The sequence below is a fragment of the Bacillus sp. ILBB4 genome, from assembly GCF_035064545.1.
Lineage (GTDB): Bacteria > Bacillota > Bacilli > Bacillales > Bacillaceae_H > Priestia.
In genome coordinates, this window is record NZ_JAIQVD010000001.1 from 749,338 (window position 1) to 864,680 (window position 115,343).

Sequence of the window (115,343 nt, forward strand, 5' to 3'; positions counted from 1 at the left end):
CAATTTCTTCTAAAAGTTTTGTTACGCTGCCGTGCTCGATAAAGCGATCTGGAATCCCCATACGTTCAACGCGCGTATCATAATAGCCGTGCTCTGATGCAAACTCTAACACCGCGCTTCCAAAACCGCCTTGAAGTACCGCTTCTTCTACCGTAATCACAGGCTTACTAGTTTGGAAAATCTCATGAAGCATTTTTTCATCCAGCGGTTTAATAAAACGAGCATTTACCACTTTGACGCTGATTCCTTGCTTCTCAAGTTCTGCTGCTGCATCCATCGCCATTGAAATCGTTGTACCAAACGTTAAAATGGTTGTATCTGAACCTTCTTTTAATACGTCCCATGTACCGATCGGAATGTTTTTCAGTTCTGAATCTAGTTCAACACCTAATCCGTTTCCTCTAGCATAGCGCATAGCAATCGGACCTTCTTCATAAGTCAAAGCAGTGTGAACCATGTGCTGGCCTTCATTCTCGTCTTTTGGCATCATAATAACAAGGTTAGGCAAATGACGTAAGAATGCAATATCAAACACGCCTTGATGCGTTTCACCATCAGCACCTACTAGCCCAGCGCGATCAATCCCAATAAATACATTTAGCTTCTGACGGCAAATATCATGGACCACTTGATCGTATGCACGCTGTAAAAACGTAGAATAAATAGCTAAAAAGGGCTTCATATTTTGAGTTGCAAGACCCGCTGCCATTGTTGTTGCATGCTGCTCTGCAATCCCAACATCAAACATGCGATGCGGAAACTCTTTTTGAAATGCTTCGAGTTTTGAACCCACAGGCATTGCTGGCGTTACAGCTACAATACGATCATCTTCCCTAGCCATCTTCAATACCGTATCACTTACTAGTTTACTCCAAGCAATCGGAACATTTTTGTCTTTAATAAAGTCACCGGACTCAATTTTGTAAGGGCCTGTACCATGCCATGCTCCGCTTTTATCGCTTTCCGCCGGCAAGTACCCTTTCCCTTTTTTCGTAATAACGTGAATCAGTACCGGACCTTTTGTTTTCTTTGCATATTGTAACGTTTCCAATAAATCATCATAGCTATGGCCATCAACCGGGCCTAAATACGTAAAGCCAAGGTCTTCAAAGAACATGCCTGACACGACCATATACTTTAGGCCATCTTTTACACGTTCTGCCGTTGCCGCAAGCTTACCGCCTACTGCAGGCACTTTTTTCAGCAAGACTTCAAGCTCATCTTTTACCCAGTTGTATTTGCCTGCCGTGCGCAAACGTCCTAGAATACTGTGTACAGCCCCCACGTTAGGAGCGATAGACATTTCATTGTCATTTAAAATAACGGTCATATCCGTTTGCTCGTGCCCGATGTGGTTAAGCGCTTCAAGAGCCATACCACCTGTTAAAGCTCCGTCACCAATGATAGGAACAATATGAGCTTTTGTTTTTTGCAAATCTCTTGCAGCAGCCATTCCCATTGCGGCTGAAAGAGATGTAGAACTATGTCCCGTTTCCCATACGTCATGCTCACTTTCGTCACGCTTTGGAAAACCGCATAATCCTTTATATTGACGGATTGTATCAAACTCTCCCGCTCGTCCTGTTAAAATTTTATGGACATACGACTGATGCCCGACGTCCCATAAAAATTTATCTTTTGGGCTGTCGAACACTTTATGGAGTGCAAGCGTTAACTCAACAACCCCCAAATTCGGCCCTATATGACCACCAGTTGCAGAAAGCTTTGTAATTAAAAAACGACGAATCTCTTCACTTAGTTCTTCTAATTGTGTTACTGACATTTTCTTTAAAAACTCAGGATTTTTTATCGTTGTAAGATCCAAGGTGGATCACTCACTTTCGTACTTGTTATAAAGTTACCTTAATACATTGTCTATTGTTTTATACGTATAGTCAATTTTTAGTATTTCCTTATTACTTACAATACCTTTGATATTCTATCAGTAAACCAGTGATATTCAAAGGAAAACAGTGAAAAAATAGCCGCTAACACAAATGTGATAACGGCCACCAAGATATTGTATATGTCTTTCAAACCTATGCACTACGCTTTTATACAGTAGTAAAATTATTATAGCATAGCCCCTATTGGGACTCAATCTTATTTTACTGTATCACTCAAAAAAACCTGACAGAAATCGTCATTAACTATCACGTTTTGCTATATATAAACAAATTTCTTCTAGTAATCCGTGCTTAATTTGAGCTTGACGTAACGAGAGAAGTGCTTGTTCAACATGATACTGTAACTTTTCTTTGGCCGCTTCCATACCTAACAAAGAAGGATATGTCGTTTTTTCATTTTCCGTATCACTGCCAATTGGCTTTCCTAATTTTTCTTCAGACCCTTCCACATCCAAGATATCATCTTGAATTTGAAACGCTAACCCTACATGCTTACTGAATTCTTCTAATAATTCTTGCTGTAGAGGCGTAGCTTTTGCAAGAATAGCTCCTGCTTTTACACAAAACCCTAGCAGCTTCCCCGTTTTGTGAAGGTGAATATATTCAAGCTCGTCTAGCGTGAGCTGCTTTTTTTCCCCTTCCATATCCGCAACCTGTCCGCTGATCATACCTTCTGTTCCGCTTGCTTTTACCAGTTCTGTAATGAGCTGAAGCTTCATATGTGATGTAATCTCAGGATGTGCCGCTTCAGAAATGAGCTGAAAGCTATTTGTTAAAAGAGCATCTCCAGCTAATATAGCCGTTGCTTCGCCGTACACCTTGTGATTCGTTGGTTTACCTCTCCTTAAGTCGTCATCATCCATGCTAGGTAAATCATCGTGAATGAGAGAATATGTATGAATCATTTCCACTGCACATGCTGTTTCTAATCCCATGCTCTCGTCTTTTCCAAACGCATGTAGCGTTGCAAACAACAGCACTGGGCGAAGTCGCTTTCCTCCTGCAGTAAGCGAGTAAAGCATGGATTCCTTTAAGTTAACCGGAGCATGTAATGCTTTTACCACTTCAGGCAAGCGTGTTTCTACTCGATCTTTTGTAAAAGAAATATACTCTTTTAAATTCATTTCATTCACCATCACTCTTCCTCCTGTACCGAGAATGGCTCAAGCGTTCCGTCTTCACGTAAAATAGTTTCCATTTGCTTTTCAATATGCTGAAGACGATCGTGACAGAATTTTGAAAGAGTCATTCCTTCTTGGAATTGTTGAATTGCTTCTTCTAAAGGCACGTCGCCTTCTTCTAGCTTGTTTACGATGGTTTCTAACTGCTCCATCGCCTCTTCAAACGTATACTCTTTATTTGTCGCCATTTTTCATCGCTCCTCTATTTTCGAAACTTCACACTGCAACTGTCCATCGGTCAAACGAACGTTTACCACATCGCCTTTGGATACTTGTTTGGTTGATTTAATTAACCCTTTTTCTTTATCGTATACTAAGCTGTAGCCTCTTTCCATTGTTTTTAATGGACTAAGCGTATGTAATTTTGACGTTGCCGTTGCAAATAAAAGCTGTTTTTGCTTTAGCAGCTGCTGCATCTCTTTGGTCAGCATTTTCGTCAGCTGCTGTTGACGCTCCGCCGCTTTCGTTAACTGATGCTCGGGGTGATTGCGCAACAAAGCGGCTGTTAGTTGCTCGTAGTTCGTCCGTTTATGTTCAATGTACCTTCTGCCTTCACGATAAAAACGCTCCATTAACTGATCTAACTGCTGCTCTTTTTGCTCGACCAACTTTTGAGGATAACGAAAAGCATATGATTTCTGGGATCGTTCAAGCCTGCGGCTACTAGACTGAAGCATTTCTTTCATCGAACGAAGAAGACGGATATTTCGCTGAGTCAATCTTTCTGTAATTTCACTGATATGAGGTACAGCCAATTCCGCAGCACCCGTTGGAGTAGGAGCGCGAAGATCTGCTACAAAATCTGCAATTGTAAAATCGGTTTCATGTCCAACCGCTGAAATAACAGGAATATTAGAAGTGAAAATTGCACGAGCAACGCTTTCTTCGTTAAAAGCCCAAAGCTCTTCAATTGACCCACCACCGCGGCCAACAATTAATACGTCTGCTTCTTTACGACGGTTTGCTTCTTCAATTGCCTTAATGATAGACGGTGCCGCATTCACTCCTTGAACAAGAGCGGGCATAACAATAATGTTCGCGTTATATCTGCGCTTTAATGTCGTAATAATATCACGTACGGCTGCTCCAGTTGGAGATGTAATAACACCTATTGTTGTTGGATACTTCGGCAGTTTTCGTTTCCTAGCAGGATCAAATAAACCTTCTTTTTCCAGCTTTTTTTTCAGCTGTTCGTAGGCCAAGTATAAGTTTCCAACGCCGTCAGGCTGCATTTCTTTTACGTACATTTGATAATTTCCGCTTGGTTCATAAACCGAAATTTCAGCTCGAATGAGTACATTCATTCCTTCTTCAGGCTGAAAATTAAGCTGCCGATTATGCCCAGCAAACATAACGGCTGCGATACGAGCATTTTGATCTTTCAAGGTGAAATACATATGTCCCCGACTATGACGTTTAAAGTTAGAAATTTCTCCTTTAATCCATACATCTTGCATGTGAGGGTCTACATCAAACTTGCGCTTAATGTAGCGTGTAAGAGCCGTAACGGTTAGATAACGCACTTCACTCATCATTTTGCCTCCTTTGCAGTCACCCTCTCCCCTTTATATAAAGGAGAGAAGCATTTTGGTCACTTGATTTGGCAAGATGAACCTTTATTTAGATAAAGTTGTTAACACTTTAGACAATACGCCATTGATAAACTTGCTTGATTGATCATCGCCAAACGTTTTCGCTAATTCAATCGCTTCATTTAACGTAACGCTCGTAGGAATTTCTTCTTCATACTTCATTTCGTATACGGCAATACGTAGGATAACGCGGTCTACAGTGGCTACACGATCTAACGTCCATTTTTCTAAATGATTGCGTAAAAGTTCATCAATTTCTTGCTGATGTTCAACCACACCTAGCACGAGACTTTCTAAAAATTGATCAGACTTTTCATTTTGTACAACATTTCCGATTGCCTCCATTGGCTCGGTCTGCCCTAAATCATGCTGAAATAGTGCTTGTAATGCTTTTTGGCGTGCTGTATGTCTTTTCATTATTTTTGCTCCTTTATTTATCTTCTTCAACTAGTATACCTAGATAATAGCATAGTTTATGAAACGATACTTCATTGTTCTTATACGAAGTTTGTAGAACACGAAAAAGACCGTCTTTATGACGAGACAGTCTTTTTCACTTTACCATAGCTTGTGTTGAAAAGGAACAAGTAATCATACGTTATTCCATTTTAGCAACAGCCGTTAGGTAAACGTTTGTTTTATTCAACTTCTTCAATATCAGTTTTTTGCGTATCAAACTGAATCCCTACGATATGAATGTTTACTTCATCGAGATCAATAGCTGTCATATTTTTAAGGGCTTGACGAATGTTATCTTGTACTTGTTGCGCTACGTTTGGAATAGACACCCCAAACTTCATCATACAAAATACGTCTACTTTTATCCCGTTTTCTGTTAAATCCACTTTTACACCTTTACCGTGGTTTTTCTTTCCTAGTTTCTCCACAACGCCAGCTGCAAAATTTCCTCTCATTGCAGAAACGCCTTCTACTTCAGAAGCAGCAATACCCGCAATGACTTCAATAACCTCAGGAGCAATTTCTACTTTGCCAAGAGAATTTGGGTGTTCTTCCATTTCTAATACATGATTTTCATTCATGTACAGCACCTCCTATAGTTTATATTATACTAAGAATTCATTACGTCATATAGCTCAAGAAACTTCGTGTTGAATTCACCACTAACAAATTTTTCATGATTTAATAGTTTTTGGTGAAAAGGAATAGTGGTCGCAACGCCGTCGATAACAAATTCATCTAACGCGCGCTTCATTCGTTCAATAGCTTCCTCACGAGTTGGCGCATGAACAATCAATTTAGCCACCATTGAATCATAGTAAGGCGGGATTGCATAGCCCGGGTATGCAGCAGAGTCTACACGCACTCCGTAGCCACCTGGCGGCAAGTACATTTGAATCGTACCTGGTGATGGCATAAAGTTTTTCTCTGGGTTTTCTGCGTTGATTCGGCACTCAATTGCCCATCCGTTAAATGTCACTTCTTCTTGCGTAAACGGTAAAGTTTCACCATTTGCCACTTTGATTTGTTCTTTAATTAAGTCAACTCCCGTCACCATCTCTGTAACAGGGTGTTCTACTTGGATACGCGTATTCATTTCCATGAAGTAAAATTTGTTTTCACGGTAATCATAAATGAATTCCACTGTTCCGGCTCCTGTGTAATTAACGGCTTGAGCGGCTTTAACAGCAGCATCGCCCATTAATTCACGCGTTTTTTCGTCTAATGCTGGAGAAGGCGTTTCTTCAATTAATTTTTGAAGACGGCGTTGAATCGAGCAATCACGCTCTCCTAAATGTACAGTATTCCCATGAGAATCAGCCAACACTTGGATCTCAACGTGACGGAAATCCTCAATGAACTTTTCAATGTACACACCAGGGTTACCGAAAGCTGTAGCAGCTTCTTGCTGTGTAATTGCAATACCTTTAATAAGCTCTTGTTCATTTTTCGCAACGCGGATTCCTTTTCCTCCGCCTCCTGCCGTTGCTTTAATAATAACAGGATAGCCAATATCATTAGCGATCGACATACCGTCTTCCACTGACTCTACAATTCCAGTTGAACCAGGAACAATTGGGACACCGGCTTCACGCATCGTTTCTCTCGCTACGTCTTTTGTCCCCATTTTGTTAATGGCTTCAGGACTTGGTCCTACAAATGTAACGTTACACTCTCTGCATAGCTCTGCAAAATCAGCGTTTTCAGCTAAAAAGCCGTATCCAGGGTGAATGGCGTCACAGCCCGTTAGCATCGCAACGCTCATAATGTTTGTAAAGTTTAAATAGCTGTCTTTAGATGACGTTGGTCCAATACAATACGCTTCGTCTGCTAATTGTACATGCAAAGAATCGCGATCAGCTTGAGAATGAACAGCTACTGATTCTACACCTAACTCTTTACACGCTCGAATAATTCGAACCGCAATTTCTCCTCGATTCGCAATTAATAGCTTTTTAATCATATTTACCGCTCCTTATTCAGGCTTTACTAAGAAAAGAGGTTGACCGTATTCTACAAGTTGTCCATTTTCAACTAATACGTCAACGATTTCACCTTTAACTTCTGCTTCGATTTCATTAAATAATTTCATTGCTTCTACGATACATACAACCGAATCTTTTTGTACTTTATCTCCAGGAGTTACGTATATATCTGATTCTGGCGATGATGACGCATAGAATGTCCCTACCATCGGAGATGTAATTTTATGTAAGCTTTCATCAACCGCTGGGGCCGCTTGTTCTTCTTTTGGTTGAGCAGACTGTGCTGCTGGGACTGGCGCTGGAGCCGCTGCTGCCTGCGGTGCAGGTGCTGCCGCTTGTTCAGGTGCCGAAACCACTACTTGCTGCGCTTGTTTGGAAACAATTGCGTCTTTTTTCTTCATCTTGATTTTGGAGCCTTCGTGCTCATAGGTGAACTCCTCGATTGATGATTGATCAACTAGTTTAATGATCTCACGGATCTCTTGAATTTTTAACATATTGAACACTCCTACCTCATGAAAATAGAATTCTCTACAATGTTAATAATACGACAGATGGCTACAGCCATTCAATTCGTTTGGCAAACATTAAAAAGAAGTTCCACTTACTCTATAATAACTTTTTAGCGTTATCGTTTTATAAATGGAAACATAGCTTTACAGATGACAACACTTATGAAAACATTTGTCACCTAGTACTAATATAAGATTATGAAACCTATTATAACCGAAGTAAAAAAAGAAAGCCATGTTAAAATTTTTACCGTATCGCTTAGATTTTAGTCATTTCATAAAAAAAGAAGTGTAAACAACCCCAATTTACGGCTGTTTCACACTTCTTTTATTCCCTTTATTTAGTTGGCTGAAACTCTACCGCTACTTCTTTTGGACCCATTTCTTTTTTGACTAGCTGAATGATTTGATTTGCTTTTGTTTTTGAGTGTTTTTCTGTCTTAACCGTAATTTGTACTTGCTTTCCGTCTGCTCTTACTAGCGCGTCACTGTATCCTTTTGCTTTAATTAATGTTTCCAGCGTGGCTTCTTTTTCCCCGAGCTTTGATAATTCATCAATTTTATCCATCGCCTTGCTTACTTCCGCAGGCGTCACATTTTTTGATGCAGCTACTTCTTGATACTCTTCTTTTAATTGACTTCTTTCATCATTTAATTCCAAACGAAGCGCCGTAAATAGCTCATCGCTATCTGTGCTTGATACAACTGCTGATTCTTTTGCATTTTTAGCCGTTTCCTTCTTTACATCTTCTGCTGAGCCTTCAGTTTTTGAATCTTCTTTTGTTCCTGATTTCTCATCTGCTTGTTGTTTTGTATCTTCTGCAGGAGCCTTGTCATCAGCTTGCTTTTCGCTTTGTTTTTCATTGTCTACTAGCGCAACATTACTCTGAGGATTTTCTGGCGTTGTCATATAATATACCGATAACACAACAACTAAACTTAACATTGTTAATAACCAAACCGTTTGCTTTTTTAATAACATATTCATTTCCCCCTCATCCTTTTTTCGCTAATACTGCTACTCTATGACTTGGTATATCGAGCGCTCTTGTCACGGCTTCAATAATAGATTTCTTTACCTCGATATTATCAGCTCCTTTAGCGACAACTAACACGCCTCTTACTTTTGGCTTTTCGGTTTTAACTACAACAGGCTTTTCTTGTTCTCCACTTCTCACAATGACCAGCTGTTCGTCTGTTGAGGAATCTTCAACTTTACGAGTCCCTCCTTCACGGTCCGTTTCGTTGGTCGTTTGCGATTTTGTGACGCTGTTTTTTTCATATATTTTGGATTCTGTTGCATCTAGGTTCACAATTACTTTTACCTTACTTACGCCTCTAACTTGATCCAAAATATCTTTCAATTCTTCCTCATACCGCTCTTCATAACCTGTCATCGTTGTTGTCTTTTTGGAGCTAAAAGCGGGAACATCCTGTGATACCGGTGGTGCGCTGGTTTCTTTGCTTGCACTCTTTAATAATCCGCTTGAATTCATAGATGTTGTGAGTGAGTTGCTAAATACCATAAAGATAACGCCTGCAGCTAGTAAAATGCCTATATACATTAACTTTGAAGGTTTCTTCGTAGTTGATGACTGTTTAAGTGAAAAGAACCGCTGAAAAAATGATGGGTCACCTTTTTCTGGCTTTTGACTCATTTCGTGTCTCCCTCCTCCATATTCACAACAACTTGGCCTTGTTTTACATCCCATTTTGCTGCTAAATAGTTGGATAATTTCTTGGATTCTGTTGGTTTGTTTGTTTCGATCGGTGTGGAGGTATCAATAGAAATAACTTTCACAGCTGAAACAACCTCGGAATCATCCGATGCTTTTTTACTTACGGCAACTGAAATGGATTTAATATTGTCAGCGGTAGGTTCGTCGTTCGGCTTTTTTGTTTCAATGTGAATTCGATCAATTGCTACACCATACTGATCCATCAACTCCTCTTTTACATCTGCCTCCATTTGGACAGCCATTTGTTCTAAAATATATGCACGTTGTGAAGCTTGTATTTCTTTTTTCTGATTTTCTATTGAATTTTCTACCTGCTGATCAGATCGAATAGATGATAAGCTAAGTGATTTCAGCATTTGATTAACATCCACTTTAAAAATTTGAAAAACGGGTGTAATAATGATCAGCATTAAAAGAAGTCCAACCACCAGCTTTGTATATTTTTGAAAACTAGAATTGGGCAACAGTAAATTAATAATGGTAGCTAATAAGATAAAAAGAACGATATTAGTAATCCACGTCGTTAAGGCCTGCAATTTCTTCACCTCACCATCATTGTGACGTTGCTCGCTGTAATGATGACCGTTAAACATAAGAAAAACATAAGCGAGACAACCGCAAGCGCCGCGAAAATATAGATGACGCTTTTGCTGATAATGCTCAAGCAGGAAATAACTGGTCCTCCTCCAATAGGTTGAAGAAGAGCTGCTGCTAGCTTATAGATAAAAGCGAGCGTTAACACTTTAATAGCCGGAAACGCGACGATTAACAGTAAGACTGCTACTCCAGCAATCCCTACTGAATTCTTTAATAGAAGCGAGGCACTGATGACTGTATCAGCCGCATCTGTGAATACACGTCCTACAACAGGTATAAAGTTCCCTGTAACAAACTTTGCCGTTCGAATTGTAATACCGTCGGCAACAGCTGAGGTGGCCCCTTGAACGGACAGCACTCCTAAAAAAACAGTTAGGAATATTCCGAGCACACCAATGCTTATATTTCTCAACAACTGAGCAAGCTGTGTAACCTTATGCTCATCTGAAATCGTACTCACAATGCTAAGCAGTGCTGAAAGAAAAAGCAGCGGCATCACTACGTATTGAATAAGCAAACCGCTTGTGTTCATTAAAAACAAAATCATCGGATGAAAAAAGGCTGCCGATACAACTCCTCCTGATGATGCCATTAAGGCAAGCAGCAGCGGCACCAGAGCTAAAATGAATTTGGTCATGGTCTCAATCGCTCCCGTTGCATAAGAGATAGCAATTTGAAAACTATTAAGAGCAATGATAATCAAAACCATATATACAAGCGCATACGCTACTTTACTTACGGTTTGCTGATTAAACGCACTTTGGAGCGTTTGCAAAAACACGCTAAAAACCGTTAGCATAATGAGCGTACCGAGGAGCTTTCCATTTGCTAATACTTCGTGAAATAAAAACTTTACAAGACCTCCTAGCCATTCTTTAAGAGAGAACTCTTTTTCTCCTTTTAAAAAATCGACTAAACTTCCCTTCTGACTCTCGGGTAAAAAGCCGCCGTATTGGGTAATAATATCGTCCCAAAACTGTTTGACTTCATCGATACCGAGCTTATCAATTTGTTCATTGACAAGTTCTTGCTGCTTCGGGGGTTCGGAAGCTTGTACATTTTCTGGAAAGAAAAAAAAGAGGAACAAAAGAAGAGCGAGTATATTCACTTTAAACGTCCACCGCTTCATTTCGTCACCTCATATTAAGTAAAATTAATTGGGCAGCATTGAAATAATTGTTTCAATAATGACCGTTAAAATAGGAATTGCCATGGAGAGAATCAGAACTTTTCCACCTAGTTCAATTTTAGAAGCAATGGCACCTTGCCCTGCATCTTTCGTAATTTGAGCACCAAATTCGGCGATATAGGCGATACCAATAATTTTCAAAATGGTTTCCACATAAATCATGTTAACGTGAGCATTAATCGACAGCCGCTCGACCATCTTAATAATCTCGTAGATTTGATCAATTAAAAAAAGAAAGATCACGGATCCCACGAATACAACAAGTAAAAAAGCAATAGGTGATTTATGTTCTTTTAAAATAAGAGCCAAAAACGTAGCTACTAATCCTAAGCCCACAATTTGAAGCATTTCAATGGCAACTCACCCCTCTACCCTTGAAATAAAAAAACCGATTTAATTTTTTGAAATAAGTCCTCTACAATCGAAGCAACCATAAATAAAATATAAATAAAACCGATGAGGGTAACCCAGTTCGCGTAATCTTTTTTTCCCATCTGTTCGAGTACGGTAACTAAAAAAGCTACGACGATACCAATCCCAGCAATCTGAAAAATGGTGTTCATATCAATTCCCACATTCAATCCTCCTCCATCGCTACATCAATAGAATGACCAGTAGCAACCCAGATAGAAAGCCTAAACTTTTAACCATTTTTTCATAGCGATTCTGCTTATCAACTGCATCTTGTTCTTCGCGTTCAAGATGATTCAGCGTCAGTAAGATATGCTTTTGCTGCGAATAACGATCATGCTGACCAAGCGTTTCACCAAATTGTTTTAAGATTTCTAGTTCTCCCGTTTTAAGTGCAGTTTGTTTCCAAAATTGGTCCAACGTCTTTTCCCAAGCTTCCTTGACACTTTCAGTACCTTCTTTTAATTTCATTGAAAACTCATTAAATAAAGAGGCCAAAGGATTAGGAAGCTGTAGAGATAACAAATGGGCAACTTCTTGAAGAGGCCGATTGCTGTACATAATTTCCGCTTCTAACGACCGCAGAGCCGTTTTTAATTGCCTGAGCTGCCTAGGTCTTGCACTAAGCTGCTTTGCAAACTCAAATCCTGTGTAAGTGGAAGCAAATAAGATAAAGATGGCACCAAACAGTTTCATACACCATCACCCTTTACTATTTTCAATAAGCGACTTTTCAGCGGACGTTTTCATGGAATTATAGTGCTCATCGTAGATAGCCTGAAGTGTTCCAGGACCTCGGCTGTTCGATAGCACAACATACCTTTTGAATACGTGAAGTTTCATTAAAGCTTGCAAAGTGGGACGCTTCATTAAATCGTCAATGTCATAGCCATGAACAGTCATAATGACACGAACGCCAGCATTACCCGCTTCAAGTACGGCCTTACAATCTTCTTCACTTCCCACTTCATCCACGATCAGCACATCGGGGCTCATGGAGCGAATCATCATCATCATACCTTCAGCTTTCGGACAGCTGTCTAATAAATCCATTCTAGATCCGAATGTATGCTGAGGAACCCCTTTAACAGCCCCAGCAATTTCTGATCGTTCATCTACAATTCCCACTTTAAACGGAGGAATCTTAGAGTGCTCTATGCCAGTACTTATTACTCTGGCTAAATCGCGAATCATGGTTGTTTTTCCTGTTTGAGGAGGTCCTATAATGACCGTACTTTGCCAATAGCGATTGTATAAAAAAGGAATAAGCTGATTCGAAATACCAATCTTTTGTTTAGCAATCCGGATATTAAAGGATGATACATCTCGAATCACACGAACCTGTCCATTTTCCGTTACAACTTTTCCCGCTAGTCCAACCCGGTGCCCGCCTTCAATGGTGACATATCCTTTTTTCAATTCTTCTTCAATCATATAAATCGAAAACTGGCTTAATTTATTTAAGATAAATAAAGCATCTTCTGCACTTGGAAGATACGATTCGAAATATGGCTGATTGTTGATTGTAAATTCGACAGGTCTTCCTACGCGCACTCGAATTTCTTCTAGTACATGAGAATGGTTTGTGACATAAAATTCAACAGTCTTTTTTAAATTAGGCGGAAAGATTGCAAGTATTTCGTTTAACATATTCATCCCCTCATATTTGAACTCACTTCAATGTATTATAAGCTTGACCATTTTATGCCTACCTTTTATTTAAAAACACCGATTAAAATGAAGAGCACTCCTACTACAATCATGATTAATTTCCCAAAAGATAATTGATCGGCTACGGACACTAAACCTATGGTAAAAGAACTCACCATTACAATCGGACCAACAAGCGCTAACATTCCATTAATCATTAACGCTTTTTTCACATCATTGTTTGTGACAATTAAAATAGCGGCAATAAACTCAATAAATGAAGAAATAAATCGAAGGCACGCCATCGTCAATACCGTACCGTTTAAATGATCCAACCACTGCTTCATAAGCCCCTCCTATATCTCTGCGTTGTTTAGTACAACCTATGCAAAATAAAGAAGAGTTAGCACAAAAAAACACACAAAAAAGGCAGAGAATGATTCTCTGCCTTTTTTGTGTGTTTGCTTGCTTACACGACCGAATTACGCGCGTGATACGTAGCTGCTATCTGTTGTGTTGATAATTAATACGTCGCCTTCATTTACGAAGAACGGAACGTTTACTGTTAAGCCAGTTTCAACAGTTGCCGGTTTTGTACCGCCAGAAGCTGTGTCACCTTTAATACCAGGTTCAGTTTCTGTTACTTTAAGCTCAACTGTGTTTGGAAGTTCAACACCTAATGTCTCACCTTGGTACATCATAATTGCTACTTCCATATTCTCTTTTAAGAATTTTAGCTCATATTCAATTGCACTTGCCGGAAGCTCTAATTGCTCATAAGACTGGTTGTCCATGAATACGTGCTGATCGCCGCTTGCATATAGATATTGCATTTTACGGTTATCAATTTGGGCTTTTCCTACTTTTTCACCTGCACGGAACGTTTTTTCTTGCACAGCTCCTGTACGAAGGTTACGTAGTTTTGAGCGAACGAATGCAGCGCCTTTACCAGGCTTTACGTGTTGGAAATCCATTACACGCCAAATACCTCCGTCTACTTCTACTGTCAAACCTGTACGAAAATCATTTACTGAAATCATGAAGAAATCCTCCTACATTTTATAAAATAATGAACTCTTTTGATGAGTGCGATAATGCCTCATTACCTTCTGCTGTGACGATCGTATCATCTTCAATACGAACGCCCCCTAAGTCTGGTATGTAAATACCTGGTTCAACGGTTACAATCATACCTGGCTGCAGTACATCTGTAGATTTCACAGAAAGTGATGGGCCTTCATGTACTTCTAACCCTACGCCGTGACCGGTCGAATGTCCAAAATACTGGCCGTATCCGTGTTCTGTAATATAATCACGCGTTAGCGCATCTGCTTCTTTACCCGTCATACCTGCTTTGATGCCGCTCATTCCGTTAAGCTGCGCTTGCAGTACGACATTATAAATTTCTTTTAGCTTATCACTTACTTCACCGACGGCAAATGTTCGTGTGATATCTGAACAGTAACCATTATAGTATGCGCCAAAATCAAGCGTTACAAGTTCGCCTTTTTCAATTACTTTGTCAGAAGCAACACCATGCGGTAAAGCTCCGCGATGCCCTGAAGCAACAATTGTATCAAAAGATGAAGATGTTGCGCCTTGTTTTCTCATAAAGAACTCCAGTTCATTAGATACTTGAAGCTCTGTTAAACCAGGACGAACAAAGGTTAAAATATGTTCATATGCTGCATCTGCTATTTTTGCAGCTTCCTTTAATATCTTAATCTCTGAGTCACTCTTTATCAAGCGTAAGTTTTCGATTGCGTGCGAGATTGGAACAAGTTCCGCGCCGATATGCTTATCAAATAATTGATGCTGTCCATATGTAACATAATTCTGTTCAAAACCAAGCTTTTTAATTCCCAATTGTTTCACTACATTCGCTACTTCTTCTACAATAGGACCCTTGTGCTGAACGATATCAAAACCTTCTGTTTGACTAGTTGCTTGTTCAACATAACGGAAATCTGTTACAAATGCCGCTTTGTCTTCAGAAATGATAACGACACCAGCAGATCCAGTGAAATTGGTCATATAGCGTCTGTTATATTCACTTGTAATTACAACACCGTCCACATTCAACTTTGAAAACTGTTCGCGTAGTTTTTCGATTTTCATTTTATTTCCCCCTTAATTGTAAAAGTGCCTGCAGGGCAAGCTCGTATCCGTATAAACCTAGCCCGACAATTTGACCATGTGTAACAGGTGCCGTCACCGAATGGTGGCGAAACTCTTCACGCTTATGTACGTTCGAAATATGCACTTCAATAACAGGAACAGATATACTAGCAATCGCATCTCGAATGGCATAACTGTAGTGAGTAAAAGCACCAGGATTGATCATAATCCCATCAAATTTCTCATCCGCTTCATGAATCCAGTCGATAATTACACCTTCGTGATTAGACTGTACGCACTCAACTTCTACCCCATGGTCTCTGCCTGCTCGCTGAAGCTTCTCTTCAAGATTTTGAAGATTATCTGTCCCATATACCGCTGGTTCGCGTACGCCTAAACGATTTAAATTAGGACCGTTTATTACTAAAATCTTATTCATCTTAATTCAACACTCTCCCCTACTACGAACCCTTTATGCAGCTCACTTATGTGAATTTGCACTTTATTTTTCTTTTTAAATCATTATATAGAATATATTAGCATACGTTGGAACATTCACACTACTTATTCGCCGTTTGAAAATCTGTAGATTCATCTTTTGTTTGAAGCTCTGCAGCTTCAAAAGAAATGGAATATCCGATGAATACACCATATAAAATATAAATACAGAGGGATGAAATAATCGTGTTAGCTGGAAGCTCTCCAATTGTTTTTAAGTTGGGAAAGAGCGGATTCAAAACAACGAATACAATTGCCCACCATAATAAGCCGTAAGCAAAACCTATCCAAATTGTTTTAAACTTCTTTAATAGGACGTAGTATAACAACCCGACAACAATAGATAATACCCCTATAAGAAAAACACTGACGATAACACCTATTCCTTTATCCTTCCAATCACCTAATGCCCATGGATCTAAAAGCATATTTGGATTGATAACACTAAAGCTGAACAGATAATTTAAATAGCCAATAAAGCTCCAGAAAATCCCTCCAAAAAAGGAAATAAAGATGGCTTTAAATAAAAAAGACATTTCCTGTTTATGCGTAGGGTGGTTATCCTGTTTTTTTTCATGCTGTTCTTTAGGTTCTGACATATTAATCACCTCTTGATGTAGTATGAACTTTTTTCTCATTTCCTACTGACTCATTTCTAAGTTTTTACGTTTATTACTCTTCCTATACGCAAGAAGGGAGCCTGATATCAAAGAGACATTTTAAAACTACTTCGCACAGAGTTTCATAAACAAATTTTATAAGTGAAAGGAAAAAAATTCATAACAAGGGTGTGGAGATGAAAAATATTGGCTAAACTAGATAACATGCATCCGCCTAGAGGTTTATTTGATTTTGCTGTAGAATATAAAACACTAAGAAGTCTAGTCTAGTTAAGTTAGGTTGGTGCCTGAAATGTCTAAATTACAAAAACCTGCGTATGGTGGTCAAGCCGTTATAGAAGGTGTCATGTTCGGTGGCAAACGTATGATGGTGACGGCTATTCGCCGCAAAGATCAATCTATTGATTATTTTCATTCAAAAAGAAAATCAAATTCCGTACTCACTGCTTTAAAAAAAATTCCTTTTTTACGAGGAATTGCTGCTATTGTTGAAGCCAGTGCAAACGGTACGCAGCACTTGAACTTTTCCTCTGAACGCTATGACGTGAATCCAGAAGATGATGCTCAAGTAGCAGAAGAACAACAAAAAGAGAAAAAAGAATCAAAACTATCTTTAATATTTGGCGTTGCAACTATTGGTGTAATATCCTTTCTTTTCGGGAAAGTACTATTTACATTGATTCCTGTGTTTTTAGCACAGTTGACACGTCCTGTTTTCACTTCAAGTGTAGCTCAGGTTTTTATTGAAGGAGTATTTAAACTATTATTGCTCCTTGGCTATATTTATGTGATTTCACAAACGCCACTTATTAAACGGGTGTTTCAATATCATGGAGCAGAACACAAGGTCATTAATGCATATGAAAACAATGCTGAACTTACGGTAGAAGCCGTGCAAGCACAATCTCGACTTCATTATCGCTGCGGAAGTAGCTTTATCCTCTTTACCGTAGTTGTAGGAATGTTTGTCTACCTACTCGTTCCAACGGATCCTCTTTGGTTACGAATTGTGGATCGCCTTGCATTAATTCCAGTTGTCCTTGGTTTATCATTTGAAGTGTTACAGTTAACCAATAAAGTTCGTCATGTCCCTCTTCTTCGCTTTTTAGGTTATCCCGGTTTATGGCTTCAGCTTTTAACAACCAAAGAACCAAAAGATGATCAAGTTGAAGTTGCGATTGCTTCATTTAAAGAACTTTTACGCGTTGAAAATGAACTTTCTTCTACCACTGACGAACAAGTTGTCTAATCCACACCGTTTTGCTTTCTTTTTTTACTATTTTAGGAGGTGAACAAAATGAGACGTCCATTCGTGAAACCACTTGTATATGGTCTAATCGGGTTAGGAGTCATTGGCTTTGCATTTACGTTGATTACAGATCCAGCTGTTTTATTACGTCAAGCAGGTTATATTTTTCTGTTTATCATTTTGTTTTACTTAGTTTATCGGTTTATTCTCCGCCCTTCTCAGACAAAAGGTCAAGATAGAGGCTATGTGCGCGCAGTAAAACAATCAAAACTGCGTCAAAAAGAAAAAGAGCGAGGAAGCAACAAAGTTGATATGCATACGTACCGAAGCTCAAATAAGCGCCCGGTATCCAAATCAACGAAACCGCTAAAGAAAAAGAAAAACAACTCACACTTGACCGTCATCGAAGGCAAAAAAGGAAAAAAGAAAAATAGAGCATTCTTTTAAAAAAACAAGGAGAAAAGCCTCCTTGTTTTTTTAATAGCACCATTTTTTCAAAAATGCCCTTGTACGCTTTTTTCCAAACGCAATCAGCTCTTCCTTCCGTTCTTCTGTGAGGGTAAATTCTGTCGCAAAAACTTGATTAACAGGTAAAAAGATAATATTTTTTTCGTGACGTTTTGAAATATGTCTTGCATCGTGCGCATCTTTCATCGTCTCAAAAAGCGCGCTGAATAAACCAACGGCATTTTTAATTTTATTCCGTTCCCTTTCTTCGTCCTTCGGGCTCAGCTTCACACCAATTACCGGTCGCTTCTTGAGACTTTTATCATCATCAAACAGAAAAATTGGAAAGTTGCTTAACACGCCCCCGTCGACTATTAAACTGCTTGGGGTAGATTTTAATTTAACCGGCTCAAAAAAATATGGAATGCTGCAGCTCATTCGAACGGCTCTTGCTACAGAAAAGCGATTTGGGTCGATTTGATATTTAGGCAAATCATCTGGAAGAACAAGCATCGTACTGTTGGTCAAATCTGACGCAATAATACGCAGCGACTGATCAGGCAAATCAGCAAATGTACGAATTCCTCTGCTCCGCAATTTCTCAGCAATCCACTTTTCAAGCCTTTCTCCTTTATACAATCCCATTTTCCAATATAAAAACAGCCACTTTGTCAAGCTTGATGGTAAAAAAGACATTCTTTGATCTAAAAAAGACGATAACTCAATTTCATTCATCATTTCAACAATTTCTTCACTTGTATAACCGGCTGCTACAAATGCACAAATAATGGAACCCGCACTCGTTCCGGCTAACCGCCGAAAGATCAAGCCTTTTTCTTCTAGAGCTTGTAACGCGCCAATCAGTGCAAGCCCTTTAATACCGCCACCTGAAAACACTCCGTCGACGTACACAGCCTCTCCTCCAAACTACCCACTCTACATTTGTAGTCGACTCAGCAACAAGTTATGATAAAAAGAAAAAAGCAGTGACGCTATTGGCCGCTGCTTTTTTCTTATAATTTTTGCTCTTCTTCATTTCGTTTTTGTACATTGCGAAGCTCTTGAATACGGTTATGATTTTCTTCAAAGTATTGAACTAAATCTCCAATTCGATCAATGGAATTCCAGCTTAAATGATGTTCAATTCCTTCTACGTCATCATAAATATTTGTCTCATCTACGCCAATGATGCGCAGCAGCTGCTCTAAAAGCTCATGGCGATAAACAAGACGTTTTCCAATCTTCTGCCCCTTAGCTGTTAAAACAAGGCCTCGATATTTTTCATAAATTAAGTACTCATCTTTGTCTAGCTTTTGAACCATCTTCGTTACAGATGAGGGGTGAACCGCCAATGCATCAGCAATATCAGACACTCGAGCGTATCCTTTATCTTCAATTAGCATATATATCTGTTCAATATAATCTTCCATACTCGGTGTAGGCATGAAATCTCCCCCAATTAATATTATGTATTGCTAATAATAAGTCATAAATGTCTGTTTCTTATAGTGATATCGTGTTCATGTTTGATAATCTATGTGAAAAAAACGTGTAAATAAAGCGATGTCATAAGATAAAACTGGATAAAAGACATTCAATTAAAATCATACTACAATGCTTATTCAAATACAAGAACCGTTCGATCCCGCTTCTTATTTATGCCCCATTTTTATACATAATAAAAGCTGACTCGTTTGAGTCAGCTTTTACTAGTCAATCATGTTCAAAATTAAAGGCCGCATTTCAGCTGTGCACCACAGTTTGTACATGTGTTGCATCCGCCCATTTCTTCTACCGTTCCTTGACGGCAAACCGGACAAGTATTACCTACTTCAGAACCGATTGTTACATCAGTTGAACGAATTTCATTAATTGTATCAACTAGCACAACGTGCGGTTTCGTTTCTTCTTTTGGCGCTTCAATTTCTTCATCAAACGTATTTTCTTCTGCTTTTAGCGTTAAGACTTGTGCATCACGGCTGCCGTCTACGTACACCGTACCGCCTTTTGCCCCGCCTTTATACAGACGCTCGTACACTTTTTGAACTTGCTCTACTGTGTAACCGCGAGGAGCGTTTACTGTTTTACTAATTGAACTGTCAATCCAGCGCTGAATCACACATTGCACGTCCGCGTGAGCTTGTGGTGCAAGTTCCATAGCTGAAATGAACCATTCAGGAAGGTTGTTTGGATCTGCTTCTGGATGCTGATCTAAATACTCTTGAACGATATCAGCTTTTACTTCAATAAATTTACCTAAACGGCCGCTTCGGAAGTATGAGAATGAGAAATAAGGTTCAAGACCCGTTGACACCCCAACCATTGTTCCAGTACTGCCTGTTGGCGCTACTGTTAATAAATGAGAGTTTCGGATACCGTTCTCTTTAATGTTTTCACGAATATCTTCAGGCATTTTTTTCATGAAGCCTGTATTTGTAAATGCTTCACGTAAAGAAGCCGTTTCAGCATCTGTTTCGCCCACTAAGAACGGGAAGCTTCCTTTTTCTTTTCCAAGCTCTACAGACGCGCGGTAAGCCGTCGTTGCAATTGTTTCAAACACTTTATCTACTAACTCATTGCCTTTGTCTGAGCCGTACTCTGTTTCACAATAAATAAGAAGATCGTGAAGACCCATTACACCAAGGCCAACGCGGCGTTCGCCAAGAGCTTGCTTTTGGTTTTCTTCTAAGAAATAAGGAGTTGCATCAATAACGTTATCTTGCATTCTAACGCCCGTTTCAACCGTTTGACGTAACTTTTCAAAGTTAACAGTTTTCGTTTCTTTATCTGCCATTTGCGCTAAGTTAACAGCAGCTAAGTTGCAGACAGAGAATGGTGCAAGTGGTTGTTCCAAATTTGTTATCGTAAAGGCTTTTTATCCTCTACCTCTTACGCTTCATATTTACGTAAGTTCAGCATACGTTTTCGTTACAATTATTCAGCCATTTCTTTCAAATACTCTTTCGGAGCTTTAAAATTGTAACGTTGCGGCCTCGTGGAAGCATTATAGTCTGTTATACAGGATCAGCTTCTATGCGTTGCCCCTGACTAAACCTTTACGTTTAGCCTTCGGTTCAGATTCCCATCTCAGGGTTCCTGCTTTATTCCGCAATGTTTTACATGAGGCAAACTATTCACCACATGGATTTGTTGCAACAACGTGCTGACCATATGCTTGAGCATTTGTCATATCATTAGCATTGTCAAAGAAGAAAATGCCTGGTTCAGCTGAGTACGTTGCACAAATATTAATTAAGTTCCATAGCTCTTTCGCACGGATAGTACGGTACGTACGAACTTTGTTTCCTTGTTTTGCCCATTCGCGCACATCGCCTACTTCGTGCCAGTTTTCATTGTAGTTAGCCATTTCTTCTTTTGAATAGCTTTCTACGTCTGGGAAGCGAAGTTCATATTCACCGTCGTTTTCAACAGCATCCATAAAATCTTTTGTTAAGCATACAGAAATGTTTGCTCCTGTTAAAAACTCTGAGTTATGAACGCTGTACGTTCCGCCTGTTTGCAGCTTTTCTTCTGCATCTTTAATGATTTTTTCACTGAACCCACCAAGACCAGGAATTTGTTTATAGTTAATGATTCCTTGGTACATCGCTTCTTCAGACTCTGTTAGCGGCGTGAACTTCAATTTATCTTGTGCATGCTTTTTAATCATTTCGTCATTTGTGTTTTCAATTAAGAAACGTAAAATGCGAGGATTTTGCATTTTAGAAATGATAAACTCTACAATATCAGGATGCCAGTCGGCAAGCATGATCATTTGAGCCCCACGACGTGACCCACCTTGCTCAACAAGATGCGTCAGTTTAGCAATATCATCTAACCATGAAACCGAACCAGATGATTTGCCGTTTACACCGCGAGCCAGCGTGTTGCGCGGGCGAAGAGTTGAACCATTCGTTCCAACACCGCCTCCGCGGCTCATGATTTCCATTACTTGTTTGCGGTGTTCTGAAATACCTTCACGTGAATCTTTTACATAAGGCATTACATAACAGTTGAAGTACGTTACGTCTGTGTCAGCACCTGCACCGTAAAGAACGCGGCCAGCTGGTACAAAGTTTAGCTGAACAAGCTCTTGATAGAACTTTTCAAACCACTCTTTACGCTTTTCTTCTGTTTTTTCCACAGAAGCTAAGCCTGTTGCATTACGTTTTGCAATTTGCTCGTAGAAGACCTCTAGAGGCTTTTCAATGACATCCAGCGAACGAGTGATTAACCCGTTTTCTGCTTCTTCGGGCGATAAAGCACCTCTAAACTCATCTTCTACCTTGACAACAGCGGTCTTTTGCTCAAAATTAATGCTTTCCACATAGCCAAGTCCTCGTGCTGGAAATTTTGGATCTTCTTTTACAGTTAGAACAACAAAATCTCCTCCTGATAACGTTAATTTTTCCGTATCTTTAAAAGCATAGCGGTCTAACATTACCAATCTTGAAACACCTTTATGAGTCAACTTCATATCCGGTGTAATCGGATGTACTTGCGGAAAGCGTTCAATATCTGAATTGAGCTTTTCAACATTCATATTCACTTTTTGATTTAACAAAACAGTCATTCTCACAACTCCTTACCTATCGAACATCTATAAATTTATTAACTCTTTTTCCTTTTAAAGGAAAAAGAGTTTTTCAATCAACTATCAATAACTTACCACAGGGCTTGGACGAATTCAATATATAGTATTTGACACTTATCCAAACATCTACATATAGAAAGGTGTCAAGTGAAATATTTTTTTTTTCGTAAAAAAAGTGTTTGACTTTTCTTCCCTATGTATTCTATCAGCCAAGAATTATTTCTAAAAATTCCAATAAAAAGTGCAACTTATAAGAAGTTGCACTTTTATCTATTTCCCATCGGCATCCGTTTAGCGCTTAAAGTTCCATTCATCCGATCCGTACTTTGTGCGCGCTAGTTCTTCTACGTATGCTTCCTCTTCTTCAGACAGTGTATACGGTTCTAAATCGATATCAAGAGCCGAAGCAAATCCTTTATAAAACGCTTCTTTTGCTTCTTCAATAGAGATTTTGCGGCCAGCAATTGCATTGATGGCTACCGCTTTAGAACGGAATGCGCGCTGCATTCTTTCTTTCACGCGATCATTTGGATAATTAAACACGCTGAATAATTTATCTTCATCAATCTCTAACAGAATAGAGCCGTGCTGTAGAATAACTCCTTTTTGTCTGGTTTGGGCACTTCCAGCAATTTTGCGGCCCTCTACAACTAGTTCATACCAAGAAGGAGCATCAAAACATACGGACGAACGAGGGTTTTTTAAGCTATTTTTTTCTTCTTCTGAACGAGGAATAGCAAAATAAGCCTCGAGCCCTAACGAACGAAATCCTTCCAGTAAACCTTCAGAGATTACGCGATATGCTTCTGTAACTGTCTTAGGCATGTTAGGATACTCTTCAGATACAATTACGCTGTAAGTAAGCTCTTCATCGTGAAGCACGCCCCTGCCGCCCGTTGGACGTCTTACAAAGCCTAGTCCTAATTCTTTTACTTTATCAAAGTTAATTTCTTTTTCAGCTTTTTGAAAATAACCGATTGACAGCGTTGGAGGGTTCCATCCGTAAAAACGAATCGTAGGTGGAATTTCTCCTTTACTATGCCATTCTAATAACGCTTCATCTAACGCCATATTGTAATAAGGCGAACGGTTGTTGGAATCAATAAATCTCCACTTTGCTTTCATCTACCTCATCCTCAGCTATATGTAATATAAAAAATAAATCCGTTTTTTAGTCTACCAAAAGATTGAGCTAAGGAAAAGCAAAGAGCAACATAAAACTGTGAATTCAAATGTGGTAGTTTTTTCATTTTCGGGAAGAAATCCGCTAGATTCAAGGCAAAATCGCTTTACTTCTAATTTCATTCACTTATATAATAAGAGTATGGATTTTGTCGAAGAAAGGAAGAATCAGCATGTCAGCAATTACAGCAGTACTCATTTTACTTGGAGTAATTATCATATACTCTGTCGTTATGTTCTTTTACCAACGTCGCATTATGAAAACGTTAACTGAAGAAGAATTCCGCACCGGCTACCGCAAGGCACAGCTAGTTGATATTCGTGAACCGAATGAATTTGAAAACGGACATATTTTAGGCGCACGAAATATTCCTCTTTCACAGTTCCGTATGCGCATTAAAGAATTTCGTCCAGATCAGCCTGTCTACATCTATTGTCAAAGCGGAATGCGCACAGGACGTGCAGCACAAATGCTTCGTCGCCACGGTGTTCAAGAAATCTATGATTTAAAAGGCGGCTTCAAAATGTGGAACGGTAAAGTAAAAAAGAAAAAATAATGGTATGTATATAGAAAAACCTCGCCTTTGGGCGAGGTTTTTTGTTAGACGTTTTGAACAGCCTGTTCTTTCTGATAGCGAAGAACTGGCTTTCTCGCTGCCAGCGTTTCATCAAGGCGCTTCACAACTGTTGTATGCGGAGCTTCCTGTACGACTTCAGGCGTTTCTTCTGCTTCTTTTACAATTTGAATCATCGCATCGATAAACGCATCTAGCGTTTCTTTCGACTCCGTTTCCGTTGGTTCGATCATCATGCACTCTTCTACGATAAGCGGGAAGTAGATAGTTGGCGGATGATAGCCAAAATCAAGCAGTCGTTTCGCAATATCCAATGTGCGCACGCCCAGCTTTTTCTGACGTTTTCCTGATAAAACAAATTCGTGCTTACAGTGACGGTCAAACGGAAGCTCATAGTGTTCTGCTAAACGACGCATCATATAGTTGGCATTTAGCACAGCGTTTTCCGTCACGGCTTTTAAGCCGTCTGGACCCATTGAACGAATATACGTATAAGCGCGAACGTTGATACCGAAGTTGCCGTAAAACGGCTTTACGCGTCCAATTGACTGAGGACGGTTATAGTCAAAGTGATAGCCTTGTTCTGTTTTCACAAGCACTGGTTTAGGCAAATACGGAATTAAATCTGCTTTTACCCCTACCGGACCAGAGCCAGGACCGCCTCCTCCATGAGGGCCTGTAAACGTTTTATGAAGGTTTAAATGCACAACGTCAAACCCCATATCTCCAGGACGGGCTTTACTTAATACTGCGTTTAAATTTGCACCATCATAATAAAGCTTTCCACCTGCTGCGTGAACAATTTCAGCCATTTCTAAAATATCTTCTTCAAATAACCCTAGCGTATTTGGGTTTGTTAACATTAAAGCGGCTGTATCTTCTCCTACTACGCGGCGTAAATCCTCTAAGTCCACTAAACCATGTTCGTTTGATTTTACCGTTACCGTTTCAAATCCCGCAACTGTTGCCGAAGCCGGGTTCGTTCCGTGAGCTGAGTCTGGAACAATGACTTTTGTTCGCTGCGTCTCACCATTTGCTTCATGATAAGCACGAATCATCATAAGCCCGGTCCACTCGCCGTGAGCACCTGCTGCTGGCTGAAGTGTTACTTCATCCATTCCTGTAATTTCTGTTAAATGCTCTTGTAAATCATATAAAAGTTCGAGAGCACCTTGAACCGTTTGCTCATCTTGAAGCGGATGAATATGCGCAAACCCAGCAATGCGTGCTGCTTGTTCATTCACTTTTGGATTATATTTCATCGTACATGAACCAAGCGGATAAAACCCTGAGTCTACTCCGTGATTTCGTTTTGAAAGCGCGGTGTAATGACGCATAATATCGAGTTCTGATACTTCAGGAAGCTCAGGAGCTTTGGTACGCACATACGCTTTTCCAAGCAGTTCTTCAGCATTTACTTGCGGCACATCTAACTCTGGCAATGAATAGCCGATTCGCCCTTCTTTACTGCTTTCAAAAATAAGTGATTGATTTTGATTAAGCATGAAGATCCCCCAATTCATTTACAAGTTGGTCAATTTCCTCTTTTGTACGGAGCTCTGTAAAAGCAAGCAGCATGTGATTTTCAAGCGCTTGGTTATCACGGCTAAGATCATAACCGCCAATTATTTTTGATGCTAATAAATGATTGTTTGCTTCTGTTACCGAAACAGGAAGCTTCACGACTAATTCGTTAAAAAACGGTCCTTCAAATGCTACATTTATCCCTTTTACCTTTAACGCTTCATATGCATAATGCGTTTTTGATAAGTTTTGCAGCGCCATTTCTTTTACACCTTGCTTGCCTAAAGCTGTCATTGCAACTGATGCCGCTAAAGCATTTAACGCTTGATTTGAACAAATGTTAGACGTCGCTTTATCGCGGCGTATATGCTGTTCACGCGCTTGAAGGGTTAAAACAAACCCTCGCTTACCGTTTTCATCTACCGTTTGCCCTACTAATCGTCCTGGAATTTTCCGCATAAGCTTAGACGTAGTTGCAAAGTATCCGCAGTGCGGTCCTCCAAATTGACTTGGAATACCAAATGGCTGTGCATCTCCAATGACAATATCAGCTCCGAATTCTCCAGGGGGCGTAAGTAAACCTAATGATAAAGGATTGCTTGAAACCACAAACATGCATTTTTCTTGATGAGTAATTTCTTCAATTTCTTTTAACGGCTCGATTTGTCCGTAGAAATTTGGGTATTGGACAATAACAGCTGCCACGTCACTCCCCATCTCTTTTTCCAATGCAATCATATCTGTTACTCCGTCTGCTGCAGGGATTTCTACCACTTCAATGTATTGACCCTTCGCATACGTTTTTAACACATCTTTTGACTCAGGGTGAACAGCCGAAGAGACAAGTACTTTTTTCTTTTTTGTTTGACCCGCACTGAGCATAGCGGCTTCTGCTAAAGCAGTTCCTCCGTCATACATAGAAGAATTAGCCACGTCCATCCCCGTTAACTCACAAATCATTGTTTGAAATTCAAAGATGGCCTGAAGTTCTCCTTGAGAAATTTCTGGTTGATACGGAGTATAGGCCGTATAAAATTCCGAACGAGAAATAACATGATCAACAATAACCGGCATGTAATGATCGTAAACTCCTGCTCCTAAAAAAGAAGCATAGTCTTTTAAATGAGCATTTTTAGCAGCCATACTATTTAATTCTTTTAACAGCTGAGGCTCTGAAGCCGCTTTTTTAATATTGTATTCTCCTTGAAAACGAACGCGCTGCGGAATATCTGAAAATAAATCATCAACAGATGAAACACCAATTGCTGCTAACATTTGCTGCTGATCTTGCTCTGTCATTGGTAAATAGCGATGTAACATGTTAAATTCCTCCCCAAAGCTTACTTTGAACGTTTATAAAAAGGTGTTGAAACCACTTTTGCTTTTAAGCGTTTTTTTCGAACCTGCACTTCTACTTCCCGACCAAGCTCTGAATACTCTGCTGACAATAGCGCTAAACCGATGTTTTTCTTTAATGTCGGTGACTGTGTACCTGTTGTCACAAATCCAATTTGTTCTTCATCTGCAAATACTTCGTAACCGTGTCTTGGTATACCTTTATCAATCATTTCAATTCCTACCAGTTTACGAGGTGCCCCGCTTTCACGCTGTTCTTTTAACACTTCTTTTCCAATAAAGCTGTCTTTGTTCGTTTTTACTGCAAATCCAATTCGAGCTTCAATGGGCGTAATATCTTTTGAAAGCTCTTGGCCATATAAAGCCAAAGTAGCTTCAAAACGAAGCGTATCGCGAGCTCCTAATCCGCAAGGCAGCACACCTTCATCACTGCCTGCTTCTAAAATAGCCGTCCACAAGTGAGAGGCGTCAGCTGAAGAACAATAAATTTCAAAGCCGTCTTCCCCGGTGTACCCAGTACGTGAAACGAGAGCTTTTACATCCGCTACTTCTACATCATCAGCAAATGTAAATGGCTTTAATAAAGATAAATTTTCGTTCGTTAACGTTTGTAAAACTTTTTCTGCTACAGGACCTTGTAAAGCTAGCTGCGCAGTTTCATCAGACTGATTAACGAGCGTTACATCTCCTTGTTTGTGAGACACTAGCCACTCATAGTCTTTTTGAATATTAGCAGCGTTTACGACTAGCAAATACTCTTGATCTGCTTTTTTATAAATCAGCAAATCATCTACCGTGCCTCCGTCTTCATAACACATAGCCGTATACTGTGCTTTTCCATCTACGAGGGTAGAAACGTCATTTGTCATCGTGTGCTGAAGAAAAGCTAAGCTATCAGCTCCTGTTACAAGAATTTCTCCCATATGAGAGACATCAAAAAGGCCTGCCTTTGTACGTACAGCTTCATGCTCTTCTTTAATAGAAGAAAATTGAACGGGAAGAGCCCATCCTCCAAAATCAATTGTTTTGGCACCATATTTTTGATAGGTATCATAAAGCGGCGTTTTGTGTAATTCTGTTGTCATATTTATGTCCTCCTCTTTTTCACGTGAAACTTTTCATAACGGGGAGTTTTCAAATAGTGTGGGGATCACTACGTATCCAAACAAAAAAGGACAGAAAACCCCCTACTGTATTTAGTAGGAAGTCTCTGTCCTTTTCACCTGAAAGTTTACCTATAAACGAATAGGTTTGCCTCGTGGGTGGTCTATAAACGCATAGACACTCTCCAGAGCTGCGTCAAACAAGAGTCTTTTTGCCTGAGAGATTCACAATTTTATTGCTTGCTCCTTCGGCGCTACATTCAAGTAGTCTCTCCCCGTGTCGTCATTCGCTTCTATAAAGTTGGTAAAGTTGGGCATACTACTGAAAGATGTATCTATCTTTATTCACACAATCATTTGTAAAGTGCTAATCTATTTTCTTTTTCAAATTTTCTAAATATATTTTTATCCTACCTGATTCTTATCATTTGTTCAATAAAAATTTTTTACAAAGGAGCATTTTTATCATGAAAGTGAAATTAAACATCGATGAAACATGGGAAGCAGCCTTCTCAACTAAATTGGAGCAAGACGGCCCTTGGTCTGCATGGGATTTGTATAAACTTGCCTATGAAATAGAAGACCAAACGCTTATCTCAGAATTTGAAGGACTACAAAGCCCAAAACATCTAGCTGATTTAACGCCGCTTCCTCATCAGCTCGAAGTAGCCAAACAAGTAGTTGAAACAATGAATGGGAAAGCCATTTTAGCAGATGAAGTAGGACTGGGGAAAACGATTGAAGCAGGGTTAATTTTGAAGGAATATATGATTCGCGGACTTGTGAAAAAAGTTCTCATTTTAGTTCCAGCTTCGCTTGTTTCACAGTGGGCTATGGAATTGAATCAAAAATTTTATATTCCCGCAGTCCCTCAAAGAAAATCATATGTGTGGGATCAGTGTGACATCGTTGTGTCTTCAATTGATACAGCAAAACGTTCTCCTCATCGAGAAATTGTGCTTGAACAAGACTACGACCTCATCATCATTGATGAAGCTCATAAACTTAAAAACAACAAAACAAAAAACTATGAATTTGTGCAAAGTTTAAAAAAGAAATTTTGTCTGTTGCTAACCGCAACACCGATTCAAAATCGAATTGAAGAAATTTTTAACTTAGTCTCTCTTTTAAAGCCTGGCCATCTCGGCAATAAAGACTATTTCGAAGAATTATTTTCCGCTAAAAAACGCTCTTTGCAAAACGATGAACACTTAAAAGAGCTTGTTAACAAAGTTATGATTCGAAATCGCCGCCACGATACGGGTATCGAATGGACGAAGCGAATTGTTCAAACCATTCCTGTTGAATTCTCGCCAAAAGAACGCGAGCTGTACGATGCGATTACGTCTTTTAAAGGAAACGGACTGCACCCTTCAAGCGCTTTTTCAATTTTAACCCTGCAGCGAGAGGCCTGCAGCAGCCGTGAAGCGGTGTATATGACATTAAAAAACATGCTCGAACGTCAGGAAGATCAAAACAGCGCATTAACGGAACATATGATCACTCCGTTAATGGAACTACTTCAGCAAGTGCCGCAAAATGCAAAAGCAGAAAAAGTGCTAGAGCTCGTTCAGAAAATTGATGATAAAGTCATTATTTTTACTGAGTACAGAGCAACTCAACTTTATTTACAGTGGTATTTAAAACAGCATGGAATTACCTCTGTACCTTTTAGAGGCGGATTTAAGCGAGGTAAAAAAGACTGGATGAAGCAGCTTTTTGAAAGCCACGCGCAAGTATTTATTGCCACTGAAGCAGGCGGAGAAGGAATCAACCTTCAGTTTTGTCATCATATCATTAACTATGATCTTCCGTGGAATCCAATGCGTCTAGAACAGCGAATTGGAAGGGTCCATCGTTTAGGTCAAAAACATGATGTTCACATTTACAATTTAGCCATTCAACATACGGTCGAAGAACATATTTTAAAATTGTTATACGAAAAAATAAACCTTTTTGAACGAGTTGTTGGAGAGCTAGATGATATTTTAACAAAGCTTGATTTAAAAAATATCGAAGAGCATATTCAGGATATTTTATTTCATTCGCGGAGTGAAGGAGAAATAAAAATCAAAATGGAGAACTTGACGTCTATTATTCAATACGAAGACAGCGAGGAGGATCAGCATGCAGCAAACTGATATTCATCAATTTTTAAAGCGTTATTTTCTAGCTAATAATTGTTCTATTGTCACAGAAACATCTTCTTACCTGACGGTTCAATTAACGATTGAACTCGATAAAGAATTGATGAATCGTCCATTTTATTGGCACTATATTGAAAAGACGGGAGGAGAAGCAACTCCTGCTTCGCTCACTTTCATTACAGATCCAGCATTTGAAGACGATTCCGTTCAAGGAGAACGAATTCATTTCGGTTCACCTAGGCTGCACCAAATTTTCGCTTCTACTCAAAAACTAGGCGGGTTTATTCACTTGTATGAACAAGTTGCATCAGCTCAGCCAACAAATCAGCCTTTACACCCTTGGCTTGCATTAAATATTAAAGTCTCGTACAAATGCGATCGTAAAAAAGATGAGCTCTTGTCGCTTGGCATTAATTTAATCAATGGACAGATTATTGAATCATTTCATGAATTAATCATTAATCAAAATTTGTCATCTAAAATCTCAGACTATTGCTTTACTCTCTCACCTTTTATTAAACCTAAAAGTGCCATCGCACGACTCACATCATATGTGACTGACTATGTTAAAGCTCAGCCAACTGAATGGGCTGAAAAAGCGCAGGAGAGATGGTATGAAGACTTAGCGCTTCTTGATCATTTTTACGAAACAGCAGAAGAGCTGCCAGAAATATATATGACCGAAAAAACAGCGCTTCAAGAACTGTACGAGCCGACTATCTTGTTTAAGTTTATAAACGGTGGCTTATTTTACATATCGCCTGAAACGATGTCTCGTCAATTTAACAAAACACAAGCCGGTTAAAAAAAAGATGAGCATATGATATGCTCATCTTTCTTTTTTCTTTCGATACCACAGCATAAACGACAGCGGAATCATTCCAAACCATCTGTTTGCAAAAGGTGCTCGCTCTTCTTTTCTTTGAATTTTTTTCGTTTTCCTCTCTTCTTTTGGCTGATCCATATATTGTACAAATTGCTGAGTCATATATTTTACATAATCATTCGTTTTCATATAATCATCTCCTCAGCACTATTATATCCGGAGAGAAAGAGACTTAATCCGTCCACTTCACAATGTGCTGATCCTTTTTTTGAATATATGCCGTTTCCGTCAATGCTCTTCCTTGCAATGTTTGACACTTTATTTTTAGGATGATCATCTGTTCATCTTCACTTACTACTTCGTATGAAACCGTACCAGTTTCTAATACTAAAGATGCAGATGGAGATTTATTATGTTCTTTTATTTCTTTTTTTACATGTACAACCGCGTTTTCTAAAAGATGCTGCAGACGATTTTTCTGCTCTACTTCTTGATAAAATGAACTTTTCGTCACAAAATAAGTGGTTTGCTGAGCTACTAACAGAAGAAAAAGCGCACAAAATGCCAAAACAACTGGGAGAATAAATCCTTGCTCATTATGTTTCATGAGCAAGCATCAAAAATGTCGTAATGGTTTCTTCTCTAACTTTGTTAACACCGTCTGTTGAACGAATCAAAAGCCTTTCTTTTTGCTGTTCATACATAATATTCTTAATGTGCTGCAGCACAACTTCATGACCGCTTTCATCCACTCGTCTTCTTATTTTATCTTCGTAGCGTTCATAAGTGATGATCTGATTATTTTCCATTTTCAACGTAAGCGTAGTCGCATGAATTCCAACTTCTTTTGCTTCTCGATATTCCATAGCAAGTTGATTCACAAAAATTTCCCACTCCATTTCATTCATACTAAAATCCGGATTATATGTTTGCTTAGCTAGCGGAATGATAATGGGGAAAAATGAAACAATGATCAAAAAAAGAGTAAAACTGACTAACATCTCTACAAGCGTAAAGCCTTTTTCCCTTTTCACTTCAACATCACATCACACTTCTTTTTCATTTTCTCAGCGGAATCTGTCCATTCTACACAAAGCTTTTGAGCACTTTCTCCGTTCCACTTCAGATAAAACGCAACGTTTTCTTTTACGATTTTTTCTCGCCGTTTATATCCTGCTTCATATTTATATTTCAATAGCTCTTCGTGCAAGATAGCATCAGCTTGATACGAAACATATTGCTTCTTTTCTGCTTCCTTCATCTGAACATACAAAGGAATAATTGTACCGGTTAGGAGTAAAAGCATGCTAAATGAAACAAGCATTTCTAACAAGGTGTAGCCCTGCTGACCCTTACATCTTGTCCACATAAAAACGCCCTCTGCCTATTTGAAAAGTAACTTTATATTTAAATTTTTGATTGCTGATAAAAATGGTCTTCGCTTGAGAAATATTGCCGTTTTTGTTGTATTGTATCGTGGAATTGCCGCTTCCAAACGTGATATGAATGGTGGAGTCATAGGCGCGCTTATAAAGAACGGCACGAGAATCAGAAACAATATATTCTGTTCCCTTCGGTGCGAAGTTAATTTTAATTGGAGATTCTCGGTTCATTGCTGTTTGCTGCACATAAAACGTGTCGCTTTGCAGCTGTCGCAAAAATAATGTGATTTTGTAATATTCCACAAGCGGACGAATGGCTACAATAATGGAAAACATCATCACTTGCACAATAAATAAAACCATCAGCATCTCAATGAGGGTAAATCCTTTTTGCTTAAGAAGAACCACTAGCTGTAACCTTTCCGGTACCGTCAATTTGAATGGCTTGACCATTTGGACACACGGTGCCTTCTTTTAAGTATCCTCCTGCTTCAAGCTCTTCTAGACTTGGTTTTTCGCCATTTTCAAGTTCGTATACTTGTACCTCAGCCTCTACGGTTTTGACAAGAGCTGAGCAGCCTTTGTTGTTAATAACCGTATTATGCTTTAATACATTTGGAATCATAATGAGCAAAAGCACGGTAATAACGAGCATAACAATGAGCATTTCAATAAGGGTAAATCCTTTATCACCTTTTAGAATCATATTCTTTCACCTTTCTACAAGCTCGACATCACTTCTAACATCGGAAGCATAACGGACATATACATAAGCAGAATGACAATTCCGATGAATAAGAATGTAAGCGGCTGTACATATTTTAAAATACGAAAAATAAACTGTTCCATTCTTTCCATCATAAATAGACTGTAATCATACAGTTCTTGAGAAAGCTCACCGTTCTGCTGACCATGCACAATAACTTGAGCCAAGTCTTTTTCATAATGAGATTTACCTGAAACGATATGATCTAATCGCATTCCTGAGGAAAGTTGATCTGTAAAAGCAAAAGCTTCCACTTGAAAAAACGGATGATGCTCTTGCTTTTGAAAAAGAGCAAAGCATTCATAAATAGATAAACCACCATTTAGTAAATTGCTCATATGAACAGAAAAAAAGTACGAGTTAAATAGCCGTGTGAACGTTCGGATAACGGGAACTCTCATAAAAAGCTGCATTTGAACTACTGGAGGCAATTTTTTAATATAAATCACATAAAACAAATAAAGAATGATTGGCATACTGATGACTGCAGGTAACACAAAAGGAAAGAACGACATCGCCTGCATAAATAAGAGAATAAACGAAGACTGCTTGTTTCCAAAGGATAAGTACAGAGCTTCAAACTGTGGAAGTAAAACCGTACTTAAAACAAATAAAATGGAAAGAATAAACAGCAGTAGCAATACGGGGTATTGAACAAGCTTTTGAAATTTTTTACGATGCCTTACTTTTTCTTCAATCATTGAGCTGCTTTCTTTTAAAGCAAATTGAAGGTTTCCATGCTGTTCCGCAAAATATAAATAGCTTAAAATATCGCGGTGAAACTGAAGTTTAACAAAAGCATCGTGCAAAGATTCTCCTCGTTTTAACTGCTCAAGACATTTTTCAATATCCGTTTTTTCTTTGTTAGATACTTGAAACGTCAAAAACGAAAGAGCTTGAGAAAGAGTGTAGCCTTTTTCCAAAAGCTTAGAGACCTGCTTAAGAATTTTTGCTTGCTGAGCAAGAGACCACCTTTTTTGTCTATTTGTCTTTACCCCCATCCGTCTAGCGAATGCGGATATAAATAGCCTAGCGCGATTCCTTTTAGAATCACATCTCGGAGCGTCTTATAATCATAATCCGCATTTTCTCCTTTCACTTCTCTCATCACTGCACTAAGCTCCTTGCCATAAAGCAATTCGTATATGCTGGACTGACGATGCTTTCTCATTTTTTTACAAGCGGGGTGGCATTTTCCGGAACACAGCGGACAGCGAATTTCTACAAGGCGCTGTGCAGCTACTGCTACAAGAGTCTGTTCCATTTCTTGAAAGCTAACCCCAAATTCAAGCAGCCTGTACAAAGATCCTTTTGTATCTTTAGTATGCATCGTTGTCAAAACCAAGTGTCCGGTAAGTGCTGCTCTCACAGCAATTTTGGCAGTCTCACTATCTCTTATTTCTCCCACCATGATAATGTCTGGGTCATGGCGCAATATAGCTTTTAAACCAGTCGTGTACGTAATCCCCGCCCGTTCATTTACCTGTACTTGAAGCACGGTTTCACTCGGTTTTTCAATAGGGTCTTCTAGTGTAATAACATTTCGATTAAAAAGGTGCTTTACTTCGTGTAAAAGAGTATATAGAGTAGTGGTTTTACCTGATCCTGTAGGACCGGTAAAAATAATTAATCCATGAGAGAATTTCAAGAGAGAAATAAGCTTTTTAGTATGTTCAGGAAAAAGAGATAAATGTTTGAGAGATGTAGATTGTTGGTGAGGCAAAAGCCGAATAACAAGACTTTCATCATGAGAAGTAGGAAGGGTTGATAAACGCAAATTTACTTGATAGTGATCAATGGAAGTGGTCAATGCACCATTTTGAGGTTTTCTGCGCTCGCCAATATCCATTCCCCCTAAAAATTTAAAATGCGAAATGAGCCGTTCAGACATTTCCTTTGAAATAACCCTCTTTAAAATAAGCTCCTGGTCAATTCTCAGCTGAATCACAGCATCTTTCTTTCGGGGCACAATATGCACATCAGAACTTCGGCACTCACATGCATCTCGTATAATGTAAGTTGCAAACTGTTCAATTTCGGTCAAGCGATCATCACTCCTTTATTTGTAATAAAGATGATTAGTAAAACATCTAGAAACAGTAATTTCGACCTTTTTCGAGATTTTCCTCCTTCTTTTTTCATTTTTTATAATTTTTTCAGTATACGCTTCTTTTCTTCGCTTCAGCCCTTGTACACGATGTACAACTTCTGTACACCTCTAAACGACTACATAAAAAAAGACAACGTGATGTAAAACTCTACGCTGTCGTTTTATTCGTTATTTACTGAATTGAACTTCTTCATCATGTACGCTTACACAACTAGAGAAGCAAGACTTGTTTTTTTCTTGACTAAATTTTTAAGAGCAGATTCGTTATAGCCTACTACAAGCTTTTTGCCATCTGTTAAAATTGGTCGGCGAAGCAAACGAGGATGTTCAATTAATAGATTGACTACTTCAGATAGTGTCATGCTATCCACATCAACATTTAACTTTTTATATTCTTGACTTCTTTTAGCAAGAAGTTCATCCATCCCTTCTGTTGTCATAGAAAGAAGTTCAAGCATTTCTTTATGAGTAGGTGTTTCTCTAAATAAATGACGCTCTTTAAAATTCACATCTTCCTTCACTAGCCATTTTTTCGTTTTACGACAAGATGTACAGCTCGGGTACGTATAAAATTTAATTTCTTCCATATGAAACCCTCCCGTTTTTTAGTTATAGATTGTTTATATACATTGTACATGTTTTGTATAACTTTTGTATAGTATTTTGCACATGTTTTGTATAACTTTTTTTCTTCTGTCGTATTTCAAGGAAAAGATAGCGTTTTCAGGAAAGAAAGGATGTATTATAATGGAAAAGTATCGATATAGTTTCATAAGTGCTTTCTAGTGCTTACACAGCGATGACATTCATCATGACACTAACTAAGTTTGATAAAGGAGGAAATGGACGTGGAACGAATGTACCGTGTAATGGGGTTCTGGACAGCAATTTTCACTGTAATGTTTTACCTCGGTCACATGCATAAGACTTCTTTACTCTTTTTAGCTCAAACAGGCTTTTTTGTAATTCTTAGTTATTTAAAGCTGTCTGAAAGAATGTACATTTACGTTTTCGGAGCATATTTGACCGTCTTTTTTGTGGGGTTCACGTACTGGTCAACTTTTATGATGACACCAGGACAGTAAAGAGAAAAGCGATGGGCTTCCATCGCTTTTTGTATTCTTAAAAACCATTTAGGAAAGGATTTTGATCCATTTCGTGTCCCACAGTTGTTTCAGGTCCGTGACCGCTTAGTACAAGCGTATCTTCTGGAAGGGACAGCAATTTCGATTCGATGCTTTCTAACAGCTGAGCTTGATTGCCTCCAGGTAAATCTGTACGTCCAATGCCGCCTGCAAAAAGCGCGTCACCAGATACTACAAAGTTACCCGATTTGAAATAATATGAAACGCTGCCAGGAGAATGGCCAGGCGTTTCGTACACCTCAAATTGGAATGAGCCAATTGTTAAATTGCCTTCGACTGAAATAATATCGGTTGCATCTGGAGCCGTAATTTCTCCTAAATCAAAAAATTTCGAACCGTTTAAATCACTATTATGAAGCCATTCTTTTTCATTTTTATGTACATAAAGCGGGATAGAGTAGTGATTCATCACTTCATCTACTCCTCCAATGTGATCAAAATGAGCGTGTGTCAGCAAAATAGCCAACGGTTTATACGTTTGTTTTTCTAGAAATTCAACGAGCTGTTTTCCCTGAGCTCCCGGGTCAAAAACTAAACACTCTTTTTTTTCGTTAGCAACGACATAACAATTCGTTTGAATAGGTCCTAGCGGTATACGATGATAGTTCATAATGTATCCTCCTTGTAAAATTTATTTCCGTTATATGCATTATCATACACACATCATCTTATAAATGAAAGTAAGGACCTTTCTAAGCTAATAAGGCGAAAGAAAGATTGGTTTTCATCTCGACAAACGGTTAGAAAAGTTTTACAATTAAAGGGATAAGCTAATGATAGCGCTTTAATTTTAAGTTGCCTAAAGGAGGTTTCTTCGAGTGGGTCTTATGATTATTTTTGCACTAACAACATTGCTAGGCGTATTTGCAGCTATTTCATCTTTTAGAAATAAAAACATATTAGGCATTGGTTTTTCGGTACTAACATTCGGTGTGTTCGGATGGTTTACCGTGATGACCATTATACATCACGGTTATCCGGCGGTACATCATTAAAAAAGCCACGCAAAGCATATGCTTTGCGTGGCTTTTCAAATAGATAGATATTCCATTGCCGCAACTAAAATAGCTTTGGTCGGATTATATACGCGTGATATTTGAGATAAAGGCAGCGGATTAATTCCTTTCCCCAGTTCTAAGGTGAACCCTAGCTTTTTCTTTTCTAAGATAAACCAATCCTTAAATCCAGCGTGACTATCAATCGTTTTGACTGCTTTATAACCGCTTACCCTTTCAAAATAACTGGCTATTTCCTCCGCTTCCGTCGGCTCTTCATTCATATACCCCCAGTAAAATTCTTCTCCTTGGGTATGTAAAGCAATCACACAATCAAAATTATGACGCTCAACGAGTTTTACCATTGCCTGCGCTTCAGGTTCAGACAGAGATTCATAACCTGGAAAGTCCCGATAATGCGGAGCTTTAGGTTCTTTGCGCTTTTTTTCAATTTCCCAATAGGCTGGAAACTGATTGTTTAAGTCTACCCCTCGGATATTTGCTTTCCAGCTTTGAAAATCAGGAAAATCTCTTCCTATTTTAGAAAGAAAAGACGCATAAGGTTCACTTACAGGAGGACCTTTTAAGACCAGATCTACTCCATCTGGATTAACAATTGGAACCGCAGAAAGCGTAATTTGATTAAAAAGAGCTCTTGCTTCCTGCCCGTTCAACGCCTGGTCGTAATGAAGAGCAGCTAAATAATCTTCAACAAACTGTAGAAGAACATTTGTCGTAATCCATTCATTGGCATGAAAAGACGCATTAATATGAACCTTTCTTTCTCCGTTTCCAATTAAAATATGAGGAATCGGCTTTCCAAGCACGCTGCACCCTATCCATTCAAGAGAACCATAGGGGTAGTACGTCAAAAGTGTTTGGATATCTTGTATTGTTCGCATGTAATCGTAGGGCTTTTGGATATCTACAATTTGCATAATCTTCACTCCTTTACACTATGTATATGTAAAGATTGAAAAGATGCATGATAAAAAAGCGCTTTGACTAAATGTCAAAGCGCTTTTTTATCTCAGTTAGATTCTTGCTTATTATTCAAAATAAGATTTAACTAACCAAGCTCCTCCAATAATTCCCGCATCGTTTCCTAAAGTAGCGATTGCTAGTTCAGCACCTTGCGCTACGCGAGGAAATGCAAAACGTTTGAAATAATCTCTTACCGGTGCAAGTAATACCTCGCCTGCACGAGACACACCGCCGCCTAGAACGATCTTCTCAGGGTTTAATGCATTAGCAGAGTTTGCTAGTGCTAGACCTAAATGAAAGGCAACTTTATCTACAACATGCATAGCTAACTCGTCTTTTGAACGAGCTGCATCAAATACATCTTTAGATGTAACTTGTCCATTTTGTTCTAACACTGTGCGAAGCTCACTTGGTTTGTCCGTTTCCGTTAATTCTTCCATTGTTAAACGTACAATTCCAGTTGCTGAAGCAATGGTTTCTAAACAGCCGGTTTTGCCGCAGTTACACGGTGCCCCACCTTCAGGAATAGAAGTAATGTGCCCGATCTCACCCGCGGCTCCATTTACGCCTTGTACAATTTCACCGTTTGCAATGACGCCACCGCCAACGCCTGTGCCAAGCGTAACGCAAAGTAAATCTTTTGCTCCGTCTCCAGCACCCTTCCACATTTCTCCAATCGCTGCAATGTTTGCATCATTGTCTACTACAACAGGAAGAGAAGTTTCTACTTCCAAGATATCTTTGATAGGGAATTTTTCCCAACCTAAATTGACTGCTACTTCAATCGAACCGTTTGCAAAGTTAACAGGCCCCGGTGCACCAATACCAATTCCTACTAACCTTGATTTTATTTCTCCAAGATCGTTTAACTTTTTATCAATTGCTTTTGCAATATCTGTTGGAATTTTACGGCCTTGCTCGCTCACATCCGTATTAATTTCCCACTTGTGAATGATTTCTCCATAATGATTAATAAAGGCCATTTTTATTGTTGTACCGCCTAAATCAACTCCAACTAACCATTTGTCATCCATGTTCATTCATCCTTTTTCTCTTTTTGTTGTTTTAACTCTCGACGAAGCAAAAGAATTGCCATTTGGTAATCACGTACATCAATCAAGTTAGACTGATATAACTCTTTTACTTCCGCTTCCATCAGCTCTAAATCAGCAATACGATCGCCCACGTATATAAAAATGCCGAAGGACTTTAATAATTGTTGTACATCATATAACGTATTCATTCTGTCACCTTTATCCTATTTTCTAGGTGATATGATTCATTTATTTTGAGATAACTCAACAGTCATTCAGTCATAAACAGCGGCCGTATTTAACGCCCACTGCTAGGTCTACATATTAATATTCTAGTAAACGTTCTCACAATAGTAAAGTATAAAATATTAAATTCGTCATTCAACAGTTTTAATTTCCTAGCTCTTGCTTCAGCTTTTCGTATTTTTCATTTTGCGGTTCAAGCGCAATTGCTTTATCGATATTTTGTGTGGCCGCTGGAATATCATTCAGTTTCATATTCACCAGAGCTAAATTGTAATACGCCTCATGAAAAGTTGAATCATACTTTACAGCCTGATTCAATTGCTGTTTAGCTTCTTTATAATTTTCAAGATAAAATTCTGCGTTAGCACTGACGAAATACACGTTACTATTTCCTGTTCCTTTTTCAACAAAAAGCTTAATGGCATCTTTTGCTTCTTTATACTGCTTCTGCTGAAGATACGTAGCCGCTACGCTGAGTGCATAGGGCTCATCTTGATAAACAGAACGCTCATGATATCCATAAAAAAGCAGACTTCCTACTAATAAAAGCGTGCAAATGAAAGCCGGAATCTGAATATACAGCTTTTTTTGTTTCGGTAAACTGACGATGCTCGCAGCTAAAAATCCCCCAACCAAACCGCCAATATGCCCTGCATTATCGACGTTCGGCGCAACAAATCCAAAAATCAAGTTAATCACAATGATGACAATGAAACTCGATCCCATTGTTCGAAAAAAGAAGCGTGGATTTGTTCTTGCTAAAAACAGTAAAGCTCCAAAGCAACCGAAAATGGCCCCTGAGGCTCCTGCGGAAATGGACGTATTCCATATAAAACTTCCTAGAGATCCTGCAAACCCGGCAAATATATAAATAAAGACAAAACGCCCGCTACCATATATCCTCTCTACAAGCGTTCCTAAATAATACAGGGCTACACTATTCATAAGCAAATGCAGAAGTCCTATATGCAAAATTATAGGTGTAAAAAAACGCCACCATTCGCCTTCCATAATTAACGGGTTGTATTTAGCTCCGTATTGAATCAGAGTGAGCGTATTTTGTGTACTGCTCTTCCACTCCAGAAATAGAAACATTAAGATTTGCAGCGCTAAAAATATATATGTAAAAATAGGCTTCCCGTATCCAGCTATTTGCTGTTCTTCGCTTTGTTTTTTCTGTACAAAGAGCACAATTTTATGTTTCCACTGGTCTATTCGCTGTGCTTCTTCTTCGGAAGAGCAATTGTCTGCGCTTTCTAATGTAAGACCCAGCCGTTCGAATAGAGGTTCATAAGCGCTTGCTTTCTCTGCCGTTAGTTGTTCAACGTAACTATTCACTTTAGAGGGACTTGGCGCACTTTCTAAGGACTGCTCTGTATAAAAAGGATCAAAATCAGCAAAGTAAATCGTGTTAAGAGTAAGCGTTGATTTACCTCTCTGCTTTCGCACATTCTCAGCTCTTTGTAATGCATACAATACATCTTTTTGCTGCTCAACGGCTGATTTAAAATTCCGGCGGACTATACGGACGATTGACTTATCTTTACGATGCGAAGACTGAAACCATAGCTCTGAAGCATCAGCTTTCATCGAAATCAGCTCGTATGAAGAATGGCCAAGCAATTGCTGTGCCAGCTGCAAATAATAAAAATCTTGCCTAGACAAATAGTCACCTCCTCACACTCTCTATATGTAAAGATGGCAGAAAGCCAGGAAAAAAGCAACGATTTTCCCTTTTTCTTTTTCTACAAAAAAACACCTTACAAGTCTGTAAGGTGTTTTTTATGTATCTTTCGCTCTTAGCGGAAGACCTGCTTCATTAAACGATCCCGAACAAACGGCAAATTAAAAAATGAACGAACAGCTAGACTGCGGATAAATGAATTTCCAAACAGCGAATTTAAAACACGGTATCTCATTTGATAGCCCAGCGTTCCAACAACTAAAAGCGTAAGTACTAATACAATATGTCTCATTTTCAAGCCTCCTTACGTTTACTTTGCTCCTATGACGAACATTTTATGCTCTTATATAGGTAAAAGCAGGATAAGGATTCCGCCCGTAAAAGCAGCAAGCAAAATAGCGGCAAGATTCACAACATCATTGTTAAAGAAAGTTATTCCTTTCTCTTTTATCGTTGGTTTACGGCAATGGTCTTTCCGTTCCGTTTCAATACCGCAGCTTTGACAGCGAAAGCGAACTTGCACACTTGCCCCAAGAAGAGTGTCTATAGCGTTTCCAATAAAACCAAAGCACCCGACTAGCAATATACTACTCAGCGATACGGATGGAAAAGCAAAATAACAAGCGGCAGCGATAAGAAAAGCTCCAGCTGCTCCGGCTGCTGTACCTAAAAGTGAAACGGCTCCTGAGGTACCCGCTTCTACTCTCTTTAATGTCCAAAGGTAAAACGGCGGCTTCTTACTAAGAGACCCTATTTCAGATGCCCATGTGTCCGCATTAGCAGCTGAGATACTGATCATAAACATCCACATGTAAACAGGAAAAGCTGTTGCTGCATATAACAAACCGCAAGCAGCAGCTACACCTCCATTAGCAAGGACTTGAATATAATCTCGTCTGTCGTGCTTCTCTAGCTTTTCTTCTAATGCGTGTTTTTTTTCTTTTTTGTACTTACTACACAACGTAGAAGTGCTAAAAAATAAGAGTAAGAGTAAAAAACCTTGAAGCGAAAAACCGATATAAACGCTCGCTCCTACGAGAAAAGACATGCAGGCTCCCGATACTGTCAGTGCTTTTGCTATGTAGCCTGCTCCTGCCATGAGTAATATTACAATTATCATGACAGCATCAAACGGATTCACAGCAAATAAGCTCCTTCTCTGTCAAAATATATTCAACGGGAATATCATGAGATTCATGTGGGACCTCTGAAACCACTTGACAATCAAACGCAAGGCTTAGCTTCTGTCCGGTATAATCTGTTAGATAACGATCGTAATAGCCGCCTCCATAGCCGATACGATATCCATTTTTGCTATATACCACGCCAGGCACAAGGAGTAAATCAATTGAAGATTTTGAAACGGGAACAGTTTCTTCAACAATTGGCTCCGCTAACCCGTAGTACACTGTTTCAAGCTGTGAAAAATTCGTAATCTCGTAGAAAACCATTTGAGATGTTGTGGGGTTGCATTTTGGAACAGCTACTTTCTTTCCATCTTTCCAAGCACGTTCAATGATGGCTTTCGTATTAACTTCTTTATTTCTTGAAACCGTAGCTGCAATGACTCTAGCTTCTTTCCATAAACAAGTTTCATACAGTGCATTTGCTATGCTTGTTGAATGTGCCTCGTGCTGCTCTTCAGAAATTAAATTAAGAACGCGCTTCATCTCTTTGCGCAGATGAGATTTCATTTTAATTCCCCCTATAAAAAAAACAGCAGGATTGTACTCCTACTGCTTACTTTGTTTCACGATGAAGTGTAACTTTTTTAAGTCTTGGGCTGTATTTTTTTAACTCAAGACGATCTGGGTTATTACGCTTGTTTTTAGTTGTAATGTAATTACGGTCACCAGTTTCAGTGCAAGCTAATGTAACGTTTACGCGCATCTATTTTCCCTCCAAACATTATAAACATAAATCAGACTTTAATATAATATCATTTTTCGAAAGGAAATGCCAGTCTGTTTTTTTGAAGAAAGTCATTTAATTTCATTTCTTCACTTTTTCTTTCCTCTTAGAGCCCTGAGCTCCTTCTCTGCTACGCCTTATATATAGATGAAGTTTCTTGAAATAAGCGGAACTCTTTTTATGAGAGGGGTACTTCCTTTCTTTTAAATAAAAGCCATTATTTACACTCTTTGATACTCTTGTATTTTTTCTACAAAATATGCCGACAGCTTCTTGGCAGTCTGAGTGTTTAACGCCTCTGAATAAATATTTAATACAGGCAAGTGACCATCGGGCAAAATAAGCGTCCATTCATGGGGATCATGGTAAATCTTTAAGCCATCAATGACATACACTTGTTTACCGATTGCTTCTTCTAATAGTTTCTTCATCACTTGTTCTTGAATTTCTAGCGGACATGAAATATACCGCCAGTTCATATAAGCGTGCGGGACATATTGAATCATTTCAGAAATTTTCCGCTGTTGCACCATAATTAATTCGATCAGCTGACATAAAGCGTACATGGCATCTAACTGAAATTGAACGGGCCCCAAAAGACTAAGCAAATCACGTTTTTTTGCTTTTGTCCTCATAAATGATTGATTGAGAGATTGAGCAAATGTTTCTAGTGTGGATGAATAGTGTATAGGAATAGGAACGAATGCTACTTTTTTTGTCATGTATACGCTATAAATATAAAGCGACATAATTTCTGAGTCATTTACGCTGCAGCCTTTTTCATCATATAGAGCAAATGTTTCTCCATCTTCTTTAATCTGAATACAAAAAGACAGCTTATTTCGTTTAATTATTCGTTTGATTTCTTCTGTTTTCTCCCATTTGTTTAAAAATAAAACGTGGACACGAAGACGCTTACATAATAATTCGACAACTTCCTGTATAAACGGCGAACAAATCACGCCAATCCTCGTACTGTCTTCTAATAAAATATGCTGATTAATTGATTTTACTAAAGCATCGCAATATTCTTCCCTGATATTTCCTATGCTTGTTTCTTTAAGTGAAACAGAAGTTGTTATGTTTGCTTTTTTAGCTTGAAGGTACATCCGCTCAATCTTTTTTTCAATAAGCTGATTAACTAATTGCCCTTTCTTATCATATATTTCTAAAAAGAGGCCGCTGTTTTTGCTATCCACACCAATATAAATACCAATGCTCGCTTGTGAAGTCATCATGTAATATCGAAATACCGGAAGAGCTTCTTTTTTAATATCATACACAGCTGAATGATTACTCCGTAAAAAAGAAAAGCATTCTTTGCGAAGTTGAATGGCTTCTCCTTCATCATCGCTTGCTAGACAGAACGACCCTTGGTGTTTGCATACAAGTAATAACGCATTGTATAGTCTTTCTCGATCAACAGATGAATGTACATACAGGCGACCGTTTTTGAAGATAGAAACATCCGGTTTTACAGAAAGTTGAGGTAGCACTTGATTTTCAGCTACTGTATCTTGGACATACGTAGTCATTGCTTGAACATTTACATAGGGACCTATCGTAGCGTTGTATAAAAACGATTCTGCCCCCACCGTTACGTTTTGAAGCAAAATCGTTTTATCGATTGCAGCATGTGCTTCTATGATACTATTGGTGCCGATAATCGTGTAAGGACCAATTGAAGCACCTTTTCTAATCACCACATTTTCTCCTACGTAAACCGGATCGTAAATAGTCACCCCTTCTTCTATAAGCGCGTCATCTGAGACAATACTTTCCTGTCTATTGCCAAACCACTTCCTCCACAAATCATAGTGTGCTTGACGATAATGGTGGATTTGCCCAATATCAATCCAATAATCTTCCGTTACAAAACTGCATACAGTATGATTATATTCCAAAAGAAGCGGGATAATGTCAAAGCTAAAATCTGTAGGACCATAAGAATTCACGTAATCAAGAACGGATTTTTTGATCACATACACTCCCGTATTAATCAATCGGCTATTGGCCTGTTCGTAGGTCGGTTTCTCTACAAATCCCGCGACTCGATGCCCTTCATCTATCGTCACCACTCCATAACCCCGCACGTCGTTTACTTCTTTTGTAACAATGGTCATTTCGCTTTTTTGTTCATAATGAAAATGAATAACGTCTTGAAGATTAATTTCTGTTAAGGCATCTCCACTAATAATAATACAGTCTTCCTCAATAAAGGCCTCTGCTCGCTTAATTCCGCCCGCTGTTCCAAGAGGCTCTTTTTCGATAAAATAAGTAAGCGTCACTCCCCACTGAGAGCCATCCCCAAAGTATTCAATAATTTGTTCATGCCTATACTGCAGCGTAATCCCAATCTCTGTAATTCCATGTTTCTTAAGCAGTTCGATGCTATATTCCATCACAGGTTTATCGTAAAGCGGCAGCATAGGCTTTGGAATCGTATAGGTCAAGGGCTGCAGTCTTGTTCCTTTACCGCCAGCAAGTATAATGGCTTTCAATTTTTTGCCTCCCTCCTTTTTTTATCCTGGCAAATGTGATGTTGAAACAGCTTACTTGTATCAATAGCGATTTTTTCCCAGCTAAACATAGTTGTTGCTTTTCTATACCCATTTTCGCTGATTTTTGCAGCCGTTTTTTCATTTTTTAACAAAAATTCAATACAGTTGATTAATTCGAGCGTATCTCCTCGGGCAAACGTCAGGCCCGTGTCGAAATGTGAAACAATATCGCTTAGACCTCCTGTATCGGCAACGATAGTTGGCTTCTTGGCTACCATCCCCTCTAAAGCCACAATTCCAAAAGGTTCATATAAACTTGGAAAAACAACCATTTTGCAAGCTTGAAGAAGCTGATTTCGTTCGTTATCGGTAATGTATCCAATAAAATACACGTATTTGTCTAGTTGCTTTTCACTTACCTGTGTTCGAAACTCATGAAGTAAAGGCCCTTTTCCTGCTACAACGAATTGAACATCTATTTGTTTTTTCTTAAATAGTTCCGCTGCTTCAATAAATAGCTGAAATCCTTTTTCATATACAATTCGTCCAATTGAAAAAATAATAGGGGCCTTTCTAAAATTATATTTCTTTTGTAAACTTTCTTTTAACCGCTCATTTACTGCGTCGACTACCAGCTGCTTGTCAATTCCATTTGGAAATATAGCAATTTTATCTTGCTCTACGTGAAATAAAGTGATTAATTCTTTCTTCATATAGTCGCTGCAGACAATGATTGAGCTTGATTGTCGAATCAGCTCCTCTTCCTGCAAGTGAATTTTCTGCTGCATGTCATTATGAATACCATTATTGCGCCCATGTTCTGTTGCATGAATGGTCGTAATTAGCGGTCTATCCGTTTTATCTGCTAAACATTTTGCAGCGGATGCAACAAGCCAGTCATGAGCATGAATAACGTCAAAAGACAGCTTGTAGCCTAACTGCAGTCCTCTAAGAGCCATAGCCACGTTCAAACTGTTTACCCATGTCAAAAAATCCGGATGATGAGGCTGCAGGCTTTTAACTCGGTAAACGTGAACACCGTATAAACGCTCATATTCCGGCAGCCCCTCTACATACGTTGTTAATACACTAACATGATGGCCCGCCTTTGCTAACGCTCTGGATAAATCAAATACATGTCGTGCAAGTCCTCCGATAACTAGAGGAGGGAATTCCCATGCAAGCATTAAAATGGAGAGACCGCCTTTATATTGATTTACTGATAAAGCCGCCGGCTCTATCTCTTTTGTAGGGTATAAAAAAGAACTTCCTGAAAGAAAACTGTTTTCGCTATCCATCCTTGGATTCTCTTCGTGACAAAGAAAATCAAATAGTTTTACTTGCCTTTCGTATTCATCTCTGACTTTTTCAAAATTATAAATCCAATCGCTGCTACTTAAAAGGAGCCACTGTCGGTAGATAGCATTCACCACGCTAGGATGTTTAGAATCGATAACATCTAGCATCGCCTCTGACTTCTGTACGGTTGAAATAAACAATTGATTGTTCTCACTGACAAATTCAGCGCTTTTTGTTGCACCGTAGAGTGCAAGAGTTTCGTTTTGATGAAACTCTATATCCCTCGCGTAATCTAAAGGATATTGAAATGTACCGCTTGCTGCTTGCATTCGCTGAAAGCCAAGCGTGTCCTTAGCCTTCAAATCCAAAACAGCGCTCGCTTTATTCATTGTTCCTTCCTCAACTTGTTTTCCTTGCTTAGGATATGGAAACAAGATAATGCCAGCAGGCGACTTTTTTAGTTCATCTGTTGATGACTTCACAAAGGTATAGCGCATTTCATGAGATTTTAGGAGCATATCTACTTGATGAGTATACTCTCCTTGCTGTATAAAAAAACCGACGGGCTTTTTTTCAAAAAACTGTTGAAAAACACGTATTGCTTCTGTAATTTGGAGATTTAATGTTTGTTCGGTTTTAAGGGTGGAAACGAACGCGTTCGTTACGGTAGTAGGAATACATTCCATCATGTCATGCTGAAAGAAATATTTGCAGGCTGAGAACAAGCTCCCGTTCCACTTTTTTAAAAAAGTGAGTGCTCTCTGATGCTGCCGGCTTGAAAACTGGTGTAAATATTGAGCGTAACGAGGGTTAAACTCCTCGTCGTTTAATGCGTTCAACAACACACAAGACATCACAGCTGTTGCACCTATCAATTTCTTAGACTCAATTTGATCTAAAAAAGGGATGAACTCGTTCGTTACTTGTTCAAACAGCGGATACTCACTCTCTGTTTGAAGTACATGTAGCAACGGACAATGCATATAAGTTAAAAGAATACAGTCATCACTATTCATATTGCTTCTTCACCTGCTCCAAGTCATTTGAATATAAGGAATATGTGCTAAATTCATTTTGAACACCCTGGTGAACTTTTACAGGTTCGTACATCCAGCCTAACGAAGTTACATTCACTTGTTCATGTTGTTCTTTCATCAAATAAACTGGATTCGAACGAAGAAGGGAAAAAAAACTTCCTTCTTTATCTTGAATACCAATATCTATTACATACGTGCGCTCACTTTCCAAGCTGTTCATAAACATGAAGTCTTGCTTAGGAGTAAGACCCTTCATATAATAGCGGTTTGATTCATGGCCGTTAAAATGAAGACCTGTTATATCATACGTACACATAGCTAGATTCAATTCTTCCCACCGTGTCGAAAACATACTTTCTACCATCTCTCGAATATGCTCAGAAAACGACCAGTGAACATAAATACGAGATGAGTCAAGCTGAGTAGCTATACACACATTTAAGTTTTGAATAAGATTAGCAGCCACTGTTTTATCACTTCGTTTCTTAGAATGTTTTTTCTACATATAAATGCCGTAAACTTATTAACATCTTACCATTCAGAAAAAGTTGCCACAATAAACGCAATTTGTCGATTTGTGTTAAAAATTCAGGTTAACATAGTAATTATAATTTACTAACAAAAAAACCTCTTCGCTTATTAGAAGAGGTTTTTCTACTATTCGTTTAAGTCGTAGCGTTTGCCTTTTACAAGGTAAAATACGCTTTCTGCTACGTTAGTGGTATGATCAGCCATACGCTCTAAATAGCGGGCTACAAATAAAAGCTGCGTAATTTGGTTCATAGCCTCCTGCTTTTCTTTAGCAAGACTTAAAAGTTCTTTGATTGTTATTCCGTAAAGTTCATCCACTTGATCGTCCATTTCCGCTACTTTTTTAGCCAGCACAAGATCTTCCTCGTGATAAGCTTTTAACGAAAGGCTCAACATTTCAATCGAAATATCGTGCATTTTCTTTACGTGTTCTAACGGCTTAATTAATTCTTCGTTTCCAATTCGTATAGCTGATTTTGCTACGTTAACCGCAAAATCTGCCATACGCTCAACATCCGAAGCAATTTTAATTGCCACAATGATACGTCTTAAATCGATAGCCACCGGCTGCTGCTTTGCGATCAGTAAGATAGCTAGGTCATTAATTTCTTCTTCTAAGTCATCCACGTATGAATCGCCGTCGATAATTTCTAGCGCCAGCTCAACGTTGCTTGTTTGCAACGCTTCAATTGATTTTGATAGCGCCTCATGCGTTAAGCGCCCTATTTCTAATAATTTTTCACGTAATATCTTTAAATCACCATGAAACTTTTCGCGTACAACCACTCATCCCATCTCCTTGTATGTCTTAACCGAAACGACCTGTAATATAATCTTCTGTGCGTTTATCAGATGGCATTGAGAAGATTTTATCTGTTTCTGCGTACTCTACCACTTCTCCATTTAAGAAAAATGCTGTTTTATCTGAAATACGTGCCGCTTGCTGCATATTGTGGGTAACAATAATAATGCTGAAGTCTTTCTTTAATTCTTGTACTAACTCTTCTACTTTTAATGTTGAAATTGGATCGAGCGCAGAAGTAGGCTCATCCATTAAAATAACGTCAGGTTCAATTGCCAAGCAGCGCGCAATACAGATACGCTGCTGTTGTCCACCTGACAACCCATTTGCATTTTGATTCAAACGATCTTTAACTTCGTCCCAAATAGCTGCTCCTCGTAAACTTTTTTCAACAATTTCATCTAGTTTTTTCTTGTTGCGAACGCCATGAATTCTTGGACCGTACGCAATATTATCATAAATAGATTTCGGGAACGGATTTGGCTTTTGGAAAACCATTCCTACTTGCGTGCGCAGCTCTTCCACGTGGTACGATTTATCAAAAATATTTTTCCCTCTATACTCAATCTCACCTGATGTACGGACAATTGGAGTCATTTCTACCATACGATTTAACGTTTTAATATATGTTGATTTTCCGCAGCCTGATGGACCGATGATCGCGGTAACTTCGTTAGCATGAATGTCTAAATCAATATTTTTTAAGGCATGTGTGTTGCCATACCATAAATTCAAACCTTTTGTTTTATATACAATTTCTTTTGTTTGCGGAGTATTTACTTTTTCTTTGTTAGTCAATTCCATTGTTATTGCCATTGGATAATCCTCCTTCATCGTCTTTAACCGTTTTGAGCACAATAAAAATCTCTCTATGTCTATTTAATATCTATTGTTTACTATCAGTGTAAATAAATACGAGAAGCCGAAACGCTTCCCCTTATTTTGATCATTTCTATTAATCCTTACACTTACAGAATAATAGCCGACTATTAATTGTGTTTTAACTCAATGTAAAGCTTTTGTAAACGAAGGTCTATCTGCGTGTTTTTTAGGTAAAAAACTAGTTCTTACGACCCTTAAATTCAATAAAAAACCATATGTGTAAAGATTTTTAACAAAAAAAGAAGAGGTAGAGACATAACTAAATCAATTCAATCTAAAGATGGATAAATTAGATAAATAAGCCAGTATGAATTACTTCCGACACCACTGTTGATTTTCGTGCAAGACTTCGCTTTCCACGGACGGCCGGTGAGTCTCCTCGTCGCTTCGCTTTTCCTGCAGGAGTCTTCACCTTGCCCTCCAATCAACTGCTAAAAGCACCTACATACACGAAATCTACGTTCACCCTACAAATAAAAAATCCGAACAAAGTTGATTCTTAACCAACTTTGTTCGGATCTTAACTTCAATTAATATGTTTTTGTTCCAGCCTCTTTAATTGGCGTCGTTTGCAATGACAGCCTGTTGATTCTCTTCTTGGTCTTTTACTTCTTGTTCACCTTTTTTCTTTAAATCAAAATACGTATCGAGCGCAGAACGAGCAAGCTCTTTTGTAATGGTATTTGGTGCACTTGGCACAAATGCCGATGGTACCACCACAGCTACTGCAATTTCAGGATTATTTGCCGGAGCAAAGGCCACAAAGTTTGAATTATTAACTTTAATAGGGTCCCCTCCGCTTGGGTTTTTCTCATAGGCTTGTGCCGTTCCTGATTTACCAGCAGGATTATAGTTCGCTGTATGGAAAGCTGCATACCCTGTACCGCCTTGTTCTTGCGTAACGCGCTTAAAGCCACTTTGAACATCTTTAATGTATTCTTCTTTCATCGTGATACGATTTAACACATCAGGCTCAAATGAATGCTGCGTACCGCCAATTTCATCGGTTTTAATCGTTGGTTTTCGGATTTCTTTTACTAGCTGCGGCTTAATGCGATACCCTCCATTAGCTATTGCAGAAGTATATTGAACAAGCTGCAGCGGCGTGTACGTATCATACTGACCAATTCCTAAATCAAGCGCCGTACCTGGAACATCGCTTCCACCTTGGACACCTGTTGATTCGTTATCAAGGTCTATGCCTGTTGATACGCCTAAGCCGAACTGACTGTAGTAAGAACGCAGTTCGCTGAATGTATCAGGTTTAATCGGCAAAGTCATGTTTTTATGATACTGTAACCCAGCCATAGCCATTACCGTTTTAAACATAAATACGTTGGATGAATATTTTAACGCAGATGAATACGTTAAGGGTCCTAGCCCTTCAGCCTCAGCTGATTTTTTAACCGGTGTTCCTTTAATTTTTAACGGTTCATCAACGAACACTGTGTTTGGCTTAATAGCTCCTGAATCTAAGCCGGCTAAAACCGTTGCTCCTTTTACAACAGAGCCCATTGTATAAGATGTTGAAATATTCCCCAATGCAAAATCTTCTATTTTAGGCGCTCCAGTCTTCTTATCAATGGTGTATTTTTTACCTGCCATTGTTAAAATTTCTCCTGTGTGAGGATCCATCATAATAACAAAAGCACGGTCTAAAAATTGCGTTCCTTTCATTTGCTTTTTGGCTAAAAGCTGGTCCGTAATTTGTTTTTCTACTGCTTTTTGAAGCTCCATATCAATAGTTAAAACCAAATCACTGCCGCGTTCACCTTTAGACACTTGAATTGTATCAAGGAGATTTCCTTTTTTATCTGTTACATATTGAACTTTTTCTTTTTGACCGCTGAGCTGGGCTTCGTATTGCTTCTCTAAATAGCTCGTCCCAACTTGGTCATTTCGGCTATAGCCTCTTGACAAGTAATACTGTACTTTATCTTTGGGCAGTCCTTCGTTGGCAGATGATACATTTCCAAGCAAAGTACGGAGAGTACTGTTTTCTGGGTATGAGCGATCCCAATACGTTGTTGTATCAACACCTGGAAGTTCATCTAAGTGCTCACTTACAACGGCATACTCTTCATTTGTCACACCGCTCTTAACAATTTGCGGGGTGTTAGAGTAACCTGCCTCCATTTGGCGCTTAATAGCGAGAACTTCTAAATCACTCTTTAGACTTTCTAAATCTTTTTTAGAGATGCGGTCTAACTGATGTTGATACAGTTCGTCATCAGTCATTTCACCATCTTGAACTTTTTTGCGATCAGCTTGCGTAATTTTCTGTTCCGCTTCTTTAGGGTGAAGCATAATCCAATAATCCTTCATATCGCGTTCTGTAATTTTTACCACATTTTTAGCATCTTTATTCTTTTTATTTTCTGGAATATCAATCACATTTGTGGTGTAAGGAACATCGATCATAGTGGCTAACTTTTTAGCGATGCGCAGCCTTTCTTCAGCTGTATTTCCTTGAAAACGAGTATATGTAATCGTATTTAAAGAGGTATTATCTACAATTACGCGGTTATAACGATCGTACATTTTCCCTCGAGGAACAGGCGTACTGACCGTAACGTCCTGTGTTTTTTCGACTTCTCGTTCGTAATTCTCACCGTACACAATTTGAACAAGTCCCAACCGCAAAATTAATACGGAAAATAGGGCAAATACGGTCAAGAAAAGTAAGTTCACACGAAAAGGCACGTGACTTTTTCTTCTTTTTTTCTTTTTCATACCAACACCTACACTTTATAAAACATATATACCATAACACCATAAAATCAGACATTTAGCAAATAAATAGACACCTGGCAGGTGCCTATTTACACAACGTATTTATTCTAAAAGAAAAGCGAAGCATTTTCCATAGTACAAATGAAGGAGCTGACAACACTCTAAGCTGGAGACTCTCCGTCTCCTTCATTTAATACCGGAGGAGTAACAGTCGTTTCTTTTTTGTGCAGAGGCTGTGAGATATGTCTCACACAAAAATAAATGATCGTATGCCCTGCTCCAACAATAGCTAATAAAATGGGGATACTTTTTGCTTCATCAAAAAATAGTACAGCTATTAAAAACAAAGATATGGAAACGACGCGCCCAATATTCAGAAATACTTCTCTGACAACAATGTATTCAATTCTTTTTGAAACAACGTCTTTCGCTCGTCCAATCACATCGTATGTTAGAGAAATGAATGGAACCAACAAAATAGGATAGGCAATGGCAATACAAACAGCATATATAATTAACTTTGGATACGATAAGTTAAAGATAAGCAAAAAGACTGCTCCATAGAGAAGGAGGCCTCCTGTGAAGATAAACCGAAGGCGATTTTTTTGCTTAATAAACCTTGAGGCAACATAGTATCCTACAAACGCAACCGCTGAATTCACCAGTCCATATGTTCCTAAAGCTAATTCACTTCCCGTCGTAATAAATACCATGACGGATACAACAAAAATGAACGTACCTTCACGCAACCCTTGAAAGAAATGAGCCTGCAATATTCGATTCCAGTCTTTATTAACTTTTCGTTCAGCCCATACTTCTTTAAATTTGTATACTCCTTCCGCTGCGCGTCTTGTAATAAAAAAACTAAGCACAACGGCACCGATAAACAATAGCAGCGATACACCAAACACAATTTTATACCCAAGTGATTCATACAAAGCGGAAATAACAAAGCCCGCTCCTAAAGGACCAATCATCCCTGCAAAAGAGTTTAAGATTCCTAAAAATCCGTTGAAAAAGTCTCTTGTATCAGGTTCTGTAATTTCAAAAGTTAGCACATTAAAAGCTAGCCAATAAAAGCCGTATCCTATACCCAGCAGTCCACCAAGCAATACTAAATACTCGGCTGCGTTAGCTCCACTGACTAATACAGCGATATAAAAAACAGCTAAAAAAGATACACCTAACCTTAAAACCACAACCCGGTCAATTCGTTTGGCCCATTTACCTGCTAAAATAAACGTAAGCGGCTGAAGAACCACTACCGCTAAATTATAAATAGCGAGATCCGAAAATTCGCCTGATTGTTTCCACAGATAAATGTTAACAAACGAATTGGAAATTGAAATAGCCAAGGCATAAAGACCGCCTATAATTAAAAGCAAAAGTAAATCTTTACTAACTTCTACATCTCCAACTACTTTTTTTAATAAAGGCATATCAAAAAACTCCTTTTCTCTTCTACACCTAGTGTGTGAAAAAGAAAAGGAGATATGTAAAAGAATTGGAAAACAAAAAAGCCAGTAAAGGTAATAATTACTTTACTGGCTCTTAAATACGTCTTCAGCTTATTTTGCAGCGTCGTAACGCTTAGCAACTTCGTCCCATTTTACAACATTAAAGAATGCTGAAATGTAATCTGGACGGCGGTTTTGGTAATTTAAGTAGTAAGCGTGCTCCCAAACGTCTAGACCAAGAATTGGCGTTTTGCCTTCCATTAATGGGCTATCTTGGTTTGGTGTGCTTGTTACTTCTAATTCGCCGTTGTTTACAACTAACCAAGCCCAGCCAGAACCGAAGCGAGTTTTAGCTGCATTTGCAAATTCTTCTTTGAATTGATCAAAGCTGCCGAATTTGCTAGCGATAGCGTCTGCTAATTCACCAGTTGGAGCACCGCCGCCGTTAGGGCAAAGGATTGTCCAAAATAATGAGTGGTTCGCATGACCGCCACCGTTATTGCGTACTGCTGTACGGATATCTTCAGGAACAGCATCTAAGTTTGAAATTAACTCTTCAATACTTTTGCTTTCTAAATCCGCTTTGCCTTCAACAGCAGCGTTTAGATTTGTAACATATGTGTTGTGATGTTTTGTGTGGTGAATATTCATTGTTTCTTTGTCGATATGTGGTTCCAGTGCATCGTATGCATAAGGTAGTTCTGGTAATTTGTAAGCCATGAATAATTCCTCCTTCAAAATATGTAAGCATTTTGGCGCAAAAGCACCATATACGTTTAGATTAGCAAATTTACCCTACTGTTTCAAATAAAAAGTTCCTAATCCATGATTTATATTTACCTAATTCCCATTCGCTATTCTTTTAAACATAAAAAAAGCTTCTTTTTCTCAAAAGAAGCTTTGAATAGACAATAGTATGGCGGAGGAAGAGGGATTCGAACCCCCGCGGGTTTTAACACCCCTGTCGGTTTTCAAGACCGATCCCTTCAGCCGGACTTGGGTATTCCTCCAACCCTATAAATGGTGGACCCTGCAGGACTCGAACCTGCGACCGGACGGTTATGAGCCGTCTGCTCTAACCAGCTGAGCTAAGGGTCCACATGGCTCCACAGGTAGGACTCGAACCTACGACCGATCGGTTAACAGCCGATAGCTCTACCACTGAGCTACTGTGGAACAATATGAATTATGTATGTCACAAACGCAAATTGGAAAATAGCGGCGGAGGGGATCGAACCCCCGACCTCACGGGTATGAACCGTACGCTCTAGCCAGCTGAGCTACACCGCCATGGCTCCACAGGTAGGACTCGAACCTACGACCGATCGGTTAACAGCCGATAGCTCTACCACTGAGCTACTGTGGAACAATATAACATTTACTAGCGACATTAAAAATTTAACATGTTTCTAGCCTAAAGTCAATAGATTATTTTAAAACAGCGTATAAAAAATAGGCAATCATCACCAGTTGAATAAATCCTTTTGAAATAGCGCCACTAAAAAAGCCAATAACCGAACCTACTCCAATTTTTACTGCGTTGCTAATTGTGGTCCGATGAACAATCAGTTCTCCTACAATCGCTCCGATAAACGGCCCTAAAATAATTCCAAATCCCGGAATAACAAACGGACCCACAAGCAGCCCAACTGTACTTCCCCAAACACCTGCTTTAGTGCCTCCGAATTTTTTCACACCAATAATATTAGCTATATAGTCTGCTAAAAAAAGTGCGACAACTAACAATCCTTGTATCACCCAAAATAACCAGCTATAGGAGCTAAAATCATAAAATAAACCGTATATAACAAATCCTAGAGCTACAAATAGCACGCTTGGGATGATGGGATAAACCAACCCAACAAACGATACAACAAAGCTAATGATAATTAATGCCCAACATAAAATAGCCATGCCCGCACCTATCCTTTTTATTATTACTATTTATCATACAATAATCACTCCTATAAAGAAAGACCTTGCACGACGAGTCCTTCCTTTATTTTACTTTCGAATACCTCTTCAAATAATGATTTTCGAGTGTACCTCTGCAATATTAACAGCACGGTCCTCAAGCTGCCCGTAATATCCCCAAAAACAATAACGGCAAAACCTGTACATATACGCATAAGATGTGCTTGTGACAAAACGCTCCACCGCATCATTGTAATTGGTAACGGTTTCTAAAATCTATTGTAAACCTTAAATTTTCGCTATAAAATAAGGTATAATCAGAATCTTCAATAAGAGGAGGCTTTACAATGAGCATGCTGAAAAAGATGGCATGGGGTTTTACTTCCTTCAAAAAAATAAGGTCGCTTCGCTTTGAGCATACGAATAAAACAATTGGCTTTGTGCTGTTTTTAACATTTATTTCTTTGCTGCCTACATTTTTCTTTATGACTTTGACGATTGTAAACGGCTATCATATCGCTACTACAGATCTTCCGAAATCTGTTCCTTCTTTTTCTATTTCAAACTCACGGCTTACGTCAAGTCAACCTTTCACAAAAAAAGCAAACGGTACCGCTTTTATCTTAAACCCCTCACAGTCTATTGAACGGTTTCATTCCCCTGCTCATGCAATTGGTTTTTTAAAGGATGGAATTTACATCACGACTAATTCACAAACACAAACGTATTCATATGAGTTGCTAAACTGGCATCATAAAGATAAAAATGAACTGCTAAACTTGCTGCACGAACAAAAATTTTCTTTATACATACTTGTCCCTATCGCTATGCTTTTACTGTACGTATTAACATCTGGACTAAACTTCCTTTCTATTACCTGCCTTGCTTATCTTGGAAAACTGATTGGACTCATTACTAAAAAGCAGCTTCCTTTCAAGCAGCTATGGGCACTGAGCGCTTATAGTACGGTAGCCTTCACGCTGCTTTATACGCTTTTTGAAGCTTTTTCTTTGTCTCTAGCACTACATAGCTCTCTTTACTGGATAGGAACATTCTTCATTTACTTGTTGCTCGTCACAAGGGTTCCTATAAGAAAAAAGGTAAAACCTAATAAAGATGCTGGGACAAACGTATTTTAGTTGAAGGAAAATCCAAACGAGGAATCTAGATTCTTGATAGAGAATCCAACTCGTTCGGATTTTTTTATTGATATGGTGAAAGCAGGTTTCATGTATGCGGTTGCTTCTAGGTGGTGGTTGGAGTGATTTAGTTAAGTCTCAGCCTCTTTATTTCGGTACAACTTTTCTTCTTCCCATTGCAGAAGAAAGAATTTTCAACTGATACAAAACCCACAAACCTCCTGCTGTGAGCAGAATAAAGCTATAAACAAACATCAGCCTTTCAGCATGCATCCACACTTCAAAAACAACAGGTCCCAACGCTACTCCTAAAAATCTCACCGTTCCATAAATGGATACAATAAACCCTCTTTCTTCGTCTGAAGCCGCTGAAGTAATCATCATATTAATACACGGAAGAACAAATCCTAAGCCGCCAAAGGCGACTGTCAAACAAAACATCAGCACAGGAAGCGTATAAATAATCGTTAATACTCCAAACATCAGGAATAAAAGAGTTATCCCTACTATCATTAATTTTTTCATGAGCTCTAGATCTGTTTTGATGCGTTGACCGGTCCAGTAAGAAACGAGCGTCATCGCACCAAGAGGAAATAAAAAAGCCGTTCCTTTAAAAAAACCGTCTATATGATACGTTTCCTCTATTAGAAAAGATAAGTAATATAAAATGCCAAATAATAAAAACAACCCTAATCCCCCGACAAAGAATAAAGGAAAAAGCGATTTTCTTTTATCATAGACAATCCCAATGGCTTTCTTTAAATATTCTTGAACAGATACTGAATCCGAACCTGTTTTCCCTTCTCTCACATACATCACTATACCTACTAAAGCAGCACCTGCAGCTAAAGGATAGACAAAAAACGCGGCATACCATACGACGAGTGCTGCCGATGCTCCAATTATCGGTGCAACCACTTTTCCAACTCCGTTATACACTTCTAAAATCCCGAGGACTTTTGCTCTTTTTTCCCCTGTAAATACATCTCCAGTTAATGCCATTGCCAACGTTGTAGTACCTGCAGCTCCAATCCCTTGAATGACTCTGCCTGCCATCAACACAGCAAAGCTTCCAGAAGAGAATGAAGCACTACTAGCAGCGATGATACTACCTATTATCATCATGACGAGTGAATATATGATTAACTTTTTACGCCCATACCGGTCTGATAAAATCCCTACAGCAGGGATACACAATGCGGCTGGAATCGAAAATGCACTCAGTATCAAAATGGTTTGAACTCCGCTTAAATGAAGTGACTTTTGAATGCTTGGCAGCAGAGGAATGAGCATGGAATTTCCCAGCACCATGATTAAAGGCAATAAGCCTAATGAAACAATCATTAATTTTTCTTTCAATTTTCGTTCTCCAATCATATTTAAGTAAGACAAGCATAGGCTTTACACATAAGCAAAAGAATGAAGGAGGAGCATAATGAAAAAGCTATGTGCATTAGCCGCTTTCGCTTTTATCGGATATATTTGTCACTACGACATTAAATACGGGACCATTCCCACTGCTACTGAAGCAGTTCAAGTCAGCAAAGCGCAGCCTGCAGAAACAAAAGCCGCCAGCTCTTCTTCCACCTATACAAAAATAAAAATTAAGCCAGGCGATACAGTTTTGTCCGTCATTGAGGAGCTTACAAAAAAATCGATACCGGTTTCTATGAACCAAATGATTACAGACTTCAAAAAGTTAAATAACGGTACAGCGCCTGAGGATATTCAAATTGGAAAAACGTATAAGTTCCCTATTTACAAGTAATGACAGCATTCTTCTTGTCAAGATGGGATAGTCATTGTTAAAATAGCTAAGGTAGTACTTTCTACTAGTTATTTTGTTCATAAAGAGTTATTCTATTAATGAATTCAAATTCTTGATTTCATTTTGAAGGAGAGATTATCACGTGAGTGAAATTATACATCGTACAAAAACACGCCCGGTTAAAGTTGGAGATTTAACAATCGGAGGCAGCAACGAGTTAGTTATTCAAAGTATGACAACCACTAAGACACATGATGTTGAAGCAACGGTTGCAGAAATTAAACGTTTAGAAGAAGCAGGATGCCAAGTTGTTCGTGTTGCTTGTCCAGACGAGCGCGCAGCAGATGCAATCCCTGAAATTAAAAAACGCATTAACATTCCATTAGTTGTGGATATTCATTTTGACTACCGCTTAGCATTAAAAGCAATTGAAGGCGGAGCGGATAAAATCCGTATCAACCCTGGTAATATAGGTCGCCGTGAAAAAGTGGAAGCTGTTGTAAATGCTGCAAAAGCTAAAAATATTCCAATTCGTATTGGAGTTAACGCTGGTTCACTTGAAAAACGTATTTTAGATAAATACGGCTATCCGACAGCAGATGGCATGGTAGAAAGTGCACTTCATCACATTAAAATTTTAGAAGACCTTGATTTCCATGACATCATCGTGTCAATGAAAGCATCGGATGTTAACTTGGCAATTGAAGCTTATGAAAAAGCTGCTCAAGCATTTGACTACCCTCTTCACTTAGGAATTACAGAATCGGGTACATTATTTGCAGGAACTGTAAAAAGTGCAGCAGGTCTTGGCGCTATTTTATCTAAAGGAATCGGAAATACATTACGTATTTCTTTAAGTGCGGATCCTGTAGAAGAAGTAAAAGTTGCGCGCGAATTGCTAAAATCATTCGGTTTAGCTTCCAATGCTGCAACTCTTATTTCTTGCCCAACTTGCGGACGTATTGAAATTGATTTAATTAGCATTGCTAATGAAGTTGAAGAGTATATTTCAACTGTAAAAGCACCGATTAAAGTAGCGGTACTTGGCTGCGCTGTAAACGGTCCTGGTGAAGCTCGTGAAGCTGATATCGGGATTGCAGGAGCACGCGGTGAAGGTCTACTATTCCGCAAAGGCGAAATCGTACGCAAAGTTCCTGAAGAAACAATGGTTGAGGAACTTAAAAAAGAAATTGATAAAATTGCTGCTGAATATCATGCAAAGCAAGAAGCTGAAAAAGCTGCAGCTAAATCATAACCCCAAAAAAGCGAGGCGCATATGCGCCTCGCTTTTTTTATGAAAAGAACGGTAATATAAACGTACCGACAATAATCGATACAACTCCGATCCCTATTGCCCATGCTCCTAGCGTAAGTGCTCCTTTTCTGCGTGCGATAAACCCTAGAATAATCCCAGCGGCACCAAGAATAATTGGTAAAAAGAATAGTGAAAGAATCGAAAGCACGAGTGCGAAACGACCGTATCCCGTTCCTTCTCCTCGTCCAGCGACTTCATGATTGCGATTGCGATCAATATCTATAACTTCACGCTCTGCATGAGGCTCTCCTACTCGGTAAGGAACGCCCACTTCAGCTGCAGTTTCTTCCATGAAATCAGCTTCATATACATCTTTTCTACGCCTTTGTTCTTCATTCTCCATGCTTAATCCCTCGCTTTCGTAAATAAGGAGCATTTATAGTATCTGAATGCGAGGGAAAATTATAAGTGTCAATCTTATACAGCTGCTCACTCTCTTACAAGAAATAGGTACAGACGCAATCACCAGGCCATGCAGTGATCATTACGTTTTGCCAAAGGCGTATAAAAAGTATTACTGTTTCTGTTTGGGCTTTATGTTACACTAGACAAGAATAATCAAGCACCTAAGTAGAATAAACGTATTAAAGGAGTGCACGTAGTTGACGAAAAAGTTTGGAATTGACATTGATGGAACTGTTACTTCTCCTGAAACTTTTGTTCCTCATTTAAATAAAGCCTTTAACTTAAATTTAACACTTGAAGACATTACAGAATATGATTTCAGCCCTTTTGTAAATGTATCACCTGCTGAACTCGGGAAATGGTTTAAAGCAAATGAACGCTCTATTTACGAAACCTCTCCACTTGCAGACGATGCAAAAGCGGTTTTGCAGAAATGGCATCAAAAGCACGAATTATTCTTTATTAGTGCAAGGCACGATAAGCTATTGGACGTCACGGAAGAATGGTTTCAAAAAAATGAACTATCGTTTCATCACATTGAGTTAGTCGGCTCTCATTTTAAAGTTGAGACAGCAAAACGATATGATGTTGATATCTTTTTTGAAGACAAACATGATAATGCTTGTGAAATCAGTGAAGAATGCAATATCCCCGTTATCTTATTTGATACTCCTTATAATCGCTTACCTGTTCCAAAAGGAGTGGTTCGCGTATACAATTGGCTAGAAGCAGATCAGTGGGTAGCCAGCTGGTTAAAAGAACAGCAAAAATAAAAAAGAGAGGTGCATAACGCCCTCTCTTTTTTATTGATTACATTCTATACATTGACCGTAAATTTCAAATTTATGGCCTGTAATATTGTATCCTCGCAAATCCTCGTCTACATACTCCATCGGACAAGCTTCAATTTCTTTTGTTTTTCCACAATCTAAACAAATGAAGTGGTGATGATGATGGGCGGTTGCACATTTAAATCGAAAGTGCTTTTCGCTCGAAAGCTCTGTCATTTCAAGTACGCCTAACTCCACAAACAATGATAAATTACGGTAGATTGTATCAAAACTCAGACCAGGATAATCAGGCTTCATGTATTCTAATACATCTTTTGCCGTTAAGTACTTATTTGATTTTGAAAACAGGGCAAGCATTTCTTCACGTTTTCCTGTATGTTTATATCCTTGATCTTTTAATAAATGAATGGCTTCAGTTAAATTCATTTTTGTTTCCCCTTCCGTCCTTTATTAATCATAATAGATATGATTAAAATAACAACAGCAATGACAACAATTGTACCGCCTGGTGCTAAATCCAAGTAGTACGCTGAAAATAATCCGCCTAAAACAGATATTTCACCAAAAATCACCGAAAGCAGAATCGTTTGTTTAAAGCCTCTAGCTAAGCGAATGCTTGCTGCTACAGGAAGAGTCATAAGAGATGACACTAATAAGATACCGACGATACGCATCGATACAGCAATGACAAGAGCAACCATCACAATAAATAAAAAGTGCATCCACTTCGATTTAATCCCAGAAGCAGAAGCGTGCTCCTCGTCAAAAGATAAAATAAACAATTCTTTATATAAGAAAAAGACAATAGCTATAACAAATACGGCTATAACAACAACTGTCCAAAGATCCGAACGACTCACCGCACTTACGCTTCCAAACAAATAGTTCATTAAATCATTATTAAAACCGTCCGCTAGCGAGATACAAATTGCACTAATACCAATTCCGCCCGATAAAATAATCGGAATGGCCAGCTCTTGGTAATGCTTGTAGACGCTTCGAAGTTTTTCAATAAAAAGAGCGCCTGTAACGGAAGATACCATCCCTAAATAGACGGGGTTCACTCCTTGCATAAACCCTATTTTCTGACTAAGAAGCAAGCTCGCAGAAATCCCCGCCAGCGTCACGTGACTTAACGCATCTGCAATTAAAGAAAGACGTCTTACTACGATGAACGTGCCCAATAAAGGAGCTAAGACGCCAATAATCATACCGGTTAAAAATGCATTTCGTAAAAACTCAAATTGAAATAAACTGCTTATCATACGTGCTGCCCTCCATGATGATGATCATGGGTTAACACATGAACATTATGACCATAAAACATAGATACGTCATGTTCACAAAGCTGTTCGAATTCTTTGGCATTCCCATGAAAGTGTAGAAATTTATTTAAACAAGCAACGTGGGTTACTTTTTCTGAGACAGTGCCAATATCGTGAGTAACAAGCACAAGCGTAATTCCTTTTTCTTTGTTTAACTTTTCAAGAAGCTCATAAAAAGTGTACACATTTTGTGCATCCACTCCGACTGTTGGCTCATCTAAAATTAACAGCTCGGGTTCACTTACAAGCGCGCGCGCAATAAAAATTCGCTGCTGCTGGCCACCGGATAGTTCTCCTATGTTTCGATTTAAAAATTCGCTCATCCCCACTGCTTCTACCGCTTCTTTCACTTTTTGTTTATGAGAAGCATTCATAAAGCGAAACAAACCTAATTTTGAAGTAAGACCTGTGGAAACCACTTCAAAAACGGTAGCAGGAAAGCCGCTGTTGAAACTATTCGCTTTTTGCGATACATATCCAATTTTACTTCGTTCTTTAAACCTTCTCTGATCTTTTCCAAATAAACGAATTGCACCTTGAGATGGTTTTTGCAAACCAAGCAAACATTTGATTAGCGTTGATTTCCCAGAGCCATTTGGACCAACGAGACCCAAAAAAGCTCCCTTTGGAATTGAAAAACTTATATCTTCTAATACATTCACTCCATCATATTGAAATGATAAATGATCAATTTCAATGATATCAGGTGTATTCATATGCGCCTCACCATTCTTTTTTTATATTTCTCCATACAAAAGAGGGCACGGTTTCTATCGTATACTCCGTTACCCATTTACTTTCTCAGAATCATTACGATTTAGTCATTAATGTAGTATACAGGATTGTCTTTTATTTGTAAACTAAGCCGTTTCACTCCTTCGCTTTCTTGCCTCCGTAAGTTCATCCGACTCAAAATGTTGTTTTATTACACAATATAGTCACATCTTTCTTTTTTATTCATAAACTGTATATGACGAGGAGGTAATCATATGAAAATTGTACAGCAGATTGTCAATAAGAAAGTAAATAACATTACCCCGAAAGAGCTTTTAAAGTATAGCAAACAATACAACATCCCCATTACAGATCAGCAGGCACACACCCTTGTATCCGTCATTAGACAGCAGCTCGTAAATATTTATAACCTTGAAGAGCGCCGAAATTTAATCAAACAAATTGCTCAAGTAACAGATCGTGAAACTGCCAGACGAGTGAATGAATTATTTCAGCAGTTGATGTAAAAGAAGAGGTCATGTCTATAGACATGACCTCTTTCAATCACATATGAAATTACATAAGCTTTTGTTTTAGCTCTGAATCAAAGCTTTGTGCACGAATCATATCAATTTCCAACTGATATGGCGCTTTTTTATTTTTCTTATCTTCTCCTACATAAGGAGTTTCTAGAATTTTAGGAACTTCTTTAAACGCTGGGTGATGAACAATATAATTCAGTGCATCAAATCCGATTTCACCAAATCCAATGTTTTCATGGCGGTCTTTTCGAGCACCGCGTACATTTTTACTATCATTGATGTGAAGCACTTTAATCCGCTGTATTCCTACGGTTTTGTCAAATTCATTTAATACACCGTCAAAGTCTTGAACGATATCATAACCAGCGTCATGAACGTGACATGTGTCAAAACAAACAGAGAGCTTTTCATTGTGCGTCACGCCATCAATAATTTGGGCAATTTCTTCAAAGCTTCTTCCACACTCTGTTCCTTTTCCAGCCATTGTCTCAAGCGCAATTTGAACTTCTTGATCAGCTGTCAACACTTCGTTTAGACCTTTGATAATTTGCTGAATACCGGCATCTGCTCCAGCGCCCACGTGAGCCCCTGGATGAAGAACAATTTGCTTTGCACCAAGAGCATGAGTGCGCTGAATTTCAGACGTTAAGAAATCTACTCCAAGCTCAAATGTTTCGGGCTTTGTTGTATTTCCTAAATTAATGATATAGGGAGCATGTACAACAATATCTTTCATTCCATGCTCTTTCATATGCAAAAGACCAGCTTCAATATTAAGCTCTTCAATCTTTTTGCGACGAGTATTTTGTGGAGCGCCTGTATAGATCATAAACGTATTTGCTCCGTAAGAAGCTGCCTCTTCACTTGCTCCTAAAAGCATCTTTTTGCCGCTCATCGATACGTGAGAACCAATTTTCAACATTCCTTTTTACACCTCTAACCTATTGCGATTAACGATTGTTGCGTCTTTCACTACGCTTTTTCTTTTGCACATACTTTGTAATTTCACGAGCACGTTTTTTCTTGTAGCCAGGCTTTACTTTCTTCGGCTTTTGAATAAAGCGATGTGCCTCTTCTCCCACTTCATCCGCTTTCTTCACACGCTTTTTACGGCGGTTACGGTCATCGATGGAAACCCATTCTTGCTTTTGAAGATCTTTGTTTACAAACTCGATTCCCATTTTCTCCAGCTTATTTACTGCATCTTCATCTTCCACATCGAAGATTGTAGCAGCAATGCCAGAATGACCGGCACGAGCTGTACGTCCTACGCGGTGAATGTAGAAATCTAGATCTGAAGGAAGCTCAAAGTTAATGACGTGTGAAATTCCTTCAATATCAATACCGCGAGCTGCTAAATCCGTCGCTACTACGTATTGAAATTCTAAATTATTAATTTGCTTCATCATTTTCTTACGGTCACGAGGAGATAAGTCTCCGTGAATTCTTCCTACCTTTAAGCCTTTAGACAGTAGGTCATCTGCTACTTCGTCCGCCATTTTCTTTGTATTTGTAAAGACGATAGCTAAATAAGGATTATACGAAATAAGCATATCATGCAGCAGCTTAAACTTGTTACGATGACGCAGTGGAACTAATACATGCTCTAATTTAGCTGCTGCTGCTTGCTTCGGCGAAACATGCGTAAATTTTGGATTTTCCATGTATTTTTTTAAGAATGGCTTTAATTTTTCAGGAATAGTTGCCGAAAAAACAAGCATCTGTAATTTTTCAGGCATGTTGCTTGCCAAACGGTCCACATCTTCTAAAAATCCCATATCAAGCATTAAATCAGCTTCGTCTACTACTAACGCCTTTGTTGTATACACAACTAACGCTTTTTCATTTACTAAATCAAACAAACGAGCCGGTGTTCCTACAACAACTTGAGGCTGCTTCTTTAATTTGTCGATTGTACGCTGCTTATCTGTACCGCCGATAAAACATTTTGCTGAAATTTCTTCTCCTTCAGCACTGTGTTTTGTTAGCTTTAATACTTCTTGATAAATTTGAGAAGCAAGCTCACGAGTTGGAGCGGTGATCACAACTTGTACTTCTTCTTTTTTAGGGTCTACCTTTTCAAGTAAAGGCAATAAATAAGCGTGTGTTTTGCCGGTCCCTGTTTGCGACTGACCAATTACACTTTCCCCTTTTAAAACGGAAGGAATTAAGCGCTCCTGAATCTCTGTAGGCTGATAAAAACCTAATTGTTTAATGGCTTCTATTAAAAATGGTTGAAACTCAAAACGTTCAAAGTTTGTTTTTTCCATAATAGTCTCCTTTTTTACATTCACGTTCATCTTTTAAGGCACAATATATGATTATAATCGATTTTTCCTTCTGTGACTACTTCTCATTCATATTACTAAAACTTATTACTTGTTTCAAAAACATTTTATCGCGAGTTGCATACGATAGTAAAAGAAAATCTACTTTACTAAAGGAGGTGCGTCCTTTGCTACAGCGAAGACCACCATTTCCACCCGGTATGCAAAGAAGAATGATGCCAGGAATGCCACCACAAAACGGCTTTGGGCAACAACCTGGTAACTTTGGCCAATTTAATCCATTACAGCAGTTTCGTAACTTTGCCCAGCAAACAAATGCTCAACAATCATTTTACCCGAATCAGCAAGGCCTGAACCGTGGAGGAGGTAACTTCTTAACTCGCCTATTCCGAAGAGGCGGAAATAGAAACATACCATTTCAACAAGCGGCTGCAGCTGCTCCTCGAGGTTCTTTGTTTTCTGGACTTTCAGGAGCCCAAGGTGCTGCAGGAGCGACTAACTCTTCTTCCCTGCTTGGAGGTTTGCAAGGATTAACGAACCCTGCTAACTTGAGCTCCATGATGGGGAATGTTCAGCGAGTACTAAAAGCAGCGGAAACGATGGGACCTATGATTCAACAATACGGACCTCTTGTCAAAAATGCTCCTTCTCTATGGAAAATCTATCAGGCCTTGCGCTCAAGTGGTGACACAGATGAAGTGCTCGAAGCAGAAGGAACAGAGGTTTCTGAAACGGATGAAAGTAAAGACAGTAAGGTTTTATCAGCAGGCGCAGAAAGCACGGATTCATCCGATGATGAGCTGGATTTCTTTGAAGAAGAAATTGAACATTCATCCAGAGATCGGGTGTCAAAACCAAAACTTTATATTTGATAAATCTGCTGATTCCTTAAGGAAATACAGTGAGCAAAAAAAGAATATCTTTGTATTCTTCCTTCCTCTTTTATATAATAGAAGCGAGTTGAATTGCTCGTCAGGATTATGATGAGGAGGAAATTGAAATGAAAGTTATTAAAATTGCACCGCGCGGCTATTGTTATGGTGTAGTAGACGCAATGGTCATTGCACGAAACGCCGCTTTAGATAAATCATTGCCTCGACCAATCTATATCTTAGGAATGATTGTTCATAATAAACACGTTACAGATGCGTTTGAAGAGGACGGCATTATCACACTGGACGGTGCTAATCGCCTGGAAATCTTAGACCAAATAAATGAAGGAACCGTTATTTTTACTGCGCACGGAGTATCTCCAGAAGTAAAAGAACGAGCAAAAGAAAAAGGCTTAACAACAATCGATGCTACATGTCCGGATGTTACAAAAACCCATGACCTTATTCGCCAAAAAGAAAAAGAAGGCTATGACGTTATTTATATCGGAAAACGAAATCATCCTGAGCCAGAAGGTGCACTTGGTATCGCGCCAGATATCGTTCATTTAATTGAAAAAGCCGAAGACGTAGCCCATTTAAATATTCAACGTGAGAAAATCATTGTAACAAATCAGACAACAATGAGTCAGTGGGACGTTGCAGAAGTAATGGAAAAGGTAAAAGAAAAATATCCGCACGCTGAAGTTCACAAGGAAATTTGTTTAGCTACACAAGTTCGCCAAGAAGCTGTAGCCGAGCAAGCAGGTGAAGCAGATGTTACAATTGTAGTAGGAGATCCTAAAAGTAACAATTCAAACCGTTTAGCTCAAGTATCAATGGAGATTGCTGGCACTGAGGCATATCGTATCGGTGACATCTCAGAACTTCAGATCGAATGGTTGATGAACGCGAAAACCGTAGCTGTTACGGCAGGCGCATCTACCCCTACTCCAATCACAAAAGAGGTCATCAATTTTCTAGATCAGTTTGATCCGGAAGATGAAACAACATGGACACGTGAAAAAAGCGTGCCTCTTTCAAAGATTTTACCAAAAGTTCGAACAAAAAAATCGTCTTAATAGACGCAAAAGAAGGTGTTGACATTCGTCAACACCTTCTTTTTTTGTTACATAAACGTAAATGGGTTTGTGTCTACTTTTGAATCAAATACTTCACACTCAAAGTTTTTCGCATCAAAAAGACTGGTTAATACACGCGTTACACCTTGTCTCATAACTTTTTCAACATGATGACCAGGATCTACAACGTTTAAGCCCATTGCCATTGCATCATGCGCAACGTGGAAATACAAATCACCTGTTACATAGGCATCTGCTCCGCTAAATTTTGCGTTTGTAATATATTTGTTTCCATCTCCACCAAGAACAGCTACTTTTTTCACTGCGGCATCCATAGCCCCTACTACTCTAACACCGTCCACATCCAATGCTTGTTTAACATGAGCGGCAAACTGTTTTAACGTCATCTCTTCTTTTAACTTACCAATTCGTCCAAGTCCAAGCGGCTCGCCCGTTTGTTCCACTGGATAAATGTCATAGGCTACTTCTTCGTAAGGATGAGCACTGAGCATGGCACGAATAATTTTATTTTGTTGACCCGCTTCAAAAATAGTTTCAACTTTTGTTTCATTTACACGTTCTAACTCTCCTTTTGAACCAATGTATGGATTGGCTTCTGAAGAAGGTTTAAATGTGCCTTCCCCTTCAGTTGAAAACGTACAGTCGCTGTAAAGACCCACATGTCCAGCTCCCGCATCACAAATAGCTGTGCGCACTGCTTCAGCATGATTTGAAGGAACAAATACAGCAAGCTTTTTCAGCTGAATAGACGTTGTTGGAACCAGCACTTTTGTCTCTTGTAGCCCCAATGCTTCGGCCAACAAGTCATTTACTCCACCTTTAGCTATATCTAAGTTTGTATGAGCAGCATATACAGCAATATCATGTTTGATGCATTTCTCTAAAATACGCCCTTCAGGACGATCTGTAACCACTTGTTTTAGAGGTCTAAAAATAGGAGGATGATGAGCAATAATTAAATCCACTTGTTTTTCAATCGCTTCGTCTACGACCGTTTCAAGAACATCTAACGTTACCATTACTTTTTTTACAGGCTTGTTTAACGTTCCAATCTGTAAACCAATTTTATCTCCTTCAACCGCTAAATGCTTGGGAGAAAATGATTCAAATGCTTCAATTACTTGAAATCCGTTAGGGATTTTACTCATTTTAACGCCTCCTCAATTAATGAGATGTCTTGGGTAAGTTTTTGAAGTTTTGCTTTGCTTTCCTCGGACTGAGCCTGCTCCATTTGGCTAACAATTTGTTTAAGATGATTTAGTTCATACGTCCACTTTGTCGTAAAAGCAGAAGAGCGCTTTTCTTTTAAAATAGGGCCCATTAACACACCGGCTTCCACTTCACCGTTATAAGGAGCTAAGGCGTTTCCAGGTTCAGCGACGATGACTTCATACATACGACCGTCTTCTTCGATGATTTTTTCATCAATGATTTCCCAGTTGTGTTGAATCAGCCAGCTGCGAATATGATGTGAACCAATATTCGGCTGAAGTACAAGTCTTTTTACTCCTTCTAACTTTGCCTTTCCTTCTTCTAAAATCATCGTAATAAGCGTTCCGCCCATTCCGCAGATTGTAATACAGTCTACTTCATTCGGTGATATTACTTCTAGGCCGTTTCCTTTTCGAACGTCAATAACGTCCGTTAAGCTTGTTTTTTCCACCTGCTGAATAGCAGATTGAAGAGGCCCTTCTGTAATTTCTCCTGCTACGGCACCGCTAATATATCCATTTAAATAAGCAAAACACGGCAAGTATGCATGATCTGAGCCAATGTCTGCTATCTTTGCTCCCAAAGGAATCGACTTTACTACTTCTTCAAGTCTTGTTGATAAGTTTAATTCATTCATTTTGTCACCTATTCTCTATGTGATTACTGTTCATTATTTTAACATAGATAGCTGCATGATTCCTATTTCTCTTCATGTTTTCCTTTTAGCTGAATGCTTATAAAAAACCATAAAAAAAAAGCCTGCTTTATAAATGAGCGGCTTTCCAGAAAATCATGTTTCTGAACTCTATTTAATTTCTGATACCCATTTAGCCATTTCCTTCGCTTTTTCCGGAGGCACCAGCCCGGCCGGCATGTTTCCTTTACCGTTTACAACAATATCTGCAATTTCGTCTTGAGAAACTTTTTTCCCAATTCCTTTTAACGAAGGACCTACTCCACCTTGATACTGATCACCGTGACAACCAATACAAGTTTTTTGGTAAATTTCTTCTGGTTTAGCTGAAGCCTGCTGTTCCGCGCCACCGCCTTCTTTTTCAGCCGCGATTTCTTTTGCATTGTTCAATCCGTTGAACGAAAGCGTTAACATTAAAGCAATCCCAATTACCGCAATTAATAAAAATGGTATTAGCGGATTTCGCTTCACTCACTATACCCCCTTTATGTATTCCCATCCCTAGAAATAACAAAATAGTATAAGCACTTTTATTTTACTTGAAAATGCTCATAAGTGAAAGGGTTTTATTTACATAATTAACTAATTTCTTATTGCGTATCTTAACAGCCAATTTGCCTTGCAATAACCGAGCGCTGAATTTCTGAAGTTCCTTCTCCAATTTCTAAAAGCTTGGCATCTCGTAAATACCGCTCCACGTGATACTCCTTCATGTAGCCATATCCTCCATGAATCTGAACAGCTTGACTGGCTACTTCCATACAAATTTCAGAAGCATACAGTTTACACATAGCAGCTTCTTTCGTAAATGGCTTTCCTTGGTCTTTTAACCACGCTGCTTTATACACCATATTTCTTGCTAACTCAATTTTCATCGCCATATCAGCTAATTTAAACTGAATCGCTTGAAACGATGAAATAGCTTTACCAAATTGCTTTCTTTCCTGCGCATATGACAGTGCTTTTTCATAAGCTGCTTGAGCGATTCCAACGGCCATTGCGCCAATTCCAATTCTTCCCCCGTCAAGCGTCATTAGAAATTGTTTAAAGCCTTCTCCTCTTACACCGAGTAAATTCTCTTCAGGCACTTCAACATCCTCTAAAACGAGTTCAGTTGTATTTGAAGCATGTAGACCCATTTTCTCGTAATTGTCTATTACAGTAAAACCTCGAGCTTCTGTAGGCACGATAATAGCTGAAATTTCTTTTTTACCTTCTGTACGATTTGTAACAGCCGTTAAAGCTAAAAATTTTGCATAGCTGGCATTCGTAATATAGCATTTACTTCCATTAATCATAAAAGTTCCATCCTTCAACACTGCTTCGGTCTCGGTTCCCCCCGCGTCACTTCCTGCGTTCGGTTCGGTTAAACCAAACGCTCCAAAAGATTCCCCGGAGCATAAAGCAGGTAGGTACTGTTCTTTTTGCTCTTTTGTTCCGAATAAGTAAATAGGTGCCCCCCCGAGCGAAACATGAGCTGAGTATGTAATTCCTGTAGAGCCACAAGCTTTACTTAATTCCTCTACGACAATAGCAAAACTAACCGTATCTGCTCCTCCGCCTCCATACTCTTCAGGAAAAGGAAGACCCATTACACCAAGCTCACTTAACTTTTTAAAAACATCAAGCGGAAATTGCTTACTTCGATCGCGCTCTAGTGCATTCGGTGCTACTTCCGCTTCTGAAAACTCTCTGAGCGTCCGTTGAATCATCTTTTGTTCATTGGTTAATTCAAAATTCATTTTTATTCCCCCTAAAAAAAATGTATACGCTTACATTATTTAATTATAATTCATTTTTGTAAATTTTCTCAACTTTTAAAACGTTTTAATTTTTTCATGTTATAATAGAGAAGTACTAATCAAAGCATGAATAAAATGATAGCGATTCCATTTTCCGGATGTTTAAAAGGAATTTGAACAGCTTATGCTCTGTAACAAAAGAATATAAAGGAGCATTTGCAAAACGAAGGACAATTCAGTAAAATATATGAAAGAAGAAAAGTTGGTAAAAAAATCAATATACTTCTTCAAAATGCGTTTTTATGAAATTTATTCCATAAAAAATAGATAGCCCCTTTCCTCTAGGAAAGAAGCTATCTCATAAGCGTTATTTACGCTTTTATCTATTCTAAGAAATCTTTTAAACGTTTGCTTCGGCTAGGGTGACGAAGCTTACGAAGCGCTTTAGCTTCAATTTGACGAATACGCTCACGCGTTACGCCAAATACTTTCCCTACTTCTTCAAGCGTACGCGTACGTCCATCGTCCAGACCAAAGCGGAGTCTAAGAACATTTTCTTCGCGATCTGTTAACGTATCAAGGACGTCTTCTAACTGCTCTTTTAATAATTCATATGCAGCATGTTCAGAAGGTGATGTTGCATCCTGATCTTCAATGAAGTCACCTAAATGTGAATCATCTTCCTCACCAATTGGTGTTTCAAGGGAAACCGGCTCTTGAGCAATTTTTAAGATTTCACGAACTTTTTCTGGTGTTAAGTCCATATCTTCTGCAATTTCTTCAGGAGATGGTTCGCGACCTAAATCTTGTAGAAGCTGACGTTGAACACGAATTAGCTTGTTAATCGTTTCAACCATATGAACGGGAATACGAATCGTTCTTGCTTGGTCAGCAATTGCACGAGTAATAGCTTGACGAATCCACCATGTCGCATACGTACTGAATTTATAACCTTTGCGATAATCAAATTTTTCTACCGCTTTAATAAGACCCATGTTTCCTTCTTGAATTAAATCAAGAAACAGCATACCGCGCCCGACATAGCGTTTAGCGATACTTACAACAAGACGTAAGTTTGCTTCAGCAAGACGACGTTTCGCTTCTTCATCGCCTTCTTCAATACGTTTTGCTAAATTGATTTCTTCCTCTGCTGACAATAAGTCAACGCGTCCGATTTCTTTTAAGTACATACGAACTGGATCATTAATTTTCACACCAGGAGGTACACTTAAATCATTTAAATCAAACTCTTCTTCTTTTGACAGTTCTTGAATATCGGGATCGGCATCGTCATCATTTGCTTCAGATTCACTCATTACTTCAACACCTTGTTCTCCAAGGTATTCATAATATTCATCCATTTGATCGGATTCAATTTCGAAGTTCGCCATACGCTCTGCAATTTCTTCGTATGTGAGCACACCACGTTTTTTTCCGATTTCGGTCAATTGATCTTTTACTTGTTCAATTGTTAAATCTGAATCAAGTTGTTTTGATTGAGCTGATTTTTCAGCCATCAGATCCCCTCCTTCCAAAATTTTAAGGAAAACCTTCTAAAAGTGGGACTAATACGCAATATCGTTTATTTTAACGTTTTTTTTAACTGTAAAATTTCCATTGCTATTGTCGCAGCTTTTAAATAATCTTTTTGACGCTCTGCTTCTTGCTTTTCTGCTTCTTTTTTTTCTATCGCTACCCTTTGTGGGTAAATCAATATCGTTTGGATATAATCATTCAAAGCTTGCTCCGACAATTCATCATTGATTGACATCATCGCCAATTCTGAAGCTAGACTAGACAACGAAGACTCGGGCAACCGTTCGATAAATCCGCTCGGATTAGGCTCGTGTCCTTCCTCGTAATAAGCATACAAATATAGAACAAGCGCACGATGTTCCTCGACATTGAACTGACCTTGAAGTCGGTCTTGAATTCTAAATGCTACATCCTTATCTTTCAACATATGAGCGATCAAAAAACGTTCTGCATTTTGATAAGCCGGTAATAAGCTTCTCTTTACGACTGGTTGTCTATTTATATTATTTCGATTTGGAGAATCATTATCCTTTTTCTTTTTTTCAGTTCGATACACTTGATACTGCTGTTCTTTAAGCGCATCTAATGAAATGGAAAACTCTTGTGCCAATTGGCGTAAATAATGATCTCGCTCTACAGCTTTCGTAAGGAGGCTTATTTCTTTCAAAACGTCTTCAATGTATTGCATACGTTCAGATTCATTTTGTAGATTTCGTTTTCGGCGGAGATACCTCATTTGAAATGCCATAAAGGTCAAGCTGCTATTAATAACATCATTTTGAAACTTCTCTGCCCCGTATTCTTTAATATAATCATCCGGGTCATAACCATCCGGCATCACAGCAATCTTAACGGTACAACCCACATTTGTTAAGATAGCAGTTGCTTTGTGCGCTGCTTCAATTCCAGCAGAATCTGCATCATAGCAAATGATAACGGACTCTACATTTCGGCGAATAATCTTGGCTTGTTCTTCTGTTAAGGCAGTTCCCATTGTTGCAATTGCGTTCGGGCACCCCGCTTTAACAGCCGAAATAACATCTGCAAATCCTTCAAATAAAATAACCTGCTGATTTTTGCGTATATGTTTTTTAGCGCGGTGAAAGTTGTAGAGTGTGCGACTTTTGTTAAAAATAGAAGTTTCGGGACTGTTTAAATATTTAGGCTGCCCTTTTATCTCTTTTAGTAGACGCCCTGAAAATGCAATTGTTTTGCCTTGCAAGTCAGCAATAGGAAACATAATCCGATCACGAAAACGATCAAAGTACGTTTCATCTTGGTTGCGTTTAATGATTAAACCTGCATGTTCCATCTCTTGCGGATTAAACCCACGTTTTGTTAAGAACTTACTTACAAATTCCCACGAATCTAAAGCAAAACCTATCTCAAATTCATCGATAATTTCTCGTGAAAACCCTCGATTTATTAAATAATCATAAGCATCTTGGCCTTCTTTTGTATTTACCAATAAATGATGGTAAAATTTCTTTAAAAGCTCGTGTGCTTCAATCATTTTATTGCTAGGCTTTTGATTATCTTCTTCATGAGGATGTATCTCATGTTCGAAAGGAATATCTCCTTTTTCAGCAAGCTGCTGAGCTGCTTCCGTGAAGGACAGTCCTTCTAATTCCATTATGAATGAAAATGAATTCCCTCCTGCACCGCATCCAAAGCAATGATAAATTTGTTTATCAGGCGATACTGAAAAAGACGGTGTGCTTTCCCCATGAAACGGACAGAGTCCAAAATAATTGCGCCCTTGTTTTTTTAGTTGTACATAATCGCTTATGACGTCGACAATATCTACTGAATGCCGAATACGGTCGATTACTTCATCAGGAATTCGATTTGCCATAGTAACAGCTCCGTATTTCATATAATATTCTTCACTAAGTGCTAAATTCCTGCAAGTTTCGACAACATTTTTTCAAAAGCTTGAATGAAATGCTGGCGATCTTCTTCACTAAATGCCTTTGGGCCTTTAGTATGACGGCCTGACCGTCGCTCTTTTGCAGAAACATAACGAAAGAAAAGCACCGTATTCATTTCGTCGTCATTATAGTACTTTCCACGAGGAGACAGTGCGTAAACCCCTCGACTTACTAACATGCTTGCTAAGCCAGTATCTTGAGTTACGACAATATCCTGCTTGACTGCGTGATTTAAAATATATAAATCTGCGGCTTCCTTTTCTGCATCCACATAGACCCATTTTCTTGGTGTAGGATTTGTTTGCATGTGAGCATAGGAAGCAACAAACACAAGATCGATGTCATATGTATGTGTAAGTTCAACGATTTCTGCTTTAACAGGGCATGCATCAGCATCGACAAAAACTTTACTTTTTCTTTTGCTATAACTCTGTATTCTACATCCCTCCAGAGATTCCTTCTAACAATTTGTTATTTCCTGTAGATGGCATTTGTCGAATACTTTTTTCGATTTTGACTTGACTTTTATATAAATAGTTTATTCGTTCTTAACAAAGTCTAAACCTAAAACTATTCTTTTTTATCACAATTTTTTATTATAATATAAACAACCTATATTTTCTATACCAAAGTCACTTGTTTTTAAAAGTTCTGTCATATTCATCTTTGGGATATTTTCTTAGGCTTACAGCATACAAACATAAGAAAGCAATCTCCTTTATGTCACGCACAGAGGAGATCCATCGTTTATTTCTTTTTGATGGTATTGAGAATGATACCAGCTGTTTCTTCTACGGCTCTGTTGGATACGTCCACCACTTCACAGCCAATCTTATCTACAATCCCTTGGAAAAATTCAAGTTCTTCTTTAATACGGCCAATATTAGCATAAATTGCTTTATCGTTTAGCCCAAGAGACTTTAAACGCTCTTTACGAATATCGTTTAACTTTTCAGGACTAATAGTAAGTCCTATACACTTCTCAGGTGATACGTGAAACAGCTCTTCTGGTGGATCTACCTCAGGTACAATCGGAACATTGGCTACTTTCAAACGCTTGTGTGCTAAAAATTGAGAAAGAGGTGTTTTAGATGTTCTTGATACACCGATTAATACAATATCCGCTCTAAGAATGCCTCTCGGGTCACGCCCATCATCATATTTCACTGCAAATTCAATCGCTTCTACTTTCTTAAAATAATCTTCGTCTAATTTTCTAGCCATTCCAGGCTCATAGCGAGGAGAAAGTTGATAAGAAGATTGAATTTTATCAATTAAAGGTCCAATAATATCAAATACCTCTACCCCGTTCTTGGACGCTTCTTGAATTAAAAATTCTCTCATTTCGGGCTTTACTAGCGTAAAGCCAATAATAGCGTTGTTCATCTTCGCTACTGAAACCACTTCTGAAAGTGTTGCGATGTCCTCTACGTAAGGTACTCTTTTAATTACAAAGTCTGTCATATTGAACTGACTTGATGCAGCCTTTACAACTAGTTCAGCTGTCTCACCTACAGAATCCGAAATGACATAAAGACATGGGTTGTTCATATTTTGTGCATCCCCTTTTTAATCCTTTTTCACTTATAATACTTCATCATTTGCTAATGCTACTAGTAATTTTGTAATATTTGTTTTGGTAATGCGTCCCACCACTTCAAAATTGCCGTCTCCCTCTTTAATAACGGGCATAGCATCAATCTGTTTTTCAATTAAGATCTTAGCAATATCAATTAACAAATCTTCGCGATAGCAATATGTAATGTTGGGCATTCTCGTCATGATAATATGAACAGGAATAGATGTGAGCTCTTGCTTTCCGATACTCGCGCGCAATAAATCTTTACGCGACAGTACCCCCACTAGCTGGGATTTCTCATCCACTACAAAAAGGGTCCCCACGTCTTCTAGAAACATTGTACAAATAGCATCATATACCGACACATTTTCGCTCACAACCACCGGGATAGACTGATATTCTTGCACCTGTATTTTTTTTATTTTATCTGTAAGAAGCTGTGCTCCTGTTTTACCTGTGTAAAAGTAACCTACGCGCGGTCGCGCTTCTAAATAACCAGCCATTGTTAAAATAGCCAAGTCCGGTCTTAGTGTTGCCCGCGTAAGGCTAAGCTGATCTGCAATATGCTCGCCTGTAATAGGGCCTTCGTCTTTGACAATTTGCAAAATTTGTTCTTGTCGTTTGTTCAGTTCGATTGTACTCACCACCTAATCATTAAATGTGACATACTATTTATAAAACATTATATACTTTTTAAGCAAAAGTAAAAGCTATAACTTATTAATTTTAGCATTTTATCTTTTTAGAATGCCGTTTATTTTACCACGGCTTCTCAAAAAAAGCAGGCATTACGCTTACAATAAGCGAAGCTACCCCTTCGCTCCACAGTAAAAAGGGTGTCCCCTACACACTACGAGGCACCCTAGCGACAGCAATTCCTTGCATATCACTGATTATCTTTTCTATTTCTCATCAGACAGCGATTGTTTTAAAGACTCCATCTGATTCAAAAACCGCTTTGTTTTTAAAAACAATCCTGAATATTCTTCGTAATATTGATCAATTACGAACTTTAATTGTTTTTTTGTTTCGGGCTTAACAGAAATAGAACCTAATCGCTTTAAATCAATGTAATAAAATAGCCTTAATAGTTTAACCGTCATCGGACTAATTTTCAAATGATAAGGATCTTTTTCTAAGCATCGATGACAAATAAACCCGCCTTCTCGAATGGAAAAATGAAATGTTCCTTCACCTTGGTGGCAGACTGCGCATTCATTTAATGTAGGATGAAGACCTAGTACGTTTAACATTTTCATTTCATAAATAAATGTTAAGATCTCTGCATCATACTCTTCGTTCATATAATGAATGGTTTGGTGCAGCAGTTCAAATAGAAATGGATTTGGTTTATTGTTCTCAGTAGCTTTATCTGTTAATTCAAGAATATAAGAAGCATACGCTGTTGTGAAGATATCTTCGCGTATGCTTCTCATAGATGAGATAACTTCTCCTTGATGGAGAGTACCCATTCCTGAACCTGCTTGTATAAAAAAGTATCCATACGTAAATAATTGTGTGACGGAAGCTAAGCGACTACTGGGCTTTTTTGCCCCTCTTGCCATGAGACCCACTTTTCCGAGTTCACGTGAATAAATGGTGACAATTTTATTTGATTCACCGTAATCATTCGTTCGAATGACAATTCCTTCACACTTTTTAAACAATCATCATCACCGCCATCTTACAGAAGGCTAAGACAAGGGAGAATTGAGACTTTCGCTGTTGTCCTCATATGTTTCGGGTCTTTCTTTCACTTCATTTTCAAGTTCCTTAAAAATGAGATAAGTATCAATGCTACCTGTTTGTGAAAAAATGTTCCAAGTAAAATTCAACATAGAACTCCCACCTTTCTAACCATAAAGATCAGATACATATTTCAATTCCTTATGTTTAGAATAGCCTTCCGACGTAAAATCATGTAACACAATTTTTTACAAATTACCTTCTTTTATGAAGGGATATAAATCGACGCAAACAAGAACTCAAATGATTAATATTCGTCTTCTCTAAATCCAAAGTCACGGAGATGCGACGCTCGGTTTCGCCAATCTTTTTGCACTTTTACCCATAGTTCTAAAAATACTTTTGAACCTAAAAGGGCTTCAATGTCTGCTCTTGCTTTTCTTCCTACCTCTTTTAACATCTTGCCTTGCTTTCCAATTACGATGCCTTTTTGTGAATCTCTTTCGACGATAATTGTAGCACCCACGTAAACAGCACCATTATCTCGTCTTTGCATAGAATCCATCACAACGGCAATAGAATGAGGTATTTCTTCCCTCGTTGCATGCAGTACTTTTTCACGAATTAATTCCGTAATAATAAAGCGCTCTGGGTGATCTGTTACTTGATCTGCCGGATAATATTGCGGACCTTCCGGCAATCGCTGCTTAATTTGATCAAGCAAACGCTCCACGTTATTTCCTTGTAAAGCTGAAATTGGCACAATTTCAGCAAAAGGATATAAGTCTTTATAATTCGTGATAATTGAAAACAATTCGTCTGGATGAATTTCATCAATTTTATTAATCACAAGGAAAACAGGCGTTTTTGTATCCTTTAAACGCTCGATAATAAATTCATCGCCTCGACCTAAGCCTTCTGTTGCGTTAATCATAAATAAAATTAAATCTACTTCTTTAAGCGTATTTTGCGCTACCTTCATCATAAAGTCGCCTAATTTATGCTTAGGTTTATGAATTCCTGGTGTATCAATAAACACAATCTGCGCCTGATCTTCCGTGTACACACCCTGAATTTTATTTCTAGTTGTTTGCGGTTTGTCACTCATAATCGCAATTTTTTGACCAATTACTCGGTTCAAAAAAGTTGATTTCCCTACGTTTGGTCTTCCAATAATTGAAACAAAACCTGACTTAAATTCATTATTACTCATGTAAATCCTCCGATGAAAATGCTCCTGGAAGTAATTCTTCCACAGTTAATTCTTGTATGTCATTTTTTAAATTGGTTAATATAACTTTCATTTCTTTTGGACAAAGCTCAGAGATTACTTGTCTGCATGCTCCACACGGAGAAACAGGACGATCAGTATCAGCTACTACAGCAAGTGCTGCATACTCTTTATCTCCTTCTGAATAGGCTTTAAATAAAGCCGTACGCTCAGCACAATTGCACATGCTATAAGCTGCATTTTCAATATTGCAGCCGCGATAAACCTTTCCATCTTTCGTCAATAAAGCTGCACCAACTTTAAATTTTGAATACGGTACATAAGCCATTTCACGAGCTTTTTTTGCCTCATCAATCAGTCCGGTCTTATCCATTTATCCGCTCTCCTTTTGCGCTTCTACATGTCTTTTAACTTGTCCTTTTTTATTATACCACGGGGGTGTAAAGAACCAAAAAGAATCCTTTTTAAAACAAATACTTTAAGAAAATAATTCCTCCTATAAGGACAGCAAAACACGCATAGACCAACACCGCGGCTGCGGCTGCATCTTTTGCGTGTTTTGCTAGTATGTGATATTCAGGAGAAACTAAATCGACAACTTTTTCAACTGCTGTATTCATTAACTCCAAGCTCAACATGCCTGCAATCAGAAGCAGCACAACCATCCATTCACCAGATGTAATTGACAGCGCGGCTCCTAAGAAAAGGACGATGAAAGAAGCTACTACGTGAATTTGCATATTTCTCTGTGTTTTACACACATAGATAAACCCTTCTATTGCATAACCAAAGCTACTGACAACTTTAGCTATCCACTTTTTATCGCGAGAGTCCATATTGTTCTAAAATATCTTTTTGACGTGTAAACATCTCTTTTTCATCTTCTGATGTTTCATGGTCATATCCAAGCAAGTGCAAGAAACCGTGAACCGTTAAGAATCCTAGCTCCCTCATAAACGAGTGATTGTATTCTTCTGCTTGCTCATGAGCTTTTGGAATCGAAATGACAATGTCCCCTAGGACTCTTGGCAACTCATCTCCGATAATTTGCATTTCATCTTCGCCCATTTCTTCTAGCGCAAACGATATTACATCCGTTGGCTGATTTTTATGGCGGTATTGATGATTGATTTCTTGAATTCGATCATTATCCACAAATGTAACGGACACTTCTGCATTCTCTTGCAGATTTTCATATATAGCAGCGGCTTCAAGCAGCTTTTCAAGCTCTTTTTGCTGTTCTTCACTTACTTCGTTTGTTTCATCAATAAAATCAATAACTAAACTCATACCTTCACCTTCTCTTTTTTTATCTCTGGATATTCGATTCGGGAATGAAAAATCCCATTTAAAGTTTCACATAGTGCTTGGCGAATTAACTCTAGCTCCTTGAGCGTTACGTTACACTCGCTAAGCTGCTCATCCTGCAAGCGATCTTTAATAATATTTCGCACCAAGTTCTCAATTTTTTCAGGAGTCGGATTGGACATTGACCTTACGGCTGCTTCTACACTATCAGCTATGCAAATAACCGCTGCTTCTTTCGACTGAGGCTTTGGTCCAGGATAGCGATATTCTTTTTCATCAATTTTTTCTTCTGTTTGTTCAAGTGCCTTATGATAGAAAAACTTAAGCAGAGTCGTTCCGTGATGCTGCTCTGCAATATCTACAATCTCTTTTGGAAACTTGTGATTTCGCAAAATGGTAGCTCCATCTGTAGCATGTGCGATTATAATATTTTTACTAGTCTTAGGACTTAGTTTATCATGCGGATTAGTAATATTCATTTGATTTTCAATAAAATACTGCGGTCGCTTCGTTTTACCAATATCGTGGTAATAAGCCCCGACTCTCGCTAATAAACCGTTAGCTCCTATCGTTTCGCACGCCGCTTCAGATAAGTTTGCCACCATTACGCTGTGATGGTATGTTCCAGGTGTTTCGGTTAAGATTTTGCGTAATAGCGGATGATTAGGACTCGATAATTCAATCAGCTTCATCGTAGATAAAATGCCAAATCCACTTTCAAAAAACGGAAGCAAACCTATAGTTAAAACGGAAGCGATAACACCAGATGCAATTGACATCATGCTGTAATAGCCAAGCTCTACAGTGCCGATTTGGCCATTTTTAATAAAAATAATAGCAAAGCTGATAATTACGTTTACCATAGCCACAAATAGACCTGCCTGCAAAATCCGTGAACGTCTGTGCTGCCTGCTTAAAAATAAAATAGCAGCAATATTGCTAATTAAAAAGTAGACCCCAATGTTCATATTAAACGAGGTTGTCAATTCACCATTAAAAATAATGCTTCCACAAATAGCAAATACAATGCTTGATAAAATAGCAATGCGTTCATCCATTAAAATTCGAATCAGCAAACCTCCCACCGCAACAGGAGCTAAGAAACCAATTTCCGATAAATCAATTTGCTGAAACAAGCTTAAGATTTTCATGAGGCCAATCGTAATGGTTGCTACCAATACATACAACAGCAAGGGCTGATATGTCTTGGTGTGAAATTCACGCAAATAGTAAATGAGGCCCGCTATCATCATTACAATCAGCAAAGCTAACCCCGCAAAAGGCTGAATAGATCCTTTATTATTCAACAATCCCGCGAGCTGGAGCTGACGATATATATCAGGATTAATAAGCTGATTTTCTTCTACAATAATCTGGCCTTGTTTGATTCGGACAGGCTCCACTTTTTCCACAGCTGCTTGACGGTTTTCAGCTGTTTTTTGTGGATCATAAATCACATTTGGAATGATAGCGAATTTAGCAATTGCATTCATTGAATCCTTTAGGGAATTGCTGACATTGGTGTAAACAAGCTGACTTTCTACTTGATCTTTTTTCTCTTCTACATCGCTAATCTTCACTTGATCTTTCATCACATGATGAACGGCCGTGACTACAGCATCTTTCGCAATCGATAAATCACTGTTAGAAGACTGAAGCAGCTGCTTAATGGTATCCTTTGGCAAGTTTTTTTGAATGTCTTCAGGAAGCTTGTCCTCTAGCATTTTTTGTTTGGTTTTTAATACGGCATCGATACTGTCATCTTCATGATCTTCTTTTTCATATTCTGTATTAACTTCCATCATCGCATCAAAAATAGATGCAACAAGATCGACTTGGTTCTGTGCGTATTCTGTTTTTTGTGTATACACATCTTCAACGGCTTGTTCTGCCTCTGCCCGTTTTTTCTCTGTGCTCTCTTTATCTTCAATGGTAACGGGTGAGTAAATGGTTTGCGGGGAAATAGATAGTAATCTGAGATCTAATTCCTGCGGCTTTACATTGCTATACATAGACGCAAACATCATTACACCTAACAAGGCATATAACCCAATTTGAATTAACCGTAATCGCTCGATCTGTGCCATTGTTTGCTTGATTATCCGAAACGTTGACACAAACGTACCCCCTTTTACAAAAAATAGACCCTATTAAGAAAGGGTCTTTTGGTCAGCTTGTTCGTACGCTTGAATGATGCGTCCCACAAGTGGATGGCGCACAACATCTGACTGTTCTAGGTGAACAAACGAAATACCTTTAACATTGGTCAGGATTTTCGAGACAGCCGCTAGACCAGACTGAGCTCCTTTTGGTAAATCAATTTGTGAAATATCTCCTGTAATCACCATTTTAGACCCAAATCCTAGTCGTGTTAAAAACATCTTCATTTGCGCCATCGTGGTGTTTTGCGCTTCGTCTAAGATAACAAACGCATCATCTAGTGTACGACCTCGCATATAAGCAAGGGGTGCTATTTCAATAACTCCGCGTTCGATTAGGCGTTGCGTATGTTCTGTTCCTAATACATCATGTAATGCATCGTACAGAGGCCGCAAGTACGGATCTACTTTTTCTTTCAAATCTCCTGGCAAGAAGCCAAGACTTTCACCTGCTTCAACAGCAGGACGTGTTAAAATAATACGCTGTACGTGACCATTTTTAAGAGCATTAACGGCCATGACAACGGCTAAATACGTTTTACCGGTACCAGCAGGCCCAATTCCAAATACCAAATCATTTTTCTTAATAGCCGAAATGTATTGACTTTGTCCTAATGTCTTAACACGAATAGTCTTACCTTTTACATTTTTACCAATCTCTTCTTCATATACATCTTCAAAAAACTCGAGAGAATTTTTCTTAGCTAATTGAACCGCATACACAACATCTCGTTCAGATATGGAAATATTTTTTCGGATAATGTTCAGTAACTTTTTAAGCATTTCTTCCACTAGCTGAACATTTTCTGTACTTCCGGAGACTACAACAGTCTCACCTCTTGAAATGATAGAGACCTGCATTTCTTCTTCAATTCGCTTTAAATTCGCATCTTGTACGCCAAATAATGAAATGGCTTCGTTTGAATCATCAAGTTGTACGTTAATTGTTACTAGCTGTTCTGACATTCATCAATCTCCTTGAATAATTGGTTGAGTGTTCGCAATATTTTCTATAACTTGGTAATGTATTGATAATCTAACTTTACCATTGTCCTGTTCTTGGTGCAAAACTTTTTCACCTTTTATTTTAGCATCCTCACCTAAAGTCGATAGTAATTTTTTTCGACCAATTTCCAAAGCTTTTTCCACCGCCTCTTGTTTAGAATAGACGCGCTGCGAGTTCTGTTCTTCTCGTACAGCAACTTTCTCATACGACAGAGGTAATTTCCATTTAAAAAAATAGAGTGGATGCTCCACTTTTTCTGTCACCTTTGAGCCGTATTTTTCTTTGTTAAAAGCCCAAAGAGGCATTTTAAAAGCTTGAAAATCTAAATAGTGCTTCGTATATCCATTACCCGTTAATACCTGAAAATCAGTTTTTAAAGGCACTTCCACCTCAGACTTATACCATGTTTCACCATAGACTTTCCCTTTAGCAGCTACTACTTTTTTATTTTTTTCGTTTCCAATAATACCGGAAACTAGGACCTCGCCTTCATTGACAAAATCATTAACCTTGACTAAAGGTTGTCCTTTTTCGACAAACAAATTCGTAATAATGGCTTTCTTTTTAGCAATTAAATGTTGGTAAGGTGTTTTTTGCTGAGGCTTGGGCTCATTTTTTTCAACCACTTGGAAGTGATAAGAAGTGCCGCGCACTTCTACTCCCACCCAGGTAATATTGTTCATATTATCCGTTAAATAGCGCTGAATTTTTTCAGGACTCTCTAACAGAAATTGAAACTCCCCTCTTTTTACACCTATTTTGGCAAGCTGCTTAGTCATTTGATGTTCTGTTTGTGGTTCTGCACCGCTAATTTCCACTTTCCACACCATGTTGGAAAGCAAACCAAGAATAATAAAAAAAGAAAGAAAACCCAAAGCAAACCCACTATTTTTGATCACTCGTTTTGTTAAAAAAGGAAAACCTCTGCCTCTTATAAAATAAATTTTACAGTCTGCGTTGCGAATTAGTATACGAATTTTCTTTACATCTTTCAATAATATCGTTGCTGTCGCTAGCTGACCGTCAACTTTATGGACATTCGAAATCATAATCTGTTGTCTCACACAATTATTTAAAAAACGTTCAATTCCTTTTCCAACAATTCGAATACGTACGGTACCAATAACAAAGTTTGTCCATCCATTCTTCATTTTTTTCCTCCTTGTGTTATTGTTCTAAATAAAGAACTTGATTGATTTTACCTTCTAAAACCAGTTCTTCTGGCAGTATTACTTTAATGACCAGTCCTTCACCTCGAATTAACATTTGTCCCTGTTTTAGTAACACGCGTATTTCAGTATCAGAAAAGGCTAATAAACCTTTATGATTTTCAATATAAATGTGTATTTGTCCAACTAACGTAATACGGGGAAGATCCATTAATACATCAGCGGGTAGTTCCATTGTTTTTGTCATCCATCTTTTCATTTGGTGTCTCCACTTTTTGCTCATAAAAAGAACCCCCTTTCATCTCATGTTTATGAGAAAGGGGGTTAATGTATCACATCTATTTATCGTTTATATTTACGTTGTTTCGATTTTGGCGGCCCTAGAATTTCGGACCATATCACTCCTTGAACAGCTTCTTTACGAGAAATGGGCTTGAAAACGTTTTTCTCACCCGTAATTTTTGGTTTGTCAACTGTGATTTTCTTTTGAATAGACGGTTCATGATACGAACGATTTTTTAGCTCTTCCAATTTTTCTTGCAAAGGATTTGTTTCTGCTGAAGGAACAGTTTCTCGCTCCATACGAGCTGTTTTCGGCTCTTCTTTGACAGGTCGATATCTAGGGCTTTCCCGCCTTGAAGGATTGTTTACAGGAGGCATAGGAGCTCTTTTAGAACGCTGCTGTTCTTCCTCTTTTGACTGAGCCATAAAACGCTGCACAACGTTAAAAATAATCCCTCCAATGATGACAAAAATGAAAGCATTATTAATAATTAGTTTAATAAGCGTTTCAACGATATTCATTAGGAGAAAACCTCCTTGTTAAGCTGATTCATTATTTCTCATCGTCTTCTTTAGACATTTTTCCAATTGAATCACGCATATCCGTATCAGCAGTCAAGTTTTGAATATTCATATAATCCATGACGCCAATATTGCCAGAGCGCAGTGCTTCTGCCATCGCTAACGGTACTTCTGCTTCTGCTTCTACTACTTTTGCGCGCATTTCTTCTACTTTTGCACGCATTTCTTGTTCTTGAGCAACGGCCATAGCACGACGTTCTTCGGCTTTTGCTTGTGCAATATTTTTATCTGCTTCCGCTTGGTCTGTTTGAAGAACTGCCCCAATATTTTTACCAATATCGATGTCAGCAATATCAATGGATAAGATTTCAAACGCTGTTCCTGAATCCAGTCCTTTTCCTAACACCGTTTGAGAAATCATATCGGGATTTTCCAATACTTTTTTGTGATCTTTTTGCGAACCAATTGTAGAAACAATCCCCTCGCCAACACGGGCAATAATCGTTTCTTCTCCAGCTCCCCCTACTAGTCGATCAATGTTTGCACGAACAGTAATTCGAGCTTTTGCTTTGACTTCGATTCCATCCATAGCCACCCCTGCAATAAAAGGTGTTTCAATAACTTTTGGATTAACGCTCATTTGTACAGCTTCTAGCACATCACGGCCCGCTAAGTCGATAGCTGCTCCGCGCTCAAATGTTAACTCAATATTTGCTCTGTGCGCTGCAATCAACGCATTTACCACGCGGTCAACGTTACCGCCTGCTAAATAGTGGCTTTCTAATTGATTAATGGTAATACCTAAACCTGCTTTACTTGCTTTAATTAACGGGTTCACAACGCGAGATGGTATCACTCGACGAAGTCTCATTCCGACCAGTGTGAAAATACTAATACGAACGCCTGCTGCTAATGCTGAAATCCATAGCATAATCGGTACAAAAGTGAAAAAAACAGCTAAAGCAATAATTGCTAGACCAATAACTACAAAAAACAATACGCTACCTATTTCCATTAATTAAGGTCCTCCTTTTTCAAAGGCTCTGTAAGCTTCCGCACCACAACCCTTGATCCCTCTACTTTTATAATATTTACTAACACATCTTTGTCTAAATATCCGCCTTCAGTGACTACATCCACATACTCTTCACCGATGAGCACGGTACCTGAAGGACGCAGCGGTGTTGTTGTTTTACCCTGTTTTCCTATTAATTCATAACGATTTTGATTCGACACGTAGCCAGATTCAGTATTAAGTGAATCATTAAGCACCATTTTTTTGAAAGGTGTAAGCTTTCTTTTAAAAAATTTCATCATCACAAACGCACCTCCCAGTGCCACCACTATTGCAATTACAAGAGAAATTCCCATTTCGACATTATTATCTGTTGACATAAAAAAACTTAAAATGATAGCTCCAAGTCCTAGTAGTCCTAAAACTCCGCCTGGTACTACAATCTCTAACAGAAGCAATATAATTCCTGCTATAAATAAAACGAGCGCTTCCATGCCAGCTAATCCTGCTACCATATGACCATAGAAAAATAAAAGAAGTGAAGCTATTCCAATAGAGCCCGCAATACCAAATGAAGGCGTAAACAATTCAATTACAATTCCTAAAGCACCAATGGATAATAAAATGGGAACAACAAGCGGATGGGTAAGAAAACGAGCAATTTGTTCACTTACACTCATTTTTGCATACGTCAGTTTAGCATCTTCATAGCCGAGTACGCTTAGGAGATCGTCTAAATTTTTTACAGTCCCTTCTGAATAACCAACTTGCTCGGCTTGCTTCGGAGTGAGCGTCAACAATTCGTTTCCTTTTAAGTTGAGCTCAGGTATTACCATCTTGGTATTTGCCATCGCTTCTGCATATTTAGGGTTTCGGTTATTTTGTTCTGCTGCGCTCTTCATAGCCGATAACCAGTAGGACTGAGCTTTTTTTCCTGCGGTATTTCCGTGTTGGTCAATCACTGCTGCCGATCCCATTGTAGAACCGGGTGTCATATAAATTTGATCCGCGTTAAGTGCAATATACGCTCCGGCTGATAATGCTTTTTTATCGACAAAAGCAGCGGTAGGAATAGGTGTTGAGGTTAAGCTTTTAGCTATTTCAGAAGCTGCATCTACAGCTCCTCCAGGAGTATCTATGTCCAATATAATCAAATCTGCACCGTCATTTTCCGCATCTTCAATGGATCTGTTTAGAAAAGAAAGCAGTCCATTTTCTACCGTTTTATTTACAGGAATAACGTGTACGCGCTTCACGTCAGCGGTGCTAATAGTGGGGAATAACCCAGTGGCTAAGATAAGAAAGCACACGAAAGAAAATAAGGTTTTCACCGAATACACTTCCCTCCTTCCATAGATAGTATGAGCATGTATCTGTATATACGAATAACTTTAACAATAGTTTCAAATTTTTTAAAATTTATCTATTTTATACTTCGCACCAGAAAAACAAAACATACGTTCGATTATTATCCATATAAAAAACACCTTACACAAGGTAAGGTGTTTTTTATGATAAGTGTTGAAGGACAAGCTTATTAACAAGAGAGCCATCCGCTTTGCCTTTTACTTTCGGCATAAGCGCTCCCATAACTTTCCCCATATCAGCTTTAGAGGAAGACTGCGTTTCTTCAATCGTCGTTTTAATAATTTCAGATAACTCTTCTTCAGTTAGCTGTTTAGGAGCGTAAACTTCTAAAACCGCTAATTCAGAATGAATTTTATCAACAAGATCTTGACGACCTGCTTTCTCAAATTCATGGAGGGAGTCTTTACGTTGTTTGAATTCGCGAGAAATAACCGTCAACTCGTCTGCTTCAGTTAGGTCGGTTCCTAACTTAATGGCTTCGTTTTGAAGAGATGCTTTGACCATACGAATGACCCCAAGCTTCTCTTTCTCTTTGTTTTTCATCGCTTGTTTCATATCACTATTTAAACGCTCGAGAAGACTCATAAATCCACCCTCTTATTAGAACTTGCGTTTTCTAGCAGCTTCAGATTTCTTCTTACGCTTTACGCTAGGCTTTTCATAGAATTCGCGCTTTCTTGCTTCTTGTAACGTACCAGTTTTTGAAACTGAACGTTTGAAGCGACGAAGAGCATCTTCAAGCGATTCGTTTTTACGAACAACTGTTCTTGACATTCTAATTCCCTCCCTCCGAACAAAACCACTAACATCATAATGAAATGACATGTTAGACATGTCTTTTGCAATTATAATATAATGATTCCTTAAGGTCAACCGCTTTACATAAAGTAATGCAGTTATTCCCCCTTTATTTTATGAACTTTCTTGATAAAACATTACTCGTTCAGCTTTTTTACACGTATGAAAAAAGCTGCGTATACACGCAGCTTTCCAATAAGTGTTATGAGCTCATTTTCACCTGATCTTGAAGATGAACCTCATCTAGCACGCGAACAAACTCACCTTCATTATAAGGATATCCAGCTTTTGAAATTTTCACTTTTACAAGCTTTCCAACCATTTCTTCAGACGCTTTAAACACAACCTTTAAGTAGTTATCAGTATATCCTATATATAAACCACTTTCAGGATCTTCTTTATATTTTTCTTCCGGAATTACTTCTAGTACTTCTCCTTCAAACGTTGAAGCATATTCTTTTGCCAATTGATTTGAAAGTTCGATTAAACGATGCACACGTTCATTTTTCACTTCTTCATCAATTTGGTCGGTCATACGAGCTGCTGGCGTACCTGTACGTTTAGAATACGGGAATACGTGAAGCTCTGAAAAACCGTGCTCTTTAATAAAGTTGTACGTCTCCATAAACTCTTCTTCTGTTTCACCTGGGAAGCCAACAATAACATCTGATGTAATCGCTAATCCAGGAAGAGCTTCTTTCAGACGGTTTAAGCGCTCACCAAAGAACTCCATTGTATACTTACGACGCATGCGCTTCAATACCGTATTTGAACCTGATTGAAGAGGAATATGCAAATGACGTACAACCATTTCTGATTGATCTAGTACCTCAATCACTTCGTCTGTAATTTGACTTGCTTCAATTGACGAAATACGAATGCGTTTTAATCCTTTTACTTGAGACTCTAAATCACGAAGAAGCTGGGCAAGATTGTAATCTTTCATGTCTTCTCCGTATCCGCCAGTGTGAATACCTGTTAACACGATTTCTTTATAGCCCGCATCCACTAGCTGCTGTGCTTGTGCTACTACTTCTTTAGGATCTCGAGATCGCATTAAACCGCGCGCCCATGGAATAATACAGAATGTACAGAAGTTGTTACAGCCTTCTTGAATCTTTAACGAAGCACGCGTACGGTCTGTAAAAGCCGGTACATCTAGCTCTTCATATACGCGTGTTTTCATAATGTTTCCTACGCCGTTAATCGGTTGACGCTCTTTTTTAAATTGTTCAATATAATCAAGCATCTTAACGCGATCTTGTGTACCTACTACGATATCAACACCAGGAATGGCCATAATTTCAGCTGGCGAAGTTTGAGCATAACACCCAGTTACACAAATAACCGCATCTGGATTTTTTCGCACAGCTCTGCGAATAACTTGACGGCTTTTTTTATCTCCTGTATTTGTTACCGTACATGTATTAATTACATATACATCGGCAGTTTGTTCATATTCAACACGCTCATAGCCTTGGCCTTTGAACAATTGCCAAATTGCTTCTGTTTCATAGTGATTTACTTTACACCCTAGCGTGTGAAAAGCAACTGTTGACATAATCGTCACCTCATTAACTCAGTTTGATAAGATATAGCAGACAGCGCATATAAAGGAGCTGTTTCTGCCCGTAAAATTCGCGGACCAAATCCGCTTATTGTAAATTCATTTTCTTCTAATACTTCTACTTCCTGCTCGGTCAAACCACCCTCTGGACCTACAACCACAAGCACGGAATTACCGGGTTTTAAAGCCGAAAGAACAGCGTGCAGATGAGATGTTTCTCCTTGCTTTGCTCTTTCTTCATAGGCTACAACTTTATGAGTATAGTCACCGCTAATTTCTACTAGTTTTTTAAAAGAAATTGGGGCTTCTACTGCTGGTACAATCGTACGATGAGATTGTTCTGCAGCCTCTTTAGCAATCTTGTTCCAGCGATCTAATTTTTTTTGACTCTTTTTATCATCCCATTTAACAACTGAACGAGCCGCAATAAAAGGGATAAACTTATATGCCCCAAGTTCTGTCCCTTTTTGGATAATAAGCTCGAGCTTATCCCCTTTAGGCAGACCGTTCACAATTGTAACATGGACTGGAAGCTCTTTTTCTTCGCTTATCCATTCTATAATAGATGCTTTCACTTCGTTAGCGGAAATATTTTCAATTTCACACAAAGCAGCTTGCCCCTGTTCATTACAGGCAATAAACTGTGATCCTTCATTCATTCTCATGACGCGTGAGATATGATGGGCATCATCCTGGGTCACTATGACACTTTGCTCTTGAAATTGATCATTTGGCAGAAAATAACGTTGCATCTTGACACCTTCTCACTTGTTAAGCTTGTTTTTGCGCAATAATTGCTACCCAGTCTTCCATAAGCGTTACTTCTTGAATAACAAAGCCCGCTCCCGTTAACGCTTTTTTGACATCTTCTTTTTTCGCACTAATAATACCTGATGTAATGAACATGCCTCCTGGCTTTAATACCTTTGCAGCATCGTCTACAAAACGTACGATTACTTCAGCTAGAATATTCGCCACAACAATGTCAACCGGTCCTTCTATACCTTGCAACAAGTTGTTTTGACCTACTGTTACGACGTTCCCAACTTGATTCAGTTCAATATTTTCGCCAGCAGAACGTACGGCTACTTCATCAAGGTCTAGAGCTTGTACATTACTTGCTCCTAACAGAGCTGCGCCAATGCTTAGCACTCCTGAACCTGTACCCACGTCAATAACAGTATCTCCTGCTTTCACTGTTCTTTCCAATGCTTGAAGAGACATAACCGTCGTTGGATGCGTACCTGTCCCAAAAGCCATTCCGGGATCAAGCTCGATAATCAATTCATCTGTGCTTACTTTTTCATAGTTTTCCCAAGTTGGTACAATCGTAAAACGCTCTGAAATTTTCACGGGATGGTAATATTTTTTCCAAGCAGTGGCCCACTCTTCCTCGTTCACTTCACTGATCGTAACTTTGTTAGCTCCTAAATCAAAGTCGTAAACAAGCAGTCCATTAATTTCTTTTTTGATACCATCCACAGTTTCTGCTAAAAAGCTGTTAACTGGAAGATATGCTTTAATCACTACACCTTCTTCTGGGTAGTCTTCTACGTTTAAATCGTAGATTTCACCAAAAGTTGTATCTCTGTCCTTCACTAAATCCGCAGGATCTTCAATGACTACCCCGCTAGCTCCTGATTCATGTAAAATATGAGAGATGGGTTCAATTGCTTCTTGCGCTGTATGAATACAAATTTCAGACCATTTCATTGCTACCAACTTCATCCTTTCTGCCTTCAGTAATATAGGATTTTAAATATGAACATGACAGATGACAGGTTGGCAAAGTACCTTTACCAACCTGTCTCTGTTTACTATGAAAGACAATTATTCTCCTTTAATTGCTCGTTTTACTTTTGCAAAAAAGGAATCATGCTGCTCATCAACGGCTTCTTGACCGCTCAGTTCAGCGAACTCACGCAATAATTGTTTTTGTTTTTCTGATATTTTTGTTGGAGTTACAACTCGAACGTGAATATGCTGATCTCCTTGACCATATCCTCGTACGTTTGCCACACCTTTTCCTTTTAAACGGAATTTCGTTCCCGTTTGTGTACCAGCAGGAATCTTCAGCTTCACCTTGCCGTGTAGAGTTGGTACTTCTACTTCATCACCTAGCGCTGCCTGAGCAAACGTTAAAGGCATTTCGCAGTAGATATCGTCTCCATCACGTTCAAAGAATTCATGAGTGCGCACGTGGAACACTACGTATAAATCTCCCGGAGGACCACCATTTACCCCTGGTTCTCCTTGAGCACTTACGCGCAGCTGTTGACCATCATCTACACCAGCTGGAATTTTAACATTAATTTTACGTCGTTTTGTTACTTTACCGTCACCGTGGCACGTTGCACATTTGTCTTTAATGATTTTTCCCGTACCATTACAATGATGACACGCACGTCGATTTACCACGCGGCCAAACGGCGTGTTTTGTTCAACGTTTAACTGACCTGAACCATTACAGTGCGAACATGTATCGACTTTTGTTCCAGGTTTTGCACCTGAACCGTGACATGTCTCACACGTTTCTTCACGTGGAATTTCAATTGTTGTTTCTTTTCCGAAAACAGCTTCTTCAAAAGAAAGTGTCATCGTGTATTGTAAATCGGCACCTTGTCTCGGAGCATTAGGGTCACGTCTGCGACCACCACCACCAAAGATCGAGCTGAAAATATCTTCAAAGCCGAAGCCGCCAAAGTCTGAGCCGCCTCCACCAAAGCCGCCAAAGCCTTGATTTGGATCAGTATGACCAAATTGATCGTATTGTGCTTTTTTTTGGTCATCACTCAATACTTCATATGCTTCTTTTACTTCTTTAAATTTGTCAGCAGCATCTTCCGCTTTGTTAATATCTGGATGATATTGTTTAGAAAGCTTGCGGTATGCTTTTTTTATTTCATCTTTTGTAGCGCTCTTACTGATACCGAGTACTTCATAGTAATCTCGCTTACTCATCAATACTCACTCCCGAATCGTTTCACATAAACGTAATTGTATCATTATTAATAATTCCATAGCAACATAAAAGTTACTTTCTATTGCTCTCGTGCACGCAGAGAGCCAAGTAAAAAACTTTCCTTTTCGCTTTTCCACGTTAAAAAAGTCAAAGCCAAGAAATAAGCTTGACTTTGACTTTTTAAAAAGATGTGAATCGCACCATGGCGTCATTCACGTTAGTCGTCAAGATGCATTATTTTTTGTCGTCGTTTACTTCTTCAAACTCTGCATCTACAACATCATCATTTTGAGCGCCTTGTTCACCTGCTTGCTGAGCTTGTTGAGCTTGCTCATACAATTTTACAGTTAACGCTTGAACGATTTCTTGAAGTTCATCTTTTTTCGCTTTGATTTCTTCAAGGTCATTCTTTTCAATCGCTGCTTTTAAAGCATCTTTTGCTTCGTTAGCTTTTGTTACTTCAGCTTCTTCTACTTTTCCTTCAAGATCTTTTAATGTTTTTTCAGTTGTAAACACTAATTGATCTGCTTCATTGCGTAGTTCCACTTCTTCTTTACGTTGCTTATCAGCATCTGCGTTTTCTTCCGCTTCTTTTACCATGCGATCGATTTCATCATCTGATAAACCTGTTGAAGATTTAATTGTAATAGCTTGCTCTTTGTTTGTACCTAAATCTTTTGCACGAACGTTTACGATACCATTTTTGTCAATATCGAATGACACTTCGATTTGAGGTACTCCGCGTGGTGCAGGTGGAATATCAGTTAACTGGAAACGACCTAGCGTTTTGTTGTCTGCAGACATTGGACGCTCACCTTGAAGAACATGAATATCTACAGCTGTTTGGCTATCTGCAGCCGTTGAGAATACTTGTGATTTACTTGTTGGAATCGTCGTATTACGCTCAATTAGCTTTGTAAATACGCCACCCATTGTTTCGATACCTAGTGATAAAGGCGTTACGTCTAGTAATACAACGTCTTTTACATCACCAGTTAATACGCCACCTTGAATTGCTGCACCAAGTGCAACTACTTCATCAGGGTTTACACCTTTGTGAGGATCTTGACCAGTTTCTTTTTTGATTGCATCTTGTACCGCTGGGATACGAGTTGAACCACCAACTAAGATTACTTTATCAAGTTCGCTTGCAGAAAGGCCTGCATCTTTTAAAGCTTGACGTACAGGAGCCATTGTACGCTCTACAAGGCCTGCTGATAACTCGTCAAATTTAGCACGTGATAAAGATACCTCTAAGTGAAGAGGACCAGCTTCTCCAGCAGTGATAAATGGTAAAGAAATTTGTGTAGATGTTACGCCTGATAAATCTTTTTTCGCTTTTTCAGCCGCATCTTTTAAACGTTGAAGCGCCATTTTATCTTTGCTTAAATCCACGCCGTTTTCTTTTTTGAATTCAGCGACTAAATAGTCGATGATTACTTGGTCAAAGTCGTCACCACCAAGGCGGTTGTCACCTGCAGTTGCGCGAACTTCAAATACGCCGTCGCCAAGTTCTAGAATAGATACGTCAAACGTACCGCCACCAAGGTCATAAACTAAAACTGTTTGATCTTCATCTGTTTTTTCTAATCCGTATGCAAGTGCTGCTGCAGTAGGCTCGTTAATAATACGCTCTACTTCTAAACCAGCAATTTTACCAGCATCTTTTGTTGCTTGACGCTCAGCATCATTAAAGTAAGCAGGAACTGTGATAACAGCTTTTGTTACAGGCTCACCTAAATACTCTTCAGCATAACCTTTTAAATGTTGAAGAATGATAGCTGACATTTCTTGAGGCGTGTATTGCTTGCCTTCAGCTTCAACCTTATGGTCTGTACCCATATGACGTTTAACTGAAATAATTGTGTTAGGGTTTGTAATAGCTTGACGTTTCGCTACTTCCCCAACTTGACGCTCACCGTTTTTGAATGCCACAACTGATGGCGTTGTACGGTTTCCTTCTGGATTTGGAATTACTTTTGGTTCGCCGCCTTCTAATACAGCGACACAAGAGTTAGTTGTACCTAAATCGATACCAATGATCTTACTCATTGACAATGACCTCCTTCATAATATGTAGTGTTATTGATTCACTTTAACCATCGCAGGGCGGATGATTTTATCTTTTAATTTGTAACCTTTTTGAAGCTCCTCTACTACCGTGTTCGGTTCGTATTCATCGTCTTCTACTTGCATCACTGCTTGATGCTCGTATGGATCGAATGTTTTCCCGACTGATTCAATTGCTTCAACACCTTCTTTTTGAAGTGCCTCTACTAATTGACGGTATACCATTTCTACACCTTGCAGCACAGATTTAGTTTGCTCGTCCGCTGTGTTAACTTGTAATGCACGTTCAAAGTTATCAAGTGCTGGTAAAATATCCGAAACTAATGATTGAGCACGGTATTTTTGAGCAGCTTCTGCATCGAGACGTGAACGACGACGGAAATTATCGAAATCAGCTTGTAGACGTAAGTAGCGATTCTCTTCTTCTTCAAGCTGTTGCTTTAATTGATCATTTTCTTGTTGAAGAGGGTTTACTTCCTCAGACACTTCAGCTTCAGTTGCTTCAGCAGAGTCTGTTTGAACTTCTTCAACCACTTCTTCGTTTTGTTCTTCTACTTGCTTTTCGTTTGACAATTCATTCACCTCCCTTAAATGTTTACACACATTTTCACATTTTAAACAACGTTTTTTATTTTATCACAGGGAAAGGATGGAAGTAATATATTCCACCCGATTCCTTTATTCTTTATACAAGTTTGTTAATACTTGAGACATATCTGATGACAGCAGTGTAAGCAAACTAATCACACGCGCATATTCCATGCGGGTCGGTCCCAGTATAGCAATTGTGCCAAGCTGTTCGTGACCAAAGGAATAACTAGCTGTAATTAAGCTGCACCCTACCATTTCATTCAATTTATTTTCATGACCAATTTTCACATGTATGCCAGCCTCATTTGGGCTTAACAGCTTATAAAACTGCTGTTCATGTTCAATAATATTAAACAGCCCGCGAATTTTATTAAGGTCATGAAATTCCGGCTGAGCAAACATATTCGTTTTGCCGCCAACTACTAATTTGCCATTCATGTTGAGCTTTAATGCATCATTGAGTATATCCATCGTCTGCTCATACCCTTGAATATGGCTTTTTAAGAGCGTCGCTACTTCTTTGTACATTTTATCATGTAAATCAGTAATGCGAACGCCGATGAGCTTTTCGTTTAAAATGTTAACCATTTTTTCAATATCGGAAGGTTGAATACTGCTCGGCAGCGTAATCGTCCGACTTTCAACGTGTCCTGTATCGGTCACAATAATGGCAACAGCTGACTGAGCCGTTAAAGGTAAAATCTGCAGCTGTTTTAACTTATGGCTGACCGCTTTTGGTCCTAGCACAATAGACGTTAAACTCGTTAAATCAGATAAAATTTGTGCTGACTTTTGAACGAGCTGCTCCAGTTCTACAATGCGTTCAGCGAACACCGAACGTACCGTGGAAACGTCGCTTGCTTTCAAGTGCTGCGGGGACACTAGATGATCAACATAATAACGATAACCTTTCTCAGACGGAACGCGCCCTGAAGAAGTATGAGTTTTTTCAATAAATCCAAGTTCTTCTAGGTCTGACATCTCATTCCGAATCGTAGCCGAACTAAAATTAAACTCTTCTTTCTTAGATAATGTTCGAGAGCCTACCGGCTGCGCAGATCGAATGAAATCATCAATAATGACTTGTAAAATTAATAACTGTCGATCAGTAAGCACGCTTCATCACCTCTGTTAGCACTCTAAAACTCTGAGTGCTAAATCTAATAATAAATTACCAAATCACTATAGCGATGTCAACGATTTGATATTAGATTATCCCAATAAAGGCTTGAAAAACTTCATTCCCCAAAAATCGACCATTGTGTGTTAAAAAGACTGAGCTATTGTCTTCACCCAAAAGTCCTTTCTCTTTGTATTCTTGAATAGGTTCTCCAAATACATCTTTTAATTCTCGATTGAATTTTTTCTTAAACTCCTCTTTTGAGACTCCTTTCGTTTTACGAAGGCCCAAAAACATTTCTTCTTCCATTTTTTCAGCCTCGGTCACGCTCACTTCATTGAGATATGCATTTCCTTTTTGCTCGACTGAATCAATGTACTTTTTTAATGGTCCAATATTTGCTCGTCTTATTCCGTCTATATAGCTATGTGCGCCTGCGCCAATTCCGTAATAATCGTCGTTGTTCCAATATGTTAGATTATGAATACTCTCGTAGCCTGGCTTTGCGAAATTACTGATTTCGTATTGATGAAAACCTTGTTTGTCCATTTCTTTCATAAGTAGCTCATACATAGCTGCTTCTTCTTCTTGAGCAGGCAGGGGTAGCTTTCCTTTATTCATTAAATTATAAAATACCGTTTTAGGTTCAATAATCAACGAATAGGCAGACATATGCTCTACCTCTAATGAAAAAGCCGTTTGAAGCGTAGAAGAAAAATCAGCTACCGTTTGTTCCGGCAGGCTATAAATTAAGTCTAAGCTTATATTCGACATTCCAATCTTTCTCGCTTGTTCAACACAATCAAATACCTGTCTATTTGAATGCACACGTCCAATTTTCTCCAATAATCTTTCATTAAACGTTTGTACACCAATGCTTAAACGATTCACGCCATAGTCATGGAGAAGCTGAAGCTTTTCTTTTGTCAATTCATTCGGATTCGCTTCAAATGTAAACTCACCTTTTTCGTCATAAGGGAGGTACATACGAATGGATTCTAAAAAATACTCTAGCTGCTGTTCATCTAAGGCTGTAGGCGTCCCACCCCCAACGAATATCGTGTTTAAATTGGTCGTTGGATAATGTTCAACTGCTTGTTTCATTTCTTCTCGCATGCTTTCCAAATACGGCATAACGGGCTGATTTTTGAAAAACACTTTATTAAAGTCACAATAGTGACAAATATGATGACAAAACGGGATGTGCAGATATGCTGCCTTCACCATGGACTTCCACCTCAATCACATTTATAAATGATAAAAATACCGCAGAGTCTCTCTGCGGTATTTTTATCTATGTTCGTTCACACTTATTTACAGCGCTCAAAGCTCTTTACTATCGTATCAGATTAGCTTGATTTTCAAAACTAATTTGACATGTTAAATAATAGAATTTCAGCTATTAATCTTCATCCATGCGAAGAACAGCCATGAATGCTTCCTGCGGTACTTCAACAGAACCGACCTGCTTCATACGTTTTTTACCTTCTTTTTGTTTTTCAAGAAGTTTACGTTTACGAGAGATATCTCCTCCGTAACATTTTGCTAAAACGTTTTTACGAATGGCTTTAATTGTTGAACGCGCGACAATTTTTTGACCGATTGCCGCTTGAATCGGCACTTCGAACTGTTGACGTGGAATAAGCTCTTTAAGCTTTTCTACAATGACTTTACCACGATCGTAAGCTGAATCTCTGTGCACGATAAAGGACAGTGCATCGACCGTTTCGCCGTTTAAAAGAATATCCATCTTCACAAGCTTCGAAGGCTGATATCCGATAAGTTCGTAATCAAACGACGCGTAGCCTTTTGTATTTGATTTTAATTGATCAAAGAAATCATATACAATTTCAGCTAGCGGAATTTCGTATACAATACTCACGCGATTAGCATCCAAGTACTGCATATCAATAAAGTTGCCTCGCTTCTTCTGACAAAGCTCCATCACAGCACCAACATAATCGTTTGGTACCATCATCGTTGCTTTCACATACGGTTCTTCTACGCGTTCAATCTTTTGTGGGTCCGGCATATTAGACGGGTTATCTACAGACAGATGAGTCTCGTCTGTTAAATACACGTCATAAATAACGCTTGGAGCTGTTGTAATTAAATCAATTTTAAATTCGCGCTCAATACGCTCTTGGATAATTTCCATGTGAAGCAACCCTAAGAATCCACATCGGAAACCAAACCCTAAGGCCTGAGACGTCTCTGGTTCAAACTGAAGTGCAGAGTCATTTAGCTCTAACTTTTCTAGTGCTTCACGAAGATCGTTATACTTCGCTGTATCAATTGGATACAGTCCGCAGTATACCATTGGATTCAGACGACGATAACCAGGAAGAGGTTCACTGGCTCCATTTTTAGCAAGAGTAATCGTGTCCCCTACTCGCGTATCTCCAACGTTTTTAATAGCTGCTGTTAAAAATCCTACGTCGCCAACAGAAAGTTCATCTTTAGCAACGGCTTTTGGCGTTAACACACCTAGCTCCGTTACCTCAAACTCTTTTCCTGTTGCCATCATTTTAATTTTGTCGCCTACTTTTACTCGTCCTTGTACGATACGAATAGATGCAACTACACCTCGGTATGCATCATAAAATGAATCAAAGATTAGTGCTTGAAGCGGTGCGTCTGGATCCCCTTCAGGAGCAGGAACTTTTTCAACAATTTGTTCTAAAATTTCTTCGATACCAATTCCTGCTTTAGCTGAAGCTAATACAGCTTCCGACGCATCTAACCCAATTACGTCTTCAACTTCTTGACGCACTCGCTCTGGCTCTGCACTCGGCAGGTCAATCTTATTAATGACAGGTAAAATTTCAAGGTTGTTATCAAGCGCTAAATATACGTTTGCTAGTGTTTGAGCTTCAATACCTTGAGCTGCATCTACTACTAGAATAGCACCTTCACACGCGGCTAAACTTCGCGACACTTCATATGTAAAATCGACGTGTCCCGGTGTATCAATTAGATGAAAAGTATACTCTTCTCCATCTTTTGCTTTGTATTGAAGCTGCACAGCATTTAATTTAATGGTAATTCCACGTTCACGTTCTAAATCCATCGAATCTAAAAGCTGAGCTTTCATTTCTCGCTGTGTTAACGCATTTGTTTTTTCTAAAATACGGTCTGCTAATGTTGACTTACCGTGGTCTATATGAGCAATAATCGAAAAGTTTCTAATTTTCGATTGTCGTTTCAATCTTGCTTCTCTATCCATATTTTTTTCACTCCTACTGAAAATCGGCAAAATACACTAAATTAAATTATAACAACACATTCGTCAACATTCAATAAGCATTCCATTGGGGATTTTTCCATACAAAAAAGCAGAAAGAGATTCTGCTTTTAATTAAGAAGATGATGGATAGCCTTAAAAGCTTTTCCTATTGTACTTTTCACGCCTTCCGCTAGACTTTGACCTAGCGAGGAGAAAAAGTTAAAAGCCTTTCGTTTTTCTAGAAACTGCTGTTTTTCATCAATGTTCACGACTTTTTTTGAACCTAAAACAGCAGCTTCCACCTGACCATCTGATGTTTTAGACACATTAATAACATGTTCAATCGAAGGATCATTATATCCCTTCATTTTAATCAACCCTTGCTGAGCCGTCTGCATCCCTAAAAATACGACGCACAGTAAAAAAATGGTTAGCACTACTGATTTTAAAGTAAATTTAATCATATTATTAGGCCCCTTACTTCTTTATCTTCTGTAGTACTAACCATTATGACTATATTGTGAAGAACTCATTCACCTAAAAGCGTATTAATGAGTATATGCCCCAAAGTTCTCTTGATCCACTTCATGATGCAAAGCAGCGTTAAGTCCTCCTGCAACTACATTAGCCATATCTTCAATAAACATATCCACTTCTTTTGGCGTAACCATCAAATTATGGCCTAAAGGTGCAAGCACTTCATGAATAAGACGTCTTTTTTCTTCATCTGGAAGGGTGCCAATCATACCGAGATACGTTTGACGCTGCTCTTCATTGGGTAAGTCATCCTCCGTGAGCTTCTTTTTTTCTCCAAACGTCATACCGGACGGAAGCAGCGACTTAGACGGCTTTCCCTGCTCTTTCATTTCTCGGCCGAAATGTTTTAAGATAAAGTCAATTGTATCGCTTGTAATGGAAACAGCATCCACTACCGTTGGAATACCTATTGCAATAACTGGAATGCCAAGTGTTTCATAACTGATTTCTTTGCGCTTGTTTCCAACCCCAGACCCCGGATGAATACCTGAATCTGAAATTTGAATGGTAGCATTTACCCGTTCAATCGAACGAGCGGCAAGCGCATCGATTGCAATGATAAAATCTGGATTCACTTTCTTTACAACGCCAAAGATAATATCACTTGTCTCAATACCCGTCATTCCCATTACTCCCGGAACAATGGCGCTAACGGGTCTAAAGCCATCTTGCACGCTTTCAGGCTGTAGCTCAAACAAATGTCTTGTAATCAACAAATTATCTACTGCCTTTGGTCCAAGCGCATCTGGTGTAACACTTAAGTTTCCAAGACCCACTACAAGACAGCTAGCATCATCTGGAATGTTGAGGCTTTTAATAAAAAAATTCAGCTCTTTAGCAAATACTTCTTCCATGGCTTCTTGCTTTTCAGTATCCTGCTCGCGAATGCCTACCGATTCAAGGGTTACATATCGGCCTTTTTTCTTACCGATTGCTTCTGCGCCCTCTTCCGTAATTTCTACCATTGAGATTTTGACACCTTGTTCTTCTTTTTCTTTTACAATTACGCCTTTGATTTCTGACTGGTTATTCGGTTTAGGCTGATTTTCTAACGCTATGTCTTTTGCTTCGACAGCTAAATCCGTGCGCACGCTATATTGACTTAAATCAAGTTCTTTTTCCATTTCTTAACCTCCTAGACAATCTTTGTTGAAATTATTGTCACCGAGGACTGGCAGATTCATGCATTTAAGAAATGAAAAGTGGAAGGAAGGGCGCAATATCAGCTACAAGCTTTTAAAGAGAGCTCTGTCATATAAAATTCCTTGTCAAGGCTATTGCATTCTGTCCTTGTGTTTGATAAAATATCTTTTGTTCTTATTGTGAAGAATGTCGAGTTCTATATAATCTCGATTGTTATCATTTCGGGAGGTGAAACGGATGCCAAACATTAAATCAGCTATCAAACGTGTAAAAACTACTGAAGCTCGCCGTGCTCATAACATTCAAGCTAAATCAGCTATGCGTACTGCAATCAAAAACTTTGAAGCTTTAGTTGAAAACAACGATGTAGATAACGCAAAAGCAGCATTTGCTGTTGCTTCTAAAAAATTAGACAAAGCTGCACAATCTGGTATTATCCACAAAAATGCTGCAGCTCGTCAAAAATCTCGCTTAGCAGTAAAACTTAACGGTTTATCTGCATAATTGAGACAAAAACGATCCCATTAGGATCGTTTTTTTATTGCGCTCTTTTTAATAAAAACAGCTGTAAAATAAGCGCTTTATCCATTTTCCCCGTCTTCATTTCATAATCTGCCTCTGCTAAATCCTTTAAAATTTCTTTAAGCTGCTGTTCCTCAAAACTTCTGCTCTGCTGCAAAGCAATTTTCACACGAAACGGATGAACCTTAATCGTTTGAGCAATTTGCTGCTGACCGTACCCTTGACTAGACAGCTGCTTCGTATGATAAATCAAACGAAACTGCGTCGCTAACAAAGATAAAATTTTAATAGGCTCTTCGTTATTACGCAGTAAATCCTGATACATATTTAAAGCAGTAGAAACCTTTCGCTGAATAACAGCGTCAATAAGCGTAAATACATTTTGTTCAAGCGTTTTTGCCACAAGCTTAAGCACAACTTCTTTTGTAATGACTCCGTCTTGTCCAACATATAACACCATTTTTTCAATTTCATTTGTCACAAGTGTTACATTAAGACCCACAAGCTGAATAAGCAGCGTCACAGCATCTTCATCCATATTCACTCCATCTTTTGAAAGTAAATTATGAATCCACTGCTTCATTTCTTTTTCACCAAATTCGTTCGCTTCAATGTAAGCTGCTTGTTTTTTTAATAATTTTGTTATTTTTTTTCTTTCATCCAGCTTTTCATAAGGGGCTATTAGAATTAACGTTGAAAAAGACGGGGGCTGCTCCACATATTGCTGCAGTTTTGCTAGATCATGCTCTACTTTATCTTTCGATTTTTCAGCCGTTAAAAATGCTGCATTTTTCGCAACCACTACACGCTTGTCTCCTAAAAAAGGAAGCGTTTCAGCATCTTCTAGAACTTGATCAATCGATGTTTCTTCTAAATCGTATAGTGACAAGTTAAATTCTTTATCTTCTTCATTTAACGTATAGTCGACGATTTTATCTCTAATCTTTTTACTCATAAATGCATTGACCCCGTGTATTAAGTAAACGGGGGCTATATTATTTTTGGTAATACTTTTTAAGCTATCAACTGCCAACGTATATACGCTCCTCTTTTTTATTCATCTATATTGATTATGTATAGTTACTGATAAACAAAATACAATTTCTATCGTAAAGGTGTTATGAGTTTTTGGCAACAATACAAAAGGAATTGCCTTAAAACGACAATTCCTCAGTTTATGATAAACATTAACAATATAAGCCCTAGGTTACTTATTTGTTAATGATTAAACCCTTATCTCTATTTTCTCCTCATGTCTATAAAGTATAGTTGTTAACTGTTGTCAGTTTGTGAAAACGCTTTTAAATTGTCTAGATTTTTAAAAAAAGTTAGATTATACTGTAAACAGGAGGGGTGTTAATGAACCAATTTGAAGAAAGTGTCCAAAGTAAACGCAACGACGCTGTCGATTCTGCCGTAGGATTTGGTGTTTCATTTGGCTTTTTCACTGCCTTATTTGTTATTGCAACTGTGATTCACTACTTGGGTTCGTAAAATTGCTTCAAGGCTGCTTCTTAGCAGTCTTTTTTAGTTCGTTTTTCTTACTATAGACTATGGAAGTTGCTGCGAAAACGTTCCTGACTTTTTTGTAAATTTATACATTACCCCACCATCTTCATCCGTTCGATAAATATACACTCCGCAGCTTTTCAGAAGCTCTAATATTTCTTGATGAGGATGACCATAACGATTTTTTTGTCCCGCTGAAACAAGCGCTACTTTAGGATTTAAATGTTGAACAAACTCTTCTGAAGTTGAGGTTTTACTGCCATGATGCCCAACTTTTAATACATCTGCTTTAAGGTTTAGAGAGTCTTTCAATATTCTTTGTTCTCCTTCCTTTTCTAAATCTCCGGTGAATAGCCATCTTAAATTTCCTAACTTAGCGTCTATTACAATTGAGCCGTTGTTGCTCGTTTCTTCGAAACCTGTCGGAGAAATAATCTGAAATAACACACCTCCTTCTTGCCAGCTATCTCCTTGTTGAACAATTTGAACAGGCACCCTTTGTTTTTGAGCAGCGATCACCAAGCCAGTCTCTACGTCATTTAATTCAGCTTTTTTCCCAAGCACCAGCTCTCCGACAGCCACTTGTGAAAATAAATGCTGTGCCGCCCCTGCGTGATCATAATCGCCGTGTGTGATAATCATTTTATCTACCCTTGTTATTCCTTTTGAATGCAAAAAGGGAACAAGTACATCTTCTCCCACGTCAAAAGAAGAACGACGTTTTTGCCATGGTTCTTTTGGAAATGAAACGGTTCCTCCCGTATCGATCATATACACACCTTTTCGATAAGGAAGCTCAATGATAAAGCAGTCTCCTTGTCCTACATCGACCATTGTGACCGTTCCTTTTGGATTCAAATAAGGATACATACATTGTGCGGCTAACAATGCCACGAGAAGAAACATATAGCGAACGAAAAATTCTCCTTCTTCGACCGCCACAAATACAGCATAAATGCATAAGTACATGCCCAAAAACAGCACAATGTGGAGTTTTCCCGTTACAAAATCAGCGGGAATCCACTCAAAAAAGCCAAGCAATTTTTCACAAAAAAGTAAAAGAACATGAAGAATTTGCTCCAGCAGTTCACTCACTCCCGGCAAGAGGATACGAACAAAAAGAATGAGCAAACAAAGAGGTAATATAACAAGAGAAAACAGCGGTACAAAAACCATATTTAATGGCAAACTGAGGAGAGATACTCCATAAAAATAGTACAACAATAAAGGAAGTGAACTGATTTGTGCAATCGCTGAAACAACCATGAGCTGGCTGAAAGAAGAATGAAAACGAGGTAAAATCGTCTGACTCGATAAAATCAATGCAAAACTAACGGCAAAAGAAAGCTGAAATCCTACGTCAAATAAATAGTACGGCTTAAAAAGCAGCATGGCCATAAAAGCAAGGCTGATGCTATCAACCAAAAGAATTTTTCTTTGTATTTTTATCGATATAAGCATCAGCATACTCATAAAAACAGCTCGGACAACTGAAGCGCTGCCACCGGCCAAAACCATGTATACAGGAAGAAGCAAAAGTAAAAGCGTAATGGCTCGCTCGCGCGTTATTCCAATCCGAATGAGCAAATAAAAACACATCGCTGTCAGCAGTCCAACATGAAGACCTGATATGGCAAGCAAGTGGATTAAACCAAATTGCTGATAGCGCTTGATACTCTCTTCTTCGATGCCAGTGCGCTCGCCATAAATTAGTGCCTGCATAAACCCAGCGCCTGGATCCGACATATTTTGTTGAATATAATTAATTCCTTTTTGACGAATAAAGGTAAGGTACGTAAGTGGAGTTAAAGTGGGGAGCCGACATTTTACCAAATCAAGTCCCTTGACGTTAAGCTGCCAATGAATAGACTGATGGTACAAATATTGCTGATAATCAAATGCATGAAGGTTGCGAGCAGGTGAAGGAGAAGTTAATTGCCCCCCTAGTTGACAAACTTGATGAATCGTTAGCTTTTCGAGCTGCTGTTTCTCTTCCAACGTTTTTAGTTTATAAAAAGCCATGACCTCTTCATTTTGAACCGTAAACTTAAAAGTAAGCTTGTCGCCGTCACTATGCGGAACAGAGGAAATTTCGCCTGTAAAAGAAGAAGATTCAGCTAAAAGAACCGTTTTGTTATGCTTATTTGTCTCAGCTAATAGGTAGATGCACAAAACACTCAACAGTGCAGAAGCAATAACCACTTTCCTCGGACATTGTAGCCATTGAAAAATGAAAAGCACGATTAGCAAAAACAGGCTTACAGCGGAATGATTATCATATACATATAAAGCTATCATCATGCTAAAAGCACAGTAAATATAATATCCTTTCACTTTTAGCTCCTTTCTTCTTAAAAGAAAGAGGCTCCTTACTGTTACCAAGTAAAAAACCTCTTTTACCTTTAATTTGCCGTAAACAAAGCGAGAGCTTCACGCTGTAAATTCATCACTTCTGCTTCGTCCGCTCCGCTTTTTTCTAAACGAGCGAGAACATCCGTCACAAATTGAAGCTTCTCTTTACTTTTTAAGTCAATGATTGCTTCATCAAGTTCAACTTTTGCTGTTTTCACTCCCGCCTGTTGAAATAACTCAACAGCATACGGATGATTTTTGTAATCATTAGCGTAATATACTGTTTTAATTCCCGCTTGAATAAGGGCTTTACAGCAGTTTAAACAAGGAAAATGCGTGACGTATACTTCCGCATCTTCTGTTTTTACACCAAACTTAGCACACTGCAAGAGTGCATTCACTTCTGCATGGACAGTTCTTACACAGTGTCCATCAATCACATAACAGCCTTCGTCAGCACAATGCACGCCTCCGCTGATCGAGCCATTGTATCCTCCAGCTATAATACGTTTATCACGCACCACTGTAGCCCCAACAGCCAGACGTTCACAAGTGCTTCTTAAAGCTAGCAAATGGCTTTGTGCCATAAAATATTGATCCCATGAAATCCGGTTCATCTCATTCCCTACCTTTTTATTTAAAACTGAATAATTATAATTATACTTGTCTCTTTCATAGTGTAGCGTTTCTTTTCCTTTTTCGTCAATAAGTCTCTACTGTACCTTAATTTGAGCTTTGATTTTTTCTAGCGACTTCTCGCCAATACCTGATACTTGCCCCAAATCCTCTACTGTTTGAAACAAGCCATTTCCCTCTCGATATGAAACGATGGCACTCGCTTTTGAAGGTCCAATACCATTTAGCGTTTGTAGTTCATCAGTGTTCGCTGTATTGATATTAACAAGGGGCTGATCATTTGAAGTTCCTGAGGAAGAGATTGAAGAAACTGGAGATGAAGGCGGAATTTCTTCTCCAGCAGCTGGGATGTAAACAGCCATTTCATCTTGTAGCTTGCTAGCTAAATTGAGCTGTCTTAAGTCCGCTTCTTTCGTAGCGCCTCCGGCTTGTGCTAGAGCATCTTTTACCCTTGCATCTTTCGGAAGCTGGTATACACCAGGCTTCTGAACAGCTCCTTTAATATCCACCATAACAAACGGGGAATCTTGGCTCGAAATTACTTGATCAGACGACTCTCCTTCTTTTTTTGCAGCAGAAGATTCTGCCTTTATCATATCTGAGGTTTGAAGAGAACTTTCCGGTTTCTCTCCGCCTGTGCGATAGATATAAAAAGCCAAGCTAACTGCTAAGCAAATACACCCAATTAGCCATTGTTTTTTTGAAAAAGTCAAATTGTACACTCCTTTGAATTTTGAAGTAACGTCATAAATTCCATTACGTCTTCATAGTGTTTAGAAGAAAAGGCTTTTGAAGGAGGGAATGAATCAGTGAACATAGGGTTTATCGGAACAGGAAACATGGGGAAAATATTAATTGATGCGTTTATTGAATCAAAAGCCGTACGTCCTTCTAAAATTACTATTATGAATCGCACAAAAAAAAGAGCCAAAGAGATTCAACAGCAGCATAAAAAAATTCATGTTGCTGATACAGCTGAAGAAGTTGTTCACGCATCCAAAGTCATTTTTATTTGTGTTAAGCCATTGGATATTCACCCCCTTTTAATAAAATTAGAACCACTGCTGACGAAAGATCACTGCATTATATCCATTACCAGTCCAATTAGCGTAGAACAAATCGAACGCCTCGTTCCGAGTCAAGCAGCTAGAATTATCCCTAGCATTACGAATCGGGCATTAGCAGGTGTTTCTCTTTTCACGTTTGGAGAAAGATGTACGCCTTTTTACCAAAATTATTTACATGAATTATTTTCATCTATGTCAAAGCCTGTGGCTATTGATCAAACGATTACGCGCGTATCATCCGATATCGTAAGCTGCGGTCCTGCATTCTTCAGCTTTTTGCTTCAACGCTTTATTGATGCAGCAGTTCAAGAAACAAATATTTCTGAAGAAGAAGCTACCGTCATGGCCAGTGATATGATTATTGGAATGGGAAAACTGTTGGAAAAAGAAATATTTACGCTTCCTACCTTGCAGGATAAAGTATGCGTAAAAGGCGGTGTAACCGGAGAAGGTATTAAAGTTTTAGAAGCTGAACTCGGAGAGATGTTTGTGCACGTATTTCAAAAAACACATGAAAAATTTGACGAAGACATTGAGCTTGTTCACAATCAGTTTGATAGTCTTATTCCATAATTTCTGTAGAAATCCTGCTTTGAAACAAAAAAAGAAGCCTCTACTCGGCTTCTTTTTTTTGCGCAGAGAAAAAGATGCGCTCACTGTTTGAAGTAGGCTCACTCATTTTGAAATCTGCACTTACTTCTATATTTATAAAACCAGCTTCGCTCAGCCATGATTGATAATGGTCAATCGACCAAGTGCGCTGAGCATGCACCTCATCAAAGCGATGATATGCATCCATTTCTTCATCATAAGCAAAAAACGTAATATCATGCTCTACGCGCATATCTGTATCGTCATAGGTGCAGTTCCAAATATATGACACGTCTTCATCTACGTAAGAAAAAGATTGATTTCCAAATACGTCCTTCATCTTGTGCACTGAATGAACATCAAATATAAAAAGCCCACCTGGTTTTAAGTGCTTATATACACGTTGAATGGTTTCTTGAACTTCTTTATCACTTTGCAAATAGTTCAAAGAATCACAAAAGATTACTACACAATCGAACTCTTTCAATAACTCAAGTTCCGCCATGTTTTGCTGAAAAAGAGATAGCGTTACCCCTGCTTCTGTCGCCTTTTCCTGGGCTACCATAAGCATATCATCAGACAAATCAACGCCTACTACGGAGAAACCTTCTTGTGCAAATCGAACGGAGAGTTCTCCCGTGCCGCAGGCAAGGTCTAATATACTGTCAGGCTTTGTTTTCGCTTTTGCCACCTGCTGATTAAAAAATTCAGCCCACTCGTCATACGGAACGTCTGCCATTAGCTGATCATATACGTAGGCAAATTCTCCGTACCTGCTCATAGCTGTAGCTCTTCTGAACTTACAAATGGTGCATCTCCCCATAAGCGTTCTAAGTTATAATATCCGCGCTCATCTTTATGGAAAATGTGAACCACAACATCTCCAAGATCAACAAGAACCCACTTAGCCTGCTCAAATCCTTCTAAACGCTTCACAGAAATGCCTTGTTCGTGTGCTTTTTCTTTAATTTCACGAGCAATTGCCTGCACTTGTTTATCTGAGTTACCGTGACAAATAACAAAATAATCTGCCACAAGTGAGATTCCTTCCATATTTAACGCTACGATATCGATTGCTTTTTTATCGTCTGCTGCTTCTACAACAAGAGATAGCAATTCACGTTCAGTCATGTGTTTGACCTCCTAAGATTAAATCATTATATGTCATCATCGTATCGGGATAAACGGCCTGATGTTTAGTCATTAAAAAAGAAATGGTGTTTTTCAGTGATTGAATAAGTGCTGCATTTAAGTCGGTTTTAGCTAACTCCCGCACTTCATCAACACCTGGAAATCTCCTTCCGGGTTCAATGTAATCAGCAACGTACACAATTTTTTCAAGTAACGTCATGCCAGGTCTTCCGGATGTATGGTAAGCAATCGCATCCAATACTTCCTTATCCGTAATCCCTACTTCATTTCTCACTAAAAACGCGCCTACTGGAGCATGCCATAATTCGGTATTGTATTCCAATAAAGAAGGGTTCATGTTTTGATCAATAATAATTTGCTTCATCTCTTCCTTTGGACGAAACTTGGCATAGTCATGAAAAATAGCAGCCAGTTCTGCTTTTTTTTCGTCTGCTTCAAAACGCTTAGCTAATTCAATTGCTGTTTCCATTACCCCGACAGTATGAATATAACGACGTTCTGTTAACTGTTTCTTTACGATTTCTAATGCCTCAGTTCGATTCATATAATTGATTCTCCTCGATATATTGTTTAACACCAGCAGGTATAAAATAACGAATGGTTTCTTTCTTTACTACTCGTTCGCGAATAAAGGAAGAGGAGACATCAAACTGCGGAACTTCTACTTCTTTTATCGGGTAAGGGGACGTAATGGTATACCCCGGGCGTTTTACACCTACAAATGTAACCAAATTGACTAATTCATCAATTTCATACCACTTCGGCAAATATTCTACCATATCAGCACCAACGATGAAATGAAACTGATACGTTGGATACTTCTCCGTTAGTATTCTCATCGTATCATATGTATATGAAGGCTCTTTGCGCTCAAATTCAATCGGCTGCAGGGTAAATTGATCATGTTCTTCAATAGCTAGCTTTAGCATTTGTAAACGATGATATGGCTCAATAGGCTCTTTGATTGTTTTATGAGGTGGAATATACGACGGCATGAACCATATCTCATCTAATTTCAAGGCATGCAAAACCTCATTTGCCATCATTAAATGCCCCAAATGAGGCGGATTGAATGTTCCACCTAAAATTCCAATACTCTTCAACAATCCCCGACTCCTTTAATTTACTTCATTTTTAAATAGAGCGGGTTTCCCCGCTCTATTTCATTTCACTTTTGGAAGCATTAACTGCTTATTTTCGCGTGATTCTTTATATAATACAATTGTATTTCCAATCACTTGTACAAGCTCTGCTTTTGTTCCTTTTGTTAATCGAGCAGCAACCGTGTCACGATCTTCGTCACAGTTTTGCAGAATGCTTACTTTTAATAATTCTCTTGCTTCTAATGCATCAGCAATTTGACCAATCATATTTTCGTTGACTCCACCTTTTCCTACTTGGAAAATTGGATTTAAATGATGTGCTTTTGAACGTAAAAAACGTTTTTGTTTACCTGTTAACATAAAAACCTCCGTTGTATCTTATCTCTTAGTTAGTGTTGAAAGAACAATGTGTTCCATTGCCTCTTCGTCAGGACGGACGTTCGTCCACTTTTCAAATGCAAGTGCACCTTGCAGTACAAACATACCGACACCGTTATGAGTGCCTGCCCCTTTTGCTTCAGCCTCTTTTAAAAGCTTTGTTTTTAAAGGGTTGTAAATAATATCGCTGACTACGGCTTCTTTTTGCAATAAAGTAAGTGCTAATGGCAGCTCATCAACGTTAGGATACATTCCCACTGAAGTGGTATTAATAATAATATCGAATGTATCTAATTGTTTTTCCGCATCAGAAATAGACATCGCCGCCGTTTTCGTCGAAAAAGGCAGCTCGTTAGCTAATACAGCTGCTTTTTCGACGGTACGATTGCATATCGCAATTACCTCGGGAGCATGCTGAGCGGCAATTGTATAAAAAATAGCTTTTGCAGCTCCTCCAGCTCCAATAATTAAAATTCTTTTTTGGGATAAGCTGCCTTCTACTGCTTTGAGTAAAGACGTCACATACCCCTCTCCGTCGGTATTGTATCCAATATAACGGCCATCTTGATTAACAACTGTATTTACAGCGCCAATTGCCTTTGCTAATGGATCGACTTCATCCAAATGCTTCATAATATCAACTTTATAAGGAATCGTGACATTAAATCCTTGAATGTTTTTATCTTTTAGCTCTCCAATGGCTGACTCAAAATGAACAGGTTCAATTGGAAAAGCTTCATAATGAGCATCCATATTCAGACGTTTAAAGGCGTCATTTTGCATCAATGGCGATAGTGAATGCCCAAGCGGATAACCAACTAGCCCATATAATGTACTCAAGATTTTTTCCCCTTTTTGTTTAAATTAAAGAATCGCGCACAAATACGCCGACTCCTTTTGGTGCATGCGCCACAACTTTTGAACCTGACTCATTAACCGTCACCCAGCCAAGCCCTGAAAAAACAATATCCGTTTTTTCATTTTTTATTGTAAATTCATGTGCAACCAGTTCAGGAAACTCATCCATTTGCTCTGGGCGCGGCGGCTGAAGCAGTTCACCTGCTTGCTTTTCATACAGCTCATCTGCTTTTTCAAGCTTCGTACGATGGATATGCAAATCGTTCGATACATAACATGTTAATGACTTGCGGCCTCCCTGTACATAATCTAAGCGCGCCAGTCCTCCAAAGTATAACGTTTGCCCTTCATTTAGCTGATAAACCTTCGGCTTTATTTCTTTTTTAGGAGAAATTAGCTTTAAGTCTCGTTTATCTACATAGTGAGCCATTTGATGGTGATTAATAATACCAGGCGTATCATATAAAGACGCGCCGTTATCAAGCGGGATATCAATCATATCCAGCGTTGTGCCCGGATATTGAGATGTGGTAATAATATCTTTTTCTCCCGTTACTTCTTTAATAATGGCATTAATAAATGTTGATTTACCAACGTTTGTACATCCCACAACATATACATCTTTACCTTCGCGATAATATTCAATGGCTTCGGCAATTTCTCGAATTCCTTGTCCTTTTTGCGCGCTCATGAGAAACACATCCACTGATTTTAGCCCAAGCTCTTTCGCTTCTCGCTTCATCCAATGAATTAGTTTATTTTTCTTTATAGACTTTGGCAGTAAATCTGCTTTATTTCCCACTAAAAGAACCTTGTTATTTCCAACAAATCGATGCAAACCAGGTAACCAGCTGCCGTTAAAGTCAAAGATATCTACAACTTTTACAACTAAACCGTCCGTTTGACCAATTCCATTTAAGATTTTTAAAAAATCATCGTCTGTTAAGGAAACATCTTGTACTTCATTATAATGCTTCAAGCGAAAGCATCGCTGGCAAATAATAGCTTCTTTTTCTAGTGCTGATTTTGGAGCATAGCCAAGTTCATCCGGTCGTTCTGTTTGAATCTCCACTCCGCATCCTACGCACTGTAATTTTTCTTCACTCACGTTTTAATCCTCCCAGTTAATCATACCTTTTCGTTTCATCCAACCTAGAATTCTTCGTTCCATTTTACGGTTAAATTTCGTTACAAATCCATCTGTTTGCGCAACTGGTACAACCAAAACCGTATATACGCCGAGACGATTTCCTCCTAATACATCCGTTAAAAGCTGGTCACCAATAACTACAACCTCATCTTTTTGCAGCTCCATATCACGAAGAGCTCTTCTAAATGCTTTACGCATCGGTTTGCGTGCTTTATATACAAATGGAAGTCCAACTGGATCTGAAAACAGCTTGACTCGTTTCTCCACATTATTCGATACAATCGTAATTTTAATTCCACTATCTTTCATTAACTGAAACCACTCAATTAATTCCGGAGTGGCATCAGGGCGATCCCATTCCACCAACGTGTTATCTAAGTCGGTAATAATTCCTTTTATTCCGCGCTCTTTCAAATCGTCTGGCTTAATTTGAAACAC

The 115,343-nt window shown here is 38.7% G+C and carries 126 protein-coding genes, 5 tRNA genes, 2 pseudogenes and 1 riboswitch (2 of these 134 only partly in view); of the genes and pseudogenes, 17 read left to right on the forward strand and 116 right to left on the reverse strand.

Features of this window, described 5'->3' with window-relative positions:
* The 21 genes from dxs to LAV82_RS04080 form a co-directional block, all read right to left on the reverse strand.
* Window positions 1-1,825: the 5' portion of a 1-deoxy-D-xylulose-5-phosphate synthase gene (dxs, locus tag LAV82_RS03980; protein WP_013059138.1), read on the reverse strand. 77 nt of this gene lie to the left of the window's left edge; 1,825 of the gene's 1,902 nt are visible here — the first part of the coding sequence; its start codon is at window positions 1,823-1,825; its stop codon lies beyond the left edge, outside the window.
* 321 nt (window positions 1,826-2,146) lie between these two features.
* Window positions 2,147-3,043: a polyprenyl synthetase family protein gene (locus tag LAV82_RS03985; RefSeq protein ID WP_013059139.1), complete on the reverse strand. Its 897-nt coding sequence runs from the start codon at window positions 3,041-3,043 to the stop codon at window positions 2,147-2,149.
* Window positions 3,043-3,276 carry an exodeoxyribonuclease VII small subunit gene (locus LAV82_RS03990; protein ID WP_013059140.1) on the reverse strand — a complete coding sequence of 78 codons (234 nt, stop codon included), beginning with the start codon at window positions 3,274-3,276 and terminating at the stop codon, window positions 3,043-3,045. The genes LAV82_RS03985 and LAV82_RS03990 overlap by 1 nt, the downstream gene beginning before the upstream one ends.
* A 3-nt stretch (window positions 3,277-3,279) precedes the next feature.
* A complete protein-coding gene (xseA, locus tag LAV82_RS03995; protein ID WP_211077304.1) occupies window positions 3,280-4,620 on the reverse strand; it encodes an exodeoxyribonuclease VII large subunit in 1,341 nt (446 codons plus the stop codon).
* An 84-nt stretch (window positions 4,621-4,704) separates the two neighbouring features.
* Window positions 4,705-5,097 (reverse strand): transcription antitermination factor NusB, encoded by a 393-nt coding sequence (gene nusB, locus LAV82_RS04000; protein ID WP_013059142.1) that lies wholly within the window; start codon window positions 5,095-5,097, stop codon window positions 4,705-4,707.
* Between the two features lie 221 nt (window positions 5,098-5,318).
* Window positions 5,319-5,720: an Asp23/Gls24 family envelope stress response protein gene (locus LAV82_RS04005; protein WP_013059143.1), complete on the reverse strand. Its 402-nt coding sequence runs from the start codon at window positions 5,718-5,720 to the stop codon at window positions 5,319-5,321.
* Window positions 5,721-5,749: 29 nt separating this feature from the next.
* Complete coding sequence (accC, locus tag LAV82_RS04010) at window positions 5,750-7,102, reverse strand: acetyl-CoA carboxylase biotin carboxylase subunit (RefSeq protein ID WP_013059144.1); 1,353 nt, start codon at window positions 7,100-7,102, stop codon at window positions 5,750-5,752.
* 12 nt (window positions 7,103-7,114) lie between these two features.
* Complete coding sequence (gene accB, locus LAV82_RS04015; RefSeq protein ID WP_211077302.1) at window positions 7,115-7,621, reverse strand: acetyl-CoA carboxylase biotin carboxyl carrier protein; 507 nt, start codon at window positions 7,619-7,621, stop codon at window positions 7,115-7,117.
* A gap of 352 nt (window positions 7,622-7,973) precedes the next feature.
* Window positions 7,974-8,624 carry a SpoIIIAH-like family protein gene (locus LAV82_RS04020; protein ID WP_223268967.1) on the reverse strand — a complete coding sequence of 217 codons (651 nt, stop codon included), beginning with the start codon at window positions 8,622-8,624 and terminating at the stop codon, window positions 7,974-7,976.
* Between the two features lie 7 nt (window positions 8,625-8,631).
* A complete protein-coding gene (gene spoIIIAG, locus LAV82_RS04025; RefSeq protein ID WP_499715674.1) occupies window positions 8,632-9,294 on the reverse strand; it encodes a stage III sporulation protein AG in 663 nt (220 codons plus the stop codon).
* Window positions 9,291-9,911, reverse strand: a complete 621-nt coding sequence (gene spoIIIAF, locus LAV82_RS04030; RefSeq protein WP_013059148.1) for a stage III sporulation protein AF — start codon at window positions 9,909-9,911, stop codon at window positions 9,291-9,293. The genes spoIIIAG and spoIIIAF overlap by 4 nt, the downstream gene beginning before the upstream one ends.
* Before the next feature lie 5 nt (window positions 9,912-9,916).
* A complete protein-coding gene (gene spoIIIAE / locus LAV82_RS04035) occupies window positions 9,917-11,101 on the reverse strand; it encodes a stage III sporulation protein AE (protein ID WP_013059149.1) in 1,185 nt (394 codons plus the stop codon).
* 24 nt (window positions 11,102-11,125) lie between these two features.
* Window positions 11,126-11,509 carry a stage III sporulation protein AD gene (gene spoIIIAD, locus LAV82_RS04040; RefSeq protein WP_013059150.1) on the reverse strand — a complete coding sequence of 128 codons (384 nt, stop codon included), beginning with the start codon at window positions 11,507-11,509 and terminating at the stop codon, window positions 11,126-11,128.
* 20 nt (window positions 11,510-11,529) lie between these two features.
* The gene (gene spoIIIAC, locus LAV82_RS04045) at window positions 11,530-11,736 is read right to left on the reverse strand and encodes a stage III sporulation protein AC (RefSeq protein WP_013059151.1); all 207 of its coding nucleotides are present in this window, start codon (window positions 11,734-11,736) and stop codon (window positions 11,530-11,532) included.
* 19 nt (window positions 11,737-11,755) lie between these two features.
* A complete protein-coding gene (gene spoIIIAB, locus LAV82_RS04050) occupies window positions 11,756-12,268 on the reverse strand; it encodes a stage III sporulation protein SpoIIIAB (RefSeq protein WP_013059152.1) in 513 nt (170 codons plus the stop codon).
* A gap of 6 nt (window positions 12,269-12,274) precedes the next feature.
* Window positions 12,275-13,222, reverse strand: coding sequence for a stage III sporulation protein AA (spoIIIAA, locus tag LAV82_RS04055; RefSeq protein WP_211077301.1), 948 nt, complete (start codon window positions 13,220-13,222; stop codon window positions 12,275-12,277).
* A gap of 65 nt (window positions 13,223-13,287) precedes the next feature.
* Window positions 13,288-13,569 (reverse strand): YqhV family protein, encoded by a 282-nt coding sequence (locus LAV82_RS04060; RefSeq protein WP_013059154.1) that lies wholly within the window; start codon window positions 13,567-13,569, stop codon window positions 13,288-13,290.
* A gap of 135 nt (window positions 13,570-13,704) precedes the next feature.
* Window positions 13,705-14,262, reverse strand: coding sequence for an elongation factor P (gene efp, locus LAV82_RS04065; RefSeq protein WP_013059155.1), 558 nt, complete (start codon window positions 14,260-14,262; stop codon window positions 13,705-13,707).
* A gap of 19 nt (window positions 14,263-14,281) precedes the next feature.
* Complete coding sequence (locus LAV82_RS04070; protein WP_499715675.1) at window positions 14,282-15,340, reverse strand: M24 family metallopeptidase; 1,059 nt, start codon at window positions 15,338-15,340, stop codon at window positions 14,282-14,284.
* Window position 15,341: 1 nt separating this feature from the next.
* Window positions 15,342-15,779, reverse strand: coding sequence for a type II 3-dehydroquinate dehydratase (gene aroQ, locus LAV82_RS04075; RefSeq protein WP_013059157.1), 438 nt, complete (start codon window positions 15,777-15,779; stop codon window positions 15,342-15,344).
* 121 nt (window positions 15,780-15,900) lie between these two features.
* Window positions 15,901-16,437 (reverse strand): YqhR family membrane protein, encoded by a 537-nt coding sequence (locus LAV82_RS04080; protein ID WP_029320228.1) that lies wholly within the window; start codon window positions 16,435-16,437, stop codon window positions 15,901-15,903.
* Between the two features lie 313 nt (window positions 16,438-16,750).
* Between LAV82_RS04080 and LAV82_RS04085 the strand changes: the two genes are divergently transcribed.
* Both LAV82_RS04085 and LAV82_RS04090 read left to right on the forward strand, forming a co-directional pair.
* Entirely contained in the window at window positions 16,751-17,707 is a 957-nt protein-coding gene (locus LAV82_RS04085) for a DUF1385 domain-containing protein (protein WP_013085002.1), read from the forward strand.
* 48 nt (window positions 17,708-17,755) lie between these two features.
* Window positions 17,756-18,154 (forward strand): SA1362 family protein, encoded by a 399-nt coding sequence (locus tag LAV82_RS04090; RefSeq protein ID WP_013059160.1) that lies wholly within the window; start codon window positions 17,756-17,758, stop codon window positions 18,152-18,154.
* A gap of 30 nt (window positions 18,155-18,184) precedes the next feature.
* Here the strand turns inward: LAV82_RS04090 and LAV82_RS04095 are convergent, their stop codons facing one another.
* The 5 genes and pseudogenes from LAV82_RS04095 to LAV82_RS04115 all read right to left on the reverse strand — a co-directional run bounded on the left by LAV82_RS04095 (window position 18,185) and on the right by LAV82_RS04115 (window position 23,873).
* Entirely contained in the window at window positions 18,185-19,066 is an 882-nt protein-coding gene (locus LAV82_RS04095; RefSeq protein ID WP_016765549.1) for a patatin-like phospholipase family protein, read from the reverse strand.
* Window positions 19,067-19,167: 101 nt separating this feature from the next.
* Window positions 19,168-19,599 carry a transcriptional regulator MntR gene (mntR, locus tag LAV82_RS04100; RefSeq protein ID WP_013059162.1) on the reverse strand — a complete coding sequence of 144 codons (432 nt, stop codon included), beginning with the start codon at window positions 19,597-19,599 and terminating at the stop codon, window positions 19,168-19,170.
* Between the two features lie 284 nt (window positions 19,600-19,883).
* A pseudogene (locus LAV82_RS04105) lies at window positions 19,884-21,005 on the reverse strand (ribonucleotide reductase barrel domain-containing protein); the annotation flags it as partial.
* Between the two features lie 285 nt (window positions 21,006-21,290).
* A pseudogene (locus tag LAV82_RS04110) lies at window positions 21,291-22,727 on the reverse strand (vitamin B12-dependent ribonucleotide reductase); the annotation flags it as partial.
* A gap of 312 nt (window positions 22,728-23,039) precedes the next feature.
* A complete protein-coding gene (locus LAV82_RS04115; protein ID WP_013085005.1) occupies window positions 23,040-23,873 on the reverse strand; it encodes a lipoate--protein ligase family protein in 834 nt (277 codons plus the stop codon).
* A gap of 230 nt (window positions 23,874-24,103) precedes the next feature.
* On the opposite strand from LAV82_RS04115, the gene LAV82_RS04120 reads away from it, so the two are divergent.
* Window positions 24,104-24,487, forward strand: a complete 384-nt coding sequence (locus LAV82_RS04120) for a rhodanese-like domain-containing protein (RefSeq protein ID WP_013059164.1) — start codon at window positions 24,104-24,106, stop codon at window positions 24,485-24,487.
* Window positions 24,488-24,531: 44 nt separating this feature from the next.
* Here LAV82_RS04120 and gcvPB read toward each other — a convergent pair whose 3' ends face one another.
* Genes gcvPB through gcvT form a run of 3 tightly spaced genes read right to left on the reverse strand, consistent with a single transcriptional unit; the run spans window position 24,532 to window position 28,470 of the window.
* Window positions 24,532-26,010, reverse strand: coding sequence for an aminomethyl-transferring glycine dehydrogenase subunit GcvPB (gcvPB, locus tag LAV82_RS04125; RefSeq protein ID WP_499715676.1), 1,479 nt, complete (start codon window positions 26,008-26,010; stop codon window positions 24,532-24,534).
* The gene (gene gcvPA / locus LAV82_RS04130; RefSeq protein ID WP_211077297.1) at window positions 26,003-27,349 is read right to left on the reverse strand and encodes an aminomethyl-transferring glycine dehydrogenase subunit GcvPA; all 1,347 of its coding nucleotides are present in this window, start codon (window positions 27,347-27,349) and stop codon (window positions 26,003-26,005) included. Before gcvPA ends, gcvPB begins: the two co-directional genes overlap by 8 nt.
* Window positions 27,350-27,369: 20 nt before the next feature.
* Complete coding sequence (gene gcvT, locus LAV82_RS04135; RefSeq protein WP_499715677.1) at window positions 27,370-28,470, reverse strand: glycine cleavage system aminomethyltransferase GcvT; 1,101 nt, start codon at window positions 28,468-28,470, stop codon at window positions 27,370-27,372.
* Window positions 28,471-28,682: 212 nt separating this feature from the next.
* Window positions 28,683-28,775: riboswitch (glycine riboswitch) on the reverse strand.
* Between the two features lie 180 nt (window positions 28,776-28,955).
* Here gcvT and LAV82_RS04140 point away from each other — a divergent pair.
* Both LAV82_RS04140 and LAV82_RS04145 read left to right on the forward strand, forming a co-directional pair.
* Window positions 28,956-30,629 carry a DEAD/DEAH box helicase gene (locus tag LAV82_RS04140; protein ID WP_014458233.1) on the forward strand — a complete coding sequence of 558 codons (1,674 nt, stop codon included), beginning with the start codon at window positions 28,956-28,958 and terminating at the stop codon, window positions 30,627-30,629.
* A complete protein-coding gene (locus tag LAV82_RS04145) occupies window positions 30,616-31,440 on the forward strand; it encodes a YqhG family protein (RefSeq protein ID WP_013059169.1) in 825 nt (274 codons plus the stop codon). Before LAV82_RS04140 ends, LAV82_RS04145 begins: the two co-directional genes overlap by 14 nt.
* Before the next feature lie 24 nt (window positions 31,441-31,464).
* Here LAV82_RS04145 and LAV82_RS04150 read toward each other — a convergent pair whose 3' ends face one another.
* The 9 genes from LAV82_RS04150 to mgsR form a co-directional block, all read right to left on the reverse strand.
* Window positions 31,465-31,650, reverse strand: a complete 186-nt coding sequence (locus LAV82_RS04150) for a YqzE family protein (protein ID WP_499715678.1) — start codon at window positions 31,648-31,650, stop codon at window positions 31,465-31,467.
* Between the two features lie 43 nt (window positions 31,651-31,693).
* Window positions 31,694-32,068 carry a competence type IV pilus minor pilin ComGG gene (gene comGG, locus LAV82_RS04155; protein WP_013059171.1) on the reverse strand — a complete coding sequence of 125 codons (375 nt, stop codon included), beginning with the start codon at window positions 32,066-32,068 and terminating at the stop codon, window positions 31,694-31,696.
* On the reverse strand, window positions 32,058-32,495 hold the full coding sequence (gene comGF, locus LAV82_RS04160) for a competence type IV pilus minor pilin ComGF (RefSeq protein WP_013059172.1): 438 nt from the start codon (window positions 32,493-32,495) through the stop codon (window positions 32,058-32,060). The genes comGG and comGF overlap by 11 nt, the downstream gene beginning before the upstream one ends.
* On the reverse strand, window positions 32,492-32,830 hold the full coding sequence (locus LAV82_RS04165) for a type II secretion system protein (protein WP_013059173.1): 339 nt from the start codon (window positions 32,828-32,830) through the stop codon (window positions 32,492-32,494). Before LAV82_RS04165 ends, comGF begins: the two co-directional genes overlap by 4 nt.
* The gene (gene comGD, locus LAV82_RS04170; protein ID WP_057233454.1) at window positions 32,814-33,251 is read right to left on the reverse strand and encodes a competence type IV pilus minor pilin ComGD; all 438 of its coding nucleotides are present in this window, start codon (window positions 33,249-33,251) and stop codon (window positions 32,814-32,816) included. The genes LAV82_RS04165 and comGD overlap by 17 nt, the downstream gene beginning before the upstream one ends.
* Window positions 33,238-33,549 carry a competence type IV pilus major pilin ComGC gene (comGC, locus tag LAV82_RS04175; RefSeq protein WP_013059175.1) on the reverse strand — a complete coding sequence of 104 codons (312 nt, stop codon included), beginning with the start codon at window positions 33,547-33,549 and terminating at the stop codon, window positions 33,238-33,240. Before comGC ends, comGD begins: the two co-directional genes overlap by 14 nt.
* A 14-nt stretch (window positions 33,550-33,563) precedes the next feature.
* Window positions 33,564-34,610 (reverse strand): competence type IV pilus assembly protein ComGB, encoded by a 1,047-nt coding sequence (gene comGB / locus LAV82_RS04180; protein ID WP_013059176.1) that lies wholly within the window; start codon window positions 34,608-34,610, stop codon window positions 33,564-33,566.
* Window positions 34,601-35,653: a competence type IV pilus ATPase ComGA gene (comGA, locus tag LAV82_RS04185; protein WP_013059177.1), complete on the reverse strand. Its 1,053-nt coding sequence runs from the start codon at window positions 35,651-35,653 to the stop codon at window positions 34,601-34,603. The genes comGB and comGA overlap by 10 nt, the downstream gene beginning before the upstream one ends.
* A gap of 269 nt (window positions 35,654-35,922) precedes the next feature.
* Window positions 35,923-36,306: a transcriptional regulator MgsR gene (gene mgsR, locus LAV82_RS04190; RefSeq protein ID WP_013059178.1), complete on the reverse strand. Its 384-nt coding sequence runs from the start codon at window positions 36,304-36,306 to the stop codon at window positions 35,923-35,925.
* A 261-nt stretch (window positions 36,307-36,567) separates the two neighbouring features.
* Between mgsR and LAV82_RS04195 the strand changes: the two genes are divergently transcribed.
* Window positions 36,568-36,804, forward strand: a complete 237-nt coding sequence (locus LAV82_RS04195; RefSeq protein WP_013059179.1) for a DUF2626 domain-containing protein — start codon at window positions 36,568-36,570, stop codon at window positions 36,802-36,804.
* Between the two features lie 37 nt (window positions 36,805-36,841).
* Here LAV82_RS04195 and LAV82_RS04200 read toward each other — a convergent pair whose 3' ends face one another.
* Window positions 36,842-37,474, reverse strand: a complete 633-nt coding sequence (locus tag LAV82_RS04200; RefSeq protein ID WP_014458225.1) for an MBL fold metallo-hydrolase — start codon at window positions 37,472-37,474, stop codon at window positions 36,842-36,844.
* Between the two features lie 208 nt (window positions 37,475-37,682).
* Between LAV82_RS04200 and LAV82_RS04205 the strand changes: the two genes are divergently transcribed.
* Complete coding sequence (locus LAV82_RS04205) at window positions 37,683-37,859, forward strand: DUF2759 domain-containing protein (protein ID WP_013059181.1); 177 nt, start codon at window positions 37,683-37,685, stop codon at window positions 37,857-37,859.
* Window positions 37,860-37,894: 35 nt separating this feature from the next.
* Here LAV82_RS04205 and LAV82_RS04210 read toward each other — a convergent pair whose 3' ends face one another.
* The 23 genes from LAV82_RS04210 to LAV82_RS04320 form a co-directional block, all read right to left on the reverse strand.
* Window positions 37,895-38,797, reverse strand: a complete 903-nt coding sequence (locus LAV82_RS04210) for a M14 family metallopeptidase (protein ID WP_211077294.1) — start codon at window positions 38,795-38,797, stop codon at window positions 37,895-37,897.
* Between the two features lie 111 nt (window positions 38,798-38,908).
* Window positions 38,909-39,877 (reverse strand): ROK family glucokinase, encoded by a 969-nt coding sequence (locus LAV82_RS04215; protein ID WP_182003449.1) that lies wholly within the window; start codon window positions 39,875-39,877, stop codon window positions 38,909-38,911.
* 2 nt (window positions 39,878-39,879) lie between these two features.
* Window positions 39,880-40,086 (reverse strand): YqgQ family protein, encoded by a 207-nt coding sequence (locus LAV82_RS04220; protein WP_013059184.1) that lies wholly within the window; start codon window positions 40,084-40,086, stop codon window positions 39,880-39,882.
* Between the two features lie 181 nt (window positions 40,087-40,267).
* A complete protein-coding gene (locus LAV82_RS04225) occupies window positions 40,268-41,788 on the reverse strand; it encodes a rhomboid family protein (protein WP_211077293.1) in 1,521 nt (506 codons plus the stop codon).
* A gap of 134 nt (window positions 41,789-41,922) precedes the next feature.
* Window positions 41,923-42,099 carry a protein YqgO gene (yqgO, locus tag LAV82_RS04230; RefSeq protein WP_013059186.1) on the reverse strand — a complete coding sequence of 59 codons (177 nt, stop codon included), beginning with the start codon at window positions 42,097-42,099 and terminating at the stop codon, window positions 41,923-41,925.
* 51 nt (window positions 42,100-42,150) lie between these two features.
* Window positions 42,151-42,948, reverse strand: coding sequence for a DUF92 domain-containing protein (locus tag LAV82_RS04235; protein ID WP_211077292.1), 798 nt, complete (start codon window positions 42,946-42,948; stop codon window positions 42,151-42,153).
* Window positions 42,935-43,501 carry a 5-formyltetrahydrofolate cyclo-ligase gene (locus tag LAV82_RS04240; protein ID WP_013059188.1) on the reverse strand — a complete coding sequence of 189 codons (567 nt, stop codon included), beginning with the start codon at window positions 43,499-43,501 and terminating at the stop codon, window positions 42,935-42,937. The genes LAV82_RS04235 and LAV82_RS04240 overlap by 14 nt, the downstream gene beginning before the upstream one ends.
* Window positions 43,502-43,547: 46 nt before the next feature.
* Window positions 43,548-43,697: a 50S ribosomal protein L33 gene (gene rpmG, locus LAV82_RS04245; RefSeq protein ID WP_013059189.1), complete on the reverse strand. Its 150-nt coding sequence runs from the start codon at window positions 43,695-43,697 to the stop codon at window positions 43,548-43,550.
* A 242-nt stretch (window positions 43,698-43,939) separates the two neighbouring features.
* Window positions 43,940-46,219: a sugar phosphate nucleotidyltransferase gene (locus tag LAV82_RS04250; protein WP_499715679.1), complete on the reverse strand. Its 2,280-nt coding sequence runs from the start codon at window positions 46,217-46,219 to the stop codon at window positions 43,940-43,942.
* The gene (locus tag LAV82_RS04255; protein WP_499715680.1) at window positions 46,216-48,534 is read right to left on the reverse strand and encodes a glycosyltransferase; all 2,319 of its coding nucleotides are present in this window, start codon (window positions 48,532-48,534) and stop codon (window positions 46,216-46,218) included. The genes LAV82_RS04250 and LAV82_RS04255 overlap by 4 nt, the downstream gene beginning before the upstream one ends.
* Window positions 48,527-49,021, reverse strand: a complete 495-nt coding sequence (locus tag LAV82_RS04260; protein WP_013059192.1) for a DUF4912 domain-containing protein — start codon at window positions 49,019-49,021, stop codon at window positions 48,527-48,529. The genes LAV82_RS04255 and LAV82_RS04260 overlap by 8 nt, the downstream gene beginning before the upstream one ends.
* Before the next feature lie 191 nt (window positions 49,022-49,212).
* Entirely contained in the window at window positions 49,213-49,872 is a 660-nt protein-coding gene (phoU, locus tag LAV82_RS04265) for a phosphate signaling complex protein PhoU (RefSeq protein WP_013059193.1), read from the reverse strand.
* Window positions 49,873-49,894: 22 nt separating this feature from the next.
* On the reverse strand, window positions 49,895-50,692 hold the full coding sequence (pstB, locus tag LAV82_RS04270; RefSeq protein ID WP_370506071.1) for a phosphate ABC transporter ATP-binding protein PstB: 798 nt from the start codon (window positions 50,690-50,692) through the stop codon (window positions 49,895-49,897).
* A gap of 367 nt (window positions 50,693-51,059) precedes the next feature.
* A complete protein-coding gene (locus LAV82_RS04275) occupies window positions 51,060-51,182 on the reverse strand; it encodes a hypothetical protein (RefSeq protein WP_013059195.1) in 123 nt (40 codons plus the stop codon).
* Between the two features lie 143 nt (window positions 51,183-51,325).
* A complete protein-coding gene (locus tag LAV82_RS04280) occupies window positions 51,326-53,503 on the reverse strand; it encodes a peptidoglycan D,D-transpeptidase FtsI family protein (protein ID WP_013059196.1) in 2,178 nt (725 codons plus the stop codon).
* 161 nt (window positions 53,504-53,664) lie between these two features.
* Window positions 53,665-54,942, reverse strand: coding sequence for an MFS transporter (locus LAV82_RS04285; protein ID WP_013059197.1), 1,278 nt, complete (start codon window positions 54,940-54,942; stop codon window positions 53,665-53,667).
* Window positions 54,943-55,071: 129 nt separating this feature from the next.
* Window positions 55,072-55,680 carry a superoxide dismutase SodA gene (sodA, locus tag LAV82_RS04290; protein ID WP_013059198.1) on the reverse strand — a complete coding sequence of 203 codons (609 nt, stop codon included), beginning with the start codon at window positions 55,678-55,680 and terminating at the stop codon, window positions 55,072-55,074.
* A 197-nt stretch (window positions 55,681-55,877) separates the two neighbouring features.
* Window positions 55,878-55,970, reverse strand: a tRNA-Ser gene (locus LAV82_RS04295).
* 11 nt (window positions 55,971-55,981) lie between these two features.
* Window positions 55,982-56,058: transfer RNA gene (locus LAV82_RS04300), tRNA-Ile, on the reverse strand.
* Window positions 56,059-56,061: 3 nt separating this feature from the next.
* Window positions 56,062-56,136: transfer RNA gene (locus LAV82_RS04305), tRNA-Asn, on the reverse strand.
* A gap of 40 nt (window positions 56,137-56,176) precedes the next feature.
* Window positions 56,177-56,250: transfer RNA gene (locus tag LAV82_RS04310), tRNA-Met, on the reverse strand.
* A gap of 1 nt (window position 56,251) precedes the next feature.
* Window positions 56,252-56,326: transfer RNA gene (locus tag LAV82_RS04315), tRNA-Asn, on the reverse strand.
* 62 nt (window positions 56,327-56,388) lie between these two features.
* A complete protein-coding gene (locus LAV82_RS04320) occupies window positions 56,389-56,874 on the reverse strand; it encodes a DUF456 domain-containing protein (protein WP_211077289.1) in 486 nt (161 codons plus the stop codon).
* A gap of 347 nt (window positions 56,875-57,221) precedes the next feature.
* Here LAV82_RS04320 and LAV82_RS04325 point away from each other — a divergent pair, with 347 nt between their 5' ends.
* On the forward strand, window positions 57,222-58,013 hold the full coding sequence (locus LAV82_RS04325) for a DUF1189 domain-containing protein (RefSeq protein WP_211077288.1): 792 nt from the start codon (window positions 57,222-57,224) through the stop codon (window positions 58,011-58,013).
* Between the two features lie 147 nt (window positions 58,014-58,160).
* Here the strand turns inward: LAV82_RS04325 and LAV82_RS04330 are convergent, their stop codons facing one another.
* Entirely contained in the window at window positions 58,161-59,372 is a 1,212-nt protein-coding gene (locus LAV82_RS04330) for an MFS transporter (protein WP_499715681.1), read from the reverse strand.
* A 76-nt stretch (window positions 59,373-59,448) separates the two neighbouring features.
* Between LAV82_RS04330 and yqfZ the strand changes: the two genes are divergently transcribed.
* Both yqfZ and ispG read left to right on the forward strand, forming a co-directional pair.
* A complete protein-coding gene (yqfZ, locus tag LAV82_RS04335) occupies window positions 59,449-59,781 on the forward strand; it encodes a protein YqfZ (RefSeq protein WP_013059203.1) in 333 nt (110 codons plus the stop codon).
* A 142-nt stretch (window positions 59,782-59,923) separates the two neighbouring features.
* On the forward strand, window positions 59,924-61,036 hold the full coding sequence (ispG, locus tag LAV82_RS04340) for a flavodoxin-dependent (E)-4-hydroxy-3-methylbut-2-enyl-diphosphate synthase (protein ID WP_013059204.1): 1,113 nt from the start codon (window positions 59,924-59,926) through the stop codon (window positions 61,034-61,036).
* A 37-nt stretch (window positions 61,037-61,073) separates the two neighbouring features.
* Here the strand turns inward: ispG and LAV82_RS04345 are convergent, their stop codons facing one another.
* A complete protein-coding gene (locus LAV82_RS04345; RefSeq protein ID WP_013059205.1) occupies window positions 61,074-61,439 on the reverse strand; it encodes a G protein-coupled receptor family protein in 366 nt (121 codons plus the stop codon).
* Between the two features lie 259 nt (window positions 61,440-61,698).
* Here LAV82_RS04345 and LAV82_RS04350 point away from each other — a divergent pair, with 259 nt between their 5' ends.
* Window positions 61,699-62,274: a 5' nucleotidase, NT5C type gene (locus LAV82_RS04350; RefSeq protein ID WP_013085038.1), complete on the forward strand. Its 576-nt coding sequence runs from the start codon at window positions 61,699-61,701 to the stop codon at window positions 62,272-62,274.
* Window positions 62,275-62,304: 30 nt separating this feature from the next.
* On the opposite strand, the gene LAV82_RS04355 is transcribed toward LAV82_RS04350, so the two are convergent.
* Genes LAV82_RS04355 through LAV82_RS04365 form a run of 3 tightly spaced genes read right to left on the reverse strand, consistent with a single transcriptional unit; the run spans window position 62,305 to window position 64,333 of the window.
* Entirely contained in the window at window positions 62,305-62,718 is a 414-nt protein-coding gene (locus tag LAV82_RS04355; RefSeq protein WP_013059207.1) for a Fur family transcriptional regulator, read from the reverse strand.
* Window positions 62,715-63,557 (reverse strand): metal ABC transporter permease, encoded by an 843-nt coding sequence (locus tag LAV82_RS04360; RefSeq protein WP_013059208.1) that lies wholly within the window; start codon window positions 63,555-63,557, stop codon window positions 62,715-62,717. Before LAV82_RS04360 ends, LAV82_RS04355 begins: the two co-directional genes overlap by 4 nt.
* A complete protein-coding gene (locus LAV82_RS04365) occupies window positions 63,554-64,333 on the reverse strand; it encodes a metal ABC transporter ATP-binding protein (protein WP_013059209.1) in 780 nt (259 codons plus the stop codon). Before LAV82_RS04365 ends, LAV82_RS04360 begins: the two co-directional genes overlap by 4 nt.
* A gap of 273 nt (window positions 64,334-64,606) precedes the next feature.
* Between LAV82_RS04365 and LAV82_RS04370 the strand changes: the two genes are divergently transcribed.
* Window positions 64,607-64,858: a DUF2624 domain-containing protein gene (locus tag LAV82_RS04370; RefSeq protein WP_211077286.1), complete on the forward strand. Its 252-nt coding sequence runs from the start codon at window positions 64,607-64,609 to the stop codon at window positions 64,856-64,858.
* A gap of 49 nt (window positions 64,859-64,907) precedes the next feature.
* Here LAV82_RS04370 and LAV82_RS04375 read toward each other — a convergent pair whose 3' ends face one another.
* Window positions 64,908-65,795, reverse strand: coding sequence for a deoxyribonuclease IV (locus LAV82_RS04375; RefSeq protein ID WP_499715682.1), 888 nt, complete (start codon window positions 65,793-65,795; stop codon window positions 64,908-64,910).
* Window positions 65,796-65,823: 28 nt separating this feature from the next.
* Complete coding sequence (locus tag LAV82_RS04380) at window positions 65,824-67,143, reverse strand: DEAD/DEAH box helicase (protein WP_013059212.1); 1,320 nt, start codon at window positions 67,141-67,143, stop codon at window positions 65,824-65,826.
* A 176-nt stretch (window positions 67,144-67,319) separates the two neighbouring features.
* Between LAV82_RS04380 and LAV82_RS04385 the strand changes: the two genes are divergently transcribed.
* Complete coding sequence (locus LAV82_RS04385) at window positions 67,320-68,033, forward strand: YqfQ family protein (RefSeq protein ID WP_499715683.1); 714 nt, start codon at window positions 67,320-67,322, stop codon at window positions 68,031-68,033.
* A 128-nt stretch (window positions 68,034-68,161) separates the two neighbouring features.
* Window positions 68,162-69,112, forward strand: coding sequence for a 4-hydroxy-3-methylbut-2-enyl diphosphate reductase (locus LAV82_RS04390; protein ID WP_013059214.1), 951 nt, complete (start codon window positions 68,162-68,164; stop codon window positions 69,110-69,112).
* A gap of 47 nt (window positions 69,113-69,159) precedes the next feature.
* On the opposite strand, the gene LAV82_RS04395 is transcribed toward LAV82_RS04390, so the two are convergent.
* The 35 genes from LAV82_RS04395 to gpr all read right to left on the reverse strand — a co-directional run bounded on the left by LAV82_RS04395 (window position 69,160) and on the right by gpr (window position 103,568).
* On the reverse strand, window positions 69,160-70,281 hold the full coding sequence (locus LAV82_RS04395; protein WP_211077283.1) for a Nif3-like dinuclear metal center hexameric protein: 1,122 nt from the start codon (window positions 70,279-70,281) through the stop codon (window positions 69,160-69,162).
* Window positions 70,278-70,982 carry a tRNA (adenine(22)-N(1))-methyltransferase gene (locus LAV82_RS04400; RefSeq protein WP_057274035.1) on the reverse strand — a complete coding sequence of 235 codons (705 nt, stop codon included), beginning with the start codon at window positions 70,980-70,982 and terminating at the stop codon, window positions 70,278-70,280. Before LAV82_RS04400 ends, LAV82_RS04395 begins: the two co-directional genes overlap by 4 nt.
* A 168-nt stretch (window positions 70,983-71,150) precedes the next feature.
* Entirely contained in the window at window positions 71,151-71,510 is a 360-nt protein-coding gene (cccA, locus tag LAV82_RS04405; RefSeq protein ID WP_013085044.1) for a cytochrome c550, read from the reverse strand.
* A gap of 131 nt (window positions 71,511-71,641) precedes the next feature.
* Complete coding sequence (locus LAV82_RS04410; protein ID WP_098449476.1) at window positions 71,642-72,781, reverse strand: acyl-CoA dehydrogenase family protein; 1,140 nt, start codon at window positions 72,779-72,781, stop codon at window positions 71,642-71,644.
* A gap of 383 nt (window positions 72,782-73,164) precedes the next feature.
* Entirely contained in the window at window positions 73,165-74,298 is a 1,134-nt protein-coding gene (gene rpoD / locus LAV82_RS04415) for an RNA polymerase sigma factor RpoD (RefSeq protein ID WP_013059219.1), read from the reverse strand.
* Window positions 74,299-74,363: 65 nt separating this feature from the next.
* Window positions 74,364-76,172 (reverse strand): DNA primase, encoded by a 1,809-nt coding sequence (gene dnaG / locus LAV82_RS04420; protein ID WP_016765586.1) that lies wholly within the window; start codon window positions 76,170-76,172, stop codon window positions 74,364-74,366.
* Window positions 76,173-76,213: 41 nt separating this feature from the next.
* The gene (locus LAV82_RS04425; RefSeq protein ID WP_307871980.1) at window positions 76,214-76,684 is read right to left on the reverse strand and encodes a YaiI/YqxD family protein; all 471 of its coding nucleotides are present in this window, start codon (window positions 76,682-76,684) and stop codon (window positions 76,214-76,216) included.
* A gap of 311 nt (window positions 76,685-76,995) precedes the next feature.
* A complete protein-coding gene (locus tag LAV82_RS04430) occupies window positions 76,996-77,799 on the reverse strand; it encodes a pyruvate, water dikinase regulatory protein (protein WP_013059222.1) in 804 nt (267 codons plus the stop codon).
* 33 nt (window positions 77,800-77,832) lie between these two features.
* The gene (gene ccpN / locus LAV82_RS04435) at window positions 77,833-78,471 is read right to left on the reverse strand and encodes a transcriptional regulator CcpN (RefSeq protein WP_499715684.1); all 639 of its coding nucleotides are present in this window, start codon (window positions 78,469-78,471) and stop codon (window positions 77,833-77,835) included.
* Window positions 78,472-78,729: 258 nt separating this feature from the next.
* A complete protein-coding gene (gene recO / locus LAV82_RS04440; protein ID WP_013059224.1) occupies window positions 78,730-79,494 on the reverse strand; it encodes a DNA repair protein RecO in 765 nt (254 codons plus the stop codon).
* A gap of 27 nt (window positions 79,495-79,521) precedes the next feature.
* On the reverse strand, window positions 79,522-79,665 hold the full coding sequence (locus LAV82_RS04445) for a YqzL family protein (RefSeq protein WP_014458193.1): 144 nt from the start codon (window positions 79,663-79,665) through the stop codon (window positions 79,522-79,524).
* Window positions 79,666-79,820: 155 nt separating this feature from the next.
* Window positions 79,821-80,726: a GTPase Era gene (gene era, locus LAV82_RS04450; protein ID WP_013059225.1), complete on the reverse strand. Its 906-nt coding sequence runs from the start codon at window positions 80,724-80,726 to the stop codon at window positions 79,821-79,823.
* On the reverse strand, window positions 80,719-81,117 hold the full coding sequence (locus LAV82_RS04455; RefSeq protein WP_013059226.1) for a cytidine deaminase: 399 nt from the start codon (window positions 81,115-81,117) through the stop codon (window positions 80,719-80,721). Before LAV82_RS04455 ends, era begins: the two co-directional genes overlap by 8 nt.
* 91 nt (window positions 81,118-81,208) lie before the next feature.
* Entirely contained in the window at window positions 81,209-81,580 is a 372-nt protein-coding gene (locus LAV82_RS04460; RefSeq protein WP_499715685.1) for a diacylglycerol kinase family protein, read from the reverse strand.
* Complete coding sequence (gene ybeY / locus LAV82_RS04465; protein ID WP_013059228.1) at window positions 81,564-82,034, reverse strand: rRNA maturation RNase YbeY; 471 nt, start codon at window positions 82,032-82,034, stop codon at window positions 81,564-81,566. The genes LAV82_RS04460 and ybeY overlap by 17 nt, the downstream gene beginning before the upstream one ends.
* Window positions 82,031-84,139 carry an HD family phosphohydrolase gene (locus LAV82_RS04470; RefSeq protein WP_371411431.1) on the reverse strand — a complete coding sequence of 703 codons (2,109 nt, stop codon included), beginning with the start codon at window positions 84,137-84,139 and terminating at the stop codon, window positions 82,031-82,033. Before LAV82_RS04470 ends, ybeY begins: the two co-directional genes overlap by 4 nt.
* A 63-nt stretch (window positions 84,140-84,202) precedes the next feature.
* Complete coding sequence (locus tag LAV82_RS04475) at window positions 84,203-85,177, reverse strand: PhoH family protein (RefSeq protein WP_013059230.1); 975 nt, start codon at window positions 85,175-85,177, stop codon at window positions 84,203-84,205.
* 3 nt (window positions 85,178-85,180) lie between these two features.
* The gene (gene yqfD / locus LAV82_RS04480) at window positions 85,181-86,368 is read right to left on the reverse strand and encodes a sporulation protein YqfD (protein WP_028411649.1); all 1,188 of its coding nucleotides are present in this window, start codon (window positions 86,366-86,368) and stop codon (window positions 85,181-85,183) included.
* 16 nt (window positions 86,369-86,384) lie between these two features.
* Window positions 86,385-86,669 (reverse strand): sporulation protein YqfC, encoded by a 285-nt coding sequence (gene yqfC, locus LAV82_RS04485; protein WP_013059232.1) that lies wholly within the window; start codon window positions 86,667-86,669, stop codon window positions 86,385-86,387.
* Window positions 86,670-86,728: 59 nt separating this feature from the next.
* The gene (locus tag LAV82_RS04490) at window positions 86,729-87,190 is read right to left on the reverse strand and encodes a YqfB family membrane protein (protein WP_499715686.1); all 462 of its coding nucleotides are present in this window, start codon (window positions 87,188-87,190) and stop codon (window positions 86,729-86,731) included.
* 31 nt (window positions 87,191-87,221) lie between these two features.
* The gene (floA, locus tag LAV82_RS04495; RefSeq protein ID WP_116372452.1) at window positions 87,222-88,205 is read right to left on the reverse strand and encodes a flotillin-like protein FloA; all 984 of its coding nucleotides are present in this window, start codon (window positions 88,203-88,205) and stop codon (window positions 87,222-87,224) included.
* The gene (locus tag LAV82_RS04500; RefSeq protein WP_211077278.1) at window positions 88,205-89,536 is read right to left on the reverse strand and encodes an NfeD family protein; all 1,332 of its coding nucleotides are present in this window, start codon (window positions 89,534-89,536) and stop codon (window positions 88,205-88,207) included. The genes floA and LAV82_RS04500 overlap by 1 nt, the downstream gene beginning before the upstream one ends.
* 178 nt (window positions 89,537-89,714) lie before the next feature.
* Window positions 89,715-90,158: a GatB/YqeY domain-containing protein gene (locus tag LAV82_RS04505; RefSeq protein WP_013059236.1), complete on the reverse strand. Its 444-nt coding sequence runs from the start codon at window positions 90,156-90,158 to the stop codon at window positions 89,715-89,717.
* Window positions 90,159-90,173: 15 nt separating this feature from the next.
* Entirely contained in the window at window positions 90,174-90,347 is a 174-nt protein-coding gene (gene rpsU, locus LAV82_RS04510) for a 30S ribosomal protein S21 (protein ID WP_013059237.1), read from the reverse strand.
* Window positions 90,348-90,573: 226 nt separating this feature from the next.
* Window positions 90,574-91,932 (reverse strand): tRNA (N(6)-L-threonylcarbamoyladenosine(37)-C(2))-methylthiotransferase MtaB, encoded by a 1,359-nt coding sequence (gene mtaB, locus LAV82_RS04515; protein WP_499715687.1) that lies wholly within the window; start codon window positions 91,930-91,932, stop codon window positions 90,574-90,576.
* 5 nt (window positions 91,933-91,937) lie between these two features.
* Window positions 91,938-92,690, reverse strand: a complete 753-nt coding sequence (locus LAV82_RS04520) for a 16S rRNA (uracil(1498)-N(3))-methyltransferase (protein ID WP_029320160.1) — start codon at window positions 92,688-92,690, stop codon at window positions 91,938-91,940.
* A gap of 19 nt (window positions 92,691-92,709) precedes the next feature.
* A complete protein-coding gene (gene prmA, locus LAV82_RS04525) occupies window positions 92,710-93,651 on the reverse strand; it encodes a 50S ribosomal protein L11 methyltransferase (protein WP_013059240.1) in 942 nt (313 codons plus the stop codon).
* A gap of 117 nt (window positions 93,652-93,768) precedes the next feature.
* The gene (gene dnaJ / locus LAV82_RS04530) at window positions 93,769-94,899 is read right to left on the reverse strand and encodes a molecular chaperone DnaJ (protein ID WP_013059241.1); all 1,131 of its coding nucleotides are present in this window, start codon (window positions 94,897-94,899) and stop codon (window positions 93,769-93,771) included.
* Between the two features lie 235 nt (window positions 94,900-95,134).
* On the reverse strand, window positions 95,135-96,952 hold the full coding sequence (dnaK, locus tag LAV82_RS04535) for a molecular chaperone DnaK (protein ID WP_013059242.1): 1,818 nt from the start codon (window positions 96,950-96,952) through the stop codon (window positions 95,135-95,137).
* Window positions 96,953-96,982: 30 nt separating this feature from the next.
* Complete coding sequence (grpE, locus tag LAV82_RS04540; protein ID WP_013059243.1) at window positions 96,983-97,543, reverse strand: nucleotide exchange factor GrpE; 561 nt, start codon at window positions 97,541-97,543, stop codon at window positions 96,983-96,985.
* 105 nt (window positions 97,544-97,648) lie between these two features.
* Window positions 97,649-98,677, reverse strand: a complete 1,029-nt coding sequence (gene hrcA, locus LAV82_RS04545) for a heat-inducible transcriptional repressor HrcA (protein ID WP_013059244.1) — start codon at window positions 98,675-98,677, stop codon at window positions 97,649-97,651.
* A 91-nt stretch (window positions 98,678-98,768) separates the two neighbouring features.
* The gene (gene hemW, locus LAV82_RS04550) at window positions 98,769-99,908 is read right to left on the reverse strand and encodes a radical SAM family heme chaperone HemW (RefSeq protein WP_013059245.1); all 1,140 of its coding nucleotides are present in this window, start codon (window positions 99,906-99,908) and stop codon (window positions 98,769-98,771) included.
* A 175-nt stretch (window positions 99,909-100,083) separates the two neighbouring features.
* On the reverse strand, window positions 100,084-101,907 hold the full coding sequence (lepA, locus tag LAV82_RS04555; protein ID WP_013059246.1) for a translation elongation factor 4: 1,824 nt from the start codon (window positions 101,905-101,907) through the stop codon (window positions 100,084-100,086).
* 128 nt (window positions 101,908-102,035) lie between these two features.
* Window positions 102,036-102,371, reverse strand: a complete 336-nt coding sequence (locus LAV82_RS04560) for a DUF3679 domain-containing protein (protein ID WP_014458177.1) — start codon at window positions 102,369-102,371, stop codon at window positions 102,036-102,038.
* A gap of 84 nt (window positions 102,372-102,455) precedes the next feature.
* On the reverse strand, window positions 102,456-103,568 hold the full coding sequence (gene gpr, locus LAV82_RS04565; protein ID WP_013059248.1) for a GPR endopeptidase: 1,113 nt from the start codon (window positions 103,566-103,568) through the stop codon (window positions 102,456-102,458).
* A 256-nt stretch (window positions 103,569-103,824) separates the two neighbouring features.
* Between gpr and rpsT the strand changes: the two genes are divergently transcribed.
* Entirely contained in the window at window positions 103,825-104,091 is a 267-nt protein-coding gene (rpsT, locus tag LAV82_RS04570; RefSeq protein WP_013059249.1) for a 30S ribosomal protein S20, read from the forward strand.
* A gap of 34 nt (window positions 104,092-104,125) precedes the next feature.
* On the opposite strand, the gene holA is transcribed toward rpsT, so the two are convergent.
* On the reverse strand, window positions 104,126-105,142 hold the full coding sequence (gene holA, locus LAV82_RS04575; protein ID WP_211077275.1) for a DNA polymerase III subunit delta: 1,017 nt from the start codon (window positions 105,140-105,142) through the stop codon (window positions 104,126-104,128).
* A gap of 326 nt (window positions 105,143-105,468) precedes the next feature.
* On the opposite strand from holA, the gene LAV82_RS04580 reads away from it, so the two are divergent.
* On the forward strand, window positions 105,469-105,603 hold the full coding sequence (locus LAV82_RS04580) for a YqzM family protein (protein ID WP_013059251.1): 135 nt from the start codon (window positions 105,469-105,471) through the stop codon (window positions 105,601-105,603).
* A 57-nt stretch (window positions 105,604-105,660) separates the two neighbouring features.
* Here LAV82_RS04580 and LAV82_RS04585 read toward each other — a convergent pair whose 3' ends face one another.
* The 3 genes from LAV82_RS04585 to LAV82_RS04595 all read right to left on the reverse strand — a co-directional run bounded on the left by LAV82_RS04585 (window position 105,661) and on the right by LAV82_RS04595 (window position 109,319).
* Window positions 105,661-107,952, reverse strand: a complete 2,292-nt coding sequence (locus LAV82_RS04585; RefSeq protein WP_211077274.1) for a DNA internalization-related competence protein ComEC/Rec2 — start codon at window positions 107,950-107,952, stop codon at window positions 105,661-105,663.
* 68 nt (window positions 107,953-108,020) lie between these two features.
* Window positions 108,021-108,587 carry a ComE operon protein 2 gene (locus LAV82_RS04590; RefSeq protein ID WP_025750557.1) on the reverse strand — a complete coding sequence of 189 codons (567 nt, stop codon included), beginning with the start codon at window positions 108,585-108,587 and terminating at the stop codon, window positions 108,021-108,023.
* 96 nt (window positions 108,588-108,683) lie between these two features.
* A complete protein-coding gene (locus LAV82_RS04595) occupies window positions 108,684-109,319 on the reverse strand; it encodes a helix-hairpin-helix domain-containing protein (protein WP_499715688.1) in 636 nt (211 codons plus the stop codon).
* Window positions 109,320-109,415: 96 nt separating this feature from the next.
* Here LAV82_RS04595 and comER point away from each other — a divergent pair, with 96 nt between their 5' ends.
* Entirely contained in the window at window positions 109,416-110,246 is an 831-nt protein-coding gene (comER, locus tag LAV82_RS04600; protein WP_211077272.1) for a late competence protein ComER, read from the forward strand.
* A gap of 40 nt (window positions 110,247-110,286) precedes the next feature.
* On the opposite strand, the gene LAV82_RS04605 is transcribed toward comER, so the two are convergent.
* The 8 genes in view from LAV82_RS04605 to LAV82_RS04640 are tightly spaced (at most 60 nt apart) and all read right to left on the reverse strand, a layout consistent with a single transcriptional unit that may run on beyond the window.
* Window positions 110,287-111,045, reverse strand: a complete 759-nt coding sequence (locus LAV82_RS04605) for a class I SAM-dependent DNA methyltransferase (RefSeq protein ID WP_211077271.1) — start codon at window positions 111,043-111,045, stop codon at window positions 110,287-110,289.
* The gene (rsfS, locus tag LAV82_RS04610; RefSeq protein ID WP_013085071.1) at window positions 111,042-111,395 is read right to left on the reverse strand and encodes a ribosome silencing factor; all 354 of its coding nucleotides are present in this window, start codon (window positions 111,393-111,395) and stop codon (window positions 111,042-111,044) included. Before rsfS ends, LAV82_RS04605 begins: the two co-directional genes overlap by 4 nt.
* Window positions 111,388-111,960, reverse strand: coding sequence for a bis(5'-nucleosyl)-tetraphosphatase (symmetrical) YqeK (gene yqeK, locus LAV82_RS04615; RefSeq protein WP_028411664.1), 573 nt, complete (start codon window positions 111,958-111,960; stop codon window positions 111,388-111,390). The genes rsfS and yqeK overlap by 8 nt, the downstream gene beginning before the upstream one ends.
* Window positions 111,947-112,519, reverse strand: coding sequence for a nicotinate-nucleotide adenylyltransferase (locus LAV82_RS04620; RefSeq protein ID WP_013059259.1), 573 nt, complete (start codon window positions 112,517-112,519; stop codon window positions 111,947-111,949). Before LAV82_RS04620 ends, yqeK begins: the two co-directional genes overlap by 14 nt.
* Window positions 112,520-112,579: 60 nt before the next feature.
* Window positions 112,580-112,879, reverse strand: coding sequence for a ribosome assembly RNA-binding protein YhbY (gene yhbY / locus LAV82_RS04625; RefSeq protein ID WP_013059260.1), 300 nt, complete (start codon window positions 112,877-112,879; stop codon window positions 112,580-112,582).
* Between the two features lie 18 nt (window positions 112,880-112,897).
* Window positions 112,898-113,737: a shikimate dehydrogenase gene (aroE, locus tag LAV82_RS04630; RefSeq protein WP_016765605.1), complete on the reverse strand. Its 840-nt coding sequence runs from the start codon at window positions 113,735-113,737 to the stop codon at window positions 112,898-112,900.
* A gap of 19 nt (window positions 113,738-113,756) precedes the next feature.
* The gene (gene yqeH, locus LAV82_RS04635) at window positions 113,757-114,863 is read right to left on the reverse strand and encodes a ribosome biogenesis GTPase YqeH (RefSeq protein ID WP_211077270.1); all 1,107 of its coding nucleotides are present in this window, start codon (window positions 114,861-114,863) and stop codon (window positions 113,757-113,759) included.
* A 3-nt stretch (window positions 114,864-114,866) separates the two neighbouring features.
* Window positions 114,867-115,343, reverse strand: the 3' portion of a protein-coding gene (locus tag LAV82_RS04640) for a YqeG family HAD IIIA-type phosphatase (protein ID WP_013059263.1). 36 nt of this gene lie beyond the right edge of the window; only the last 477 of its 513 coding nucleotides appear in the window; the start codon falls outside the window, past its right edge; the stop codon is at window positions 114,867-114,869.

What these genes read in the sequence shown, in the direction of transcription:
- LAV82_RS03985 (WP_013059139.1), bottom strand. Translation starts at nt 3,043, where the DNA reads ATGGTGAATGAAATGAATTTAAAAGAGTATATTTCTTTTACAAAAGAT.
- LAV82_RS03990 (WP_013059140.1), bottom strand. Translation starts at nt 3,276, where the DNA reads ATGGCGACAAATAAAGAGTATACGTTTGAAGAGGCGATGGAGCAGTTA.
- xseA (WP_211077304.1), bottom strand. Translation starts at nt 4,620, where the DNA reads ATGAGTGAAGTGCGTTATCTAACCGTTACGGCTCTTACACGCTACATT.
- nusB (WP_013059142.1), bottom strand. Translation starts at nt 5,097, where the DNA reads ATGAAAAGACATACAGCACGCCAAAAAGCATTACAAGCACTATTTCAG.
- LAV82_RS04005 (WP_013059143.1), bottom strand. Translation starts at nt 5,720, where the DNA reads ATGAATGAAAATCATGTATTAGAAATGGAAGAACACCCAAATTCTCTT.
- accC (WP_013059144.1), bottom strand. Translation starts at nt 7,102, where the DNA reads ATGATTAAAAAGCTATTAATTGCGAATCGAGGAGAAATTGCGGTTCGA.
- accB (WP_211077302.1), bottom strand. Translation starts at nt 7,621, where the DNA reads ATGTTAAAAATTCAAGAGATCCGTGAGATCATTAAACTAGTTGATCAA.
- LAV82_RS04020 (WP_223268967.1), bottom strand. Translation starts at nt 8,624, where the DNA reads ATGAATATGTTATTAAAAAAGCAAACGGTTTGGTTATTAACAATGTTA.
- spoIIIAG (WP_499715674.1), bottom strand. Translation starts at nt 9,294, where the DNA reads ATGAGTCAAAAGCCAGAAAAAGGTGACCCATCATTTTTTCAGCGGTTC.
- spoIIIAE (WP_013059149.1), bottom strand. Translation starts at nt 11,101, where the DNA reads ATGAAGCGGTGGACGTTTAAAGTGAATATACTCGCTCTTCTTTTGTTC.
- spoIIIAD (WP_013059150.1), bottom strand. Translation starts at nt 11,509, where the DNA reads ATGCTTCAAATTGTGGGCTTAGGATTAGTAGCTACGTTTTTGGCTCTT.
- spoIIIAB (WP_013059152.1), bottom strand. Translation starts at nt 12,268, where the DNA reads ATGAAACTGTTTGGTGCCATCTTTATCTTATTTGCTTCCACTTACACA.
- spoIIIAA (WP_211077301.1), bottom strand. Translation starts at nt 13,222, where the DNA reads ATGTTAAACGAAATACTTGCAATCTTTCCGCCTAATTTAAAAAAGACT.
- LAV82_RS04060 (WP_013059154.1), bottom strand. Translation starts at nt 13,569, where the DNA reads ATGAAGCAGTGGTTGGATCATTTAAACGGTACGGTATTGACGATGGCG.
- efp (WP_013059155.1), bottom strand. Translation starts at nt 14,262, where the DNA reads ATGATTTCAGTAAATGATTTTCGTACAGGTTTGACAGTAGAAGTAGAC.
- LAV82_RS04070 (WP_499715675.1), bottom strand. Translation starts at nt 15,340, where the DNA reads ATGAAAATCGAAAAACTACGCGAACAGTTTTCAAAGTTGAATGTGGAC.
- aroQ (WP_013059157.1), bottom strand. Translation starts at nt 15,779, where the DNA reads ATGAATAAGATTTTAGTAATAAACGGTCCTAATTTAAATCGTTTAGGC.
- LAV82_RS04080 (WP_029320228.1), bottom strand. Translation starts at nt 16,437, where the DNA reads ATGTCAGAACCTAAAGAACAGCATGAAAAAAAACAGGATAACCACCCT.
- LAV82_RS04085 (WP_013085002.1), top strand. Translation starts at nt 16,751, where the DNA reads ATGTCTAAATTACAAAAACCTGCGTATGGTGGTCAAGCCGTTATAGAA.
- LAV82_RS04090 (WP_013059160.1), top strand. Translation starts at nt 17,756, where the DNA reads ATGAGACGTCCATTCGTGAAACCACTTGTATATGGTCTAATCGGGTTA.
- mntR (WP_013059162.1), bottom strand. Translation starts at nt 19,599, where the DNA reads ATGCCTACACCGAGTATGGAAGATTATATTGAACAGATATATATGCTA.
- LAV82_RS04115 (WP_013085005.1), bottom strand. Translation starts at nt 23,873, where the DNA reads ATGAAAGCAAAGTGGAGATTTATTGATTCCAACAACCGTTCGCCTTAT.
- LAV82_RS04120 (WP_013059164.1), top strand. Translation starts at nt 24,104, where the DNA reads ATGTCAGCAATTACAGCAGTACTCATTTTACTTGGAGTAATTATCATA.
- gcvPB (WP_499715676.1), bottom strand. Translation starts at nt 26,010, where the DNA reads ATGCTTAATCAAAATCAATCACTTATTTTTGAAAGCAGTAAAGAAGGG.
- gcvPA (WP_211077297.1), bottom strand. Translation starts at nt 27,349, where the DNA reads ATGTTACATCGCTATTTACCAATGACAGAGCAAGATCAGCAGCAAATG.
- gcvT (WP_499715677.1), bottom strand. Translation starts at nt 28,470, where the DNA reads ATGACAACAGAATTACACAAAACGCCGCTTTATGATACCTATCAAAAA.
- LAV82_RS04140 (WP_014458233.1), top strand. Translation starts at nt 28,956, where the DNA reads ATGAAAGTGAAATTAAACATCGATGAAACATGGGAAGCAGCCTTCTCA.
- LAV82_RS04145 (WP_013059169.1), top strand. Translation starts at nt 30,616, where the DNA reads ATGCAGCAAACTGATATTCATCAATTTTTAAAGCGTTATTTTCTAGCT.
- LAV82_RS04150 (WP_499715678.1), bottom strand. Translation starts at nt 31,650, where the DNA reads ATGAAAACGAATGATTATGTAAAATATATGACTCAGCAATTTGTACAA.
- comGG (WP_013059171.1), bottom strand. Translation starts at nt 32,068, where the DNA reads ATGAAACATAATGAGCAAGGATTTATTCTCCCAGTTGTTTTGGCATTT.
- LAV82_RS04165 (WP_013059173.1), bottom strand. Translation starts at nt 32,830, where the DNA reads ATGTGGACAAGATGTAAGGGTCAGCAGGGCTACACCTTGTTAGAAATG.
- comGC (WP_013059175.1), bottom strand. Translation starts at nt 33,549, where the DNA reads ATGATTCTAAAAGGTGATAAAGGATTTACCCTTATTGAAATGCTCATT.
- comGB (WP_013059176.1), bottom strand. Translation starts at nt 34,610, where the DNA reads ATGGGGGTAAAGACAAATAGACAAAAAAGGTGGTCTCTTGCTCAGCAA.
- mgsR (WP_013059178.1), bottom strand. Translation starts at nt 36,306, where the DNA reads ATGGAAGAAATTAAATTTTATACGTACCCGAGCTGTACATCTTGTCGT.
- LAV82_RS04200 (WP_014458225.1), bottom strand. Translation starts at nt 37,474, where the DNA reads ATGAACTATCATCGTATACCGCTAGGACCTATTCAAACGAATTGTTAT.
- LAV82_RS04210 (WP_211077294.1), bottom strand. Translation starts at nt 38,797, where the DNA reads ATGCAAATTGTAGATATCCAAAAGCCCTACGATTACATGCGAACAATA.
- LAV82_RS04215 (WP_182003449.1), bottom strand. Translation starts at nt 39,877, where the DNA reads ATGGATGACAAATGGTTAGTTGGAGTTGATTTAGGCGGTACAACAATA.
- LAV82_RS04220 (WP_013059184.1), bottom strand. Translation starts at nt 40,086, where the DNA reads ATGAATACGTTATATGATGTACAACAATTATTAAAGTCCTTCGGCATT.
- yqgO (WP_013059186.1), bottom strand. Translation starts at nt 42,099, where the DNA reads ATGAGACATATTGTATTAGTACTTACGCTTTTAGTTGTTGGAACGCTG.
- LAV82_RS04240 (WP_013059188.1), bottom strand. Translation starts at nt 43,501, where the DNA reads ATGAAATCTCATCTGCGCAAAGAGATGAAGCGCGTTCTTAATTTAATT.
- rpmG (WP_013059189.1), bottom strand. Translation starts at nt 43,697, where the DNA reads ATGCGCGTAAACGTTACATTAGCTTGCACTGAAACTGGTGACCGTAAT.
- LAV82_RS04255 (WP_499715680.1), bottom strand. Translation starts at nt 48,534, where the DNA reads ATGAATAGTGATGACTGTATTCTTTTAACTTATATGCATTGTCCGTTG.
- pstB (WP_370506071.1), bottom strand. Translation starts at nt 50,692, where the DNA reads ATGGAATTGACTAACAAAGAAAAAGTAAATACTCCGCAAACAAAAGAA.
- LAV82_RS04280 (WP_013059196.1), bottom strand. Translation starts at nt 53,503, where the DNA reads ATGAAAAAGAAAAAAAGAAGAAAAAGTCACGTGCCTTTTCGTGTGAAC.
- LAV82_RS04285 (WP_013059197.1), bottom strand. Translation starts at nt 54,942, where the DNA reads ATGCCTTTATTAAAAAAAGTAGTTGGAGATGTAGAAGTTAGTAAAGAT.
- sodA (WP_013059198.1), bottom strand. Translation starts at nt 55,680, where the DNA reads ATGGCTTACAAATTACCAGAACTACCTTATGCATACGATGCACTGGAA.
- LAV82_RS04320 (WP_211077289.1), bottom strand. Translation starts at nt 56,874, where the DNA reads ATGGCTATTTTATGTTGGGCATTAATTATCATTAGCTTTGTTGTATCG.
- LAV82_RS04325 (WP_211077288.1), top strand. Translation starts at nt 57,222, where the DNA reads ATGAGCATGCTGAAAAAGATGGCATGGGGTTTTACTTCCTTCAAAAAA.
- yqfZ (WP_013059203.1), top strand. Translation starts at nt 59,449, where the DNA reads ATGAAAAAGCTATGTGCATTAGCCGCTTTCGCTTTTATCGGATATATT.
- LAV82_RS04345 (WP_013059205.1), bottom strand. Translation starts at nt 61,439, where the DNA reads ATGGAGAATGAAGAACAAAGGCGTAGAAAAGATGTATATGAAGCTGAT.
- LAV82_RS04355 (WP_013059207.1), bottom strand. Translation starts at nt 62,718, where the DNA reads ATGAATTTAACTGAAGCCATTCATTTATTAAAAGATCAAGGATATAAA.
- LAV82_RS04360 (WP_013059208.1), bottom strand. Translation starts at nt 63,557, where the DNA reads ATGATAAGCAGTTTATTTCAATTTGAGTTTTTACGAAATGCATTTTTA.
- LAV82_RS04365 (WP_013059209.1), bottom strand. Translation starts at nt 64,333, where the DNA reads ATGAATACACCTGATATCATTGAAATTGATCATTTATCATTTCAATAT.
- LAV82_RS04370 (WP_211077286.1), top strand. Translation starts at nt 64,607, where the DNA reads ATGAAAATTGTACAGCAGATTGTCAATAAGAAAGTAAATAACATTACC.
- LAV82_RS04375 (WP_499715682.1), bottom strand. Translation starts at nt 65,795, where the DNA reads ATGTTGAAAATTGGTTCTCACGTATCGATGAGCGGCAAAAAGATGCTT.
- LAV82_RS04380 (WP_013059212.1), bottom strand. Translation starts at nt 67,143, where the DNA reads ATGGAAAAAACAAACTTTGAACGTTTTGAGTTTCAACCATTTTTAATA.
- LAV82_RS04390 (WP_013059214.1), top strand. Translation starts at nt 68,162, where the DNA reads ATGAAAGTTATTAAAATTGCACCGCGCGGCTATTGTTATGGTGTAGTA.
- LAV82_RS04395 (WP_211077283.1), bottom strand. Translation starts at nt 70,281, where the DNA reads ATGAGTAAAATCCCTAACGGATTTCAAGTAATTGAAGCATTTGAATCA.
- LAV82_RS04400 (WP_057274035.1), bottom strand. Translation starts at nt 70,982, where the DNA reads ATGAATGAATTAAACTTATCAACAAGACTTGAAGAAGTAGTAAAGTCG.
- LAV82_RS04410 (WP_098449476.1), bottom strand. Translation starts at nt 72,781, where the DNA reads ATGAATTTTGAATTAACCAATGAACAAAAGATGATTCAACGGACGCTC.
- rpoD (WP_013059219.1), bottom strand. Translation starts at nt 74,298, where the DNA reads ATGGCTGAAAAATCAGCTCAATCAAAACAACTTGATTCAGATTTAACA.
- dnaG (WP_016765586.1), bottom strand. Translation starts at nt 76,172, where the DNA reads ATGGCAAATCGAATTCCTGATGAAGTAATCGACCGTATTCGGCATTCA.
- LAV82_RS04430 (WP_013059222.1), bottom strand. Translation starts at nt 77,799, where the DNA reads ATGAACAACCCATGTCTTTATGTCATTTCGGATTCTGTAGGTGAGACA.
- LAV82_RS04445 (WP_014458193.1), bottom strand. Translation starts at nt 79,665, where the DNA reads ATGTTGAATTTTACTTGGAACATTTTTTCACAAACAGGTAGCATTGAT.
- era (WP_013059225.1), bottom strand. Translation starts at nt 80,726, where the DNA reads ATGAGTAATAATGAATTTAAGTCAGGTTTTGTTTCAATTATTGGAAGA.
- LAV82_RS04455 (WP_013059226.1), bottom strand. Translation starts at nt 81,117, where the DNA reads ATGGATAAGACCGGACTGATTGATGAGGCAAAAAAAGCTCGTGAAATG.
- LAV82_RS04460 (WP_499715685.1), bottom strand. Translation starts at nt 81,580, where the DNA reads ATGGACTCTCGCGATAAAAAGTGGATAGCTAAAGTTGTCAGTAGCTTT.
- ybeY (WP_013059228.1), bottom strand. Translation starts at nt 82,034, where the DNA reads ATGAGTTTAGTTATTGATTTTATTGATGAAACAAACGAAGTAAGTGAA.
- LAV82_RS04470 (WP_371411431.1), bottom strand. Translation starts at nt 84,139, where the DNA reads ATGGCACAGATCGAGCGATTACGGTTAATTCAAATTGGGTTATATGCC.
- LAV82_RS04475 (WP_013059230.1), bottom strand. Translation starts at nt 85,177, where the DNA reads ATGTCAGAACAGCTAGTAACAATTAACGTACAACTTGATGATTCAAAC.
- yqfD (WP_028411649.1), bottom strand. Translation starts at nt 86,368, where the DNA reads ATGAAGAATGGATGGACAAACTTTGTTATTGGTACCGTACGTATTCGA.
- yqfC (WP_013059232.1), bottom strand. Translation starts at nt 86,669, where the DNA reads ATGAGCAAAAAGTGGAGACACCAAATGAAAAGATGGATGACAAAAACA.
- LAV82_RS04490 (WP_499715686.1), bottom strand. Translation starts at nt 87,190, where the DNA reads ATGAATATCGTTGAAACGCTTATTAAACTAATTATTAATAATGCTTTC.
- floA (WP_116372452.1), bottom strand. Translation starts at nt 88,205, where the DNA reads ATGGAAATAGGTAGCGTATTGTTTTTTGTAGTTATTGGTCTAGCAATT.
- LAV82_RS04505 (WP_013059236.1), bottom strand. Translation starts at nt 90,158, where the DNA reads ATGAGTCTTCTCGAGCGTTTAAATAGTGATATGAAACAAGCGATGAAA.
- rpsU (WP_013059237.1), bottom strand. Translation starts at nt 90,347, where the DNA reads ATGTCAAGAACAGTTGTTCGTAAAAACGAATCGCTTGAAGATGCTCTT.
- mtaB (WP_499715687.1), bottom strand. Translation starts at nt 91,932, where the DNA reads ATGTCAACAGTTGCTTTTCACACGCTAGGGTGTAAAGTAAATCACTAT.
- LAV82_RS04520 (WP_029320160.1), bottom strand. Translation starts at nt 92,690, where the DNA reads ATGCAACGTTATTTTCTGCCAAATGATCAATTTCAAGAGCAAAGTGTC.
- prmA (WP_013059240.1), bottom strand. Translation starts at nt 93,651, where the DNA reads ATGAAATGGTCTGAAATTTGTATTCATACAGCGCAAGAAGCAATTGAA.
- dnaJ (WP_013059241.1), bottom strand. Translation starts at nt 94,899, where the DNA reads ATGAGTAAGCGAGATTACTATGAAGTACTCGGTATCAGTAAGAGCGCT.
- dnaK (WP_013059242.1), bottom strand. Translation starts at nt 96,952, where the DNA reads ATGAGTAAGATCATTGGTATCGATTTAGGTACAACTAACTCTTGTGTC.
- hemW (WP_013059245.1), bottom strand. Translation starts at nt 99,908, where the DNA reads ATGGTGAAGGCAGCATATCTGCACATCCCGTTTTGTCATCATATTTGT.
- lepA (WP_013059246.1), bottom strand. Translation starts at nt 101,907, where the DNA reads ATGGATAGAGAAGCAAGATTGAAACGACAATCGAAAATTAGAAACTTT.
- LAV82_RS04560 (WP_014458177.1), bottom strand. Translation starts at nt 102,371, where the DNA reads ATGATTAAATTTACTTTAAAATCAGTAGTGCTAACCATTTTTTTACTG.
- gpr (WP_013059248.1), bottom strand. Translation starts at nt 103,568, where the DNA reads ATGGAAAAAGAACTTGATTTAAGTCAATATAGCGTGCGCACGGATTTA.
- rpsT (WP_013059249.1), top strand. Translation starts at nt 103,825, where the DNA reads ATGCCAAACATTAAATCAGCTATCAAACGTGTAAAAACTACTGAAGCT.
- LAV82_RS04580 (WP_013059251.1), top strand. Translation starts at nt 105,469, where the DNA reads ATGAACCAATTTGAAGAAAGTGTCCAAAGTAAACGCAACGACGCTGTC.
- LAV82_RS04590 (WP_025750557.1), bottom strand. Translation starts at nt 108,587, where the DNA reads ATGAACCGGATTTCATGGGATCAATATTTTATGGCACAAAGCCATTTG.
- LAV82_RS04605 (WP_211077271.1), bottom strand. Translation starts at nt 111,045, where the DNA reads ATGAGCAGGTACGGAGAATTTGCCTACGTATATGATCAGCTAATGGCA.
- rsfS (WP_013085071.1), bottom strand. Translation starts at nt 111,395, where the DNA reads ATGACTGAACGTGAATTGCTATCTCTTGTTGTAGAAGCAGCAGACGAT.
- yqeK (WP_028411664.1), bottom strand. Translation starts at nt 111,960, where the DNA reads ATGAATCGAACTGAGGCATTAGAAATCGTAAAGAAACAGTTAACAGAA.
- yhbY (WP_013059260.1), bottom strand. Translation starts at nt 112,879, where the DNA reads ATGTTAACAGGTAAACAAAAACGTTTTTTACGTTCAAAAGCACATCAT.